Annotated in this window: 104 protein-coding genes, 3 tRNA genes and 1 pseudogene (2 of these 108 cut by a window edge); 65 read left to right on the top strand and 43 right to left on the bottom strand. The window is 63.0% G+C overall.

Annotated elements, in window-relative coordinates:
- A protein-coding gene (locus NKJ32_RS07510; protein WP_352757461.1) for a caspase family protein crosses the window boundary here: on the bottom strand, positions 1 to 964 show its 5' portion. The gene continues 1472 nt to the left of window position 1, outside the view; 964 of the gene's 2436 nt are visible here — the first part of the coding sequence; it begins with the start codon at positions 962 to 964; its stop codon lies off the left edge, out of view.
- On the bottom strand, positions 907 to 1542 hold the full coding sequence (locus tag NKJ32_RS07505) for a caspase family protein (RefSeq protein ID WP_352757462.1): 636 nt from the start codon (positions 1540 to 1542) through the stop codon (positions 907 to 909). The genes NKJ32_RS07510 and NKJ32_RS07505 overlap by 58 nt, the downstream gene beginning before the upstream one ends.
- Positions 1543 to 1691: 149 nt before the next feature.
- Between NKJ32_RS07505 and NKJ32_RS07500 the strand changes: the two genes are divergently transcribed.
- The 6 genes from NKJ32_RS07500 to NKJ32_RS07470 all read left to right on the top strand — a co-directional run bounded on the left by NKJ32_RS07500 (position 1692) and on the right by NKJ32_RS07470 (position 11385).
- Entirely contained in the window at positions 1692 to 2642 is a 951-nt protein-coding gene (locus NKJ32_RS07500; protein WP_352470327.1) for an AEC family transporter, read from the top strand.
- 191 nt (positions 2643 to 2833) lie between these two features.
- Complete coding sequence (locus NKJ32_RS07495; RefSeq protein WP_352454576.1) at positions 2834 to 4291, top strand: NAD-dependent succinate-semialdehyde dehydrogenase; 1458 nt, start codon at positions 2834 to 2836, stop codon at positions 4289 to 4291.
- Positions 4292 to 4371: 80 nt separating this feature from the next.
- On the top strand, positions 4372 to 5397 hold the full coding sequence (locus NKJ32_RS07490; protein ID WP_254818213.1) for an aldose epimerase family protein: 1026 nt from the start codon (positions 4372 to 4374) through the stop codon (positions 5395 to 5397).
- 335 nt (positions 5398 to 5732) lie between these two features.
- Complete coding sequence (locus NKJ32_RS07485; protein WP_352827222.1) at positions 5733 to 7661, top strand: adenylate/guanylate cyclase domain-containing protein; 1929 nt, start codon at positions 5733 to 5735, stop codon at positions 7659 to 7661.
- Between the two features lie 1317 nt (positions 7662 to 8978).
- Complete coding sequence (locus NKJ32_RS07475) at positions 8979 to 10715, top strand: adenylate/guanylate cyclase domain-containing protein (RefSeq protein WP_352697839.1); 1737 nt, start codon at positions 8979 to 8981, stop codon at positions 10713 to 10715.
- A 187-nt stretch (positions 10716 to 10902) separates the two neighbouring features.
- Complete coding sequence (locus NKJ32_RS07470) at positions 10903 to 11385, top strand: GNAT family N-acetyltransferase (RefSeq protein ID WP_352697837.1); 483 nt, start codon at positions 10903 to 10905, stop codon at positions 11383 to 11385.
- Positions 11386 to 11884: 499 nt separating this feature from the next.
- On the opposite strand, the gene NKJ32_RS07465 is transcribed toward NKJ32_RS07470, so the two are convergent.
- From NKJ32_RS07465 to NKJ32_RS07445, 5 genes are all read right to left on the bottom strand, one after another.
- On the bottom strand, positions 11885 to 12805 hold the full coding sequence (locus NKJ32_RS07465) for a phosphorylase family protein (protein ID WP_023676454.1): 921 nt from the start codon (positions 12803 to 12805) through the stop codon (positions 11885 to 11887).
- Positions 12806 to 12819: 14 nt separating this feature from the next.
- Positions 12820 to 13611, bottom strand: a complete 792-nt coding sequence (locus tag NKJ32_RS07460; protein ID WP_352827218.1) for an ABC transporter permease — start codon at positions 13609 to 13611, stop codon at positions 12820 to 12822.
- Positions 13604 to 14491 (bottom strand): ABC transporter permease, encoded by an 888-nt coding sequence (locus NKJ32_RS07455; RefSeq protein ID WP_352827215.1) that lies wholly within the window; start codon positions 14489 to 14491, stop codon positions 13604 to 13606. The genes NKJ32_RS07460 and NKJ32_RS07455 overlap by 8 nt, the downstream gene beginning before the upstream one ends.
- Positions 14488 to 15525, bottom strand: a complete 1038-nt coding sequence (locus NKJ32_RS07450) for an ABC transporter ATP-binding protein (RefSeq protein WP_352568997.1) — start codon at positions 15523 to 15525, stop codon at positions 14488 to 14490. The genes NKJ32_RS07455 and NKJ32_RS07450 overlap by 4 nt, the downstream gene beginning before the upstream one ends.
- A 127-nt stretch (positions 15526 to 15652) precedes the next feature.
- Complete coding sequence (locus tag NKJ32_RS07445) at positions 15653 to 16693, bottom strand: ABC transporter substrate-binding protein (RefSeq protein WP_352568912.1); 1041 nt, start codon at positions 16691 to 16693, stop codon at positions 15653 to 15655.
- Between the two features lie 146 nt (positions 16694 to 16839).
- Here NKJ32_RS07445 and NKJ32_RS07440 point away from each other — a divergent pair, with 146 nt between their 5' ends.
- Positions 16840 to 17889, top strand: coding sequence for a LacI family DNA-binding transcriptional regulator (locus NKJ32_RS07440; protein ID WP_352568911.1), 1050 nt, complete (start codon positions 16840 to 16842; stop codon positions 17887 to 17889).
- Between the two features lie 12 nt (positions 17890 to 17901).
- On the opposite strand, the gene NKJ32_RS07435 is transcribed toward NKJ32_RS07440, so the two are convergent.
- Positions 17902 to 18486 carry a TetR/AcrR family transcriptional regulator gene (locus tag NKJ32_RS07435; RefSeq protein WP_352827211.1) on the bottom strand — a complete coding sequence of 195 codons (585 nt, stop codon included), beginning with the start codon at positions 18484 to 18486 and terminating at the stop codon, positions 17902 to 17904.
- 107 nt (positions 18487 to 18593) lie between these two features.
- On the opposite strand from NKJ32_RS07435, the gene NKJ32_RS07430 reads away from it, so the two are divergent.
- From NKJ32_RS07430 to NKJ32_RS07420, 3 genes are all read left to right on the top strand, one after another.
- On the top strand, positions 18594 to 19409 hold the full coding sequence (locus tag NKJ32_RS07430; RefSeq protein ID WP_352827208.1) for an oxidoreductase: 816 nt from the start codon (positions 18594 to 18596) through the stop codon (positions 19407 to 19409).
- Between the two features lie 86 nt (positions 19410 to 19495).
- Positions 19496 to 20443 carry an alpha/beta fold hydrolase gene (locus NKJ32_RS07425; protein WP_352568908.1) on the top strand — a complete coding sequence of 316 codons (948 nt, stop codon included), beginning with the start codon at positions 19496 to 19498 and terminating at the stop codon, positions 20441 to 20443.
- A 5-nt stretch (positions 20444 to 20448) separates the two neighbouring features.
- On the top strand, positions 20449 to 21450 hold the full coding sequence (locus NKJ32_RS07420; RefSeq protein WP_352754848.1) for an NADP-dependent oxidoreductase: 1002 nt from the start codon (positions 20449 to 20451) through the stop codon (positions 21448 to 21450).
- On the opposite strand, the gene NKJ32_RS07415 is transcribed toward NKJ32_RS07420, so the two are convergent.
- On the bottom strand, positions 21443 to 22372 hold the full coding sequence (locus NKJ32_RS07415; RefSeq protein WP_352568906.1) for a sugar kinase: 930 nt from the start codon (positions 22370 to 22372) through the stop codon (positions 21443 to 21445). The two genes, NKJ32_RS07420 and NKJ32_RS07415, sit on opposite strands and share 8 nt — an antisense overlap.
- 158 nt (positions 22373 to 22530) lie before the next feature.
- Here NKJ32_RS07415 and NKJ32_RS07410 point away from each other — a divergent pair, with 158 nt between their 5' ends.
- Positions 22531 to 22977, top strand: a complete 447-nt coding sequence (locus NKJ32_RS07410) for a FixH family protein (RefSeq protein WP_352568996.1) — start codon at positions 22531 to 22533, stop codon at positions 22975 to 22977.
- Between the two features lie 7 nt (positions 22978 to 22984).
- Positions 22985 to 24184 (top strand): cytochrome-c peroxidase, encoded by a 1200-nt coding sequence (locus NKJ32_RS07405; RefSeq protein ID WP_352644741.1) that lies wholly within the window; start codon positions 22985 to 22987, stop codon positions 24182 to 24184.
- Between the two features lie 237 nt (positions 24185 to 24421).
- Here NKJ32_RS07405 and NKJ32_RS07400 read toward each other — a convergent pair whose 3' ends face one another.
- Positions 24422 to 24874, bottom strand: a complete 453-nt coding sequence (locus NKJ32_RS07400) for an Lrp/AsnC family transcriptional regulator (RefSeq protein WP_352568904.1) — start codon at positions 24872 to 24874, stop codon at positions 24422 to 24424.
- Positions 24875 to 25036: 162 nt separating this feature from the next.
- Between NKJ32_RS07400 and putA the strand changes: the two genes are divergently transcribed.
- The gene (gene putA / locus NKJ32_RS07395; protein WP_352754845.1) at positions 25037 to 28648 is read left to right on the top strand and encodes a bifunctional proline dehydrogenase/L-glutamate gamma-semialdehyde dehydrogenase PutA; all 3612 of its coding nucleotides are present in this window, start codon (positions 25037 to 25039) and stop codon (positions 28646 to 28648) included.
- A 169-nt stretch (positions 28649 to 28817) separates the two neighbouring features.
- On the opposite strand, the gene NKJ32_RS07390 is transcribed toward putA, so the two are convergent.
- From NKJ32_RS07390 to NKJ32_RS07380, 3 genes are read right to left on the bottom strand one after another with little or no spacing between them, the layout of a single operon-like run.
- Positions 28818 to 30098 carry an energy transducer TonB family protein gene (locus NKJ32_RS07390; RefSeq protein ID WP_352827202.1) on the bottom strand — a complete coding sequence of 427 codons (1281 nt, stop codon included), beginning with the start codon at positions 30096 to 30098 and terminating at the stop codon, positions 28818 to 28820.
- 48 nt (positions 30099 to 30146) lie between these two features.
- Complete coding sequence (locus NKJ32_RS07385) at positions 30147 to 30578, bottom strand: hypothetical protein (RefSeq protein WP_352568901.1); 432 nt, start codon at positions 30576 to 30578, stop codon at positions 30147 to 30149.
- A gap of 5 nt (positions 30579 to 30583) precedes the next feature.
- Positions 30584 to 32797, bottom strand: a complete 2214-nt coding sequence (locus NKJ32_RS07380) for a TonB-dependent hemoglobin/transferrin/lactoferrin family receptor (RefSeq protein WP_502894570.1) — start codon at positions 32795 to 32797, stop codon at positions 30584 to 30586.
- A 202-nt stretch (positions 32798 to 32999) separates the two neighbouring features.
- Between NKJ32_RS07380 and hemP the strand changes: the two genes are divergently transcribed.
- The 5 genes from hemP to NKJ32_RS07355 are packed head-to-tail and all read left to right on the top strand — an operon-like array spanning position 33000 to position 37102.
- Complete coding sequence (gene hemP / locus NKJ32_RS07375) at positions 33000 to 33206, top strand: hemin uptake protein HemP (RefSeq protein ID WP_352587787.1); 207 nt, start codon at positions 33000 to 33002, stop codon at positions 33204 to 33206.
- 9 nt (positions 33207 to 33215) lie between these two features.
- On the top strand, positions 33216 to 34274 hold the full coding sequence (locus NKJ32_RS07370; RefSeq protein ID WP_352754841.1) for a hemin-degrading factor: 1059 nt from the start codon (positions 33216 to 33218) through the stop codon (positions 34272 to 34274).
- Between the two features lie 11 nt (positions 34275 to 34285).
- Positions 34286 to 35194 carry a heme/hemin ABC transporter substrate-binding protein gene (locus NKJ32_RS07365; protein ID WP_352587793.1) on the top strand — a complete coding sequence of 303 codons (909 nt, stop codon included), beginning with the start codon at positions 34286 to 34288 and terminating at the stop codon, positions 35192 to 35194.
- A 5-nt stretch (positions 35195 to 35199) separates the two neighbouring features.
- Positions 35200 to 36303 carry a FecCD family ABC transporter permease gene (locus tag NKJ32_RS07360; RefSeq protein ID WP_352635557.1) on the top strand — a complete coding sequence of 368 codons (1104 nt, stop codon included), beginning with the start codon at positions 35200 to 35202 and terminating at the stop codon, positions 36301 to 36303.
- A 10-nt stretch (positions 36304 to 36313) separates the two neighbouring features.
- A complete protein-coding gene (locus NKJ32_RS07355; RefSeq protein WP_352635555.1) occupies positions 36314 to 37102 on the top strand; it encodes a heme ABC transporter ATP-binding protein in 789 nt (262 codons plus the stop codon).
- Between the two features lie 156 nt (positions 37103 to 37258).
- Here NKJ32_RS07355 and rirA read toward each other — a convergent pair whose 3' ends face one another.
- Positions 37259 to 37720 carry an iron-responsive transcriptional regulator RirA gene (gene rirA / locus NKJ32_RS07350; protein ID WP_023676431.1) on the bottom strand — a complete coding sequence of 154 codons (462 nt, stop codon included), beginning with the start codon at positions 37718 to 37720 and terminating at the stop codon, positions 37259 to 37261.
- Between the two features lie 191 nt (positions 37721 to 37911).
- Here rirA and NKJ32_RS07345 point away from each other — a divergent pair, with 191 nt between their 5' ends.
- The 3 genes from NKJ32_RS07345 to NKJ32_RS07335 all read left to right on the top strand — a co-directional run bounded on the left by NKJ32_RS07345 (position 37912) and on the right by NKJ32_RS07335 (position 40364).
- On the top strand, positions 37912 to 39216 hold the full coding sequence (locus NKJ32_RS07345) for a DUF445 domain-containing protein (protein WP_352454554.1): 1305 nt from the start codon (positions 37912 to 37914) through the stop codon (positions 39214 to 39216).
- Positions 39217 to 39299: 83 nt separating this feature from the next.
- On the top strand, positions 39300 to 39728 hold the full coding sequence (locus tag NKJ32_RS07340) for a phasin family protein (RefSeq protein WP_023676429.1): 429 nt from the start codon (positions 39300 to 39302) through the stop codon (positions 39726 to 39728).
- A 138-nt stretch (positions 39729 to 39866) separates the two neighbouring features.
- Entirely contained in the window at positions 39867 to 40364 is a 498-nt protein-coding gene (locus NKJ32_RS07335; protein ID WP_023676428.1) for a MaoC family dehydratase, read from the top strand.
- Positions 40365 to 40403: 39 nt separating this feature from the next.
- Here NKJ32_RS07335 and NKJ32_RS07330 read toward each other — a convergent pair whose 3' ends face one another.
- A complete protein-coding gene (locus NKJ32_RS07330) occupies positions 40404 to 41807 on the bottom strand; it encodes an aminotransferase-like domain-containing protein (protein WP_352517638.1) in 1404 nt (467 codons plus the stop codon).
- Positions 41808 to 41911: 104 nt separating this feature from the next.
- Between NKJ32_RS07330 and NKJ32_RS07325 the strand changes: the two genes are divergently transcribed.
- Positions 41912 to 42820, top strand: coding sequence for a DMT family transporter (locus tag NKJ32_RS07325; RefSeq protein ID WP_023676426.1), 909 nt, complete (start codon positions 41912 to 41914; stop codon positions 42818 to 42820).
- A gap of 42 nt (positions 42821 to 42862) precedes the next feature.
- Here NKJ32_RS07325 and NKJ32_RS07320 read toward each other — a convergent pair whose 3' ends face one another.
- Positions 42863 to 44311, bottom strand: a complete 1449-nt coding sequence (locus NKJ32_RS07320; protein ID WP_023676425.1) for an MFS transporter — start codon at positions 44309 to 44311, stop codon at positions 42863 to 42865.
- A 139-nt stretch (positions 44312 to 44450) separates the two neighbouring features.
- On the opposite strand from NKJ32_RS07320, the gene NKJ32_RS07315 reads away from it, so the two are divergent.
- Positions 44451 to 45344 (top strand): LysR family transcriptional regulator, encoded by an 894-nt coding sequence (locus tag NKJ32_RS07315; RefSeq protein ID WP_352454663.1) that lies wholly within the window; start codon positions 44451 to 44453, stop codon positions 45342 to 45344.
- A 19-nt stretch (positions 45345 to 45363) separates the two neighbouring features.
- On the opposite strand, the gene NKJ32_RS07310 is transcribed toward NKJ32_RS07315, so the two are convergent.
- From NKJ32_RS07310 to NKJ32_RS07300, 3 genes are read right to left on the bottom strand one after another with little or no spacing between them, the layout of a single operon-like run.
- Entirely contained in the window at positions 45364 to 46404 is a 1041-nt protein-coding gene (locus NKJ32_RS07310) for a zinc-dependent alcohol dehydrogenase family protein (RefSeq protein WP_352827198.1), read from the bottom strand.
- A gap of 34 nt (positions 46405 to 46438) precedes the next feature.
- On the bottom strand, positions 46439 to 47089 hold the full coding sequence (gene maiA, locus NKJ32_RS07305; protein WP_352454549.1) for a maleylacetoacetate isomerase: 651 nt from the start codon (positions 47087 to 47089) through the stop codon (positions 46439 to 46441).
- A 4-nt stretch (positions 47090 to 47093) separates the two neighbouring features.
- Complete coding sequence (locus NKJ32_RS07300) at positions 47094 to 47804, bottom strand: fumarylacetoacetate hydrolase family protein (RefSeq protein ID WP_352754836.1); 711 nt, start codon at positions 47802 to 47804, stop codon at positions 47094 to 47096.
- Positions 47805 to 48177: 373 nt separating this feature from the next.
- Here NKJ32_RS07300 and NKJ32_RS07295 point away from each other — a divergent pair, with 373 nt between their 5' ends.
- Positions 48178 to 49200 carry an acyltransferase family protein gene (locus NKJ32_RS07295; protein WP_352568886.1) on the top strand — a complete coding sequence of 341 codons (1023 nt, stop codon included), beginning with the start codon at positions 48178 to 48180 and terminating at the stop codon, positions 49198 to 49200.
- A 19-nt stretch (positions 49201 to 49219) separates the two neighbouring features.
- Here the strand turns inward: NKJ32_RS07295 and NKJ32_RS07290 are convergent, their stop codons facing one another.
- The gene (locus NKJ32_RS07290) at positions 49220 to 49717 is read right to left on the bottom strand and encodes a GNAT family N-acetyltransferase (RefSeq protein WP_352568885.1); all 498 of its coding nucleotides are present in this window, start codon (positions 49715 to 49717) and stop codon (positions 49220 to 49222) included.
- Between the two features lie 19 nt (positions 49718 to 49736).
- On the bottom strand, positions 49737 to 50501 hold the full coding sequence (locus tag NKJ32_RS07285) for a copper homeostasis protein CutC (RefSeq protein WP_352568884.1): 765 nt from the start codon (positions 50499 to 50501) through the stop codon (positions 49737 to 49739).
- Positions 50502 to 50726: 225 nt separating this feature from the next.
- On the opposite strand from NKJ32_RS07285, the gene NKJ32_RS07280 reads away from it, so the two are divergent.
- Together NKJ32_RS07280 and NKJ32_RS07275 are read left to right on the top strand one after the other, a co-directional pair.
- Complete coding sequence (locus tag NKJ32_RS07280) at positions 50727 to 51170, top strand: SRPBCC family protein (RefSeq protein ID WP_352454545.1); 444 nt, start codon at positions 50727 to 50729, stop codon at positions 51168 to 51170.
- A 120-nt stretch (positions 51171 to 51290) separates the two neighbouring features.
- Entirely contained in the window at positions 51291 to 51746 is a 456-nt protein-coding gene (locus NKJ32_RS07275) for a carboxymuconolactone decarboxylase family protein (protein ID WP_352568883.1), read from the top strand.
- Between the two features lie 28 nt (positions 51747 to 51774).
- Here NKJ32_RS07275 and NKJ32_RS07270 read toward each other — a convergent pair whose 3' ends face one another.
- Positions 51775 to 52683, bottom strand: a complete 909-nt coding sequence (locus NKJ32_RS07270; RefSeq protein WP_352568882.1) for a LysR family transcriptional regulator — start codon at positions 52681 to 52683, stop codon at positions 51775 to 51777.
- Between the two features lie 122 nt (positions 52684 to 52805).
- On the opposite strand from NKJ32_RS07270, the gene NKJ32_RS07265 reads away from it, so the two are divergent.
- Genes NKJ32_RS07265 through NKJ32_RS07255 form a run of 3 tightly spaced genes read left to right on the top strand, consistent with a single transcriptional unit; the run spans position 52806 to position 54900 of the window.
- Complete coding sequence (locus NKJ32_RS07265; RefSeq protein ID WP_352568881.1) at positions 52806 to 53309, top strand: nuclear transport factor 2 family protein; 504 nt, start codon at positions 52806 to 52808, stop codon at positions 53307 to 53309.
- Between the two features lie 59 nt (positions 53310 to 53368).
- Positions 53369 to 54352 (top strand): alpha/beta hydrolase, encoded by a 984-nt coding sequence (locus tag NKJ32_RS07260; RefSeq protein ID WP_352568880.1) that lies wholly within the window; start codon positions 53369 to 53371, stop codon positions 54350 to 54352.
- Positions 54349 to 54900, top strand: coding sequence for a nuclear transport factor 2 family protein (locus NKJ32_RS07255; protein ID WP_352568879.1), 552 nt, complete (start codon positions 54349 to 54351; stop codon positions 54898 to 54900). Before NKJ32_RS07260 ends, NKJ32_RS07255 begins: the two co-directional genes overlap by 4 nt.
- A 37-nt stretch (positions 54901 to 54937) precedes the next feature.
- On the opposite strand, the gene NKJ32_RS07250 is transcribed toward NKJ32_RS07255, so the two are convergent.
- From NKJ32_RS07250 to NKJ32_RS07240, 3 genes and pseudogenes are all read right to left on the bottom strand, one after another.
- Positions 54938 to 55369: a cupin domain-containing protein gene (locus NKJ32_RS07250; RefSeq protein ID WP_352568878.1), complete on the bottom strand. Its 432-nt coding sequence runs from the start codon at positions 55367 to 55369 to the stop codon at positions 54938 to 54940.
- A gap of 70 nt (positions 55370 to 55439) precedes the next feature.
- On the bottom strand, positions 55440 to 55850 hold the full coding sequence (locus tag NKJ32_RS07245; protein WP_352827292.1) for a helix-turn-helix domain-containing protein: 411 nt from the start codon (positions 55848 to 55850) through the stop codon (positions 55440 to 55442).
- A gap of 45 nt (positions 55851 to 55895) precedes the next feature.
- Positions 55896 to 56269 (bottom strand): annotated as a pseudogene (locus tag NKJ32_RS07240) (AraC family ligand binding domain-containing protein); the annotation flags it as partial.
- Positions 56270 to 56353: 84 nt separating this feature from the next.
- Here NKJ32_RS07240 and NKJ32_RS07235 point away from each other — a divergent pair.
- Positions 56354 to 57553 carry an amidohydrolase gene (locus NKJ32_RS07235; RefSeq protein WP_352568876.1) on the top strand — a complete coding sequence of 400 codons (1200 nt, stop codon included), beginning with the start codon at positions 56354 to 56356 and terminating at the stop codon, positions 57551 to 57553.
- On the opposite strand, the gene NKJ32_RS07230 is transcribed toward NKJ32_RS07235, so the two are convergent.
- From NKJ32_RS07230 to NKJ32_RS07210, 5 genes are all read right to left on the bottom strand, one after another.
- On the bottom strand, positions 57531 to 59753 hold the full coding sequence (locus NKJ32_RS07230; protein ID WP_352568875.1) for a xanthine dehydrogenase family protein molybdopterin-binding subunit: 2223 nt from the start codon (positions 59751 to 59753) through the stop codon (positions 57531 to 57533). The two genes, NKJ32_RS07235 and NKJ32_RS07230, sit on opposite strands and share 23 nt — an antisense overlap.
- Complete coding sequence (locus tag NKJ32_RS07225; protein WP_352568874.1) at positions 59750 to 60739, bottom strand: FAD binding domain-containing protein; 990 nt, start codon at positions 60737 to 60739, stop codon at positions 59750 to 59752. The genes NKJ32_RS07230 and NKJ32_RS07225 overlap by 4 nt, the downstream gene beginning before the upstream one ends.
- Positions 60736 to 61221, bottom strand: a complete 486-nt coding sequence (locus NKJ32_RS07220; protein ID WP_352568873.1) for a (2Fe-2S)-binding protein — start codon at positions 61219 to 61221, stop codon at positions 60736 to 60738. The genes NKJ32_RS07225 and NKJ32_RS07220 overlap by 4 nt, the downstream gene beginning before the upstream one ends.
- 251 nt (positions 61222 to 61472) lie before the next feature.
- Complete coding sequence (locus NKJ32_RS07215) at positions 61473 to 62444, bottom strand: NADP-dependent oxidoreductase (protein ID WP_352568872.1); 972 nt, start codon at positions 62442 to 62444, stop codon at positions 61473 to 61475.
- Between the two features lie 128 nt (positions 62445 to 62572).
- A complete protein-coding gene (locus NKJ32_RS07210) occupies positions 62573 to 63646 on the bottom strand; it encodes an alkene reductase (protein ID WP_352568871.1) in 1074 nt (357 codons plus the stop codon).
- Positions 63647 to 63729: 83 nt separating this feature from the next.
- On the opposite strand from NKJ32_RS07210, the gene NKJ32_RS07205 reads away from it, so the two are divergent.
- Entirely contained in the window at positions 63730 to 64599 is an 870-nt protein-coding gene (locus NKJ32_RS07205; protein WP_352568870.1) for a LysR family transcriptional regulator, read from the top strand.
- A gap of 433 nt (positions 64600 to 65032) precedes the next feature.
- Here NKJ32_RS07205 and NKJ32_RS07200 read toward each other — a convergent pair whose 3' ends face one another.
- On the bottom strand, positions 65033 to 65683 hold the full coding sequence (locus NKJ32_RS07200) for a hydrolase (RefSeq protein WP_352568869.1): 651 nt from the start codon (positions 65681 to 65683) through the stop codon (positions 65033 to 65035).
- A gap of 181 nt (positions 65684 to 65864) precedes the next feature.
- On the opposite strand from NKJ32_RS07200, the gene NKJ32_RS07195 reads away from it, so the two are divergent.
- On the top strand, positions 65865 to 66758 hold the full coding sequence (locus tag NKJ32_RS07195; protein WP_352644707.1) for a LysR family transcriptional regulator: 894 nt from the start codon (positions 65865 to 65867) through the stop codon (positions 66756 to 66758).
- Positions 66759 to 67267: 509 nt separating this feature from the next.
- Here NKJ32_RS07195 and NKJ32_RS07190 read toward each other — a convergent pair.
- Positions 67268 to 67342, bottom strand: a tRNA-Asn gene (locus tag NKJ32_RS07190).
- 220 nt (positions 67343 to 67562) lie between these two features.
- Between NKJ32_RS07190 and NKJ32_RS07185 the strand changes: the two genes are divergently transcribed.
- Positions 67563 to 67823: a hypothetical protein gene (locus tag NKJ32_RS07185; protein ID WP_023676401.1), complete on the top strand. Its 261-nt coding sequence runs from the start codon at positions 67563 to 67565 to the stop codon at positions 67821 to 67823.
- A gap of 63 nt (positions 67824 to 67886) precedes the next feature.
- Here the strand turns inward: NKJ32_RS07185 and NKJ32_RS07180 are convergent, their stop codons facing one another.
- Positions 67887 to 68087, bottom strand: coding sequence for a hypothetical protein (locus NKJ32_RS07180; RefSeq protein ID WP_352644705.1), 201 nt, complete (start codon positions 68085 to 68087; stop codon positions 67887 to 67889).
- 217 nt (positions 68088 to 68304) lie between these two features.
- Here NKJ32_RS07180 and NKJ32_RS07175 point away from each other — a divergent pair.
- The 8 genes from NKJ32_RS07175 to NKJ32_RS07140 all read left to right on the top strand — a co-directional run bounded on the left by NKJ32_RS07175 (position 68305) and on the right by NKJ32_RS07140 (position 79463).
- A tRNA-Cys gene (locus tag NKJ32_RS07175) sits at positions 68305 to 68378 on the top strand.
- 89 nt (positions 68379 to 68467) lie between these two features.
- The gene (locus NKJ32_RS07170) at positions 68468 to 69136 is read left to right on the top strand and encodes a protein-L-isoaspartate O-methyltransferase family protein (RefSeq protein WP_352827186.1); all 669 of its coding nucleotides are present in this window, start codon (positions 68468 to 68470) and stop codon (positions 69134 to 69136) included.
- 186 nt (positions 69137 to 69322) lie between these two features.
- Positions 69323 to 70714, top strand: coding sequence for a TolC family outer membrane protein (locus NKJ32_RS07165; RefSeq protein ID WP_352587844.1), 1392 nt, complete (start codon positions 69323 to 69325; stop codon positions 70712 to 70714).
- 199 nt (positions 70715 to 70913) lie between these two features.
- A complete protein-coding gene (locus NKJ32_RS07160; RefSeq protein WP_352795360.1) occupies positions 70914 to 71795 on the top strand; it encodes a DUF2497 domain-containing protein in 882 nt (293 codons plus the stop codon).
- 389 nt (positions 71796 to 72184) lie between these two features.
- Positions 72185 to 74968 carry a valine--tRNA ligase gene (locus tag NKJ32_RS07155; RefSeq protein ID WP_352568865.1) on the top strand — a complete coding sequence of 928 codons (2784 nt, stop codon included), beginning with the start codon at positions 72185 to 72187 and terminating at the stop codon, positions 74966 to 74968.
- 447 nt (positions 74969 to 75415) lie between these two features.
- On the top strand, positions 75416 to 76636 hold the full coding sequence (locus NKJ32_RS07150; RefSeq protein ID WP_352827183.1) for an outer membrane protein transport protein: 1221 nt from the start codon (positions 75416 to 75418) through the stop codon (positions 76634 to 76636).
- Positions 76637 to 76915: 279 nt separating this feature from the next.
- Positions 76916 to 78640: a dihydroxy-acid dehydratase gene (ilvD, locus tag NKJ32_RS07145; RefSeq protein ID WP_352577585.1), complete on the top strand. Its 1725-nt coding sequence runs from the start codon at positions 76916 to 76918 to the stop codon at positions 78638 to 78640.
- Positions 78627 to 79463: a tetratricopeptide repeat protein gene (locus tag NKJ32_RS07140; RefSeq protein WP_023678939.1), complete on the top strand. Its 837-nt coding sequence runs from the start codon at positions 78627 to 78629 to the stop codon at positions 79461 to 79463. Before ilvD ends, NKJ32_RS07140 begins: the two co-directional genes overlap by 14 nt.
- Positions 79464 to 79486: 23 nt before the next feature.
- On the opposite strand, the gene NKJ32_RS07135 is transcribed toward NKJ32_RS07140, so the two are convergent.
- The 5 genes from NKJ32_RS07135 to erpA all read right to left on the bottom strand — a co-directional run bounded on the left by NKJ32_RS07135 (position 79487) and on the right by erpA (position 81962).
- The gene (locus NKJ32_RS07135; RefSeq protein ID WP_352635511.1) at positions 79487 to 79804 is read right to left on the bottom strand and encodes a hypothetical protein; all 318 of its coding nucleotides are present in this window, start codon (positions 79802 to 79804) and stop codon (positions 79487 to 79489) included.
- 76 nt (positions 79805 to 79880) lie between these two features.
- Positions 79881 to 80675 carry an exodeoxyribonuclease III gene (xth, locus tag NKJ32_RS07130; protein WP_352795363.1) on the bottom strand — a complete coding sequence of 265 codons (795 nt, stop codon included), beginning with the start codon at positions 80673 to 80675 and terminating at the stop codon, positions 79881 to 79883.
- 30 nt (positions 80676 to 80705) lie between these two features.
- Positions 80706 to 81095: a VOC family protein gene (locus NKJ32_RS07125; RefSeq protein WP_352568994.1), complete on the bottom strand. Its 390-nt coding sequence runs from the start codon at positions 81093 to 81095 to the stop codon at positions 80706 to 80708.
- 2 nt (positions 81096 to 81097) lie between these two features.
- Positions 81098 to 81577, bottom strand: a complete 480-nt coding sequence (locus NKJ32_RS07120; protein WP_352568862.1) for a hypothetical protein — start codon at positions 81575 to 81577, stop codon at positions 81098 to 81100.
- A gap of 37 nt (positions 81578 to 81614) precedes the next feature.
- Positions 81615 to 81962, bottom strand: a complete 348-nt coding sequence (gene erpA, locus NKJ32_RS07115) for an iron-sulfur cluster insertion protein ErpA (RefSeq protein WP_352568861.1) — start codon at positions 81960 to 81962, stop codon at positions 81615 to 81617.
- 73 nt (positions 81963 to 82035) lie between these two features.
- Between erpA and NKJ32_RS07110 the strand changes: the two genes are divergently transcribed.
- The 13 genes from NKJ32_RS07110 to NKJ32_RS07050 all read left to right on the top strand — a co-directional run bounded on the left by NKJ32_RS07110 (position 82036) and on the right by NKJ32_RS07050 (position 98723).
- Entirely contained in the window at positions 82036 to 83250 is a 1215-nt protein-coding gene (locus NKJ32_RS07110) for a deoxyguanosinetriphosphate triphosphohydrolase (protein ID WP_352568860.1), read from the top strand.
- A 61-nt stretch (positions 83251 to 83311) separates the two neighbouring features.
- Positions 83312 to 85069, top strand: coding sequence for an arginine--tRNA ligase (gene argS / locus NKJ32_RS07105; protein WP_352568859.1), 1758 nt, complete (start codon positions 83312 to 83314; stop codon positions 85067 to 85069).
- A 103-nt stretch (positions 85070 to 85172) separates the two neighbouring features.
- The gene (locus NKJ32_RS07100) at positions 85173 to 88817 is read left to right on the top strand and encodes an SPOR domain-containing protein (RefSeq protein ID WP_352827179.1); all 3645 of its coding nucleotides are present in this window, start codon (positions 85173 to 85175) and stop codon (positions 88815 to 88817) included.
- Positions 88818 to 88933: 116 nt separating this feature from the next.
- Positions 88934 to 89953 (top strand): beta-N-acetylhexosaminidase, encoded by a 1020-nt coding sequence (nagZ, locus tag NKJ32_RS07095; protein ID WP_023678932.1) that lies wholly within the window; start codon positions 88934 to 88936, stop codon positions 89951 to 89953.
- Positions 89954 to 90011: 58 nt separating this feature from the next.
- On the top strand, positions 90012 to 90812 hold the full coding sequence (locus NKJ32_RS07090; protein WP_352482297.1) for a segregation and condensation protein A: 801 nt from the start codon (positions 90012 to 90014) through the stop codon (positions 90810 to 90812).
- Positions 90809 to 91588, top strand: a complete 780-nt coding sequence (scpB, locus tag NKJ32_RS07085) for an SMC-Scp complex subunit ScpB (RefSeq protein ID WP_352451389.1) — start codon at positions 90809 to 90811, stop codon at positions 91586 to 91588. Before NKJ32_RS07090 ends, scpB begins: the two co-directional genes overlap by 4 nt.
- A 178-nt stretch (positions 91589 to 91766) precedes the next feature.
- On the top strand, positions 91767 to 91988 hold the full coding sequence (locus tag NKJ32_RS07080) for a twin-arginine translocase TatA/TatE family subunit (RefSeq protein WP_023678929.1): 222 nt from the start codon (positions 91767 to 91769) through the stop codon (positions 91986 to 91988).
- Between the two features lie 45 nt (positions 91989 to 92033).
- Complete coding sequence (gene tatB, locus NKJ32_RS07075; RefSeq protein WP_352827177.1) at positions 92034 to 92720, top strand: Sec-independent protein translocase protein TatB; 687 nt, start codon at positions 92034 to 92036, stop codon at positions 92718 to 92720.
- A complete protein-coding gene (tatC, locus tag NKJ32_RS07070; RefSeq protein ID WP_023678927.1) occupies positions 92717 to 93580 on the top strand; it encodes a twin-arginine translocase subunit TatC in 864 nt (287 codons plus the stop codon). The genes tatB and tatC overlap by 4 nt, the downstream gene beginning before the upstream one ends.
- A 410-nt stretch (positions 93581 to 93990) precedes the next feature.
- Entirely contained in the window at positions 93991 to 95298 is a 1308-nt protein-coding gene (gene serS / locus NKJ32_RS07065) for a serine--tRNA ligase (RefSeq protein WP_352827175.1), read from the top strand.
- Between the two features lie 244 nt (positions 95299 to 95542).
- Positions 95543 to 96301 (top strand): 5'/3'-nucleotidase SurE, encoded by a 759-nt coding sequence (gene surE / locus NKJ32_RS07060; RefSeq protein WP_352827173.1) that lies wholly within the window; start codon positions 95543 to 95545, stop codon positions 96299 to 96301.
- Positions 96298 to 96963, top strand: a complete 666-nt coding sequence (locus tag NKJ32_RS07055; RefSeq protein ID WP_352500868.1) for a protein-L-isoaspartate(D-aspartate) O-methyltransferase — start codon at positions 96298 to 96300, stop codon at positions 96961 to 96963. Before surE ends, NKJ32_RS07055 begins: the two co-directional genes overlap by 4 nt.
- A gap of 227 nt (positions 96964 to 97190) precedes the next feature.
- The gene (locus NKJ32_RS07050; RefSeq protein ID WP_352827171.1) at positions 97191 to 98723 is read left to right on the top strand and encodes a peptidoglycan DD-metalloendopeptidase family protein; all 1533 of its coding nucleotides are present in this window, start codon (positions 97191 to 97193) and stop codon (positions 98721 to 98723) included.
- Positions 98724 to 98820: 97 nt separating this feature from the next.
- Here the strand turns inward: NKJ32_RS07050 and NKJ32_RS07045 are convergent, their stop codons facing one another.
- Positions 98821 to 99696: an ATP-binding protein gene (locus NKJ32_RS07045; RefSeq protein WP_352827169.1), complete on the bottom strand. Its 876-nt coding sequence runs from the start codon at positions 99694 to 99696 to the stop codon at positions 98821 to 98823.
- Between the two features lie 292 nt (positions 99697 to 99988).
- Here NKJ32_RS07045 and yajC point away from each other — a divergent pair, with 292 nt between their 5' ends.
- From yajC to NKJ32_RS07025, 4 genes are read left to right on the top strand one after another with little or no spacing between them, the layout of a single operon-like run.
- The gene (gene yajC, locus NKJ32_RS07040; protein ID WP_352451381.1) at positions 99989 to 100330 is read left to right on the top strand and encodes a preprotein translocase subunit YajC; all 342 of its coding nucleotides are present in this window, start codon (positions 99989 to 99991) and stop codon (positions 100328 to 100330) included.
- Between the two features lie 51 nt (positions 100331 to 100381).
- Complete coding sequence (gene secDF / locus NKJ32_RS07035) at positions 100382 to 102934, top strand: protein translocase subunit SecDF (RefSeq protein ID WP_352568850.1); 2553 nt, start codon at positions 100382 to 100384, stop codon at positions 102932 to 102934.
- A gap of 15 nt (positions 102935 to 102949) precedes the next feature.
- Entirely contained in the window at positions 102950 to 103339 is a 390-nt protein-coding gene (locus NKJ32_RS07030) for an Mth938-like domain-containing protein (protein ID WP_352568849.1), read from the top strand.
- Positions 103340 to 103364: 25 nt separating this feature from the next.
- Positions 103365 to 104192: a phytoene/squalene synthase family protein gene (locus NKJ32_RS07025; protein ID WP_502894606.1), complete on the top strand. Its 828-nt coding sequence runs from the start codon at positions 103365 to 103367 to the stop codon at positions 104190 to 104192.
- A gap of 26 nt (positions 104193 to 104218) precedes the next feature.
- Here the strand turns inward: NKJ32_RS07025 and trmFO are convergent, their stop codons facing one another.
- The 3 genes from trmFO to NKJ32_RS07010 all read right to left on the bottom strand — a co-directional run bounded on the left by trmFO (position 104219) and on the right by NKJ32_RS07010 (position 106332).
- Positions 104219 to 105628 (bottom strand): methylenetetrahydrofolate--tRNA-(uracil(54)-C(5))-methyltransferase (FADH(2)-oxidizing) TrmFO, encoded by a 1410-nt coding sequence (gene trmFO, locus NKJ32_RS07020; RefSeq protein WP_352568848.1) that lies wholly within the window; start codon positions 105626 to 105628, stop codon positions 104219 to 104221.
- A 374-nt stretch (positions 105629 to 106002) separates the two neighbouring features.
- Entirely contained in the window at positions 106003 to 106143 is a 141-nt protein-coding gene (locus tag NKJ32_RS07015; protein WP_023678914.1) for a DUF1127 domain-containing protein, read from the bottom strand.
- A gap of 48 nt (positions 106144 to 106191) precedes the next feature.
- Entirely contained in the window at positions 106192 to 106332 is a 141-nt protein-coding gene (locus tag NKJ32_RS07010; RefSeq protein WP_023678913.1) for a DUF1127 domain-containing protein, read from the bottom strand.
- A gap of 222 nt (positions 106333 to 106554) precedes the next feature.
- Between NKJ32_RS07010 and NKJ32_RS07005 the strand changes: the two genes are divergently transcribed.
- Together NKJ32_RS07005 and NKJ32_RS07000 are read left to right on the top strand one after the other, a co-directional pair.
- A complete protein-coding gene (locus NKJ32_RS07005; RefSeq protein ID WP_352568847.1) occupies positions 106555 to 107673 on the top strand; it encodes a DUF2157 domain-containing protein in 1119 nt (372 codons plus the stop codon).
- Complete coding sequence (locus tag NKJ32_RS07000) at positions 107670 to 108254, top strand: GDYXXLXY domain-containing protein (RefSeq protein ID WP_352587907.1); 585 nt, start codon at positions 107670 to 107672, stop codon at positions 108252 to 108254. The genes NKJ32_RS07005 and NKJ32_RS07000 overlap by 4 nt, the downstream gene beginning before the upstream one ends.
- Before the next feature lie 91 nt (positions 108255 to 108345).
- Here the strand turns inward: NKJ32_RS07000 and NKJ32_RS06995 are convergent.
- Positions 108346 to 108430, bottom strand: a tRNA-Leu gene (locus NKJ32_RS06995).
- A gap of 343 nt (positions 108431 to 108773) precedes the next feature.
- Between NKJ32_RS06995 and tig the strand changes: the two genes are divergently transcribed.
- From tig to NKJ32_RS06970, 5 genes are all read left to right on the top strand, one after another.
- On the top strand, positions 108774 to 110249 hold the full coding sequence (tig, locus tag NKJ32_RS06990; RefSeq protein WP_023678910.1) for a trigger factor: 1476 nt from the start codon (positions 108774 to 108776) through the stop codon (positions 110247 to 110249).
- Between the two features lie 160 nt (positions 110250 to 110409).
- The gene (locus NKJ32_RS06985) at positions 110410 to 110931 is read left to right on the top strand and encodes a hypothetical protein (RefSeq protein ID WP_023678909.1); all 522 of its coding nucleotides are present in this window, start codon (positions 110410 to 110412) and stop codon (positions 110929 to 110931) included.
- Positions 110932 to 111143: 212 nt separating this feature from the next.
- On the top strand, positions 111144 to 111497 hold the full coding sequence (locus NKJ32_RS06980) for a c-type cytochrome (protein WP_502894605.1): 354 nt from the start codon (positions 111144 to 111146) through the stop codon (positions 111495 to 111497).
- Between the two features lie 146 nt (positions 111498 to 111643).
- A complete protein-coding gene (locus NKJ32_RS06975) occupies positions 111644 to 112576 on the top strand; it encodes a heme o synthase (RefSeq protein WP_023678907.1) in 933 nt (310 codons plus the stop codon).
- Positions 112577 to 112892: 316 nt separating this feature from the next.
- Position 112893, top strand: a 1-nt sliver of a protein-coding gene (locus NKJ32_RS06970; RefSeq protein ID WP_023678906.1) for a DUF2189 domain-containing protein. Its footprint extends 812 nt past the window's final position; a 1-nt sliver of its 813-nt coding sequence is all that appears in the window; its start codon straddles the right edge of the window (only 1 of its three bases is visible, at position 112893); its stop codon lies off the right edge, out of view.

Genomic DNA, 112893 nt, shown 5'->3' with positions numbered 1-112893 from the left:
GGTTCTGCTCGCCATTGGGGATGAAGTTCAGGATGACGCGGTAGGCGTCGATGGCGCGCTGCAGCACTTGCCTGTCGCCGGTGGCGCTGCCATGCGCGTTGAGCGCTTCCGCCTCCTGGTTCTTGTAGTTCCAGCGCAGCCTGTCGTCCCATCTCTCGACCAGCGAGAAGGCCTTGCCGTAATCGTTGGCGGCCGACAGATAGTCGAAGACCAGCGCCGAGGCGTCGGCACGCCTGGCATAGATCGCCGCGTCGGCAAGACGCTTCTGCCTGACCAGATCCTCTGCCCGATCGACCACGCCGCTGGCCTGCTCGACCCGGCCCACCGCCTGGTCGAGGAAGTTGCGCGCGGTGACGATGGCGCCCTGGCCGATCGCCTTGTCGGCCGAGGCGACGAGGCGGCTGATCTCGGGGTCGTCGGTGCGCAGCGCGTCGCGCTCGGAGATCATCTTCTTCAGGCGCTCGGCCTGGGCGTCGAGCAGCTTTTGCAGGTCGGTGGGGTCCTCCGGCATCTTTTCGGTGCCGAGCGCCTTCAACACGCCATAAAGCGCGTCGAGCGGCACGCCGTCCTGCAGCGAGGCCAGTTCCACCTGTGCCCGCTTGGGGTCAGGCAACTCGGCGATCGTCAGCAGCAATTGCCGCCGCTCGCCGGTGATCAGGCCGTCGTCGCCGGTCGGTTCCTGCGGTGCTACGCCGAAGTAGAGCAGCCGGCGCAGGCTTTCATTGACCCATGGCCGCTGCTTGGCCTTGGTGTCGAGATAGACCTCCTCGGTCACCATGCGCATGACCGAGCCGAACTCGGTGCCCTTCATCGCCGCGAGGTGGCGCAGAAGTGCCGCTGCGTAGGGGCTGTTTTCGCCGACGATGCCATCGAGTGCCGGCCGCCCCGGCTCGGCGGCAAAGCCGATCACCGTTCCCAGATTTTCCGTCGCGGTCGCGTTTGCCAGTGCCCTGGCACCGCGCACCGGCTCCAATCCGCCGGCGCGCTGATCGGCGAGGCCGAGGCCGTCGGCGCCCGGCGCAGCACCGCATCCGCCGGAAACGGGTTGGTGCGGCAGGCATCGAGCAGCATGATCGTTACCGGCACGGTCGTCTTCAATTCGTCCATGACGGCGGAGATCGGCACCAGGGCCTGATCGGCGTCCTTCAATGAAGAAACGTCGGCGTCGACCGGCACCAGATAGTTTTCGCCGCCGGCCTCGATGCCGTGGCCGGAATAGTAGATCAAGGCGACGTCGGCGTCCTCTGCATCCTCGGCGAAACGCTCGAGGTCGCGCTTCAGCTTTGCCGTGTCGCGGTCGGTGACGCTGCGCGCGTCGAAGCCGAGATCGGTCAGCATCTTGGCGATGTCGCGGGCGTCGTTGGCGGGGTTGGGAAGAGCCGCTATGTGCTGGTATTTCGACTGGCCGACAATCAGCGCCACGCCCTTGAGGCTCGCCGGCTCCGCGGCATGAGCCGAGGTCACCACGAGGCAAAGCATGGCGCCGACGAAAGCCGTCAGCCACGCCTGCTTGAAGAAGTGCTGATTTCCGACAAGGCCCATTCGCCGCGTGTCCCCCGACAACCCTGTATAGCGCTGGCATCCAACCATGAGCAAATTCGGGCAAGATCCGAGCGGCCGGATTGTTGGCCGGTACATTCGCGAGGGAAGGGCGATTGCGCCGCCGCCGGGGCTCGCCTATCACGGGAAAAATGTCTCCGCTTACCGAAACCGTCCTCTTCGTCTTCAGTCTCGTCGGGCTCGGCTATCTTGCCGGGTTGACCGGCTATTTGAAGCCGGCGAGCGGCGAGGGCGTATCCGAATTCGCCATCAACGTGGCAATGCCGCTTTTGCTGTTCCAGACCATGGTAAAGGCCGATTTCCACGGCGTGGCGCCGTGGTCGCTATGGGGCGCTTATTTCGCGGCGGTGGCGCTTACCTGGGCTGCCGGCCATCTGGTCATTACGCGCATCTTCGGGCGGGACGCCCGCGCCGGCGTCGTCGGCGGCGTGTCGTCGTCCTACTCCAACGTCGTCCTGCTCGGCGCGCCCTTCATCATCGGCGTGTTCGGGCCGGCGGGGTTCGAAGTGCTGTCACTGCTCGTTTCCATTCACCTGCCGGTGATGATGATGGCCTCGATCATCCTTTTCGAGATGTTCGGCCGCGGCGGCAGCGAGCCTGTGCATCCGCTCCGCGTCGTCAGGAGCTTTCTCAGGAGGGTATTCATCAATCCGCTGATCATCGGCATACTGGCCGGGCTGGCGTGGCGCTTCACCGGTGCGCCGCTGCCGGTGCTTGCGACGCGGCTGAGCGACGCGCTGGCCGGCACGGCCGCCCCGGTGGCGCTGTTCGCCATGGGGCTCAGCCTGCGCCGTTTCGGCATTTCCGGCAATGTAAGGCCGGCGCTGGCGCTGTCGGCGCTGAAACTGTTCCTAATGCCGGCGCTGGTTCTCGGCCTGGTCTGGCTGATCGGCCTGCCGCCATTGACGGCCAAGGTGGCGGTCATGGTTGCGGCGTTGCCGTCCGGCATCAATTCCTATCTCATCGCGGTGCAGTTCAACACCGGCCAGGCGCTGGCGTCGAACCAGATGACCATCGCCACCGCCTGTGCGGTCGTGACCACTGCGTTTTGGCTGACAGTGGTCGTCCATGTTTTTGGATAAGAGCCCGGGTTTTTGGATAAGAACCCGGCTGCATCGCCTCTCGCTTTGGCTGGCCCAAACCCTATATGCCATCTTGTGATTGCTTGCGGGGCTTGCCCTGGGCTAAGAGCAGTGGCTCTAGCGATGCTATCGCGCACGTCCATTCACGAAATCAGCGACCGGCCCGCCAGGTGCCGAACGGAGGCGAGATCATGCTTCAGAAAACCAGCCATTTCATGCGGCAGGCCAATCTCATCAATGGCGAATGGGTGCAGGCCGATTCAGGCCAGACGGTCGACGTCAACAATCCTGCCACCGGCCTCAAGATCGGCACCGTGCCGAAGTCGGGCAAGGCCGAGACCCGCCGCGCCATCGAGGCCGCCGACGCTGCCTTCAAGACATGGCGCAAGACCACCGCGCTCGAACGCTCGAAGCTGTTGCGCAAGCTGCACGACGCGATGATGGACAATCAGGACGTGCTGGCCGAACTACTAACCATCGAGCAGGGCAAGTCGCTGTTCGAATCGAAGGGCGAGATCGGCTCGGCCGCGTCCTACATATTGTGGTTCGCCGAGGAAGGTCGCCGCACCTATGGCGACGTCGTGCCGTCGCCCTGGGCTGACCGCCGTATCCTGGTGACCAAGGAACCGGTCGGCGTCGTCGCCGCCATCACGCCGTGGAATTTCCCATCCTCGATGCTGGCCCGCAAGCTTGGCCCGGCGCTTGCCGCCGGCTGTACCGCCGTGGTCAAGCCGGCGTCGCAGACGCCTTATTCCGGCCTTGCCTGGGGCGCGCTTGCCGAGGAAGTCGGCTTCCCCAAAGGCGTAATCAATATCCTGACCGGCGCTGCCGGTGAGATCGGCGACGAGATCTGTGCCAACCCGCTGGTCAAGAAGATCACCTTCACCGGCTCGACCGAGGTCGGCAAGATCCTGATCCAGAAGTCGTCGGTGACCGTCAAGAAAGTGTCGATGGAGCTCGGTGGCAATGCGCCGTTCATCGTCTTCGACGACGCCGACATCGAGCGGGCCGTCGCCGGCGCCATCACCGCCAAGTACCGCAATTCCGGCCAGACCTGCGTCTGCACCAACCGCTTCCTGGTGCAGGCCGGCATCTACGACCGGTTCGTCGAAAAATTGGCTGCTGCGAGCAACGGACTGAAGGTCGGTTCCGGCCTCGAAGACGGCGTCCAGCAGGGGCCGCTGATCGACGAAAAGGCGGTGGAGAAGGTCGAGGAGCTGATTGCCGACGCTACCGCCAAGGGCGGCAAGGTCGTCGCCGGCGGCAAGCGCCACGCGCTCGGCGGCTCGTTCTTCCAGCCGACGGTGATCGCCAATGCGACGCCGAAGATGCGCTTCATGAAGGAAGAAATCTTCGGCCCGGTGGCGCCGGTATTCAAGTTCGAGACCGAGGAAGAGGCCGTAGCACTCGCCAACGACACCGAGTTCGGCCTGGCCTGCTATTTCTACACCGGCGATCTCGGCCGCGCCTTCCGGGTCATGGAAGGGCTGAAATACGGCATGGTCGGCGTCAATGAAGGGCTCATCACCACCCCTGAAGCGCCGTTCGGCGGAGTCAAGGAATCGGGCCTCGGCAAGGAAGGCGGCCATCAGGGCATCGAGGATTATCTCGACACCAAATATGTCTGCATCGGCGGACTTGGTCTCTAGAAGCCCGATGCGGTAATACCGAAAACGATCCTGGGCCGCTTCGAAAGGCCAGGCTGGCATCGAGCAACGAACTTGCGAGCATGGCGATGAAGGACGGCGAGGTTTTCGGCACGACGCAGGCGGGCGAGGCCGTCCGCCGCTTCACCATCCGGGGCGGCGGCCTGACCGCCAACATCATCGGGCTGGGTGCGATCATCCAGGATCTGCGTCTGGCCGGGCACGACGCGCCGCTGGTGCTCGGCTATGATCGTTTCGAGCACTATGAGACGGACACCGCCTTCTTCGGCACCGTCGTCGGGCGCTATGCCAACCGTATCCGCGACGGCCGCTTCACGCTTGCTGGGAAACGCTACCAGACCGAGCGCAATTTCCTCGAAAAGCACACGCTGCATGGCGGTTCGCAAGGTTTTTCGCGCCGGGCCTGGGCGGTTTCGCTGCATGGCAGGGATTTTGTCACGCTGACATTGCACGACCCCGACGGCACGATGGGCTTTCCCGGGGCGCTCGACGTGACCTGCACCTACCGGCTCAAGATCCCGGGCACGCTCAGCGTCGAACTGACCGCCACCTGCGAGGAGCCGACGCTCTGCAACCTCACCCAGCATTCCTATTTCAACCTGGATGACGGCGGCGCCGGCGACATTCTCGATCACCGGCTGATGCTGAATGCCGGCGCCTATCTGCCGGTCGACGCGGATCTCATTCCGACAGGCACGGTAAAGCCGGTCGACGGCACGCCCTTCGATTTTCGCCAGGCGCGGCCGCTGCGCATGGAGACCGAGGGCGAGCAGCTCCCTTACGACCAGAATTTCTGCCTCGCCTCGACGCGCGGGCCGCTGAAGCAGGCGTCGTGGGCGCAAGGCGCGAATTCCGGCGTCGAGATGGAGCTCTGGACCACCGAGCCAGGTGTCCAGCTCTATACCGGCCAGTATCTGGCACCGTCCTCGCCTGGACTGGGCGGACGCCAGTACAAGGCCTTTTCGGGCTTCTGCCTGGAGCCGCAAATCTGGCCGGATGCGCCGAACCGGCCGTATTTCCCGCAAGCCACGCTGTGGCCGGGCCAGATCTATCATCACGTGACGGAATACCGGTTCAGGCTGCCTTAGGGCATGACCCCCGGAAACCGGCATGGTTTTGCTGCGCTGACCTCCGGTTCGGAAAGGATCATGCAAAATTCAAAGTGTTATAGCGTCCTTTGCGCGTCCAATGACGCGCGGCGCTCTGGAGTCAAAACGCAATCACTCTGAACGACCGACTTCGAACCCTCTCGGACCTTTGACGCCGAGAGCCCTGACGACGCAAGTTGACCCGTTGAAGACGTTCATCCGCACCCGGTCGAAAGTCAGGAACGGCTGACGAGCGGTCATTCACCGCGCGGCCAACGGCGCGTTCTGGCTCCGACGCTTCCATGGGTGTAGGGTTGTGCCATAAAGAGGCGCATATGGCGGTTCCCCCTCTCAATCGGAAGCTGCTGGCGATCCTGGCGGCCGATATGGTTGGCTACTCGAAGGCGATGGAGGCCGATGAGGCCGGAACCATTGAGCGATTGAAAACCGTTCGTTCCGAGGTGTTCGACCCCGCCATCTCCCAGCACCATGGCCGCGTCGTCAAGTTGATGGGCGATGGCGCGCTTGTCGCCTTCGAAAGCGTGGTCGACGCAGTCGCCTGCGCAGCGGAAATCCAAAGCGCGGCGGCCGCGCGCAATGAAGGTCTGCCAGAGCCTGAGCGCATCGTGTTCCGCATCGGGGTCAATCTGGGCGACGTTGCGCTGGTTGACGGCGATGTCTATGGCGACGGCGTCAATGTCGCCGCGCGGTTGCAGCAACTCGCTGAGCCGGGCGGCGTGATCGTATCGGGCACGGCCTTTGACCATCTGCAGGGCAAGCTTGATTTGCCCCTCGATTTCGCCGGCGAGCAGCAGGTCAAGAACATCAGCCGCCCCGTGCGGATGTACCGACTGAGGCTCGATGGCAAGCGGGTGCGTTGGACCTTACGCAAGGCGATGCCGCGCTGGACCAGGACGACTGCAGCGGCCATCGTCGTGCTGGCTCTGGCGGGTGGAGGGACCTGGTGGTTCTTTCAGCCCGCGCCGCTGGGGGCCAAGCCATCGGTCGCGGTGCTGCCCTTCAATAATTATGGCGGCGACGAGGCCACCGGGCGTTTGGCCGATGGCTTGACTGAGGATATCATAACCGACCTCGCGCGGTTTCCCGAACTTGAGGTCGTGGCCCGGAATTCGACGGAAGTTTACAAAGGCAAGCCGGTGGATGCCCGCCAGGTAGCAAGTGCGCTCCATGTCGGCTTCGTACTAGAAGGCTCTATCCAGCGGCAAAATGGGCGGGTGCGGGTCACCGCGCAGTTGATCGATGCACAAACCGGCAACCATCTTTGGTCGGATCGTTGGGACCGGCCTGCTGAGGACGTTTTCGCCGTCCAGACCGAGATCGCAGAGCAAGTCACCAACCGTCTGGGCGGCGGCGTAGGGTTGATTCAGGCGGCCGGGCGGGCCGCGGCCAAACGTAAACGACCTGAAAACCTGAATGCTTGTGATTATTATCTGCTCGGGACCGAGAAGATTGAAAAGATCACCATAGCGGATGAGGAGGAGGCCATCGCGCTTCTCAACCGCGCCGTTGAGCTGGACCCCGGGCTGGCCCGGGCCTGGGTAGAACTTTATCATGCTCATGGTATATTGGCTGGCTTCGGTATCAATCCCGAGAGCGAGATCAAGGCGGCTGCCGATGTGGCCGAACGCGCGGTGCGGCTCGATCCAAGTGACGCTGAGGCACACGCCGTGTTTGGTATGAGCCTCAGCCAGAAGGGCGACAACGCCCGCGCCAAGGCTGAGCTGGACACGGCCCTTCGTCTAGCTCCCGGTTCGTCCGAAATCCTGACATTCTATACCGGCTTTGCGGCACGCTTCAATGAACCCGAACGCGGCGCTCAGATGGTCGACCAAGTAATGCGGCTCGACCCGAACTACCCGATGTGGACGTCCAACTTCTTCGCCCCTGCCTATTTTATGGCCGGCCGATATGAGGACGCGTTGAAGATGCTGGAGCGCATGACGCCTAACAACTACGACAAGTGGAAGTGGGTGGTGCTTAGCAGCTCCCTTGCGGCTCTGGGTCGAATGGATGAGGCGAATGCTTCGGTTAGGGAAACTCTCAAGCAGTACCCGGACCTGACCGTCGAGAGCATGATTAATGAAGTGGGCTTGAGCACTAAAGAGCGCAGCCGGTTTATTGAAACAATGCCGCTCGCCGGCTTTCCGGCTTGCGCCAAGCCCGAGGCGCTGGCGAAACTCGCCAAACCTGTGCGATTGTCGGAATGCGAGGCGGGGGAGGCGAAGCCTCTCGGGCAGCCATAGAACACCCCTGTGCAAAGAAAGGCGAGGGCCGCTGCTCGCCAGCGCGCGAACGGCGCGCGTTGCCAGGAACGACCGCTGTGCATCGAAAGCGACAGTTCACTGGCCAAACGATGAATGGCGGCAAGTGGCGCTTAAATTTGGATCCTTATCGGCTGCCGGAGAGCCAATCGCTCTCGAGTGCAGGCACTCCGGTGGAGTCCAGACCGTTGGATTGGACCCTCGACCTCTACAAAAGCTCACTGAGCTTCGGGTCGGGCTACGACGGCATTCCGAAGCGATCGCTTCGGCGAGAAGTCGTCGTTCTCAATCGGGCGAAGGGGGAGACATCGGCGAAGACGGCATAAGGGAGGATGGGCCAGACCGAGCCGACGGAAAGGTCGTAGCCATTGGAGCGCATAGCGCCTGGCCGGGAGGCCGCCGCCAGCCAGACTTACGCGGCGCGTCGTTGAGCGAGGTGGAGACCCGAACGGGCTCGACGAGGGTCCACGGCGGTCACAATGTGGTGGTGGTGATCGCAGTAGACGCGATCCGGCGAAGTTGGCCCAGCACAAAAACGATAGCCGCCGGGTACTGACGGGTCTTCGCTCACCGGGAAGCGGCACTGATAGAGGCCTAGCTGAATGAGAGGGACGTCTCTCGAAGTTAGTCTGATATTTTCAGGCATGATGGTTTCCTAGTTCACAGCAATTGCCGGCTGACGGCCGCAGTGCGACCCGTCGGGGCGAGCTTCTCTCGTTTGGGAGGGCTACGGACCATATGGTGTTGGTAGCACCGTCAATGAAGCCCGACGCCCTGCTTCTGAAGCCAATAGTTTGCGACTTAAGGCCACACCCGCGAACGCATTGGCAATCTACCATCGTGTCCCCGATGCACCCGCCCGCCGGTGTTTGTCGGCGGCGGGGCACTGGCTTGTGGCCCCCTATGAGACGCGCTCTGCCGACACCCTCGTTCACAGTCCGGACCACCTCATGCCGGGTCGCTCTAGCCGCCAAAACCCAAATCACTCTAAGACGACCGAGTTCCGACCCTTGCAGTCGATCAGTTGCGAGCGTCGCATGACGCGATCTGACCCTGAGCTGCCCTTCGTCAGCCCATTTCACTGCCCGATAGCCGACATTCGCGGCAATCGGCACTGATCCCTTGCTGACCTTCTCCAAGACGATCCCCAAGGGCAAGTCGTGGCCCCAATGGGGACAATCGACAGGCGCGATCACCCTATGTAGCTGCTTGACGATCGAGCCTCGAAGTCAGCCTGATAGACTTTTGAAATGGGCGGCATAAAATTCGCTTTTCTGCTTTCAATGAAAGCAACGCGAAATGGCCGAAGAACGCGCCCAACGCCGCCTTGCCGCCATATTGGCTGCCGACGTGGTGGGCTACAGTCGACTTCTGGACCTGGACGAGCAAGGAACGTTGGCCGCTTTAAGGAGGAGGAGGAAGGAAATCCTCGAACCACTCGTCCGCGACCGTCATGGCCGTATTGTGAAAGTGATGGGTGATGGCGTTCTGGTCGAGTTCGGAAGCGCGGTGAACGCCGTGTCATGCGCCGTGGACCTTCAGAAGCGGATGGCGGCCGCAAACGAGGGTGTGACCGCCGACCGGAGAATCTACCTGCATATCGGCATCAATCTGGGCGATGTCGTTGTCGAGGACGGCGATCTGTTCGGCGACGGCGTCATTGTCGCAGTGCGGCTCCAGGCAATGGCCGGGGCAGGAGATGTCTGTGTGTCCGGCAGCGTCTACGACCAAGTCAAGCGGAAGCTCGATTGCGGCTTCGACGAACTTGGTCCGCAAGCGATCAAGAACGTCACCGAACCAGTGTCTGTCTACCGGATCCGGCTGTCGACCGCATCGGACGATGGCGGGCTCGCGGAGAAAGCGCCTCTGCAGCTCCCCGCCAAGCCCTCCATTGCCGTCCTCCCCTTTATGAACATGAGCAATGATCCGGAGCAGGAGGCATTTGTCGATGGCCTCACCGAAGACTTGATCACGGATCTGTCGAGGACAAGCGAGTTGTTCGTCATCGCCAGCAACTCGGCATTTGCATACAAAGGCAGGCACGTGGATGTGCGTCGCATCGCGCGAGAACTGGGAGTTCGCCATCTTCTTGAAGGTAGTGCACGGCGGGCCGCTGGACGGGTGCGTATCAACGCCCAACTGATCGACGCGATCGCGGGTGACCACCTTTGGGCCGAAAGATTCGACCGGAGTCTAGAAGATATCTTCGCCGTTCAGGACGAGGTGACCGGCAAGATTGTCGAGGCTCTGGTTGGCCGCCTGACCACCGCGCCGGCGCGCAACAGACCGAGCAACCTGGAGGCCTATGATCTCTGTGTGCGTGCCCGGGCCCTTGGCCTGCAAACGGCGCTCACCGCGAAAGAGGCCATTTTGCTGCTAGACCGGGCAATCGCGCTCGACCCGGAATACGCGGAGGCGCACCGTTGGCTGGCACTCAACCTCTGGCTGGGCTGGGAGTTCTGGGACGAACCGATGGACCCCAACCGCGCAAGAGCGCTCGCCGAAGCACAGCTGGCGGTCGAACTCGACCCGAACGACGCCGGGAACAGATGGGTATTGGGCGTCATACTGGGACATGAGAGTCGCTGGGTGGAATCGGATGCCGAATTCGATGCTGCCCACGAGCTGGACCCCAACCACGCCGACGCTTGGGCAATGCAGGCCGAGTTGACGACGGAAAAGGGGCGACCTGCCGAAGCCATAGAGCAGGTCCGCAGGGCACTGCGACTCAACCCTCACCCGCCCGGTTGGTATTACTGGATGTTGGGCCAGGCCCAATATGCCATGGGCGACTACGAATCCGCGATCCAAACGCTGAGCAGGCCCGAAACCTATCGCACGACTTCACGACGCCTGCTTGCAGCAAGCCTTGCGCAACTTGGCCGTTTGGAGGAAGCGCGCTGGGAGGCGAAAATGTTCATGATAAGCAATCCGCACTTCACCATCCGGCACTGGTCGGATTCGCAGCCATTCCCAGCCGAAGACGTGCGACGGCATATCGTGGAGGGCTATCGCATGGCGGGGCTGCCAGAATGACTGTCATTGGCTATACCTTCGGCCTGCTGTCGACAGGCGTCCCAAGGGCTGCCGCAGCAGCGAACATTTGGTCTTCTGACGGAACGAAATTCGCCATATCGTGCGTTTGTTTCGCCTCACGGTGTGCTTGAACATGGCCAGTGAAGACTTTCGGCACCGGATAGCGCGACGCGAGGACCTCGCTTCCATGATTGCGCTCATGGATGCAGCGATCTCCGAACTCCAGAAACCGTTTCTCGACGATGACCAGATCCGATCCAGCCGCGCAATCATGGGGCTGGACACGCAGCTTGTCGATGATGGCACCTATTTCGTCGTGGAGCACGACGGCGTCCTGGCAGGGTGCGGTGGCTGGAGCCGGCGCCCGACCATGTATGGTGGTGATCAGTCACCGGGACGCAACGCGGCACTGCTTGATCCAGCCACGGACGCGGCGCGTATCAGAGCCATGTATACGCATCCGGACTTTGTCCGGCGAGGCGTCGGCCGCCTTATCCTTTCGCTGTGTGAACGTGCCGCTAAGGCTGAGGGCTTCCGCCGTGCCGATCTGGCAGCCACGATGGCAGGAGAGCCGCTCTATCGAGCCTGCGGCTACCAACCCGCCGAGAAATTCGTCGATGACCATGGCGGCGCTCCGGTTCCGATCCTGATGATGAGCAAGACGCTCTGAGCTACGCTCAAAGGCCACTCGCTCGCGGCCGGCACTCGCTCCGGCCAGTATGGCAGGAGGAGGATGCTGGAGATTGAACCAGGCCATCTCGAACGAAACAGTACTTCGCCTGTACTTCCGCTCCATGGTCGAGTCGCGACCGACGTGGAGGTTTTCGCGAACGTCTCGAGATGGCGCACGTGGTAGGGTGGCGCGTTGAGTTTAACCGGATCAAACGACCATCCGCTTCGGGTCCGCATCAGGTCGTAGCGAGAACGACCGCAATGGTGAAGCGCCATGATTGTCAGCAAATGGCGCTCTGTGCTCATTCCCGCCGACTAATTCAAACGGCAAGTTCCGCCCATCTGGGCCATTGGCGGCAGCCAGTCTGATTGAGTTTTGACCCTAATCCTCAAACGCGGCCCTCAGCGTTTCGAACGTCGCAAACACGCCCAATGCAGCGCCCTCGGGATTCTTGGTCGGTGGCAGAGCTTCAGCTATCCGGCGCACCAAGGTCGTCTCAGAACCGGCTGGAGCGTTCTTTCGGCTGAGGCGACTTCAAGCCGTGACAGGAGCATTCCGGATCAGCGGGAAGTCGCGCGGCGGTCTCCAGCGCGACCCGCGAGGCTGTCATGGAGAGACTGGGCAGCACGTCCTCCTGCAGCAATTTCTGGCGATTGCGATCCATATAGTCGTTGAAGCCCGCCGTCACGAACGCGCAAGGCACGAAACACGCGCCGATCTCGCGCGACAAGGTCGCCTCAGGGGCGATGGAATGGTTGAGTACATCCGCCCCCATGCCCCGATATGCCAAGGCTTCGGCAGGCGTTGTCAGCCGGGGCCCATAACAATGGGCAGCCACCAACTGCTGTTCGATGCCATAAACGCGGCATTCGGCTGGCCAATGACGGCGGGCCGTTTCGACCAGAACCGCCGCACATCTTGGACACACGATTTGCTTGCCCGAACAGTCGAAGCTCTGGCGGTCAGGAAGCAGTGAAAACGGGGTCTGCGTCAGTTCAATGATATCGGCGGTCACCACCATGTCGCCCGGCTGGATCGCCTTGTTGACGGCGCCTACAGTCGAGCAGGCGAGAACTTGCCGTACACCCGCCCGCATCAATACCCAGAACGCGCGGCGATGGCAGGAATGGTCGATACGGTCGCGGGGATTGCCGTGCGAATACATGCACAGCGCGCGTTTTGCTCTCCCTTCCGCTGTGATCGACGCATCGAACTCGAGCAGCTTCCAGTTGTCGGTGCGACCGAAAGGTGTTTCAAAACTCATGTCGCGCCGTAAGGTGCGCACACCATCGAATTCGACATCTTCCGGGAAGGCAAGCCCCCAGTTTGCCGACCCGGTGATGATGGCCAACCCTACCTGAGGGATGTCCGTCGAATGATCCGTCAGATCGTCGGCTGCATGGTAATTGGTGGGCATGTTTCCAGTCTCGGTCAGGATTTTTGGCGAAGGGTCACAATCAGGACCACGGCCACGACGATGACGGTCCACAATGTCGAGATCGCCGCAATGGTCGGATCGATCTGATCGCGCAGCGACAGGAACATAACCTTCGGCATCGTGCTATTGCGACCACTTGCGATGAAGATCGAAATCACGGACTCGTCGAGCGAAGTCAGGAACGCCATTAATGTCGCCGACAGCAAGCTGATCCGAAGTTGCGGAACGATGATTCCGCCAATGGACCTGGCCCAGTTTGCACCGAGGCTGCGCGCCGCCTGAACCTGGTTCCAGTCAAAGCGGGCGAGAGCGGGTAGCAACACAATGCAGGCGACCGGAACGGCCAGCACCACATGTCCGACCAGCACACCGAATAGCGTTCCGATCAGATGTTGTGCGGCCAACACAAAGAAGAGACCGATCGCAAGCAGGATACCTGGGGTGATCGAGGGGGTCAGCAGGACGCTCTGGATGGCCGCAGCGGTCTTTCCGCCCAGCCGATTCATTGAAATGCAGGCGAGCAGCGCGAAAGGCACCGCGATCAACGCCGTCAACGTCCCAAGGATCAAACTCGTTCTGAGCGCGGCCATCCACGTTGCCGAGCCGAAGAAGTTCTCGTACCAGCGCAACGAGTAGGCGTGCGGCGGAAACTCGAGGAGATTCGACGCCGAAAAGGAAAGCGGCACCACCACGAGCGTCGGCAGCATCAGAAATGCCATGATAAGAGCGGCAAAGCTCCAGAGCAAAATGCGGGCGAGCCTGTTTTGCGGATAGGCTTCAAGCATGGGAGGCTTCCACGGTGTTCTGGGCCACCAGACGGCGTGCCGCCAGCAACATCACACCGATCAGCGCCATAAGTACGAGGAGCAGAATGCCCAGGACGCTTGCCGATCCCCAGTCCTGAAAGGTCGATAGTGTACGCTCGATCCGGGTAGAGAGCGGATTTACCTTGCCGCCGCCAAGCACCGCCGGCGTGATGAAAAAACCTATGGCGTAGATGAGGACGATGATCGAACCCGAGAAGATGCCGCCCGCCGAAAGCGGCATAATGACTGTGCGGATGACCTGCCTGAGAGTGGCTCCCATGCTCGCAGCCGCGCGAATGAGATTTGGGTCGATATCGCGCATCGCAGCATAAACAGGCAGCAGAAAAAGTGGCAGCATGTAGTGCACCATGCCGATGAGCGTTCCCGTGAAGTTGTAGACCAGCGGCAATGGCTCCGCCGTCAGGCCTGAACCGGTCAAAGCCGCGTTGATCAGGCCGTCGCGCCGCAAGAGCACGAGCCAACCATAGGTACGCACCAGAATAGAGGTCCACAGCGGCAGCATGACGAACGCCATGAGCACGTTGGCCAGCCTTGGTCTGACACTGGCCAGCGCCAGCGCCAGCGGGGTGCCGAGAACAATGCAGGCCGCCAGCGTACCCAAGGATAGTTCGAGGGTCGTGACGAGCGCCGACCACGTCAGTCCGCTCGAAAGGACCTTCTCGTAGTTGCCGACGGTGTACTCACCCCCGGTGGTCAGGAAGGATTGCCGGATGATCCAAAGAATGGGCAGTATCGCCGCCAGTCCAACGATGAACAGCGCCGGGAGCGAAAGTGAAAGAAAAAACCGCCGCTCGCGCCGTGCATCCGCCGCGAGCGCCGGGTCCCGGACGACGGTCACGCCATCGCTCCCGGTATCGCGTGAACCTTCGCTGCTGGTGCATATGCGGTCATCCGCTGACCGGCGGCAAGCTCGGCGCAGCCGCCGGCCAGCGCTGCCGGAATGCAGACAAGAACCTCTTGCCCGCCGTCAAGCGCCAGCGTCAAAAGCCAGTTCTCGCCGCGGAACGCTTTGGCGCGCAGTATTCCTTCGAGAGCCACTCCGTCTCCCCCGACGAGCTTCGCATCAAGATGGAAGCTTTCGGCGCGGATCATCAGAGTTTCGCGTGATGCTTCGGCGCCGTCGATTCTGCGCGCTGAGCCCGGGGCCACAATGTTGGCCTCGCCCATGAACTCCGCGACGAAGCGGGTCGATGGACGATCATAAATCCGCTGCGGCGTATCTATCTGCTGGATGCGGCCAGAATTCATCACCGCAATCCGGTCAGACATAATCAGCGCTTCGCGCTGGTCGTGGGTTACATAGATTGTGGTGATCCGTAGATGATCATGCAGACGCCGGATCTCATACTGCATGCTCTCGCGCAGGTTCTTGTCGAGCGCCGACAGCGGCTCGTCCATCAACATCACGCGCGGTTCGAAGACGATAGCCCGCGCCAATGCCACCCGTTGACGTTGGCCGCCGGATAGTGCGGCAATATTGCGCTCCGCCAGACCATCCAGCTTCACGCGGGCCAAGGTATCAAGCGCCCGCTGACGCGCCTCCGCTCTCGGTACCTTGCGCAGCACCAGCGGATACGCGACGTTCGCCATGACATTCATGTGGGGAAACAAGGCGTAATTCTGGAATACTATGCCGATGTCTCGTTTGTTGGGCGGCAGGCGGGTGATGTCTCGATCGCCCAAGAAAAGTTTACCGGAATCCGGCCGGACAAAACCGGCCAGAGCCATGAGTAACGTGGTCTTGCCCGATCCCGATGGCCCTAGCAGCGTGAGGAATTCGCCAGCCTGGATGTCGAGCGAAACATCATCCAGTGCAACGTAGGACCCATAAGCCTTGTGCACGCTTTCGATGGTGATCGCGAGCGACTTCATCATGTGCTCCAGCCTTGAAGCGCGTCGCGTTCGACTGGCTTCACGCGACGCGCTTTAGGTTCTTGTTTTCATGCATGTCGTTGTCGCGCGCTGCACATTTTTGCGCGACATGCGTTAGAGCTGAGAGTCAGCGGGCCATCATTTCATCGAAGGCTCTTTGGGCAGCCTCGCCATTCTTGACCCACCATTCTGAATTGGAAAACACCGAAGTGCCAGCATTTTCAGGCGCGGTCGCAAGGGTCTTCAGACGGTCCTCGGGAATAAGGCCACCCTCATATGCCGCAGGATTGACGGGGCCGTAGGCAATGAAATCGGTCAGCTTGGCAACCCGCGCGGGCTGCGTCATCGCTGCGATGAGTTTCATGGCGGCCTCCTTGTTCGGCGCTCCCTTCGGCACCCCAAGGCAGTCCGTGCCGATGACCGAACCCTTGAACGTGTAGTCAGCCGCGCCGCCATCGGCTTTCACGGTTTGGGCCCGTCCGTTCCAGGTAATGACCAAATCCGCCTCACCATCTTTCAGCAACTGCGCGGACTGAGCCCCCGAGGTCCACCACACGGCGACGTTTGGTTTGATCGCTTCAAGCCGCTTGATGGCGCGCTCTAGCCCTTCCGGCGTGCTGAGCACGGAATAGACGTCCGCCGGTGCCACGCCATCGGAGAGAAGCGCGATCTCGATCGAGTCTTGCGCATTGGCGCGCAACGCGCGACGGCCAGAAAATTTGGCAACATCCCAGAATTCCGCCCACGTCTTCGGCGGGTTCTCGCCATAGGTCTTGGTGTTCCACGACATGACGGTGCCATAGGAGTCAAACGGATAGCAGTAGTCGGACTTTGCACCTACCGGCACGGATTTCGGATCGATGATCTTGTAGTCGAGCGGCTCCAGCAGCGATTGTGCGGCCGCCTGGGCACCTTCCGGTGAGCCCAGGTGAATGACGTCGGTCGTGACCGCACCCGAGGTGACCTGCATCTTCAAGGCGGCCAGGCCGTCGCTTAGGGTCTCCTCGCGGACATCATAGCCAAGCTCTTTTGCAGCAGGGCCCCACATGGCTTCCTTCATGGCGTTACCATAATCCCCACCTGCGGTCGTGATGGTGACTGTTTGCGCATGAACGGGCAGGGCAGCCGAGATTGCGAATGCTGTTAAGGAAATGCGTAGCCAAGACATAGGTTCTCCTCCCCAACTTTATCAAACATCGCTCAAAAGAGCCATTATTTTGTAATCGTAACGTTACGATTGCATCTCAATGCGCTGGAGTCAAGCTGCTTCCTACGGGAGTTTCGATTGACCGGGATGTCGAATTCGGTAACGTTATGGCGGTCAGCAAATCAGCCGGCGCTTTCGCAAATGAAGTCGGGCGAACAATGGCCAATCTAAAGCAGATCGCCGCGGAACTTTCCCTCTCGGTGACCACGGTGTCCCGCGCTCTGAAGGATGGGCCGGAGGTGCAGCCCTCGACCATAGCCCGCGTCAAGGAGGCGGCTAAGCGGGTCGGCTATTTACCAAATCATCATGGTCGCGCGCTCAAAACCGGTCGAACGCAGACGCTGACGGCAGTACTCCCGATGGAAACACGAGACCATCTGTCCGATTTGTTGAAGCTTCCTTTGATCGAAGGCATGACGCTGGCGGCGCGGCAAGCCGGTTATAGTCTGTCCATCTATTCCACCACTCCCGACGACGATCCCGTTGAGAGTGTGCAGCGCCAGCTTCAGGCGCGCAACGCAGACGGCCTGATCATCACGCGTCTGGTGTCGGCTGATCCGCGCGTCAAGCTGCTGCTGGACAAACGCATGCCGTTCGTCGCGTTTGGAAGAACCGACCTGGATATCGCGTATCCTTATGTCGATGTCGATAATGAACAGATTGCCTACGAGGCGACCCGGCGGCTCATGGATAAGGGCTGTCGACGCATTGCGCTGCAACTTCTCGTTCCGGAGGACCAGACGAGTGCCATGCGTCTTTCCGGGTATGGAAGGGCAATGGCCGAGGCTGGTATTCCGATCGACCAATCGTTGATCGGTCATGGCATGTTCACCATGGAATCGAGCGCAGGCTGGTTCGATCGCTTGCTGGCGTCATCAGATCCGCCAACGGGCTTGGCGTGCGCCAACGAACTGGGCCTTCTGGGAGCGTTGCACGCTCTCGGCAAGCGGGGTCTTACACCTGGCCGCGACGTCCACATCGTCACCCGTGACAGCACGCGGCTGGCACGCTTCCTGCCGGCAAAGATCGGAGTTCATTCCGTGGATATGGCGGGTGTTGGACGCAAACTTATCGAAGTCCTGGAGAGCCGGATCATCAATCCGCTTGGGCCGGTGGAGACAGTCTTGGTGCAAGGCAGATTCGAGCCGGCCGAATAATCCGGGCTGCCCTCAGGAGGCCACCTCGTCTTGAACCGGCCGGATCAGCGCCTTTGCGGCAGCTGCTCCCGCCGCTAGGATACGATCCGATAATTCCGTTCCTTCCACGGCGCGCGCGAGTTGGAGCGCGCCGATGAGCGTTGCAAACATGCCCAACGCAGCGCCCTCGGGATCGTTCGTCTGCGGCAGAGCTTCAGCTATCTGGCGCACCAGGGATTGAGCGCGTTCGGCATAGAGGGCTCGCGTTTCAGGCGGCTGCCGCGCGATTTCCGGCAACAACGCGGCCGAAGCGCAACCCTTTCCAGGATTGTCCCGGTGCTCGGCCGATAGATACGTCTCTATGGCCATTTCCGGACCGCCGGCGGCCAATGCTTCCTGCACTTCATGCGACTGCGCGTCCAAGGCCGCCGCCACGCTTTCACGGACGAGCTCCGCCTTCGACTGGAAGTGCGGATAGAAGGCGCCGTTCGTCAGCCCGGCGTCGCTCATGATGGTTGCCAGCCCGGAGCCCGCGATGCCGTCAGATCGAAAACGTTCGGCGGCGACCTCCATGATCCGGCTGCGTGACGCGTCTTTTCGGCCCTTTTCGTAGCGCATGGTCTTTCTTTCCTGTCCTGCTATTGCATTATGCTCATAATCTGATATTACGACCATAATTCAATTCATGGAAATAAGCTAGACCTCTCGAACCTGGAACATCAAAAATGAATGGGAATTCTGAAAAGACCGCAATCGTGACCGGTGCCTCCTCGGGCATCGGCCGCGCCAGCGCCGAGGCCTTGGCGCGGGCGGGTTTCACTGTCTTCGGGACAAGTCGCCGCAAGACCAGTAATGGTCCGGGCGGAGTGACCATGCTGGCATGCGACGTGACCGATGATGCGGCCGTCAATGCGCTCGTTGCCAACGTGCTCGCGCAGACCGGCCGGATCGATCTCCTGGTCAACAATGCCGGTGTCGGTCTGCTAGGAGGCGCCGAGGAATCCTCGGTCGCACAGGTACAAGCCCTATTCGACGTCAATCTGTTCGGCGTCATGCGGATGACCAATGCGGTGTTGCCGTCGATGCGGCGGCGCGGCGACGGGCGCATCATCAATATCGGCTCGATTCTGGGACTGGTACCCGCGCCATACTCAGCTCATTACTCGGCGGTCAAGCACGCGCTCGAAGGCTATTCGGAATCGCTCGACCACGAGGTGCGCGCCTTCAACGTCCGCGTTTCCGTCATCGAGCCGGCATTCGTCCGCACCGTCTTCGACCAGAACGGCATCGAGCCGGATTCGCTGTTGAAGGAATACGATCGGGCTCGAGCCGGGCTCAAGGCGCTGCTGGGCGATGTGATGCCCAAGGCCGATCAGCCGGAAGTGGTGGCGGATGTGGTTGTCAAGACAGCGACCGATGCCCGTCCGCGGCGGCGCTATACCGCTGGCAAGGCAGCGCGCCAGGTCAGCCTGCTGCGCCGCTTTGCCCCCGCGGGGATTTTCGACAAGAGCCTGCGCAAGCAGTTCCGACTGCCGGTCTGAACAACGGCGAGCCAGACGATTTCACGCACATGCGACTAGCAACTACGACACATTTGGCCAGGCCCTACGAAACGGAGGCGCCAAGCATGACACATAGATCCAATCGGTCGCCGCGTTCACCGGCGTTGTTCCAGGACGCGCCAACGCGCTCCGTCGATGTCGGCGGCATAGCTTTTGCGTACAGGGAACTCGGGCCTAGGACGGGCGTGCCAGTGATCCTGCTCAACCATCTGGCTGCTCAGCTGGACAATTTTGATCCGCGCATCGTCGATGGCCTCGCTGCGACCCGGCGGGTAATTGCCTTCGACAATCGCGGCATCGGCGCTTCGGGTGGCAAAACTCCGTCGACCATTTCCGGCATGGCGCGGGATGCAATCGCCTTTGTCCGGGCGCTGGGGTTCGAAGAAGTCGATCTCTTCGGCTTTTCACTCGGCGGCTTCGTGGCGCAAGAGATTGTGCTGACCGAGCCCAAGCTTGTGCGCAAACTCATCCTGGCTGGCACGGGGCCGGCCGGTGGGCAAGGCATCGACAAGGTGACGCCGCTGACGATCGTGGACATGATCAAGGGCGCGCTGACTTTTCGGGATCCGAAGTACTATCTCTTCTTCACAAGAACGACGAATGGGCGCCGCGCCGCAAACGCATTTCTGGAACGGCTGAAGGAGCGCCGGAATAACCGGGACAAGGCGATATCGCTGAGCGCGTTCGGCGCGCAACTCAAGGCGATCAAGGCCTATGGACTCCAGGCGCCTGAAGACCTGAGCACCATCCGCATTCCCACTTTGGTTGCGAATGGCGACCAGGACAGGATGGTGCCGAGCAGCAATACCTATGATCTCGCAGGGCGTATCCCGGGGGCGCATCTGGTTATCTATCCGGATGCCGGGCATGGCGGGGTATTTCAGAACTACGCCGATTTTGTCCCGAAAGCCCTGTCCTTCCTCGAGGCTGAGGCCTTGCCGCAGGGCGGCTATGCAGCTGAAAACGTTCGGCTTGTTTCGTCCCGAACAACAACAGACATTCTTAGAAAGTAACTGCCATGAAGGCATTCGTTGTCGATAAGTATAACAAGAAGGGCATTCTGCGGCTGGCCGAAATGCCGGAGCCGGAGCTCCAGGACAGCGATGTCTTGGTCGAGGTCCATGCCGCAGGGGTGAACCTGCTCGATTCCAAGATCAGAACCGGGGAATTCAAGCTCATCCTGCCTTATCGCCGGCCCTTCATCCTGGGCCACGACGTGGCTGGGAAGGTTGTTCGCGTGGGATCGAAAGTCCGCAAGTTCAAGGCCGGCGACGATGTCTATGCGCGGCCGCGCGACGGCCGGATTGGGACATTCGCCGAATTCATTGCCGTGAATGAGGCCGACGTAGCCTTGAAGCCCGAGAATCTCAGTATGGAAGAGGCGGCGTCGATTCCCCTGGTCGGTCTCACCGCCTGGCAGACGCTCATCGAACGGGCAAACCTGAAGAAGGGACAGAAGGTCTTCATTCAGGCTGGTTCCGGCGGCGTCGGGACATTTGCTATTCAGTTGGCCAAGCACCTCGGCGCGACCGTTGCGACAACCGCGAGCGCGGCGAGTGCCGATCTGGTCAAAAGTCTCGGCGCCGATGTCGTCGTCGACTACAGGAAAGACGACTTCGAGAAAGTTCTGTCGGGCTACGATGTCGTCTTGAACAGCCAGGACGCCAAGACACTGGAAAAATCCCTGAGCGTGCTGAAACCGGGTGGCAAGCTCATCTCCATCTCCGGTCCACCGGATGCCGAATTTGCCAGGGAAAAGGGGCTGAACTTGATGCTGAGGCTGGCGCTGCGCTTCCTGAGTCGCGGAATTCGGGCCAAAGCCAAGCGCCGCGGCGTGCAGTTTTCGTTCCTTTTCATGTGGGCGCAGGGCGATCAGCTGAGCAAAATCACCGCTCTCATCGAAGCCGGCGCGATCCGCCCGGTTGTGGATCGGGTCTTTCCATTCGAAGCGACCAATGACGCCCTGGCCTATGTCGAAACAGGACGCGCCAAGGGCAAGGTCGTCATCAAGGTCAGATAGCAGTTGCCTCGAACGCTGCCCTCAGCGTCTCGAACGGCGCCAGGGCGCCGCGCACCTGCACGACGGCGGCGGCAACGCGATGGGCCCGCAGCACCGCCTCTGCCGGGGCATGGCCGGCAAGTCGGGCGGCGAGGTAGGCGCCGTTGAAGGAGTCCCCGGCGCCGGTGGTGTCGACCGGCGCGGCGACATGCACCGCCGGAACCGATTGCAAGGTTCCGTTTTGCGCGATCAGCGCCGGTTCCTCACCGTTCTTGACCACGACTTCGCCGGCCAGCTTTCGCAGCCGTTCAGCTGTTTTCTGCGGTGTCGTATCACCAAACAGCATCTGCTCGTCGGGAAAGGTCGGGAGCGCGATGTCGGCGACGGCGAGCGCCTCGAGGATCGCGGCCTGCGCTTCCTCGCTTTGGCGCCATAGCCGCGGCCGGTAATTGGGGTCGAAGGCAATCAGCGAGCCGGCCGCGCGCGCCTTGGCCACGGCCGTCAGCAGCACCGTGCGTGCGTCGTCGTCGAGGATTGCCAAAGTGATTCCGGAAAAATAGACAAGCGCCTGGTTTTCAAGGCTTTTCTGCAAAGCGGCTGGGTCCGAAGCCAACTGCCTTGCGGCCGCATCGGCCCGCCAATAGGTGAAAGAACGTTCGGCGCCGGTCAGCGTGATCGCATAGAGGCCGGGGCGGGCGCCCGCTATCACCGGGCTGGCGCCGATGCCGATGCCGCTCTCGGCCAGGAACTTGATCTGGTCGCGTGAGAACGGGTCGTCGCCGAAGGCCGACACATAGGTCGCCCGCCGCTCGCCGCTCAAGGCATGCAGCGCCCACAAAGTGTTGAACGTGTCGCCGGCAAAGCCCATGCGCCAGTTCGGCCCGGCCTGGCCCGAAAGCTCTAGCATGCACTCGCCGATCGAGGCGATGCCGTTTCCTGCCATGAAGCACTCCTCCATCCCTGCAATTGCGGTGCTGTAGCTTTTTGCAGCCGGCAGCGCCATGCTTGGCGACGGCGGATTCTTGCACTGGGCGCGATTTCCCACAGGGGCGTGGGACGCGATCTGCCCAGCGAAACGTTATCCGCAGAACAGGAATGGGTTTGGCATCGTTATGGCGTTATCTTCTTGGAGGCCTCGGCCTGGCTGCCTTGCTCGCCGGCGTGCTGGCAATCGTCTATCTGACGGCGCCGCGTGCGCCGCAACCAAGCTCGGATGTCGGCCGTTCCAAGACGACGGCGAACAAGCTGTTCGCGGCGACTTTCGAGCCCGAGAAAGGCGTCATCCGGCAGGGCGAACTGGAATCCTGGCTGCTCACGCTCAAAACCGTCGAGGGTGCGCCGGTGGAAGGTGCTGCGATAACGATTTCCGGCGGCATGCCGCAGCACAAGCACGGTCTGCCGACCAGCCCGCAGGCGACCGATTACCTCGGCGCGGGGCGCTATCGCATCGACGGGGTCAAATTCACGATGAGCGGGTGGTGGCAATTGCATTTTGCCATTTCCGCTGCGGCCGGTTCGGACACTGTCGTCTTCAATGTGGTGCTGTGAGCCATAGATGAGCCGGTTTCCCAGTCTTCTCGCGTTGGTGGTGGTGGCCGTGCTTGCCGGCTGCGGCAGACCGGAGTTTTCCGATGCCGAAAAGCAGACCATCGCCTCACTGGCCCTGTCCAAGCTGCCGCCGCTGAAGCCCGATACCACCAATCGCTTCGCCGATGTGCCGGCCGCCGCGGCACTCGGCTCGACGCTGTTTTTCGACACCGGGATGAGCGGCGACGGCACGGTATCGTGCTCGACCTGCCACAAGATCGACCGGCAGTTCCAGGACGACCTGCCGCAAGCGGTCGGCGTCGGCCGCACCAACCGTCGTACCATGCCGTTGGCCGGCGTCGCGCATGATCCCTGGTTCTTCTGGGACGGGCGGCGCGACAGCCTGTGGGCGCAAGCGCTGACACCGCTCGAAAATCCGCTGGAGCAGGCCGGCAACCGCGCCGCCTTCGCACATTACATCAAGGCCCGCTTCGGCGAGCGCTACGAGCGCATCTTCGGGCCGCTGCCTGACCTTTCGGGCGTGCCGGCCAATGCCGGCCCGTTCGGCACCGATGCCGAGAAGGCGGCCTGGAACGCCATGCCCGCCAGCCAAGCCGAGGAGGTCAACCGCGTCTTTGCCAATATCGGCAAGGCGATCGCCGCCTTCGAGCGCTCGATCGCGCCGCCGCAGACACGCTTCGACCGCTTTGCCCTCGACCTGGCTGCGGGCGCCGAGCCGAAAGGCGACGCCGCCTTTTCGTCGGAGGAAATCCTCGGCCTGAAATTGTTCATCGGCAAGGCCAATTGCGTGACCTGCCACAACGGCCCGCGTTTTACCGACGGCAGCTTCCACAATACCGGCGTGCCGCCGGTCGCGGGCCTGCCGCCGGATCGCGGCCGCGTCGAGGCGGTGGCGCAGGTCGAGGCCGATCCGTTCAACTGTTTCGGCGCCTTTCGCGACGGCGATGCCAGCGCCTGCCGCGAGTTGCGCTTCATGGTCAAGACCGGGCCGGAACTCGTCCGCGCCTACAAGACGCCGTCGCTGCGCGGTGCCGCCACCCGTCCGCCCTACATGCATGCCGGGCAGTTTTCCTCGCTCGACGAGGTGGTGGCGCATTATTCCAAGGCGCCGGCAAGTGTCGAGGGTGTGTCAGAGGTCCACCCGCTGCAGCTTTCGGACCACGAGCGCGCGGCGCTGGTGGCGTTTTTGAAGACACTGGCGGAGTGACGTTGGGTTTGCCGGGACGTGAAGATAGATTTCGACTTTCCCGACTTGAAGCAAATTAAAAAGGTGGCAATCACAAAGCCTCGAGATTAGCTGAGACATCTCTCCACTTCGTCATCCCAGGGTCTGCGCCGCGTCGCTTCGCTCCTTGCTCCGCCCTGGGATGACGAAGGGATGGTGGGGATAGGCTAGTCGCCAGCGTTGGATCGGCCGCTGATATCGGTCTGTATGCAGAGATACTCACCGATCCTTCACCGTCTCCATCGCGACAAACGTCGAGGTCTGGGCTACGTGCGGCAGGGCGGAGATGCGCTCGCCAAGCACGCGGCGGTAGGCGGCGATGTCGGTGGTGCGGACCTTCAGCAGATAGTCGAAGCTCGATGCCATCATGTGGCACTGCTCGATCTCCGGCACCGCCTGCACGGCGCGGTTGAAGGCGTCGAGCGCGGCCGAGCGGGTGTCGGACAGTTTCACCTGGACGAAGGCGACATGGCCTTCGCCCATGCGCTCACGGTCGATGATCGCCTGGTAGCCCCTGATGAAGCCGTCCTTCTCCAGCCGTTTGACTCGTGCCTGCACCGGCGTCTTCGACAGGCCGACTTTAGCCGCCAGGTCCGACATGGAAAGCCGGCCATTGCTGCCCAGAGCCGACAGGATGTTCCTGTCGATCCGGTCCAATTGGTCTTCTGTCACTGGATTCCTGGTCGAATTGGAGGTGATCAGTCCTAATGATAGATCGATCGATCTGTTCTGTCGACTTCTTTGGACCGACTGCAATCCCTACTTATGTTAGCTTGCGCCGTTCGGTCCGGTGACCGCCGGCCCGCTCCCTTATGCTCGCTCTACAGGACCGCCATGCCAGCGCTCGACACCATCCGCCAGCAGATCCGTGCTAATTATTTGCCCGACGAAGACCAGGCGGTGAAGCGGCTGGCCGAGGCGGCCGGGCTGTCCGCGCAAGACCGCAAGGCGATTTCGGCCCGTGCCGCCGATCTAGTGCGGGCGGTGCGCGGCTCGTCCGATCCGCGGCTGATGGAGGTCTTCCTGTCCGCCTATGGCCTCTCGACCAAGGAGGGCGTGGCGCTGATGTGCCTGGCCGAGGCGCTGCTGCGCGTGCCCGACACCGAGACGATGGACGACCTCATCGCCGACAAGATCGCGCCGCACGACTGGTCGGCGCATTCGGGCGGCTCGAGCTCGATCTTCATCAATGCATCGACCTGGGCGCTGATGCTGACCGGCCGCGTGCTCGACGAAGGCGAGGGCGGCATCGAAGGCACGCTGCGCGCCATGGTGCGCCGGCTCGGCGAGCCGGTCATCCGCAAGGCGGTCGCGGCGGCCATGCGCGAGATGGGCGAGCAGTTCGTGCTTGGCCGCACGATCGCCGAGGCGGTCAAGCGCGGCCGGCCGATGACGCAGAAGGGCTATCTCTATTCTTTCGACATGCTGGGCGAGGCGGCCCGCACCGAGGCCGATGCGCTGCGCTACCTCAAGGCATATGCCGATGCGATCTCTTCGCTCGATGCCGGCGCCAACGGCCCCGACATCCGCCAGAACCACGGCATTTCGGTAAAACTGTCGGCGCTGCATCCGCGCTATGAAGTGACGCAGAAGGAAAAGATGCTGCCCGTCATGGCCGAGCGGCTTTGGTCGCTGGCGCTGGCGGCGCGCCATTCGCGCATGGGCCTCAACATCGACGCCGAGGAGGCCGACCGGCTCGACCTGTCGCTCGACGTCATCGAACGGGTACTGGCCGAGCCGGAGCTTGCCGGCTGGAACGGCTTTGGCGTCGTCGTCCAGGCCTACGGTCCGCGCGCGGCCTTCACCGTCGACTGGCTCTATGCGCTGGCGAAGAAATACGATCGCACCATCATGGTGCGGCTGGTCAAGGGCGCCTATTGGGACACCGAGATCAAGCGGGCTCAGACGCTCGGGCTCGACGGCTATCCGGTTTTTACCCGCAAAGCCAACACCGACGTCTCCTACCTGGCCTGCGCGAAGAAGCTTTTGTCGATGACCGACCGCATCTATCCGCAATTCGCCACCCACAACGCCCACACCGTCGCCGCGATTCTGTCGATGACGACGGAGCGCGATACATTCGAGTTCCAGCGGCTGCATGGCATGGGCGAGGCGCTGCATGAGACGGTGCGGCGGGCCGAAGGCACGCGCTGCCGCATCTATGCGCCGGTCGGCGCGCATTCCGACCTGCTCGCCTATCTGGTCCGCCGGCTGCTCGAAAACGGCGCCAATTCCTCTTTCGTCCACCAGCTCACCGACGAGGAAGTCGAGCCCGAGGACATTGCCCGCGACCCGCTCGAAACGGTGGAGAAACAAGGCCCGGCCGCCAATCCGGCGATCGTGCCGCCGTCGGCGATCTTTGGCCCCGGCCGGCGCAATTCCAAGGGCTTCGATATCACCGACACGCCGACGCTGGCGGCGATCGACAAGGCCAGGGCCGAGTTCGCCGGGCCGGACCGCTGGCACGCCAAGCCGGTCAGCCGCGCTGCCGGCTATGGCAAGCAGCGTCCGGTGGTCAATCCGGCAAAACCTTCCGAAGTGGTCGGCACGGTGAGCGAGGCCGGCGCCAAGCAGGTCGAGACCGCGGTACGCATAGCGGTGGAGGCACAACCGGCATGGGCAAGACGCCCGGTCGCCGAGCGCGCTGCCATCCTCAACCGGGCGGCCGATCTCTACGAGGCGAACGCCGTCGAGTTCTTTGCGCTCGCCGCCCGCGAAGCCGGCAAGTCGCTCGCCGACGGCGTTGCCGAGGTGCGCGAGGCGGTCGATTTCCTGCGCTACTATGCGGCCGAGGCCGCCAATGCCGAGGCGGGCACCGAGGCGCGCGGCGCCATCGCCTGCATCTCGCCGTGGAACTTTCCGCTGGCCATCTTCACCGGCCAGATTGCGGCGGCGCTCGTCACCGGCAATTCGGTGATTGCCAAGCCGGCCGAACAGACGCCGCTGATCGCCTTCCGCGCCGTCCAGCTGCTGCGCGAGGCCGGCGTGCCGGAAGACGTCATCCAGCTTCTGCCCGGCGACGGCCCCTCGGTCGGCGGCCCGCTGACCGCCGATCCGCGCATTGCCGGCGTCTGCTTCACCGGCTCGACCGAGGTCGCCAAGCTGATCGAAAAGCAGCTCGCCGAGACCGCCGTGCCCGACGCCATGCTGATTGCCGAGACCGGCGGCCTGAACGCCATGATCGTCGATTCCACAGCACTTCCCGAACAGGCGGTGCGCGACATCCTCGCCTCCGCCTTCCAGAGCGCCGGCCAGCGCTGCTCGGCATTGCGCATTCTCTACGTGCAGAAGGACGTCGAGAAGAAGATGCTTGAGATGCTGAAAGGCGCGATGGAAGCGCTCAGCCTCGGCGACCCGTGGCGGATATCGACCGATGTCGGCCCGGTCATCGATGACGAGGCGCAAGCGTCGATCCGTGACTATTGCACCAAAATGGGCCTGCAGGGCCGGCTGATCGCCAAGCTCGAAGCGCCGAAGGACGGCCGCTTCGTTGCGCCGCACGTCTTTCGGGTCAAGGGCATCGAGGAGTTGGAGCGCGAGGTGTTCGGGCCGGTCCTGCATGTCGCCACCTTCGATGCCGACGAGATCGATGCGGTGATCGCTGCGATCAACCGCAAAGGCTATGGCCTGACCTTTGGCCTGCACACCCGCATCGAAGGCCGCGCCCAGCATTTCGTCGATGGCATCCATGCCGGCAACATCTACGTCAACCGCAACCAGATCGGCGCCGTCGTCGGCGCGCAGCCGTTCGGCGGCGAGGGCCTTTCCGGCACCGGGCCGAAGGCCGGCGGGCCACATTATCTCCGGCGCTTCCGCAAGGGGCCGGAAGCCGGCACCCATCTTGCCGAAGGCCGCAAGGTGACGGCGACCGAGCTCGCCGACAATCTGCCGGACCCGGCCTTTGGCGGCTGGTCGACGCGGCCGGATCGCGTCGCCATCCTGAGGAAACATCTGCGCGGCAAGGGTGCCGCGGCTATCGGCACTGCCGCCGGCATCGATTTCGGCCAGGTCGACCTGCCCGGGCCGACCGGCGAGGCCAACACGCTGTCGCTGTCGCCGCGCGGGCGCGTGCTGTGTCTGGGTCCCGACGCGGATACGCTGCTTGCGCAGACGATCCAGGCGCTGGCCGCCGGCAATGCCGTGCTCGCCGTCGCACCCGGCGCGCCGGCGGCACTTTCATCATTGACCGGCAAGGGCCTGCCGCTGGCGGCGATCGACGGCCGGCCGGACCCGGTCGAAGCGCGCTCGCTGCGGGTCGATGTCGTGGCCTTTTCCGGCACGCCCGAGGCCGCGCGCATCGTGCGCAAGGTCATCGCCGAGCGCGCCGGCCCGATCGTGCCGCTGATCAGCGAAGTCTATTATCCGGCCGCCTACGCCCACGAGCGCGCAGTCTGCGTCGACACCACGGCGGCGGGCGGCAATGCCAGCCTGCTGGCCGCGGCCTGAGGGTTTCGCCAGGGCTCGCGTGTCGCGGGCAGGGCAAATCGCTTGGGGTTGCGCTGTCCCTCACCCTTACCCTCTCGCTGTGAAGAACGGGGAGAGGGGTCGCCAGCGTTGCGTCCACGCCCCTTCTCCCCGGGGCGGCGCCGACTTTGATGCCTGATGAGAGCGATAGCTATCTGATACCGAGCGGCACTTCGAACTGCCAGGCCGAGCGACCGGCTCCGTCTGGAATAGGGGGAAAGGGAGAAGCCCGGCGGACTGCGTCGAGTGCGGCCTTGTCCAGCGCGGCAACACCCGAACTGCCCGTCAGCCTGGCCGACCGGACGCTGCCGTTCGAGCCGACGGTAAAGGCAACCGTAGCTGTGCCGGTGGCGCGCGTGCGTGTCGAATTGAAGGCCCGCACCAGTTTTGACCTGATCTTGCCGGGATAGTTCGTGACGGCTGCATTGCCGATGCCTGATTTGCCGCCCCTGCTGGCGGTCAGGATCTTGCCGTCCTTCCTGGCGTCGGCCATGCCGCGCGCGACATCCGTTTCGTCACGGCCGCCGGAGCCGGCTTTTTTCTTCTTGGTGTCGGCTTTGGCCGCAGCCTTGCCCGCCTTCTTGCGCAGGGCCGGCTTTTCAGGCTCGTTTGGTTCGACCTTCCTGGCCGGCTTGCTCTTTGCGGTTGCCTTCTTCGGCTGCCTGGGCTCAGGCTTGTTCGGCCTCGGTTCTTCCGCCGCGACGACGGTCTCGGCCGTCTCAACCGTTTCGGCCGGCGCCGGGTCGGCTGGTGCCGGTGCGCTTGTCTCGGCAGGCTCGGCCGTTTCGGCCGCGCTGACTGGCGGCGGCACGGCATTGTCGTCGGCAGGCACCAGCCTGTCGGTCGCAAGAACGTCGGGCGATGGGTCCTGGCGCGCCGGCTGGACAGGTTGCGCAGGCTCAGTCCAGTCGGCAACGGCAGCGGTTTCCATGGCGGCCTCGTTGACCGGCTCAACCACTTCTTTGTCCGATGTCTCCGCCGCATCGGTGACCGGCTGGAGCGTCTCCTCTGCCGCGGCCGCCTGCGCCTCGACCGTTTCGACCGGCTTGGCGTCGAGCATGGTCACCATCGTCACGTTGGCCACTTCCGGATCGTCTCCGACATCGCTGGCCGCCTGCTGCGGGTCGGCGCCGAGCAGCATTTCGCCTTGCTGGTCGGCACCTTCGATGCTTGGCCGGTCGTCCGGCAGCGTGAGGAAGGCCAGCGCCACCGCCACGTGGAATGCGCAAGAGCAGGCGATCGCCACCGTCCAGTTGCGGCGCCGCCGCGTCTGTCGTGCCTGCCGCAATGGCTCCATAGGTACCGCAGTCAAGTCGCCGTCGGCATCGGCGATGTAACTGTCTTCCGGCCTGTCGCGCGGCGAAACACGCAGCGCCCCGCGCGGGATGGCGAAATCCGGATCGTCCGGTTCCGGCGGCAGGAAACCGGCCAATGGCCACGCGACGGGGTTTCGTGCGAATGCGGGTTCCGGTCCCAAAATTCAGACCCCGAAGGCGATGCCGGTCCTGGTCTGCGTCTTCAGCCCGCGCATGCAGGCATTCGGCTCGGCGCCGGCGCATTCCGTGGCGCTGTTGATCAACACGCGGCTGACCTTGCCGCAATCCGTGCCGGCAAGATCGAAACGCGTCACCTTGGTCTTGCCTGCCGGCAGCTCCTTGAAATCGAGTACCGTCAGCCGGTCGACAACGCCGGCCCCGTTGAACAGCGCGATCTCGAACGCCGCCTTGGAAAGACCGGCGCCGAGATTGTTGGTGACCACGAAGGTAAGGCGGCAGCCCTTGTCGGAAGGCTGCGCGCCATTGAGCTCGAGGATCAGCGCCGGTGCTTGCTGCTGTGTCCATGCCGGAGCCGCCGCAAGCAATATTGCCAGCACCGCGGCGAACAGACGAAGGGATGCCGTCATGCCTGTCATTGTCGTCAGCCTCCAAACCTCATCGTCGCCGCCAGCTTCAGGGTGACGCCGGGCTCGTAGACGACGCTCGTCGTCGATGCGTTCAGCGGGTTGGCGTATTTGACGTCGAACAGATTGTCGGCGCGGAAATCGACCTTGAAATTGTCGGTCGCCTGGTAGCTGGCGAAGGCATTGACCAGTGTATAGTCCTTGGCCACCGGGTTGCCCTGCGGCTTGCCGTTGTACTGCACCTCGCCGCCGATGGTCAGCCTGTCCTCGAGGAAGCGAAAGCCGAGTTGCCCGGTGATCTGGGAGGAGGGGACGGTGACAAGGTCTGCCCGTTCGCCTTCATAGGAAATCGTGTGGCCATCGGTGAACGACGCCGAAAGCCCGGCAAAGCCCCAGGCGGCATCATAGACGCCCTCCATCTCGAAGCCGTGGATCCTGGCCTTGGCAAAATTCTGATACTGGAAGCAGATCGGTATGCCCGGACCGAACGGGCAGCCGCTGGTCGGGTCGAACGGCGAGAGCGTCACGCCGTCGATGTAATCGTCGACATTGTTGTTGAAATAGGCCGCCTTCAGCCGCAGCGCGTCGTCGGCCTCAATGACGCCGTTGGTACTGTAATTGACGCCGAATTCCACGGTCTTGCCGGTTTCAGGCTTGAGATCGGGATTGGGGAGGAACGGGAAGCTGACGCCGGCCGGATGATTGCCGCTGATCAGGGTCTCCGACAGCGACGGAGAACGGTAGCCTTCCGCATAGGTGCCGTAGAATTGCAGGCCGGAAAGGCTGGCGGTTTCGAAGGGCGAAATGCCCACTGTGATGCGTGGCGACAGCCGGTCGCCAGAGGTTTCGCCGACATCACTGTCGAGCTTATAGCTGTCGTAACGCAGCCCGGCGATGACCTCGAGCCAGTCCCAGGTGAGCTTGTCCTGAACGTAAGCGCCGGAGACGTTCCTGTTGCCCGAGGGCGTATAGAAGCTGTCGCCGCCCGCCGTGCCGCCTGTCTCGACATCGTCGCCAACCCAGTCGCCGCCATAGGTCAGCTCATGCGCGATTCCAACGGTCTCGAATCTCGACGTGTTCCAAATGTCGATGCCGGAGGTGCCGATGTCGAACGTCGATTTCGAACCCGCCGGCAAAACCACGGGCAGACCGGTGACCGGATCAAACCGGTTTTGCGCCACAAGGGTCGTCAGATCGAGCTTGGTCTTGTTGTAGGACGCGTTGATGTGGAGGTCGAGCCAGCTCTTGTCTTCGTCGGTGATGTTGTAGCGGGCCGTGAAGGTATTCGCCTTCAGGTCGGCGTCGTTCACCGGCGCGCTGCCGCTGGTCTCGGTCCATCCGTCGTTCGAGCCGATCCAGCCCAGCTTCAGCTCGCTGTTTTCGCTGGGGCGGATGGTCGTCTTGAGGAGGCCGCTCAAGACGTCGAAGCCGGTGCCCGCTACAGTGTCGCCGCCGCCATGCTTGTAGTCGTCATAGTCGCGGTAGACGATATTGCCGAGCACGTCCCAGTTCTCGTTGATCCGATAGGCGCCGGTGGCGCTGGTGGTCCAGCCTTTGCCGTTGGTTTCGTAGCGCCCAGTTGCGGATACCGCCCAGGTCTCGTCCGGCTTGAGGAAATCCTGCGCATCCTTGGTGTCGAAAAATACGACGCCGCCGATCGCCCCGGAGCCATAGGTGTTGGCGACCGGGCCGCGGATCACATCGACGGATTTGATCAATTCGGGATCGATGTAGAAGGTCGATTGCGTACCGTGATCCGAGCGCTGGAAATTCTGGCGGGCACCGTCGACGATGACGGAGACGCGGCCGAAATCCTGCAGGCCGCGGATGTTGATGCTGGAACTGACACGCCTTGCGTCGGCCTGGACGGCGACACCCGGCACACCGAACAGCATTTCGTTGGGCGTCGTCGCCATGCGGCGCTCGAGCTGTTCCTCGTCGACATGGCTGGCTGAAGCAAGCGACTCGATCGCCGTCTCGCCGGTACGGCTGAGGATCAGGATCTTGTCGAGCAGTGTGGTACCCGCCGGGGCCGGCTTTACCTTTTCGGGCTGTTGAGACGGGTCAGTCTGCTGCTGGTCGGCTGCCGGTTGGGCGGCCTGCTGGGCGCCGGCCGGTGTTGCGAGCAGCGGGATCGCCGCCGCGCCGGCCAGCAACGCGGCCATTTTGCTTGTCATAGAACAATGTGTCAGGCCGCTGCCCGCCAGCCGTCCCCAATTCGCCAACCCCATGCTGCAACTCCAAGAATCCATGTTCGATGCTGGCTGGCTTGGGGCTCGCTGGCATTTTTCATCGCGGCCGGCGTCTTAAATGTTGACTCATTTACTCCGGTATTGCACTGCTAGATAACATGATTATTCGAGTCAAGAATTGAATCGGCATTTCACGCAGGCGCCGAGCCAGATGCCCGGCACAGGAAAAGGGATCGAACCAATGAACACGCACAATCCCAGCGACTTTCGCTATCGCGTCCGCCGTTCCGACGAAAATTCCGTCCGTTTCGACCGGATCCAATCGGCCGTGAGAACGCTGTCCAGCAACACGCTGTTCCAGGGCGAGCACGAGATCGGCATCGAGCATCATGGTGCGCTGTACCGGCTGAAGATCACCCGGCAGGGCAAGCTCATCCTCAACAAGTAGGTGGTAGAAATGGACCAGCGCGTAAAACCCGCCCCACACGAGATCCGGCGGGCACGGGCAGACAATCCGAAAATGCGCGAGCGCGACCTCGCCGCCCAGCTCGGTATTTCGGAGGCCGAACTGGTCGCCGCGCATTGCGGCGACGGCGTCGTGCGCGTCGAGCCGCGTGTCAACGACCTTTTGACTGGCCTCGAAGCTGTCGGTGAGGTGATGGCGCTGACCCGCAACGAAAGCGCGGTGCACGAGAAGATCGGCGTCTACGACAAGGTCGTCACCGGCAATCACAATGCCATGGTGCTCGGTGAGAATATCGACCTGCGCATTTTCCCAAAAGTCTGGGCGCACGGCTTTGCCGTGGAAAAGCGCGATGGCGCCGACATCCGCCGCAGCCTGCAGTTCTTCGATACCGCAGGCGAGGCGGTACACAAGGTGCATCTCAGGCCAGCCTCCAACCTTTACGCCTATCAGAAACTGGTGGCCGGGCTGGAATCGCCGAACCAGGAGCCGACGGTGGCGATTTCAGCGGGCACGGCCGACGAGACCGAGACTGCGGACAACCCGGCGAGCATCGACGATCTGCGCGACCGCTGGAGCCATCTGACCGACGTGCATCAGTTCTTCGGCATGCTGAAGACACTGAAGATCAGCCGCCGACAGGCGGTGCGCATGGTCGGCCAGGACTACGCCTGGCTGGTCGACAAGGATGCGGTGAACGCCATGCTCAACCACGCCGCTGCTGGCGCCATGCCGATCATGTGCTTTGTCGGCAATCGCGGCTGCATCCAGATCCATTCCGGCCCCGTCGCCTCGATCAAGCCGATGGGACCATGGCTCAACGTGCTCGACGAGACCTTCCATCTGCACCTGCGGACCGACCACATCGATGAGGTCTGGGCCGTGCGCAAGCCGACCAAGGACGGCTATGTCACGTCGCTCGAAGTCTATGGCGCCGACGGCAAGATGATCATCCAGTTCTTCGGTAAGCGGCATGAAGGCGAAAGCGAGCGCGAAGACTGGCGCTTTCTGGCCGAAAACCTGCCGCGTATCCCAAGCCCGACCGCAGCTTGAGGAAAACGACGATGGTTCTTTTCTCCAGGCTGGCATCGGTCTCCAGGTCGGCGCTTGGTCCTGTGGCCGCTGTTTTCCTGGCCTTCGCCGCGCTGATGACGGCTCAAGCCGCCGAGGGCATCGCGACTTTCGCCGATCGCTCGAGGATCGTGGCTATTGGCGGCTCGATCACCGAGATCGTCTACGCGCTCGGTGAACAGGATCGTCTTGTCGCGCGCGATTCGACCAGCCGCTATCCGCAAGCGGCGGCGGAACTGCCTGATGTCGGCTACATGCGCCAGCTGTCGCCGGAGGGTGTGCTGTCGGTCAATCCGTCGGGCATATTGGCCCTGCACGGCAGCGGACCGAAGGAAGCCGTCGACGTCTTGAAGAAATCAAGCATCCCGTTCATCGAGGTGACCGAGCGCTATGATAATCAAGGCATTCTCGAAAAGATCCACATCGTCGGCAAGGCGCTCGGCACCGAGGCCAAGGCCGATGCGCTGGCGGTCCAGATCGATGCCAGGCTGAAGGCAGCCGAAAAGCAGACCGCCTCGATCAAGGATCGCAAGCGCATCCTGTTCGTGCTGTCGATGCAGGGCGGCAAGCTGCTTGCCGCCGGCAGCGACACCGCCGCCGACGGCATCATCAAGCTTTCGGGCGGCATCAACGCCGTCGACGGCATTGCCGGCTACAAGCAATTGTCGGACGAGGCAGTCATCACCGCCAGGCCCGACGTGATCCTGATGATGAACAATGCCGGACCGGCCACCGCGGATGACGAATTGTTTTCGAACCCTGCCGTGGCTTCGACGCCGGCGGGTGCCGCCCGCAAGCTGATCCGCATGGACGGCGGCTATCTGCTCGGCTTCGGCCCGCGCACGGCCGACGCCATCCACGACCTCGCCGTCTCGCTCTATGGCGGCCAGGTCACGGATTGAGCGCGATGGCCGATCATTCGATCGCCGGTGCGGCGGGCATCATGGCGACGGCAGCCGAGGGTGACCGTTCGCGGCGCGCCCGCCTCGTCGTCGTGCTGCTCTGCGTCGGGCTGGCTATCGCCGTGCTGTTGTCGCTGACCTCCGGCGCATCCGATGCCTCGGCCATCGGCGTCATGCATGACTGGCTGTTCGGCGCGTTGCCCGGCGACGCGGCGTTGAGCGCCCGCGACCACCTGATCATCCATGACATCCGTCTGCCGCGCATCATTATGGGCGTGCTGATCGGCGCATCGCTTGCCGTCTCCGGTGCCGTCATGCAGGGGCTGTTCCGCAATCCGCTGGCCGACCCCGGCCTGATCGGCGTTTCGGCCGGATCGAGCCTCGGTGCGGTCGCCGTCATCGTGCTTGGCTCGACCATGCTGGCGCCGCTGACTTCGGCGCTCGGCACGATGGCTTTGCCGCTGGCTGCGTTCTGCGGCGGGCTGGCGACGACATTGCTGCTCTATAAGGTCGCGACACGGCAAGGCCGGACCTCGGTCGCCACCATGCTGCTCGCCGGCATCGCGCTGGCGGCGCTTGCCATGGCGCTGACCGGCATCCTGATCTTCATGGCCGACGACCGGCAATTGCGCGACCTGACCTTTTGGCAGCTCGGCTCGCTGGGCGGCGCAACCTGGCAGAAGATCGGCTCGGTCGGGCCGGTCATCGTGCTGGCGCTGGCGGCAATGCCGTTCCTGGCGCGCGGCCTCAACGCGCTGGCGCTCGGCGAGGCCACGGCCGGCCATCTCGGCATTCCGGTGCAGCGGCTGAAATACACCGCGATTGTCGGCGTCTCGGCAGCGGTCGGCGCATCGGTCGCCGTCAGCGGCGGCATCGGTTTCGTCGGCATCGTCGTGCCGCATCTGCTGCGTCTGCTGATCGGCCCCGATAACCGTTATTTGCTGCCGGCATCGGCGCTGCTTGGTGCGGCGCTGCTGCTGTTGGCCGACGCCGTCGCCCGCACCATCGTCGCCCCAGCCGAATTGCCGATCGGCATCGTCACCGCGGTCGCCGGCGCACCGTTCTTCCTGTGGATCCTGCTGCGCAAGCGCGGCGTCATCGACCTGTGAAAGTTTGCCTATGATCGAAGCGCGGGATGTCTCGGTGGCGATCGGCGGCAAGGGCATTGTCGCCAATGTCGATTTCGAGGCGCGGCCCGGCGAAATCGCGGCCATCGTCGGCCCCAACGGTTCGGGCAAGACGACCTTCCTCCGAGCACTGTCCGGCGATCTTGGCTATTCGGGAGAGGTCACCGTCAACGGCCGCAATCTATCGGCGATGAAGCCGGTCGAGGCGGCGACGGTGCGCGCGGTGCTGCCGCAGGCGACGACGCTGTCGTTTCCGTTCACCGTGCGCGAGATCGTCAGGCTGGGCCTGGTCGGCGGGCGCTCCGGCGCGCTGTCCGGCGAGGACCAGCGCCTGCCCGAACGGGCGCTGGCTCGCGTCGACCTCGACGGTTTTGCCGGCCGCTTCTACCAGGAGCTGTCCGGCGGCGAGCAGCAGCGCGTGCAGCTTGCCCGCGTTCTGTGCCAGGTGTGGGAGCCGGTGCTCGACGGCAAGCCGCGCTATTTGTTCCTCGATGAGCCGGTGTCCAGCCTCGACATCAAACACCAGCTGATCATCATGGACATCGCGTGCGATTTCGCCAGACGCGGCGGCGGCGTGGTCGCTATCCTGCACGACCTCAATTTGACGGCGATGTATGCCGACCGGATTTTCGTCATGCATCGCGGCAGGCTCGCCGCTACAGGTTCGCCGCAACAGGTGCTCAGCGACGAGCTGATCGAAAAGGTCTTCGATTGCCGGCTGAAGGTCGGTGTGTTGCCGGCCGCAAACATGCCGTTCGTATTGCCGCAGTCGGTCTGTTGATATCCAGGTGATGCCGGCCCGCAAATGGCGATTTCCTGCGCTTCCGGTACTCACGTACCCAAACGTACGCTCCGTTCCGGTTCTCGGAACCCACCATTTTCGGCTTGGCCTGACCTGAATCTCAACAGACCTCACCAACTGAGATGCGACCAGAAATCAGGCGGCCGGCGCCCTTTGCACCAGCATGTCGATGCCGAGCAGGTGCCGCACATTCGGGCGCGCCGCCACCAGATCGGCGATCGTGTAGCGCGACAGCACGGCGAAGAAGGCGTTGAGCGCTTCGCGCAATGCCGAATTCAGCGCGCAGCTATCGACCAGCGGACATTCGGCGGCGTCGTTCTCGAAGCACTCGGCCATGGCAAAGCTTTCCTCCGTTACCCGCACGACATCGAACAGGCTGATTGATTCGGCCGCGCGGCCGAGCCTGACGCCGCCATTCCTGCCGCGCACCGTTTCGATCAGGCCGTTTTCGACCAGCGGCTGCAGGATCTTGAACAGGAAAAGTTCCGATACCGAATAGGCGGCGGCGATCTCGGGGATGCGGCTCAACCGCTCGGTGTTGGCGGCGCAATACATCAGAATGCGCATGGCGTAGTTGGTCTGACGGGTAAGCCGCATTGTGTCCTCACATAACAGTGGTTGGCGTCAATATGGCCTATAGTTTGGAACAATTCCAGACTGGCGCTGCATAATAGATGAATTCCGGCGTCAAGTTTGCGTGCACGATTGCGCGCACCGGAACCAGCGGCGCGCTTTCTGGGGCAGGCGACACTAGATAAGTTCGCATACACGATCAGGAGCGGCCCATCATGTCACGACCAGCCCCGGCATTTGCATCCGTCGCGTCCGTCCGGTTCGACGCCGATGCCGACGCCAAGCTTTCGGCGCTCAGGCGCACCAAGTTCGTTGCCGCCGCAGCGCTTGCGTTTTGCGTGCTGGTCTTTGCGGTGGCGAAATCGCTCGAGAGCCGGCATGCGTGGTTGGGCTTCGTCGCCGCTTTCGCCGAGGCGGCGACGATCGGCGGCCTGGCGGACTGGTATGCGGTGGTGGCGCTGTTTCGGCGGCCGCTTGGCCTGCCGATCCCGCATACGGCCATCATCCCGGAAAACCAGAATCGCATCGCCGACAATCTCGGCCGCTTCATCGAGGTGAATTTCCTGGCGCCGGAACCGGTGCGCGAAAAGCTCGCCGAGGTCGACTTTTCCGCGCTGGTCGCGGACTGGCTGGCCGACCCGAACCGCGCCGCCGATTTGTCGCGCTTCGTCGGCCGGCTGGTGCCGCAGACGCTGGCGGCGGTCGAGCAATCCGGACTGCGCGGCTTCGTCACCAGCCGTATGCTGGAGCAGATCGAAAAGGTGCCGCTGGCGCCGCTCGCCGCCGAGCTGCTGTCGGCGCTGACTGACGATCGCCGCCACCAGAAATTATTCGACGAGTTCACCAAGGTGGTCGGCCGCTTCCTGAGCGACGAGCAGGCGCTGGCGACGATGCGCGAGAAGATCCGCGAGGAACTGCCGTCGCTGTTCAACCTGTTTCGCGCCGACGCCTATCTGTTGAAGAAGATCATTGCGTCGGCCGGCTCGCTGCTCGATGAGGTGCGGGCCGATCCGCACCATCCGATGCGAGCCGAATTCGACCTTTTCGTCGAAACCTTCGTCGAGCGGTTGAGGACATCCAAACAATATGCCAGGCGCGCTGAAAAGCTGAAGCGCGATTTCCTTGCCCGGCCAGAGCTCAGCGCGCTGGCCGGCGATATGTGGGACAGCCTGCGGCTGTTCATCGAACAGGACGCCAAGGCGCCGAATTCGATGATCCGCGACCATCTCGCCACCATGTTCGTCGAGGTCGGCCGCCATCTTGCCGACGACGCGCAGATCAGGGCCGACATGAACCAGGGGTTCATCGTGGCGCTGGCGTCCTTCGTCGAAAGCCAGAAGAGCGGCGTGTCGAAGTTCATCGCCGACCAGGTCAAGCGCTGGGACCTCGCGCAACTGACAAGGCTTATCGAAATGAACATCGGCAAGGACCTGCAATATATCCGCTTCAACGGCATGATCATCGGTGGCCTTGCCGGGCTCGTGCTCTACACTGCCGAACGGCTGTTTCTTGTCGGCTGACTCGTCCGAATGGACCGCTGAGCTTCGCTGCACTATCTTCCGTGCAGTGGCGGCGTTCACGGCAACAAGGGGAGAGAACCAGCATGGCAAAACGACCGGAGTCCGAGTCCTTCATCGACATGTTCGGCAAGTTCGGCCGCGACCTGAAGCTGCCGAATGTCGACGTCGAGGCGATCCTCGCCCACCACGCCAAGAACCTGGAAGCGCTGGAGAAGTCGGCACGGGCGAGCGCCGCTGGAGCCTCGGCGCTGTTGTCAAGGCAACGCGAGATGCTGCAGGACACGCTGCGCGAAATCACCGACATGGCACAAAGCTACAGAGCGCCCGGCAATCCGCAGGAAATGATGCAGAAGCAGGCGGCGTTCGCCAGGAAATCCTTCGAGACCGCGCTGAAGAATGCCGGCGAGATGGCCGAACTGGCGAGGGCGTCCGGCACCGAATCGATCGAAATCCTGCGCAGCCGCATCAAGGAGGCGATGGAGGAGATCCGCGCCGGCCACGACAAGAGGTAGCTGTTCCCCGGCAGCACACTTGCCGGCGGCGAAGACTGGCGGTTCGCGGGCCGAAGATTATGCGCTGGAATCGCATTGGCGAATTGACAGGGGCGGCCCGTCGTGGTCCGGAACAGGCAAGCGATCGGGAAAGCAGGAATGACGCAGATACGGCCGAGGACGCCGCCGACCTTCGAGCAACTCAGGGCGATGGCCGGGCAGGAGTTGGGCGTTTCGGACTGGACGCTGGTCGATCAGCACCGCATCGACCAGTTTGCCGAATGCACGGGCGATCATCAATGGATCCATGTCGATCCCGAGCGGGCGAAGCGGCAAAGCCCGTTCCGCACCACGATCGCGCATGGCTATCTGACCCTGTCGATCATCGGCGCGCTGGCGCTCGAGATGGGGATCGTACCCGAAAACACGCAGGCCGCGTTCAACTACGGTTTCGACAAAGTGCGCTTCGTGGCGCCGGTCAGGGTCGGCTCGCGTATCAGGCTGCGCACCACGCTGTTGTCGATGGAAGACAAAGGTCCGGGGCAATATCTAATGAAGGCCGCCAATACGGTCGAGATCGAAGGCGAGCAGAGGCCGGCGCTGACCGCCGAGACGCTCGTCATGCTTTATGCACGCCGCAAGCGGGCAGGGGCCTGAGAGCACAGCCTCAGGCCAGCAGGGTTCCGGCAGCGCGAATCAACGCGACATCGCCTGTTCAAGCGCCCTGAAAATCCGGTCATCTCCGGACTGCGCGACGTTGAAGCGCATGAAACGGCTGGCCGACCGGGACAGGCTGAACGCATTGCCGGGCGCAAGCACGACGTTGGCCGACAAAGCGTGACGGGCGACGTCCGCGGCATCTATTCCCTCCGGCAGCCTGCACCATAAAAACATGCCGGCCGGCTGATCTATCCACGGCACGATGCTGATTGCCCTGAGCCGGGTGCCGGTTTCTTCCATGGCGCGCGAGAGCCGCGCGCGCAGCAGATCGACGTGCTTGCGATAGAGGCCGTCCTTCAGCAGCGTCAGCACCAGTTCGGATGCAAGTCGCCCGCTGCCAAAGGACGTGGCGATCTTGAGATCGGTCAATCCTTCCATCCAGTCGCGAGGAGCGGCGATGAAGCCGCAGCGCACCGATGCCGACAGCGTCTTGGAAAAGCTTCCGATATGGATGACCCTGCTGAGGCCGTCGAAGGCCGCCAGCCTGGGCGCGGACGTGTGTTCGAAATCGGCGAAGATATCGTCCTCGATGATCGTCAGCCCCGACTGGTCGGCGAGCTTCAGCACCCGATGGGCAACGACCGGGGACAATATCGCGCCGGTCGGATTATGGAGCGCCGAATTGGTGATGTAGAGGCGCGGCCGGTGCTCGTTCAGCGCCTGCGCGAACAGTTCGATGTCCGGCCCCGAGCGCGTGTAGGGGACGCTGATCACCTTGGCCCGATGGGCGCGCAACAGGGCATGGAAGTTGAAATAGCAGGGATCGTCGACCAACACCGTGTCACCCGGTTCGAGCAGGAACCGGCACAGCAGGTCGATCGCCTGAGTGCCCGATTCCGTCAGCATGATCTGGTCCGGGGAGGCTTCGATGCCGTGCTCGGCCATGCGCCGCGCCAGCAGATGGCGTAGCGCCGGCAAGCCGAGCGGCGTGCCGTAGTCGGTCAGCGCGGCGTCGTCGGCGCGGGCCGTCGTCCGCAGTGCCCGGCGCAATCCAGCCTCGGGCATCCATGTTGCCGGCAGCCAGCCGCAACCCGGTTTCAGGACGCCGTCGCCGGCTTCCAGCGATTGGCGCGAGACCCAGAGCGGGTCGACGGCACGGTCAAGCCTGGGGCCGATCTCGGCCAGCGACAACGGAGCCAACGGTCCGGCGGCATAGAAACCCGAGCCCGGCCGCGAGCGGATCATGCCTTCCGCCGCAAGACGCTCATAGGCTTCGACCACGGTGGATTTGGAAACCTGCATGGCCTTCGCAAACGCCCGGATCGAAGGCAGCCGCGTTCCCGGCGTCAGGCTGCGCGCGGCGATCCTGTGCCTGATCGTCACCATGACGCTTTCGACAAGCGTCCGGCTGCCTTCATCAGTTGTCGTCTGCTCATCCATCCGTACTGCTCGCCCTACCATGACGGTTTTGTCAAACTGTACCTGATTGTCTCTGGCGGAGCCAGACGCCCGGCCCGATAGAGGGCGAAATCAGCGGGGCATCGATGGACAAGGCGGCGAGTAGTTGGGCGGCGAGTAGTTGGGCGGCGAGTGGTTGGGCGGCGAGTGGCTGGGTCAACGGGTTCATAGGCGTGCTGATCTTCAGCGGTTCGCTTCCGGCGACGCGCGTGGCGGTGATGGATTTCGATCCGGTGTTCGTAACGGTCGCCCGTGCGGCTTCGGCGGGCATCCTCGGCCTGGCGCTGCTGCTCGTTTTTCGTCAGAAGCGCCCGGAGCGGCGAGATCTGTTCCCGCTGGCGATCGTGGCGCTTGGCGTCGTGGTCGGTTTTCCCCTGCTGACGGCGCTGGCGCTCAAGCACATCACGTCGGCTCACTCCATCATTTTCGTCGGCCTGTTGCCGTTGGCGACCGCGATCTTCGGTGTGGTTCGAGGCGGCGATCGCCCGAAGCCGGCGTTCTGGCTGTTCTCGTGCCTCGGCAGCGCCCTTGTCGCCGGTTTCGCAGTCACGCAAGGCCTGTCGGTCTCGCCGCTCGGCGACATCTTGATGCTGGCCGCCATCATCGTGTGCGGATTGGGCTATGCCGAAGGAGCGGCGCTGTCGCGCAAACTCGGCGGTTGGCAGGTGATTTCGTGGGCGCTGGTGCTGTCGCTGCCCCTCATGCTGGCGCTGACGTTCATCACCATGCCGCCGTCGCTCGAAAGTGCCGGCAGGGGCGCATGGATTGGTCTGGCCTATGTCTCGCTGTTCAGCATGCTGATCGGTTTCGTGTTCTGGTATCGCGGCCTGGCGCAAGGCGGCATCGCCGCGGTCGGGCAGTTGCAACTGCTGCAGCCCTTCTTCGGCCTGGGGCTGGCGGCAGCGCTGCTGCATGAGCAGGTCAGTCCCGCCATGATCGCCGTCACCGCCGCCGTCGTGCTTTGCGTCGTCGGTGCCAAGAGATATGCGAGATAGGTGCGCCGGCTGCCGGAGTTGCATGCGAACCGGGTGGAATCCTCAAGGATGCTTGGCAACGATATCAGTTCGCCCGGCAGTGGCGCGGGCTGAAAATACCGCAAGGATCAGCGCCATCAGCACCAGGCCCGTCGCCACCTGGAAGGTGACCTGCATCCCTCGTGCCGCTGCCGCAGGTGCCAACACTGCCAAGCCAGTGCCTTCCCCAGCCGATGCGAAGGCAAACACTGCGCCCATCACGGACGCACCGGTGATCAGGCCGAGATTGCGCGACAGATTGAGCAGGCCGGAGACGACGCCGCGCTGGTCGGATGCGACGCCCGTCATCACGGCCGAATTGTTGGAGGTCTGAAACAGGCTGTAGCCGGTGCAGACGATGATGATCGGCACGACATAGCCGGCAATACCGAATTCCGCCCGCGACAGAGCAAAGGTGCCAATAGCGAGATCGAACAGGCCGACGATCATGATCCGGTTCGCCCCGAAACGATCGACCAGGCGTCCGGCCGGCAGCGCCGCCAATGCGGTAACCAGAGGGCCGGTCGACAGAACCAGCCCGACCATGGCTGCGTCCAGCCCGAGCGCGCGCGACAGATAGAATGGTGCGACCACCAGCGTCGCCATCATCACCGTGGCGACGATCAGGTTCATGGCGAGGCTTGCGTTCAACGCCTGGTCGCGGAACCTCGCAGGTTGGATCAAAGGGTTCTGGACCCTTGTCTGCGCAATGACAAACAGCAGGCCAGCCACGGTTGCGGCAATCAGCAAGCCGACATTGAGAGAACCAAAACTGCCACGCCCAAGGGTCATGGCGAGCGCATAGGCGGCTAGCGTCAGCGCGAGCAAAGCCGTGCCGATCCCGTCGAAACCGCGCCGACCTGGCGTCTTTTTTCCGGCCGACAGGAAGCGCCAGGCAAGCGCAAAGGCCAGCACCCCCAACGGCAGATTGATGAGGAAGATCGCGCGCCAGCCGAGGCCGGCAATCAACAGTCCGCCAAGCGAGGGGCCAAGCGTGGTGCCGATCGCCGACATGGCGCCGAGCAGGCCCATGACGCTGCCGGTTTTATCCCGGGGAACCGCGTCGGCGACAAAGGCCAGCGTCAGAGCCATCATAATGGCCGCGCCGAGCCCCTGTGCCGCCCGTGCGGCGATCAGCAGCCAGAGCGTCGGCGCGAGCCCGCAAAGCACCGATGCGAAGGTGAACAGGGCAATGCCGCCGAGCAATAGCGGGCGGCGGCCGAATATATCGGCGAGCCGCCCGGCGCTTACGATCAAGGTGGTGATGGCGAGCAGATAGGCCAGGACGACCCATTGCACGAGCTGGAACGATGCGTCGAACGCCTGCATCAGCGATGGCAGCCCGACGCTGGCGATGCTGGTGGCGAGCGACGACAGCAGCGTTGAAAGCGACAGGCTTGCCAATGCCCATCGGGTCGAGCGTGCGCTCACCGGGGCAACTTCGTCCCAGGTCTTTTCAGCGGTCGATGCCAAGGTGAACTCCTTTGCCGGCAGCCCCCAATCGGAGCTGTCGGACGCTATTCCCTCGCATGATGTGGCGGAAGGCGCAGTATTTGCATCTTATTCGTGCATGAAACGCCACATCGCGGCCGAGCTGTGCTACGGTCCTTCCATGTCGTCGCCAGATCTCAATCTGCTTGTCGCCCTCAATGTGCTGCTGACCGAGGGCAGTGTGGCGCGTGCTGCCGCGCGGCTGCGCCTCAGTCCCTCGGCGATGAGCCGGACGTTGGCGCGGTTGCGCCAGGCGACAGGCGACCCATTGTTGGTCCGGGCCGGCCGTGGCCTGGTTGCGACGCCGCGCGCGCTCGAATTGCAGCAACAGGTAGGCCGCGTCGTTCAGGATGCGGAAGCGCTGCTGCGCCCGGCCAAGCTCCTCGACCTCTCTGCTCTCGACAAGGTCTTCACGCTGCGCGCCAACGAAAGTTTCGTCGAGGAGTTCGCACCGCGTCTTCTGACCCGTGTCGAAGCGGATGCGCCTGGTGTGCGGCTGCGTTTTGCGCCGAAATCCGACAAGAACGACATGTCGTTGCGTGACGCGGCGGTTGATCTCGAAATCGGGGTTGCCAGTGAAACGAGCCCTGAAATGCGCATTCAGGCGCTGTTTCGCGACCGCTTCATCGGTGCGGTGCGAACGGGTCACAGGCTGGGCGAGGGCCCAATGACGCCGGAACGCTATGCGGCCGGCCGCCACATTAGCGTTTCGCGGCGCGGCCGCGAAAGGGGCCCGATCGACGAGGCCTTGAAGCGGCTGGGACTCGAACGGACGATCGTGTGCATGGTTTCCAGCTTCTCGGCCACGCTCGCCATGGCGCGCGCCTCCGATCTGATCGCCAGCGTCCCCGAACGGCACACGCTGGGCGCGCGCACGGGCATGTACAGCTTCCCGTTGCCGGTCGATATCGAGGAGGTCACCATTTCGATGCTGTGGCATCCGCGACTCGATGCCGATCCGGCACAACGCTGGCTGCGAGCCTGCGTGCGGGAGGTCTGCGCGTCGTTTCGCTGATCCAGACTCAGGGCGTGATCTAGAATCTGGTCACCACGCCGATGCCTATGCCTTCGAAGCCGCCCATCGCCATCAATGCGGCCGGCGCCTCTTCGAGGCTGATCTTCTTGCCGACCAGCAGTTCGGGTTTCAGCTTGCCGGTGCGGATCATCTCCATCATCGCCTGGTAGCGGAAGGCCTGCATGCCGTGGCTGCCGCGGATTTCGAGCTCGAATGCGATCACCTTGTCCATCGGTATCTGCGGCCTGGCATGGTCGCCGAGCATCAGGCCGACCTGCACGTGGCGGCCGCGGCGGCGCAGGTTTGCGATCGAGTTGAACGAGGTACTGGGGTGGCCGAGCGCGTCCATCGACATGTGCGCGCCGCCATTGGTGATCTGCTTGACCGCCTTGACCACGTTCGGCGTCTTTGCCGCGTTGATCGTCGCCACCGCGCCGATCTTTTTGGCAAAGTCCAGCTTCTCGTCGGTGAGGTCGATGGCGACGACATTGGCGCCCATGGCGCTGGCGATCATGATCGCCGACAGGCCGACGCCGCCGCAGCCATGCACGGCAACCCATTCGCCGGGGGTCACGCGGCCCTGATCGACGATGGCGCGGAACGAGGTGACGAAGCGGCAGCCGAGGCTGGCGGCGGTGGCGAATTCCATCTCGTCGGTCAAGCGCACGAGATTGGTGTCGGCATGGTCGATGGCGACATATTCGGCGAACGACCCCCAGGCGCTGAAGCCTGGCTGGAACTGGTGCTCGCAGACCTGGTGGTTGCCCGAGGTGCATTCGAAACAGCGGCCGCAGCCGACGGCGAAAGGCACAGTGACACGCTCACCGGTCTTCCAGCGGGTCACCTGCTTGCCCACCGCGGCGACGACGCCGGCAAGCTCGTGGCCGGGCACATGCGGCAGGCGGATACCGTCGTCGTGCCCCATCCAGCCATGCCAGTCGCTGCGGCAGAGGCCGGTGGCCTCAACCTTGATGACGATGCCTTCCGGCGCCGGCGTCGGATCCGGCACGGTCTGGATCGTCGGCGCCTCGCCGAATTTTTCGAAGACGACGGCTTTCATCGGCTGTTCCTCATGACTTCATGCGATTTGCGGTCTATTCGGCATCGATCTGGTTCTCAGGCGCGGCCTTCTGGAACGCCGGCAGCGCCATGCAGGCGACATTGATGCGCGAGATCGTCGGGTAAGGCGTCATGTCGACGCCGAAACGGGCATTGCTGGTGACCTGTGCGACCAGACAGATGTCGGCCAGCCCCGGCGTGTCGCCATGGCAGAATGTCTTGGTCTCGGGCGAGGAAGCCAGAATCTTTTCAAGCGGCTGGAAGCCTTCGTTGACCCAGTGCCGGAACCAGTTGACGACATCCTGGTCGCCGGCGCCGAACAGTGTGCGCAGCGAGGTCAGCACGCGCAGATTGTTCACCGGATGGATGTCGCAGGCGATCATCTGCGCCAGCATCCTGACGCGGGCGCGGCCAGGCGCATCCTTGGGCAGCAGCGGCGGCTCAGGCGTGGTCTCGTCGAAATATTCGATGATCGCCAGCGATTGCGTCAGCAGCGTGCCGTCGTCCAGGACCAGTGCCGGCACCAGCCCTTGCGGATTGACCGCGAGGTAGGCGGGTTCGAGATGCTCGCCGTGGCGCAAATGATGCGGCACGTAGTCGTAGGACAGGCCCTTCATCTCCAGCGCGATCCGCACCCGGTAAGAGGTCGAGGAGCGGTAGTAGTTATGGAGGACGATGTCGCTCATCGGTTCATGAACTCGGTTGGCCGATGGTCAGTTCGATTTCGCCGATGCCGTCGACGCCACCGGTGATCTTTTCGCCCGGCCCGACCGCGCCGACACCGGCGGGCGTGCCGGTGAAGATCAGGTCGCCGGGCCGGAGTTCTACCGCCTCGCTGCAAATCGAGACGATGTCGGGAACCGGCCAGATCAGTTCGGCAAGGTCGCCGTCCTGCCTGATCTCGCCGTCGACCGCGAGCCAGATGCAGCCCTTGTCGGGATGACCGGATTTTTGCGCCGGAACCAGCGGGCCGCAGGGCGCTGAACGGTCGAAGGCTTTCGACCAGTCCCACGGCCTTGCCGCCTTTTTCGCCTCGTCCTGAAGGTCGCGGCGAGTCAGGTCGACGCCGACGCCGTAGCCCCAGACATGGTCCAGCGCCCGCTCGCGCGGTATGCGAAAGCCGGCTCTGCCGATCGCGACGACCAGCTCGATTTCGTGATGCAGGTTTTGGGTCAGCGGCGGGTAGGGGATCGTGGTGCCCGAACCGACTGCCGCGTCGACCACTGCGTCGCCTGGTTTGGTGAAGAAGAAGGGAGGGTCGCGCTCGTCATTGCCGAGCTCGCGGGCATGAGCGGCGTAGTTGCGGCCGACGCAGAAGATCCGGCGCACCGCAAAACGCTCCGGCGAGCCGGCCACGGCCACCGACGGGGTTGCGGGCAAGGGAAGGACGAAGCCGGTCATGCACTGTCTCTGTTCAGTGGATATGTCGCTGGCACATTCGACCGATTTGGCCGGTCGGGCAAGGCATTGCATCGCGCAAAGGCTAGGCCTGCCGCGTTGCGTCGCGGAAATCGCCGGTACATTTTGCTCTGCCGGCCAAGATGGCAATGTACTATTTGGGAACAAGCCGGCCACGGCGCGAAGCGCCTGCCGCCAACGCCTGAGACTGTCGACCGTTGGTTTCGGGGAACGGACATGACAGCCCCTTTCGGTCCGTCCCCCTACTTCGGGCGTGTCGTTATCTCGCACTTGCACAAAGCTCTGGTGCGCTGCAATATAGCTGGAGGAATGCGGCCTCCAGCCCACCTTTCGCAGGTTCAATAAAGGGACCGGCATGACGGACATCTCCGCGACGCGTCTTGTCGTGTCCAGGCCTGTGGCCGATAGCTCGGCAAGAACCAGGCTTGCCTATCTCGACGGCTGGCGCGGCCTGTCGATCGCGCTGGTGCTGATCGGCCATTTCTTCCCCGTTCCCGGCATCAATCTCGGCGTCCTGGGCGTCGAATTCTTCTTCGTGCTCAGCGGCCGGCTGATGGCCGAGATCCTGTTTGTCGAATACTATCCGCTGAAGAAATTCTTCAAGCGCCGGTTCTCCCGCATCTACCCGGCACTGCTGATTTTTGTCGTCGCCGCGATGGTTGCCTTGTCCGGCACATTCATCGCCTTCAAGTCGAAGGCGGCGCTGACGGCGCTGACGTTCACCTACAACTATGCCGGAATTCTCGTCACCCGCGCCGGCGCGCTCGACCATATCTGGTCGCTCTGCGTCGAAGAGCACGCCTATATCATCCTGGCGCTGATCAGCGTCGTCGTCTCGGGGCGGTCCCGGGTCATCATGTTGCTCGGTGCATTGTCGGTGCTGGCCATGGCAAACGGCGCCATCTCCTACTGGGTGCTCGCAATAGGCTACGAGGGCACCTATTGGCGCACCGACGTGCACATCGCCTCGATCCTGCTGTCGGCGGTGATATGCCTGCTCAAGGCCGACGACAGGCTGCCGGCGCTGCTCAAGGGGCCGCATGTCGCCCTGGCGGCCTCAGTAGTGGCTGTGCTCCTTTTCATGGCTGCCGTGCCAACCCCGATCCACTATCTGCTCGCGGTGCCGCTGCTGGCGCTCGCCGTCAATTCGCTCGACTTCAGCAGCCGGTATCTGACCGGGTTTCTATCGTCCCTGCCGATGACGATGCTGGGGCTGTGGTCGTATTCGCTCTATCTTTGGCAGCAGCCTTTTTATCAATTCGTCGACATAAAAGGCAGTTCGCCGTGGTTGATGCTGGCGGCGGCGTTCGCTTGCGCGCTGTGCAGCTACTACATCATCGAAAAGCCGGCCCGCTCCTGGCTGAACCGCAATTGGTAGGGCGAACGGCGCCCGCCGTTCAGCCGGCGATCCGTCTTGCATAATACCGCACGGCTTTCCTGCCGCCGTGGATTACCGCGTCGCCCACTTCCGCAAAGCCGATTGCGGCATGGAAGGCGTCCGAAGCCGGATTGGGTGGCTCGGCATTGACTTCGCAGGTGACGATCGCCTGGCCCGCGCGTGACGCCTGCTCGAACAGATCCTCGTACAGCCGGCGGGCATGGCCGCGCCCGCGCGCTGCGGCGGCGACCACGACGCGATCGACATAGACGAACCGCGGGAAGCGCTGGCGAAACCACAGGAAGTTCGGGCTGTCGTAGCTCGCGTGCTGGTCGAAGGTCATGATGAAGGCCTGGAGCGCACCGATACGGCGCGCGTAAAACGCTTCGCCGAGCAGGAAGGACAGGCGCTCAGGTTCGAGCCATGATAATTCCGCAGCGTGCTCGTTGTTGAGCGCGAGGATGGCGGGCTCATCCTGCGGCGAAACCCGTTCGATCGGCAAACGCACTTCGATCATGTTGTTCGATCTTCCAGGATCATGCCCGGGCAGCGGCGATGGTCGCCGCCACCAGCGCCTCGTCGGTCACGGTGTTGCGGTATTCGCGGTCGAGGTCGGTGCCGCCCATGCCGACCCCCGGGTTGCGGTAGCGCATGGCACTCGGCACGTCCTTGAGCGCGGCGAAGTGCATTTCGCTCAACCCGGTTTTCCTCCGCACCTTTCTGATGTTCTCGGGATCAAGCCCGCCGCAGCCGAGGATGATGATGCGGTCGCCGGCCTGCCTGACAAGATCGGCGAGCAGGTCAGCGCCTTCCAGTGCCGTGTCGCGCTGGCCGCTGGTCAGCACGCGGCCGACCTTGCAGCGGATCAGCGTCTCCAGCGCCTCGGTCGGGTCGCGGGTCATGTCGAAGGCGCGGTGGCAGGTGACGTTCAAGCTTCCCGCTGCCTGCGCCAGTTCGCTCATGCGCTGTTCGTCGATCGTGCCGTCGGCAGCGAGGCAACCGACGACGACACCGGCGACGCCGAGCTCGGCAAGCGCGCCGATATCGGCGAGCATCGAACGATATTCGGCTTCGCTATAGAGAAAATCGCCGCCGCGCGGCCGCACGATGACGTGGAACGGGATCGTCGCCAGCTCGAGCGCCGTGCGCACCGTGCCGAAGCTCGGTGTGATGCCGCCTTCGATCAGGCTGGCACAGAGCTCGACACGGTCGGCGCCTGCGGCTTGCGCGGCCAGCAGGCCGTCTATGCCTTCGACGCAGATCTCGATCAGCGGGAGGCGAGGACGTTCGGTCTCGGTCATGGGCGATCCGTCGATGATTTCAGCTGGCCAGCGGTAGCATCGGGCATGGTGCGATGAAAGCCGGAAGTGTTGGCTCAATGTGCTTGCGGGCGCGCCTGCCATTCCGCCGCTTGACACATTCATAACTTAAGCGTTATACGTAACTCATAGCTGGTGGGTTATTGGTTCTCATGGAGAGCGCGTTGTTGATAGCCCAGCCAAACCGCAAACAACGGGTCCGAAGTCATGACTGAAGCAACCACAATCGAAACCAAATCCATTGTCGTCGAGCGTCTGATCCCGCATGCGGCTGAAAAGATATGGCGCGCACTGACCGTGCCGCATCTAGTTGCCGAATGGCTGATGGAGAACGACTTTGCGCCTGAGCAAGGCCATCGCTTTACCTTTCGCGCGACGCCGGTGCCTGGCTGGTCCGGCGTGACGAACTGCGAGGTGCTGAAGATCGAGCCGCCACGCCTGCTAGCCTACAGATGGGGCGACGGCACCGAATCCGACAGCGGTCTGAAGACCGTGGTGACATGGTCGTTGACGCCCGAAGGTACAGCGACGCGGGTGCGCATGGAGCATTCCGGGTTCCGGTCCGAGGACGAGCGCGGCTATATCGGCATGGGAAGCGGTTGGCCGCGCATTCTCGAGCGGCTTGAGCGGGTGACTGCCTCGCAAAGCTGAAGATCCCGGCGCTCGCCTTGCCGCAACGCGGCGGCCGGCGAACTGACAGAACCAAGACATATCGAGACCCCGGATGTTCGTCGTCCGGGCTTGAAAAAAACACGCCCGAAGGAGACCACTATGCAAGCACGATTGAAAAACCCGGTGATGCTCATTCCCGGCGCCTTGCAGGCGCTGCTCGCGCTGGACAAGTCGACAGAGACTGCCGACCTGTCCTATGTGACGCGCAAGCTCGTCCATTTACGCGCCAGCCAGATCAACGGATGCAGCCTCTGCGTCGACATGCATGCGCGCGAATTGAAGAAGGCCGGCGAAAAGGACGAGCGCGTCTTCACCGTGTCCGCATGGCGGGAGACACCCTACTTCACCGACGCCGAACGCGCCGCGCTGGCACTGACCGAGGCGGCAACCCGGTTGGCCGACCGGCCAGACGCGGTAACGGATGCGGTCTGGGATGAAGCCGCCCGGCACTATGACGAAAAGGCGCTTGCCGCCCTGGTCGTCCAGATTGCCCTGATCAACGCATTCAACCGGCTCAACGCAACCACCAGGCAGATGGTCGGCGCCTGGGGCTGAACGGGGCTCCCTTTTTCGCAACGGCACGTCAGATCCGCAACTCGTGAGCGTTCGCGCGGACGAAGTCGATGAAGGCCCGCAGCTTCGGCGGTACCAGGCGGCGGCTCGGATAATAGAGGTGGAGCGGCTCGTAAGCTGGACAGAAAGGTTCCAGCACCTTGACCAGCGCGCCTGAGGCGAGAAGCGGCGCGGCGAGGCCCTCGACGGCGAAGGCGAGGCCAAGCCCTTGCGCGGCGGCGGTAATGCACAGCGGAAGCGTGTTCACGACCAGACATGCGTCCGGCGTGAATGCGACTTCGCGTCCCTCCACGATGAACTCCCAGGGTGAAATCGTGCTGGTGCGGGTGAGGGCGAATGCGATGCAGCGATGGGCGGCGAGGTCTGCCGGCCGTTTCGGTGTGCCGTTGCGCGCCAGATAATCGGGGCTGCCCACCACGACCATCTGCAGGGGCCCGCCCAGGCGCGCGCCGATCATATCTCTCTCGAGAAGCTCGCCGATGCGCAGGCCGGCATCGAAGCCGTCGGCGGCGATGTCGACGAAGCTGTCGTCGAAAATCAGACTAAGCCGCACTTCGGGATAAGCATCCATGAACGGCCGCATCAATGGCTCTATCAGCAGCGGCGCGGCGATCCAGGGCAAGCTGAGGCGCAGCGTGCCGGCGGGACGATCGCGGCTCTCGCGCAGAGCCGCACCAGCCGCCCAGATGTCTTCGGCTGCCGGGCGCACATGGTCGAGGTAGTGGGCGCCAGCTTCGGTCAAGCCAACGCTGCGGGTCGTGCGGTTGAGCAGCCGCACCCCCAGGCGCTCCTCGAGCCCCTTGACCGCCTCGCTCAACGAGGCCGGAGCGACGCCGAGCTCAGCGGCGGCGCGGGTGAAGCTTTTGGCCTCCGCAACCTTGACGAAGGCGACGATGCCGCTGAATTGGTCGAGGCGCATTGTAAGGATTTTCCAAATAGCCCTGTCGAACTCTACTGGTTTTTCCGGCGAACAAAAGGCGTCATGTTGGGTCCGACGAACCGGCCTCGGGAACGGCTCGAAAAGACAAGGAAACAGGATCGATGACCAGGCTTGCTTTACTCGCCGCCGGCACTCTTCTGGCGGTGTCTGCCGCCCCGGCGCACAGCGGGCCACTGGAAGACCGCAATATCCAGCTCATCAAAGACTATTACGCAGCTTACGCGACCGGCAATCCCGAGGCCATGCGGCCCTTCCTCGCGCCCAACGTCGTGTGGCGTATTCCCGGCCATCATCCGCTCGCCGGCGACAAGCGCGGGCCGGACGAGGTGGTCGCCTTCTTCCGCGGCCTGGCCGATGGCAAGTTCAAGGCCGAGCCGATCTTCTTCCAGGCGCAAGGCGACGTCGTTGTCGACGTCCATCGCGGCTGGTCGAATGTCGGCTCAGGTCCCGAGATCGACCAGTTCTACGCGCTGATGTTCCGCATCAAGGACGGCAAGATCGCCGAGGCACAGAATTTTTTGACCGACATGTACCAGTCGGACACCTTCTACTGGGCGCATTACCCGCTGAAGCCGCTGCCCGGCCGACTGGCTGGCGAGCGCTGAGACGGCGGTCTTTCTCGCAACGCGCAGCGCTTCTCACTCCAAGCCAAAGGAGACTTGCGATGTTTAAAACCCTGACACTTGCCGTAGCAACCACCGCCGCGCTCGCCGCCTCCAATGCCGTCGCCGCACCGCGCGTCGAGCGCGTCACATTCTCCTCGCATGGTGAGCAGCTTGTCGGCGAGCTCTATCTGCCAGAGGATCTGGACGCGGCAAAACCTCGGCCGGCGCTGGTCGTGACCGGCGCCTGGATGACGGTGAAGGAACAGATGCCGGGCCGCTACGCCCGCGAGATGGCCGATCGTGGCTTCGTCGCCTTGACCTTCGATTTTCGCGGCTGGGGCGAAAGCGGCGGCATGCGCCGCCAGTACGAGGACCCTAGCGCCAAGATCGCTGACATCGAAGCGGCCGTCGCCTATCTCGCGAGCCGGCCCGAGACCGACAAAGACCGCATCGGCGGGCTCGGCATCTGCGCCAGCTCCGGCTATATGGTCACCGCTGCGGCAGGAAACGCCGCGATCAAGTCGGTCGCCCTCGTTGCGCCCTGGTTGCAGGATGCCGAAGTGGTCGAGCAGACCTATGGCGGCCGGAATGGCGTCTTCAGGCTTGAGGCCGTGGGCGATGCGGCCAAGGCTGAGTATCGCCGCACCGGCAAGCAAGCGTTCTTGCCGGCCGCGAGCCTGACCGACGAGCGCGCGATCATGTTCAAGGTGCCTTACTACACCGAACCCGATCGCGGCATGATCCCGGCGTGGCGCAACGAGGCCGATCCGGCGTTCTGGCGCGGCTGGCTGACGTTCGACGCCATCCAGGCTGCTCCGCGCCTGCACCAGCCTTTTTTGATGGTGCACAGCGAGGCGGCTGCCATTCCGAAGGGGGCGCACAAATTCTACACGCGGCTGACCAGTTCCAAGCGGGAGCTGTGGCTCGACAATGTCACCCAATTCGATTTCTACGATCGTGCCGCGCCGGTGAAGGCGGCGAGCGATGCCGCCGCCGCGCACTTCCGCGCGACGCTCGGCAGTGCGGGGGAGGCGGGACAATGAGCCTCGTCACGCGCCGGCATGTCCTGGTCTCGGCGATTTCCGCTGCGATGATTTCCGCCGTCTCGGCGCCCGCCTCGAGCGCGCCGGGAGATGCGCTGACGGTCAAAGACAGGATCGCAATCACCGAGGCAGTGGCCGGGATCGGCCTCTATGCCGACCTGCGTGAATGGAACCGGGTCAGATCCTATTTCGCGGCCCGTGTCACGACCGACTATACCAGCCTCTTCGGCGGCGAGGTCACGACCAGCGGCCGCGACGCGCTGATCGCCCAATGGCAAGGGCTGCTGCCGGGCTTCGACGCCACCCAGCACCTCATCACCAACATCATTGTCGAAGGCGCGGACAACGGTGCGGTTGCACGCAGCCATGTCCGCGCAACCCATTGGATCGGTTCCCGGTTCTGGACGGTTGGCGGCAGCTATCTCCACCGGATGGTGCGGACGCCTGAAGGCTGGCGCGTCAAGGCAATCTCCATCCGCCGCTTATACGAAGAGGGGGATCGCGCGGTGCTGGCCGCCGCCGCCGACCGGGTGAAAGCTGCGGAGTGAATCCGGTGTTCCTTGCTGGAGTGCCCGACGACCGCAGTTACTGGCGCAACACCGTGTTCTTGGTGCCCTCTTCGACCTGGTCAATGACCAGCAGCTTGACCGGATCGGCGCCGATATTGGTCGCCTGATGCCACTGCCCGATCATCTCGATGATGAAATCACCTGTTTGATAGGTGTTGCTCTTGCCGGTCTCGACATTGGTGACCTGAAGCGTGCCAGCCTCAACATAGGCATAGCGCGGAAACGGATGCTTGTGGACCGGCAAGGTGGCGCCCGGCGCGATCTGATAGGCCGAGACCAGGACCTGGACGTTCTTCTGCGGCAGCGTGATCGGCTGGCCGGATGCAGTTTCGGTGCGGGAGGCAAGCGGGGTCACGACAACCGGCGTCCCGCTGGCATCCAGCGCCTGGGCGTTATTTGCAAGCAGAACCGCCGCGAGCAGCAGCGTCGATCCCAAGATTTTTCGCATGATTCCCCCCGAGCTGCGTCAGCATTGCGCAGCAAGCATTGGCGCGCAAGCTTGTCTGTTCAAGAGCGCCTTATCCCGCTCTTCTGAACATGCCTGGGGTCATGCCATGCATAGTCCGGAAGGTACGGGAAAGATGGCTCTGGTCGGCGAAATCCGCCGCGATAGCGGCGTCGGCGAGGCCAAATCCCTGTTCGATCAGCGCGCTCGCCCGGCGCAATCGCCGGTCGCGGATATAGGCCGCCGGCGTCAGGCTAATTACCTTGTTGAAGTCGCGGATGACCTGGAACCGGGTCACGCCAGCCGCGCCGGCAAGCCGCTTGAGGTCGAGCTGCGAGCCAAGCTCGCTTTCGACAAGATCGCGGTAGAGGGAAAATCTTCGCTGCGATCCGGAGCTTTCGATCTCTTCGGCCTGTCCGCTCGAGTCGCCATGCCGAACGATCAGCCGTCGCAGCGCCACGAGCAGGGACGTCTCGGCCGTCATTGTGTCCGGGGATGTCGAGCCCTGGTGTGCTGCCGTCAATGCTGCGGCGAGACTGCTGTCTTCGATCGTCGCGCGCGAAAACACCGGAGCGCCGTCGCGGCCGAGTTCGCGGGCAAGCGCGGTCATCAGCGGCACCGAAGGATAAAACGTCCGGTAGGCCCAGCCTTCATCCGCCCCGCGTTCGCCGTCATGCCACTCCTCGGGATTGACGACGGCAATGGTGCCTGCCGGAGCGAGAACGCTTTGCGGCCGATGCGAATGCGCTCGCAGCCAGAGGTGATCAGGGCGATCACATAGGTCGGATGCGTGTGCAGGTCGTAGCGGTGCCGGGTGAAGCGCGCCTCGAACAGGCCAAGGTCGGGGAAGCACGGATGGCGCCAGTATTTCCCGGTCTCTGCCGCTTCGTTTGTCCTTGCCATGGTCAATCCGGTTCAAGACGCCTCTCGCCGGGCCTTCTATGGCTGGCAAACCAAGCCGCTTTTTGTCGGCGGAAAGGAGGCATCATGTTGCATAATGACCCCATCGCCGCGCTGACACCAGAGGTCGTAGGCTGGCGGCGCCATATCCATGCCAATCCGGAGCTCGCATTCAATGAATACGAAACGGCGCGTTTCGTTGCAGAGAAGCTGCGCTCCTTCGGCGTCGACGAGGTGCATGAAGGGATCGGCGGCACCGGCGTCGTCGGTGTCCTGCGCAGCGGTGGCGGCGCACGCGCCATCGGCCTTCGCGCCGAGCTCGACGCGCTTCCGGTGCTGGAGAAAACCGGCTTGGCCTATGCCTCCAGGAAAGAAGGAGTAATGCACGCCTGCGGCCATGACGGCCACACCGTCATGCTGCTCGGCGCCGCCAAACTGCTCAGTCAATCGCGCACCTTCGACGGCACCGTCACTTTCATCTTTCAGCCGGCCGAGGAGAACGAGGGCGGCAGCATGCGCATGATCGAGGACGGCCTGTTCAAGCGCTTTCCGGTCGAAGCGGTCTATGCGGTCCACAACTGGCCGGGCATCAGGCTGGGGACGATCGCCGCCCGCGTCGGGCCGCAAATGGCGGCCGTCGATAATTTCGAACTGACCTTCGAGGGTCTTGGCGCTCATGCCGCCATGCCGCAGCTCGGCGACGACCCGATCCTGGCCGCCAGCGCCTTCGTGCAAGCCGTCCAGCGCATCGTCAGCCGCTCGGTCGACCCGCAGAGCGCGCTTGTCGTCAGCATCACGCAGATCCATGGCGGCAATGTCGGCAACATCGTGCCGGGCAAGGTCTGGCTGCAAGGCACTTGCCGCTTCTTCGAGCACGGCCTTTCCGACCATTGCGAGAGGCTGATCGGCGAGATCGCACAAGGTATTGCCGCCGCGCATTCGCTCAAGGCCAGGCTCGACTACAGGAAGGGCTATCCGCCGCTGATCAATACGGCGGATGCGACGGCCCGCGCCGTCGAGGCCGCCGCCTCCGTCGTCGGCCGGGAGAATGTCTTGACCGAGTTCAGCCCCAGTCTCGGCTGCGAGGATTTCGCTTTCATGATCCGCGACGCCGGCGGCTGTTATGCGTGGATCGGTGCCGGCGAGGTCGGCCCGGGCGAAGGCCTGCACGGCGACCGCTACGTTTTCAACGACGAGATCGTGCCGACGGTGATGCGCTATTACGGCAACCTCGTCGAGCAGACGCTTCCGCGGCCCGATCCTTCTACAGCAGTTTTTCCGGCGTGATCGGCAACTCCCGGATTCGTTTGCCTGTGGCGTCGAAGACGGCATTGGCAACAGCAGCGGCAACGCCGGTGGCGCCGAGTTCGCCGATGCCTTTGCCGCCGATCGGGCTGGCATGCTCGTCCACCTCGTCGACGAAGTGGATTATGATATTGCCGGGAATGTCGGCGTTGACCGGAATGGCGACCCCGGAAAGGTTCTTCGACAAGAACCGCCCAAGCACTGGTTCGTGCCTGCTCTGCTCCATTGCCGCCATGCCCCATCCCCAGATGATGCCGCCCGTCATCTGGCTGCGTGCGGTGCGGGGATTGACGATACGGCCGGCGCTGTAGCTGCCCACGGCGCGACGAAGCCTGAGCAGGCCGAGCCCCGGATCGACGCCGACCTCCATGAAGATCGCGCCGAAAGTGCGCATCGCAAGGCCTTTGCCATGCTGCGCCGGATCGAACGAGCCCGAGCCGGTGATCTCGCCGATGTCGGTATGACTCATCACGTCGGCGATCGTCTGACCGCCGGCAGCGCCCCTGCGGCGAATATGGCCGTCTTGCATCTCCACTTCGTCCGGCAGCAGATTGGCAAGACGGGCAAGCTGCGAACGCGCATCTTCGGCAGCGGCAAGCACCGCCGCGCCCACCCCCATGGTCGATGACGAGCCATAGGTCGGCCCCGCCTCCGGCAGCTGCGTATCGCCCATTTCCAAGTTCACCTTCTCCATCGGCAGGCCCAGCACGTCCGCCGCGATCTGCGGAAAGATGGTGAGTGTTCCGGTCCCTATGTCCTGGGTGCCGGTGCGGATGAGCACCGTGCCGTCCCGGCGCAACCTGACTTCGGCTGCAGGCGTCGGGTTGCGGAAACAGCCCATGCTGCAGGTTGCCATGCCGTAGCCGATCAGCCAGTCGCCGTCGCGTTGCGGCTTGCGCGGGCGCTCGCGCCAGCCGAACAGGCGGGCGCCTTCCTCATAAGCCTCGCGCAGCTTCTTCGACGACCAGGGCTGGCCGGTAGCCGGATCCGTGTCCGCATGGTTGACCAGACGCAGGTCGAGCGGATCGATGCCGAGGCGGTGGGCGAGCTCGTCCATCGCGCTTTCAAGCGCCCAGGTGCCCGGACCCTCGACCGGCGCGCGCAGCGGCGTCGGCATGGCGACGTTTGCGCGCTCCACGCGCTGGCTGAGACGCATGGCCGGCGTGGCGTAGAGACCCTTCGAGGCTTCGGTGGCGAACTCGACGAAATCGTCGGTCACGGTGGTCAGGTTGACCACGTCCTGCTGCACGGCCGTCAGCTTGCCCGACCTGTCCGCCGCCAGCACGATCTTCTGTGCCATGCGCGGCTGATACCCGAGGCAGGAATAGGCATTGGCGCGGCTGAGCGCCAGCCTGACCGGGCGCTGCATGATGCGCGCGGCGGCGGCGGCCAGCACCTGATGCGGCCAGATCCAGCCCTTGCCGCCGAAGCCGCCGCCGGTATGGCGGGAAATCACGCGGACCTTCTCGGCCGGGACATTCATGCGGGCGGCAACCACCTGGCGGACACCGTAGACGTGTTGCGTGGCGTCGTGCAGCGTCAGCTCTCCGTCATTCCATTCGGCGAGCGTCGCCGAGGGCTCCATGGCGTTGTGATGGCGCGACGGCTGCAAATACACGGCTTCGACCGTGGCGGCGGCGTCAGCAAGCCCGCGGTCGACCTCGCCCTTCGTAAACGTCGGCTCCAGGAACAGGAAGCCGCTCTCCCTCGGCGAGACAGCAGCCTTGTCGATGGCGGTCCACTCGGGGGGTGCCGGCAACTCCGGCTCGGCGAACTCGTAGCGCAATGCGACGCGGCGGGCACCGGCCTCCGCTGCCTCCAGCGTCTCGCCCAGCACAATGGCAAGCGGCTGACCCTCGTGACGTATCTCGTTGCCCTGCATGGGCATGAAGCTCTGCGCTGCCGGCGGGCCTTCGGCCTGCTGCATCTGCGTATCGGGCTCGGCCCTCGGCGATGCGAACCGGCCGAATTTGGGCATGTCCTCATGCGTGAGCACACGCACGACACCGTTCTCGGCGAGCGCGTCGTCGACCATGATCGACGTCACGCGGCCGGCGGGAACGGGCGCGGTCACGAGTACCGCATAGAGCAGATTGGGGGCAAAATAGTCGGCCGCATAGCGGGCGCGGCCGGTCACCTTGACGCCGCCGTCAGGGCGGGCAACAGGCTGGCTGATCATCATGACGGCATCCTCGCTGCTCTTTCGATCGCCCGCAAAGCGGCGGTCTTGGCCAGTTCGATCTTGTAGGCGTTCTGCGACAAGGGACGCGCTTCGGCGAAGGATTGCTCGATAGCGGTGCTCAATGCCTCGCGATCGCCGATTTCGGCACCGGCGAGCTGCTCCTCGGCGGCGCTCAGCCGCCACGGCCGCAGCGCGACGGACCCCAGCGCCAGGGCCGCCCGACGGATGGTTTGGCCGTCCATCTCCAGCACAGCGGCGGCAGAGACGATGGCGTATTCGTAGGATTCGCGCTCGCGCACCTTGAGGTAAGCCGATCGCGGCGCCGGCGCCGGCAGCTCGATTGCCGTGATCAGTTCGCCTTGCTGCAACACATTGTCTGCCTCGGGCCGCGTGTCGGGAAGCAGGTGGAATTCCGCTGCCGGAATGCGCCGGCCGCCGCTGCGGTGCGCGGTGACGATGACCGCATCAAGTGCTGCCAGCGCCACGGCCGGGTCGGATGGCTGGGTGGCGACGCAATCCTCGGTCCAGCCGAATATCGCGTGATTGTCGTTGATGCCATGCAATGCCGAGCAGCCGGAGCCGAGCTGACGCTTGTTGCATGGCAACTGCTCTTCGGCACGGAAATAGGCACAGCGCGTCTTCTGCAGAAGATTGCCGCCTATCGTTGCTAGGTTTCTCAGCTGCGGCGATGCGGCGTTGAGGATCGCCTGGCTCAACACCGGATAGTCGCGCATGACCAGCGCATGCTGCGCGACATCGTTGAGATGCGTCAGCGCGCCGATCGTCAAGCCGCCGCCGGGCAGTGCCTCGATCTGATCCAGCCCGTCGAGGCGGGAGATGTCGATGATCCGGGTCGGCTCGGCAATGCCAAGGCGCAGCCAGTTGAGCAATTCGGTGCCGCCGGCGAGAAAGGCGCTGTCCGGCGCGGCACCTGCCGCGATCGTTTCGCCCAGGCTGTCGGCGCGCGCGTAGACGAATGGGGTCATTGGCTCACCCTCCCGGCCGCCGCGCGCACGGCCTCGACGATTTGCGGATAGGCCGAGCAGCGACACAGATTACCGCTCATCCATTCGCGGATCTCGGCATCGGAGCCGGTATGTCCCTCCTCAATCAGCGCCGCCGCCGACATCACCTGGCCGGGCGTGCAGAATCCGCACTGGAAACCATCATGATCGATGAACGCCTGCTGCACGGGATGAAGCGCATCGTCGTTTGCCAGGCCTTCGATCGTCGTGACCTCGCGTCCCTCGCAGGACACGGCAAGTATCATGCAGGCATTCACACGCCGTCCGTCGAGGTGCACGGTGCAGGCGCCGCACTCGCCGAAATTGCATCCCTTTTTCGTTCCGGTCAGATGAAGCCGCTCGCGCAGCAGGTCGAGCAGCGTGACGCGGGGATCGAGATCGGAAAGGCTGTGGTCCTCTCCGTTCACCCGCAACCGCAATAGGTGCCGATCGTGGAAGTCCATTGGGGGTTACCTCGAAGCACATGCCGTACTCGTCGCAGGGACTCGTCCAGCAAGCAGCCGCCCACCTGTCGAGGCGAAATAGGGCGATCGATTTTAGGGAAAAGGCGCTGCCGGTCAGGGAAAGCGAAAAAACGCGCATTTGAGATTTGCGGCGGAGCGGAAAGGCCCTGCATAACTGTGGTTCACGGCCGTCCCAACATGAGCCGAATGCAGACGGTCCCCCCTTTAGGGACGATTACCATGAGCTGCAGTCACCTGGTGAGGTCTAAGACTATCTTTCCGGGAGCGTGGCCGGTGCGATTGCGCTCGATCGCGGATGCCAGATCGTCGAAGCCGACCACTTCTGCAATCGTGGACCGCAGCGAGCCGTCAGCGATCTCTTGAGCGATTGTGGCTAGGCGCGCGGTGTCAGGTTTGACTGACAACCAGATGCCATGACGGCCTGCCGGGGCGCGCGAAACCACATCAGTTGCAGCGATGCTGGCAAGGACGCCGCCAGGCGATAGGACCGACCAAGATTTGTCTAAGACCTGGCCCCCGACAAGATCGACGATAAGGTCAATGTCGCTCGCAAGAACCTCGAAGTTCTGTTTCTGGTAATCGATCACTTCGTCAGCGCCCAAGGCTTGGACATGGGCCACGCTCTTGGTTGAGGCTGTAGCATAGACGGTCGCTCCAGCCGTCTTGGCGAACTGGACAGCGAAGCTGCCCACCCCGCCAGCCGCGCCGTGGATCAACACCCGCCGCCCCCGAAGGTTGAAATCGGCGACCTGAAGGACTTGCCATGCCGTCATCGCCGCCACCGGTACTGCCGCTGCGTCAATGTCTGACAGGACCGCAGGCGTCTTGACAAGTTTTTCGGCATTTATCAGCAAGTGGTCAGCATAAGCGCCCAGGCCACCCAGCGCGGCCATGACCCGGTCTCCGACCCTCACGCCTTCGACGTTGGAGCCGGTCCGCAGCACGACCCCCGCCATTTCGATGCCAAGCGTCGCGGGCAAAGATAACTTGAACTTGTCGCGGACGTAGCCTTCACGGATTTTCCAGTCGATTCCGTTTACTCCGGCAGCCTTGACCTGGACGAGCACTTGGTCGGGACCAGGCTCTGGGGCGGATAGCCAATCGACTTTCAAGCTCTCTGTGCCGCCATATGCTTGAAGACGTAGGGCCCGGCCGGAGCCAAGCGGTTCAGACCGGCGGGGGGCGCTTTTGAAGTCATTCATCGGGTTTATCCTTCCTGTGGGACGATATAGTTTGAAATCTCTCAAGAAGAACTTCTAAGTATGCAGTCCACATCGGGTGAGAAATGTTTATTCGGCTGCTGTCGCTTGGGGATTTACTTGCTTTCGCTTTACGCGCTCAAAGCAGGATAGTCGGTGTAGCCCAGGGCGGTGCCACCATAGAAAGTGGCTTGGACTGCCGCATTCAGCGCCGCATTGGTCTTCAACCGTTCCACAAAGTCCGGATTGGCCAGGACCATCTGGCCGTAGGACTCCTGATCGGCCAGCCCCGAAGCTACGTCGGCGCCGATCTGGTCACGCGGACGACTTGGCCGATTGAGGATCAGCGATTGGTGCCAGAGCTTGCGGATATCGGCCAGCAGCGCCTCGTCGCCCTGGTGCATGATGTGCACGTAAGCGAGCCCGAGCTTGTCGAGTTCGGCGACCAGATAGCGGTAGAGGTCCGGCCCCTCGGCGCCTTCGTCGATCCCCCATATCGTCGTCCCGGGTGACAGGCGGATCGCGGTGCGGTCCGCGCCAATCTCCTCGGCGATCGCCGTGGCGACTTCGATGGCGAAGCGCGCTCGGTTCTCGATCGACCCGCCATATTCGTCCGTGCGCGTGTTGGCGCTGGGCGCGAAGAACTGCTGGACCAGGTAGGCGTTCGCGCCGTGAATCTCGATGCCGTCGGCGCCGGCCTCGACCGCCGAGCGCGCGGCATGGCGGAAATCGGCGACCGTCTGGCGCACCTCTTCGGTCGTCAGCGCGCGCGGCGGGGGAATGTCCTGCATCCCCGTCATGGTGAACATACCCGTCCCCGGCGCTATCGCGGACGGCGCGACCCCTTGGCAGTGATGCAGCGTATTGTCGGGATGCGACATGCGCCCGGCATGCATGAGCTGGATGAAGATGTGGCCGCCCTTGTCGTGCACGGCAGAAGTGATCTTCCGCCAGCCGGCGACATGGGCGGGCGTGTAGATGCCGGGGGTGGTGAGATAGCCCTGGCCGTCATCCGAGGGCTGGGTGCCTTCGGTGACGATCAGGCCGACGCCGGCGCGCTGGGAATAATATTCGGTGGCCAGCTCGCCCGGCGTACCGTCGAAGCCGGCGCGGCTGCGGGTCATCGGGGCCATGACGAGGCGGTTAGGCAGAGTGTAGCGGCCGACGCGGACAGGGGTGAATAAGGGACTCATTGGGATCTCCATTTGCTGGAGCGCTTGTCCACTATTCCAATGTCGGGATAAATCCGGCAAAAGTGAAATCAATATTCCAAATATGGAGCAATAGCGTGAGCCACTTGAACGACATGGCGCTGTTCGTGGAGGTGGCGAGAGCGAGGAGCTTCCGGAAGGCGGCTGAGGCTCTGGGCATGCCCAACTCGACTCTGTCGCGACGTATCAGCGCGCTGGAGAAGGCGATCGGCCTGAGGCTTCTGCATCGAACGACGCGCAAGATCGAGCTCACCGAGGCCGGCCAGCTCTATTACGAACGAAGCAAACGCATCGTCGACGAGGCACGGCTCGCACACGAGCAGCTCGGCGCGATGCTGGAGCAGCCGAGCGGTGTCCTGCGGGTCTCGCTCCCGGTCGACTTCGCCACGCTTTACCTGACGCCGATCATCGTCGATTTCGCGCGGCACTATCCCGGCATCACCTTCGAGTTCGACCTGACCCCGCGCCGCGTCGATTTGGTGGCCGAGCCGTTCGATGTAGCGATCCGCATCGGCGAGCTGGAAGACTCCAGCCTGATCGCTCGCCTGATCGGGCGCCACGCGCGCCACCTCTATGCGTCTCCTGGCTACATCGAAGCGTCCGACGAGCCGGCGACACCGGCGGATCTGGCGGAGCATGAATGCATCTGCATGCCGAAGATCTGGACCCTGCATCAGGGGATGAACAAGGTCGAAGTCGAGGTTGGAGGCCGCTTCACAGTCAACAGCGTCGGGATGATCCGCGCCCTGGCGGTCGACCACCAGGGCATCGCCCTGCTTGCCGAGAAGATCGTCGCCGAAGATTTGGCCTCGGGCAGGCTCCGGCGTGTCCTGCCCGAATGGCAGGGATCGTCGGTCAGCATTCACGCCGTCACCGAAACGCGCCTCATTCCAGCCAAGACCCAGCGCTTCATCGAATTCCTGTCCGCCAGGCTGGTGGAAACTTGAACCAGATCGTTACGCGGAGAAAAGTCGGACGGCGGCGTGCAAAATCGCGACTTGGCGTAGAAAAGGCGATGGCTCGCCGGAGTCGATGAAGCTGAGAAATACGAATTTGCCATACCCCTACACCAGAATGCACCAGAGTCGCCAAAAATGCGCAAACGTGACCGGACGGCGCAGAAGCCCTACGCCTCGCCGGCGGGCCGACACCGACGCTCAGGGAGCGGGCCATCGCTCTACCGCGAGGGCGGGGCGAGGTGCGCACGGCTGAACTCACGGCCATCGGCATCCCCGATGCTATCTATCCAGGATGTGCGACGAGCGACTGCTCGTGAAGGTGGGTTCGGCATCACAAGGCTTCCCTGTGAGGTGAGATGGCGAGGGCCGGCAAACGGATCGATTCCGACCCTCACCGAAATGCTCGCCATCCCGGCCCGAATCAGCCTTCGCTCGGCACAGGCGTCTTGAGGAGTTGTTGCTCCCACAGGAAGGCGATGCCGCTGCCGCCGAAGTGCTGGATGAGAATCTCGGTCAGCTCTTCGACATGCTCGGTGCGCGCCCAGTCGCGCTGCCATTCGCCAGCGAGCGCCATCACGGTCATCATGTTTGCGCCAGCCGCGATCATCCGCTGGATGGCGATCTGGTGGGACTCGGTCGAAACGCCGCCCGACGCATCGGTGATCACGGACACGTCCCAGCCTTCGCCGAGGGCTTGGATGACAGGCATCGCGACGCAGACTTCGGTCCAAAGGCCTGCGATAACCAGTTGTTTGCGGCCGGTCGCCTTGACCACGTCCACCACCTTCTCGTCCTGCCAGGCGTTCACCCAAGTCCGGTCGATCACTTCCTGCCCCGGGAAGACGTCAGTGATCTGCTTGAAGAGGATGCCGCCACGACCCGCGATCACGCTGGTGAGAATGGTCGGAACATTGAAGGCTTTTGCTAGCTTCGCCAGCGCGGTCGCGTTGTTGACCACAGCTTGCGGATCGTGGCTGTTCAGGTTCGCGAGTTGGTAAGGCTGGTGGTCGATCAGAACGAGTACCGAGTCTTCAGGACGAAGAAGCGAATCAAGGCCGTTGCGAGGGGTCATCAAGACTTCCTTTCTCTGCCGCCATGGACGGCAATCTTTCTCTGCCGCTATGGACGGCAATGGGTTTCACGGGAGACATGCGCCAGCGGGCGACGTTGCCTGGACGCAATTTGCCGTTCCTTTTGGTGATGCAGTAGTGCCATAATCAGGCAAGCTGTGTCGCGAAATGAGGAACGCTGAATTGGACATCGAAGATCTACGGACATTCGTCGCAGTGGCCGATGCAGGGGGCGTATCGGCCGCCGCGCGCCGGCTCGGCGTCTCCAAGTCAATCGTCAGTCGGCGGCTCTTTCGGGTTGAAGCGGAACTTGGCGTCCAGCTTCTTGCACGAACGACCCGCGGCGCCGCGCTCACCGAAGCGGGAATCGCGTTCAGAGACCATGCGGCCCGGGCCAGCGCAGAGATCGATACGGCTCGGGAAACGATCCTCCCCACCGGTGAGCTGCGCGGCCGCCTGAGGGTTGCCATGCCGCTTACTTTCGGCGCGACCCACTTCGCCCCCGTGCTCGCGGAAATGGCGCGTCTGCACCCGAAGCTTCACATCCATACTTCCTACAGCGATCGCTTCGTCGATCTCATCGCAGAAGGTTTCGATTGCGCGATCCGGGGCGCCTACCTTCAAGACTCCAACCTGATCGCGAAGCGCGTCGGGCCGATCCATGGAAAGCTTGTCGCAAGCCCGGGTTATATCGAGGTGCACGGGTCACCCGAGACTCTGGACGAACTCGTCACCCATCAGGCCCTCATGCAGGGAACGGAAGCCTGGCAGTTCATAAATGGCAGCAAGATTGTTACGGTCCAGCCGCAGGGCAGGTTCAAGGCCGATAGCGCCACGGCGCTTGCCGGCGCGGCGGCGGCAGGTCTCGGCATCGCCTGGCTCCCCGATTGCATCACACATGAATATGTGGCCTCGGGCGCGCTGGTCCCGATCATGACACGCTATCCGGTACCCCCGGGGGCCGCGTATGTCGTACGCCCGCCGGGTCAGCATCCTACGCGGAAAGTCCGGGTGCTCATCGAAATGCTAACTGAGTATTTCAAACGGAACCCGGAACTTTGGGGTCTCGACAGCTAGGACACGAACGGTGCGAAGCCTCCCCACCGGCAGGAGGCACGGGGGTAAATTCTCTAGGCAACGCCGCAGGCGCGACGTCCACGCGGATCATGTTCAACCGAGTAGGCGTTGAGATCTTGCCTGTGCAGATCTGGCGCGAGGCCTCTCCGCTTTGTCCCAGCGACGCCTCGCGCGCGCAGGCTCAAAGCTATGCAATCCGCCGTCCACGAACACCTCGCGCCCGTCTGTAAGCTGCTGTCGTTGAGGCAGCGACGGCAAGTAATAACGGGCGGCAACGTTCGGACGCCGCCGCGGCGAACTGAACGGCGCACTCGGGCGCGAAGCCGCCGGTCATCAGTATTTCCGCGCGGTAGCCGCCGAATAGGCGTGGGCGGGCGAGCCTGCTATTCTACGCCTGATTTCATCGGTCCTCCATGCTCTGACACTCTGGAAGCAGGACTACGAGATCGGCGCGTAGGGAGAAATTGCACGCTGGCGCGCAATATCGCGCTATGGCGTAGAAGAGGCGGTGGCTCCCCGGGCCGGATTCGAACCAGCGACCAACCGGTTAACAGCCGGTTGCTCTACCACTGAGCTACCGGGGAACAGAGGCTCTCATGTGAGTGGGGCAGCCTATAGCAAACCCGTTTCGGCTTTGCAAAGAAGCATTTCGCATTTTTTCGGTGCTTTTTGGCGCAGGGCTTGCTGGCAATGGCCGGCGAGCGCCCTCATATGAGCTGTCTCTCGCCTGTCACGGAACAGAAAAGGCCGTTGCGGCTTTCTCCGGCTGATGGTGCTACTGATGCAAACGGATCGACACTTCACATGACGGCAATGAGCGACGAACAGCCACCGGCCCGGAAAATCTCGGTCTTCGGCCGCCAGTTCACCATGCCGCGCTCGCGCGGCCTCAGGATTGCGATCGGCGTCGTGCTGATCATCGGCGGCATTCTCGGCTTCCTGCCGATCCTGGGTTTCTGGATGGTACCGATCGGATTACTGGTGCTCTCCTATGAATTTGCATTGGTGCGTCGTCACCGGCGCCGCTTCGTCGTCTGGTGGGAGCGACGGCGGCGGCCGGATTGAGGTTGCCCTGCTGACAGGCCGGAAACAGGCAATTGTTTGAGAGCGGCGTGGCCCGTCTAAGCATCACCGAGGTTGGTCGAAGCAGCTCTCCAGGCGTTCGCAAAGCTCCTTGAGAACGGCGGTAGCCGATGCCAGCCGCGCCCGGTCGCGCGGCGGCAGGGTGTTTGCGCCTTCTATGCTGAGGCGGTCGATGGCATAGCGCACAAGCTCTGCAGACTGCGACAATCCGCGCGACGTGCCGTCCCTCGTAGCTGCTCGACGCATGGCGGAGCCTCCTCTTTGCCCAACGTGGCCGCCGGTTTCGGGTTCCCGTCGCCCAGAATCATGCTTAACGATAAGCTAATATGTTATTGCTAATATGGGCATTGCGTTGATAAGGCAGGGCATGGAATGTCGAGGAACCGTTGGGAATGCATGGTGGCCGCTTGACGGCATTTTCGCCGCAACCTATTGGAGCCGGGTGGAACGCCGGGAGCAATGAGGCCTCGTGGCGGAGTGGTTACGCAGAGGACTGCAAATCCTTGCACCCCGGTTCGATTCCGGGCGAGGCCTCCAATGCCCGAGCTCCCGCGCGTCAGCGCCTGGGGGCTTCAGTTCCGGTCGAAACAGCCGCGGCCTTTGCGCGGCAAGCGGATGGTTGGAACATGAGCGCTGATTTTGCCGAACGCCGGGTGAAGATGGTCGACGGCCAGATCCGCACCACCGACGTGACCAGCGCGCCGCTGCTCGAGGCGATGCTTGTGGTGCCGCGCGAGGCCTTTGTTGCCCCCGGCCAGCGTGACCTTGCCTATATCGACGAGGACATCCGCATCGCCGATACGGCCGATGGCCCGCGCTATCTGATGGAGCCGTCGCCATTGGCCAAGCTGATGCAACTGGCCGATATCGGCCCAAGCGATTCGGCACTCGATGTCGGCTGCGGCACCGGCTATGCGGCGGCTATCCTGTCGCGGCTGGCAAGGTCCGTGGTGGCGCTGGAAAGCGATCCGGCGCTGGCCGAGACCGCCACTTCGACGCTTGCGGCGCTGGGTTGCGGCAATGTCACCGTGGTCCACGGGCCGCTGCCGCAAGGCCATGCCGCCAAGGCACCTTACGACGTCATCCTGATCGGCGGCAGCGTCGGGGAGGTGTCGGCGGCGCTGTTCGACCAGCTTGCCGAAGGCGGCCGACTCGTCGCCGTGGAGGGGCAGGGCAATTCGGGCGTAGCCCGGCTTTTTTTTAAGACTGGAGGGGTTGTAACGGGAAGACGCGCATTTAATGCGGCAATTAAGCCACTACCGGGATTCGAACGCATTCCCGCCTTCGAATTCTGAGTGATTTTGCCTTGCAGCGAAGGCGCTGTCATGATCGCTTGCGTTTGAACAATCGTTGCTGATCTGCATAACCGGGCGTTTCTGGGGGCTTTCAGCGGGGGAACGATAAAAAACGCGGCGCCGGCTGATCAGAAGGAGAAGCCAGCGTGGCGCAGTTCCCGTGCAAAACGAATGAGGGAATATAACGTGCCGTCTGTACGCAAGTTGCTTTTTACCGCTGTCCTCGTTTCGGCGACAGCGCTGTCTCCAATGGCCGCCTCGGCTGAAACGATCATCGGGGCCCTTTCAAAGGCCTACCAAAACAATTCCTCGCTCAATTCTTCACGCGCCGGCGTTCGGGTCACCGACGAGGGCGTTGCCATCGCCAAGTCGGGCTGGCGCCCGACCATCACCGGTTCCGCGAGCATCGATTATACCGCCAGCCACAGCAACCGGTTGCACCGAAACATCTCGTTGACCACCGGCAACTTCGGCGTCGAGATCGACCAGACGCTGTTTGACGGTTTTCAGACCAGGAACAATGTGGCGGCCGCCGAATCGCGGGTCCGCGCTTCGTTCGAAAGCCTGCGCAACGCCGAAGAAAACACTCTTTTCAACGCGGCAAGCGCCTATATGGACGTTATCCGCGACCGCCAGGTCGCCGTGCTGACCGAACAGAATCTGCAATTCCTGACCGAGCAGGCGCGTGCGGCGCGTTCGCGCTTCGAGGTCGGCGAAGGTACGCGCACCGACGTCGCGCAAGCCGACGCCCAGCGTGCCTCCGCGGTGGCGCAGTTGAGCGCCGCCCGCGCGACGGCGCTGGCAAGCGCCGCGACCTATCGCCAGATCGTCGGCGACGAGCCGGGCAGGCTCAGGCCGGCTTCGCCGGTGTCGAAGCTGTTGCCGTCGAGCCTCGATGCGGCGATCGCGATCGCATCGGCCGAGCATCCGGCCATCCTCGCCACCGCGCATCTGGTCGACGCGGCGGGGTTTTCGGTGAAGTCGGCAGAGGGCGCGTTGCTGCCGCAACTATCGGCGTCGGCGGGTGTTTCGAGCGCCTTTCGCGGCACCGCGCCCGGCTCGCTCTCCTCGACACAGGATGGCGTAACCAATTCGGCGAACATCGGCGCGACATTGACGATACCGATCTATTCCGGCGGCCGGACCTCGGCATTGGTTCGCCAATCAAAGGAATCACTTAGCCAGGCCCGTATCGAGGTCGATGTCAGCCGCGACACCGTGCGCCAAGCGGTGACCTCGGCATGGTCGCAATACACCGCCGCGCAGCAAAGCGTCACGGCCAACCGGCAGGTGGTCGCCGCCGCGCAGCTTGCCCTGAACGGCGTCATCGAAGAGCGCAATGTCGGCCAGCGCACCACGCTCGACGTGCTCAACGCGCAGGCGACCCTCATCACTGCCAAGATCAATCTTGTCAGCGCCGAACGCGACGTGGTGGTGGCGAGCTATGCCATCCTCTCGGCGGTTGGCCATTTGTCGGCAGACCGCCTTGCGCTCAATGTGACGAAGTACAGGCCCGAAGAGCATTACAACGCCGTCAAGGACAAGTGGATCGGCCTGCGCACGCCGGACGGCCGCTGATCGCCAAGCCGTGTTTTCAGCCCGCGCTCGAACGACGCGCGGGCTTTCAACTCCCGACCCTAATCTGTTGAAATCCGAGATGTCGCCAGATTGGGGATTCTCGCAAGCCGTTCCGTCGGTTACGCTGTTGCCATGATTCGAATCCGGCATTGCCGGACAGGAAATCTGAGAACGAGTCACAAGGGCGGCGGATGTGACGATGGCGACGGCAAGCAGCGTACAGCGCGAACCTTCCATGGAAGAAATACTGGCTTCCATCAGAAGGATCATCGAGGACAGCGATACCGGCCGCAAGCAGCCGGGCGACGCGGACGAGCTGCGCCAGGATCTGCAACCGGCGCCGGCAGCCGGACGGGCAGCGGAGGGGGATGCGTTCCGCTCCGAACTGCGCGGCGGACTGGAGATCGCCAAGCCGGCCACGCGCGCCGAGGTGCAGCCAACGGCCGCGCCGGTCATTGAGAGCCTGGAAACGCCGTTGCGCGCCGGCCCGGTAAAGGCAGCGGTGACGCTGGCTGAGGTGAACACCGCTCCCGCAAAGCCGGATCGGCCTGCGACAGCCAAGGCTGCCGAGACGACCGACACCATCATCGCCGATTGGCGGCGCGAGATCGCCGCGGTCGGCGACGCGATGGCCAAGCCGGAGCGCGCCGAGCCACTCCGGACGCCGGACGCCGAGCCGAAAGCCGAGGTTTTCGAGAACGAGGCGACTGCTGGACCTGTGCCGGAGCCTTCGGAAATTGGGCCGGAGCCTTCGGAAAGCGGCCCGGAGCCTTCGAAAACCGGCCCGGAATCTTCGAAAATCGGCCCGGAATCTTCGAAAATCGGATTGGCGCGTCCGGCGGCCAGCGAGGCGCCGTCCCTTCGGCCGGCGATCCTTTCGGAGCATACGGGCCGGCAGGTTGCCGCCGCCTTCGGCGAGCTTTCCGACGCGTTTGCCAGCCGCAGCAAGAAGACTTTCGACGAGATGGCCGAGGAGATGCTGCGGCCGATGCTGCAGGACTGGCTGGACAACAACCTTCCGACGCTGGTCGAGCGGCTGGTGCGCGAGGAAATCGAGCGCGTCGCGCGCGGCGCGCAGTAGCAATTCGGAGAGCCGCCAATGGGCGGCGCTCGACCGGCGAATTGTCGAAGTCGGCGCTGTCCCTCATCCGCCTGCCGGCACCTTCTCCCCGTATAGTGACGGGGAGAAGGGGTTGACCGCAATTTAGGCGCCTTTTCCGCAACGTTCGTGACTGGCGAAAGCTTCAGTACAGGCGTCTTTCTCCCCGTCACTATACGGGGAGAAATGCCCGGCAGGGCAATGAGGGGCAGCGCAAACCTGAAGCGATTGCCTCGCAACATTCAGTCCCGCGAGTTGCACCGAACCATCCCGGCGCTATCTATTGGCCATGCCGCCCTTGCGGTTGACTTGGCAACAACCTTCCGATTTACACCGGACCACAAATTCCGGACAGCGCGGACCGTTTTCCCATGCTCGAAAAGACCTACGACGCCAAAGCCGTCGAGCCGAAGATTGCCAGGATCTGGGAAGAGGCCGACGCCTTTCGGGCCGGCGCCGGGGCCGAGGAGGGGGCTGAAGCCTTCACCATCGTCATCCCGCCGCCGAATGTCACCGGCTCGCTGCATATGGGTCATGCGCTCAACAACACGCTGCAGGACATTCTGGTGCGCTTCGAGCGAATGCGCGGCAAGAATGTTCTTTGGCAACCAGGCATGGACCATGCCGGCATCGCCACGCAGATGGTGGTAGAGCGCCAGCTTATGGAAAAGCAGATCCACCGCCGCGACCTGACGCGCGATGAGTTCATCGACAAGGTGTGGGAGTGGAAGGCCGAGTCCGGCGGCGCCATCCTCAACCAGCTGAAGCGGCTCGGGGCCTCGGCCGACTGGAGCCGGGAGCGCTTCACCATGGACGAGGGCCTGTCCAAGGCCGTGCTCGAAGTGTTCGTGACGCTCTACAAGGAAGGGCTGATCTACAAGGACAAGCGCCTTGTGAACTGGGACCCGAAGCTGTTGACCGCCATCTCGGATCTCGAGGTCGAACAGCAGGAAGTCAACGGCAACCTCTGGCACTTCCGCTATCCGGTCGAAGGCATGACCTTCGATCCGGAAAATCCGAAGACCTTCATCACCGTTGCGACGACCCGGCCGGAGACGATGCTGGGCGATACGGCTGTCGCAGTCCACCCCGACGACGAGCGTTTCCGGCATCTTGTCGGCAAGAACCTCATCCTGCCGATCGTCGGCCGCAGGATCCCGGTGGTGGCGGACGAGTATTCCGATCCCGAAAAAGGCAGCGGTGCGGTCAAGATCACGCCGGCGCATGACTTCAACGATTTCGAGGTCGGCAAGCGCCACCGGCTGCCGGCGGTCAACATCCTCACCGTCAATGCGGCGGTGAGCCTCAAGGACAATGAGGACTTTCTCGCCGGACTGGACGTGACGCCGGAGCGCCAGGCCGTATGGGACGGCCTCGACGGCCTGGACCGTTTCGACGCGCGCAAGAAGATCGTCGAGCTGATGCAGGCGGGCGGCTTTCTCGAGAAGGTCGAGCCGCATCGCCACACCGTGCCGCACGGCGACCGCGGCGGCGTGCCGATCGAGCCGTTTCTGACCGACCAGTGGTATGTCAATGCGGCGGAACTGGCCAAGCCGGCGATCGCCTCGGTGCGCGAGAGCCGTACCAATTTCGTGCCCAAAAACTGGGAAAAGACCTATTTCGACTGGATGGAAAACATCCAGCCCTGGTGCATTTCGCGCCAGCTCTGGTGGGGTCACCAGATCCCTGCCTGGTACGGGCCGGACGGGCATGTCTTTGTCGAAAAGACCGAGGAAGAGGCGCTCGGTGCCGCCGTCGAATATTATCTGGCGCTGGAAGGGCCGTGGAAGGCCTGGGTCGAGGACAAGCTTGAGAATTTCCAGCCTGGCGAGATCCTGACCCGCGACGAGGACGTGCTCGATACATGGTTCTCGTCGGCGCTGTGGCCGTTCTCGACGCTTGGCTGGCCGGACCAGACGCCGGAGCTGAAGACCTATTACCCGACCGACGTGCTGGTGACCGGTTTCGACATCATCTTCTTCTGGGTCGCCCGCATGATGATGATGGGCCTGCATTTCATGGATCAGGAGCCGTTTCATACCGTCTATGTCCATGCGCTGGTTCGCGACAAGAACGGGCAGAAAATGTCGAAGTCGAAAGGCAACGTCATCGATCCGCTCGAGCTCATCGACGAATACGGCGCCGATGCGCTGCGCTTCACCTTGACTGTGATGGCAGCGCAAGGGCGCGACGTTAAGCTCGATCCGGCCCGCATTGCCGGTTATCGCAATTTCGGCACCAAGCTGTGGAACGCGACGCGCTTCGCCGAGATGAACGAAGTGGCGCGCGACGACGATTTCTGGCTGCAGGACGCCAAGCTGGCGGTCAACCGCTGGATCTTGACGGAGCTGACGCGAGCCGCGCGGGACATAACGGACGGTATCACCTCATACCGCTTCAACGAGGCGGCGGGTGCCGCCTACCGGTTCGTCTGGAACCAGTTCTGCGACTGGTACCTGGAACTGCTGAAGCCGGTGTTCATGGGCACCGACGAGGCCGCCAAGGCCGAGAGCAGGGCATGCGTCGCCTTCGTACTCGACGAGATCTACAAGCTGCTGCATCCGATGATGCCGTTCATGACCGAGGAACTGTGGGCCGAAACCGCCGGTGAGGGCAGGCAACGGCAATCGCTGCTTTGTCATGCGGCATGGCCGTCGCCCGACTTCGAGGACGAGGCGGCCGCCGCCGATATCAACTGGCTGGTCGACCTTGTCTCCGGCATCCGCTCGGTGCGTTCGGAGATGAACGTGCCGCCGGCGGCTATCGCACCGCTCGTGGTGATCGGCGCCAACGACGCGACACACGAAAGGCTCGAGCGTCAGGGCTCGGCTATCAAGCGTCTGGCGCGGGTCGGCGACATCTCGCTCGCCGAGGCGCCACCAAGGGGATCCGCCCAGATCGTGGTCAACGAGGCGACGATCTGCCTGCCGCTCGGCAGCCTGATCGACCTTGCCGCCGAGGCAGCGCGCCTGCACAAGGAGCTTGCCAAGGTGACCGAGGAAATAGCGCGGCTCTACAAGAAGCTGTCCAACGAGAAATTCGTCGCCAACGCGCCGGAAGAGGTGGTGGAGGCCGAGCGTGAAAAACTCGCCGAATATCGCGAGGCGCAAGAGAAGCTTTCGGTGGCATTGGCGCGGGTGCGTGATGCCGGTTGATCGAACAGATTGGGCCGGTTGATCGAACAGATTGGGCCGGTTGATCGAACAGATTGGGCCGGCTGATCAAACAAATTGGGCCGGCTGGCCGCAATAGATTCGCCGGTCACGAATCTGCCTTCCAGACAGGCCGCCTGCCACGAAAACGGGCATTCCGCAGCGTAAATCTTGAGGCAAACTGAATGTTTTTGCCCCATTGTTGCCGTAATGTAACAATGGTTGACTGGGCACGCAAAATGCCCTGTTTTATAGTGATTTAGGGGTTTTTCCCGAGTTTTCTCGTCGATCTGTATTGTGGCGGCCATTTTCCCGCCTCGGTAAGAAGGCCGACACCTTGTCGGAAATGCGTTCAGCCAAGCTGTACATGTACGCACGGCGAATTCGTTGTTGCGCCGTTAACCTGAATTGGTTCTAGCTTGATGCAAGGACATTTCGGGGAGGAGATTCATGTGTTATTCGCGTCTGAAAGTGCTGCTGGGCGCGGGGGCTTTTTCGCTGGCTTTGGCTGGGGCGGTGCAAGCCGGGGGCTTTGACCGGGGCGGCGTCAATATCGACCAGCTGTTCGACGCGGCGCCATATTCGTTCGACGCAGGCGTCACCTATGTTTCGCCACAGCGCAAACTCAAGAATGTGCAGCGTCTCGATGGCTCGGGTTTGTCGACATCGGCGGTGGACGTTGGTGGCGATTATGCGGTGCCGCATGTCGGCATCAAGGCCAACATCTTTGAGCCCGTAGACTGTCTTGCCACCTATACGAGACCGTATGGTGCGGACGCGAATTTCGGCATGAACAACGCCTATTCGCCGACAGCGGTCAAATACGCCGTCGACACAGACGATTTCGGTCTCACCTGCTCCTATAAGGTGAACGTCGGCAAGGGCGCCATACGATTCATCGGCGGTGTCTCCTACCAGCAGGTAGACGCGTTTCTTTCCCGTCAGACACTGCTCGCCTTCGCCAATACCGGCCTCGGCGTCTTCAAGCTATCCGACGAGGCATGGGGTTGGCGTGCGGGCGCAGCCTATGAGATCCCCGAGATCGCCCTGCGCGCCACCCTGATGTACTCTTCGAGCTACAAATATGACGGGCTGTCGGGAACCGTCGACACGACCGGCTTCAGGGGCGCCTTTCCAGCGGATCTGATTCCCGGCTCTACCGGCGTGTACCCAGTCTCGGCGTCGGCTGAGATACCTCAGGCTCTGGAATTCAAGCTGCAGAGCGGTATAGCTCCTGGCTGGCTGGCCTTTGGTTCCATCCGCTGGCAGGAGTGGAGCAAGCTTGGCGTCATTGCCATCAATGGCGTGCGCAGTCCGGTAACCGGTTTGCCCTCGCCCGTTTCATTCGACCTGCTTTATCGCGACGGCTGGACGGTCACGGGCGGTATCGGGCACAAGTTCACCGATCAATTGTCGGGCGTGGTTTCGCTGACCTGGGATCGCGGCACCTCGACGACCTCCGGCTATCAGTCGGATACCTGGGCCGTTGCCAGCGGCGTCTCCTATTCGCCGAACGACCAGATCGAGGTCAGGCTCGGCGGCTCGATCGGTGTGCTGACGAGCGGGTCATCGACTTTCAGCGGTGTCGGCGACGTGGCAAATGCCGTTACCTATACCTACGGCAACGACCTGCTTCTCGCTGGTTCGGCTTCCGTCAAGATCAAGTTCTAACTATTAAATTTTAAACGACAAAACGGCCGGGCGTTGCCCGGCCGTTTTGTTCGGTGCGTCATCCGGCATTCGGCCAATGCAACAAATTGCCCCCATGATGTTCGCTCCGATAATTGTGACGTTTTGGCAACAGTTTCTGAACAACCCTCGCGCCACCCGGCCGCCCGGGAACATTGCCTATTTCCCGCCATAAACCCGGCGCACCTCGAACTTGTCTCGGGACATGCGCCAAAAGGCTAGGCGAAGAGGCAGGCCGCACTGCCCGCGGCAAGGACGAGTATGGACGCCAGAGCGATCTCCAAGGCCAAGCTGCCGAGCCGCCACGTGACCGTTGGTCCCGAGCGGGCGCCGCATCGCTCCTACCTCTATGCGATGGGGCTGTCGGCGGCCGAGATCGCGCAGCCTCTGGTCGGTGTCGCCAGCTGCTGGAACGAGGCCGCGCCCTGCAACATCTCGCTGATGCGCCAGGCACAAGTGGTCAAGAAGGGCGTGGCGGCCGCCAACGGCACGCCACGCGAATTCTGCACCATCACCGTCACCGACGGCATCGCCATGGGTCATCAGGGCATGAAGTCGTCGCTGGTGTCGCGCGAGGTCATCGCCGACTCGGTCGAGCTCACCATGCGCGGCCATTGCTACGATGCGCTGGTTGGATTGGCCGGTTGCGACAAGTCGCTGCCCGGCATGATGATGGCCATGGTGCGCCTCAACGTACCGTCGATCTTCATCTATGGCGGCTCGATCCTGCCCGGCAGCTACCGTGGCCGGCAGATCACCGTGCAGGACGTGTTCGAGGCGGTCGGCCAGCATTCGGTCGGCACGATCGGCGACGCCGAGCTGCTCGAGATCGAGCAAGCCGCCTGTCCGTCGGCCGGCTCCTGCGGCGCCCAGTTCACCGCCAATACCATGGCCACCGTCGCTGAGGCGATCGGCCTGGCGCTGCCCTATTCCTGCGGCGCGCCGGCACCCTACGAGATGCGCGACCGCTTCAATTTCGCTTCCGGCGAAAAGATCATGGAGCTGATCGCAAGGAACATCCGCCCGCGCGACATCGTTACTATAGAAGCGTTGGAAAATGCCGCGACTGTGGTCTCGGCCACCGGCGGCTCGACCAACGCGGCGCTGCATCTGCCGGCGATCGCGCACGAGGCCGGGATAAAGTTCGATCTTTTCGACGTGGCCAAGATATTCGAGAAAACACCCTACATCGCCGACCTCAAGCCGGGCGGCAAATACGTCGCCAAGGACATGTTCGAGGCCGGCGGCATTCCGCTCTTGATGAAGACGCTGCTCGACCATGGCTATCTTCATGGCGATTGCCTGACGGTGACCGGCCGCACTTTGGCCGAAAATATGGAACATGTTTCCTGGAATGACAGCCAGGATGTGGTCCGTCCCGCCAATAGGCCGATTACCCAGACCGGCGGGGTCGTGGGCTTGAAGGGTAACCTTGCCCCCGAAGGCGCGATCGTGAAGGTCGCAGGCATGGCGGAACTCAAATTCTCGGGTCCGGCACGCTGCTTCGATTCGGAAGAGGAATGTTTCGAGGCTGTTACGCACCGTAACTATAGCGAAGGCGAGGTTCTCGTCATCCGTTACGAGGGTCCGCGCGGCGGCCCGGGCATGCGCGAAATGCTGTCGACGACGGCGGCTCTCTACGGCCAGGGCATGGGCGGCAAGGTGGCGCTCATCACCGACGGGCGTTTTTCGGGCGCGACGCGCGGTTTCTGCATCGGCCATGTCGGGCCGGAAGCGGCAGTGGGTGGCCCGATCGGGCTGCTTAGGGATGGCGACTTGATCTCGATCGATGCGGTGAACGGCACGATCGAGGTTGCATTGTCTAAAGCCGAATTGGCTGCGAGGGCAAAGGCATGGAAGGCGCGCACGACCGACTATCAGTCGGGCGCGATCTGGAAATACGCACAGACGGTCGGATCTGCCCGCGACGGCGCGGTCACCCATCCCGGCGGTGCCAAAGAAACACACTGCTATGCGGACATCTGAGTTGTTGAGGTCGTCTGTCCTTTCGGCACTGGTTGCGCTCGCCACGTTTGGCGCGACCTTGGGCGCCGTCGGCCAGGCCATGGCCTTCGACGACAAGGTGTTCGACGACAAGACCGGCGTGAAGCCGCAGTCGAGCCCGTGGGCGGTGTTCCAGTTTGGCTTTTCCGCCTACAAGAACGGCCATAAGGAGCAGGCCGCGGAAGCCTATAAATATGCCGCCGAGAACGGCCAGATCGGCGCCACCTGGAAGCTTGCGCGCATGTATGCCGAAGGCGATGGCGTGGCGCGAGACGACTACGCGGCATTCAAGTTCTTCTCAGAGATCGTCGACCAGGATGTCGAGCCCGGTTCGCCCGAGGAAAGCTATGTTTCGGACGCGCTGGTGGCGCTTGGCGACTATCTGAGGAAGGGCATTCCCGGCAGCCCCGTCGAGGAGAACGAGGTGGCGGCCCAGGAATATTACATGCGCGCCGCCGCCAACTACCGCAACCCGAACGCCCAGTTCGAGATGGGCCAGATGTTCCTCAAGGGTGAGGGCGGCGTCAAGGCCAGCGTCAAGCAGGCCGGACGCTGGTTCCAGCTGGCGGCCGAAAAGGGCCATGCGGGCGCGCAGGCGACGCTCGGCAACCTGCTTTTCCAAAGCGGCAAGATCGTGCGGGGGCTGGCGATGATGACCGCGGCGCTCGAACGGGCCTCACCCGCCGACCAGCCATGGATCCGCGGCATGCAGGAAGAAGCGTTTGCGGCCGCCGGCGAAGCCGACCGCCGCACCGCGATCTCGCTGGCCGACGACATCCTCACCAAGGGTGGCGGCGACCAATAGGTCGGCAGAATTTCCGTTTTAGATCAATTGTCGGTCGGTTCCGCCGGCATGCCGCTGGGCGCCGGTGTTGAGATCGGCGTGCCCTGCAGATGTGGGGCCAGCGTGTTCTCCGGGCAGCCATCCCGCTGCTTGGTCCAGGACGTGTTGTTGAGCACCATCTCGCAACGGGCGAGGTAGCTTTGGCCGGCAAGCGTCAGGCAGGCGACCCGGCCGATCTGGAATGATTTGCCGTTAGCCAGGCACTCTGCATCGGCAAAAGCCGGCGTCGCCACCGCCATCGCAAGCGCGCAGCCGATCGGGCAGAGTGCAAATCGAGTAGTCATGGAAACCCCAGCCACCATGATGATTTCTCATCAAGCGCGCGATTTGTGGCGATAAGAGGTCAACTATCAATGTGCCGCCGGACAGCAGCTCCGGTCAGGCCGGCTGCAGCGCCAGATCGATCGCCACCGGCACGTGGTCGGAGGGCTTTTCCCAGGCGCGCACCTGTTTTTCGATCGAAGCCGAGGAAAACCAGTTGGCGGCTTCGGGCGACAGAAGCAGGTGGTCGATGCGGATGCCGTTGTTCTTCTGCCAGGCGCCGGCCTGATAGTCCCAGAACGTAAAAATGTCCGGGGCGTCGGTGACGGCACGCACGGCTTCGGTGAAGCCGAGATTCTTCAGCCGCCGGAACGCCTGCCGCGTCGCGGGCTGGAACAGCGCATCGCTTAGCCAGTTTTCCGGATACTTCGCGTCGATCGGCTCGGGAATGACATTGTAGTCGCCGGCCAGGACCAGCGGCTCTTCCAGAGCAAGCCGCTCCTGGGCCCAGCGCTCAAGTCGCGCCATCCAGGAAAGCTTGTAGGAGAACTTCTTCTCGTCGTCGATCGGGTTGCCGTTCGGCAGATAGATCGAGGCAACGCGCAAGGCGCCCTTGTCGGTCGAGAACACGCCCTCGATGAAACGCGCCTGCTCGTCGGCATCGTCGCCCGGCAAGCCGCGATTGACCTCGTCGAAACGCAGCTTCGACAGGATGGCGACGCCGTTGAAGCCTTTTTGGCCGTAAGTCTCGACATTGTAGCCGAGTGCCTCGATCTCGGCGCGGGGAAACTGCTCGTCGACCGTCTTGATCTCCTGCAGGCAGGCGATGTCGGGCGCGCTTTCCGTCAGCCAATGGGTCAAATTGCCGATGCGGGCGCGAACGCCGTTGATGTTCCAGGTGACGATTTTCATGACGGCCTCGATAGGCTGGTGGTCCGGAGACTAGCGATCCGGTGGATGACGTTCGACAAGGCCGATCGTATTGCCTGCCGGGTCCTTTAGGAAGGCCATCCATTCGCTTTCCCCCGCCTGGCCGAACAGGCCTTCGGTGTCGCGATGGACGAGCGCCGGCGGCGCGGTGAAGGGAACACCGGCGACCCTTGCCGAAGCGTGGAACTCGTCGAGGCCCGATATGTCGAGATAGACGGTGCCGGCAGGTAGGCCGTCGGTGAAAAGCAGGCGCACGTCACCGGCCATGATAAAGGCGATGCCTGGCGGATCGAAACGCGCATGCAGGTTCATGCCGAGCACCTCGCGCCAGAACGCCAGCGTCGCATCGAGGTCGCGCCCGGCGGAAAGCGCGACCTGACGGACCGCGCCGACACGGCGCATGCTCATTCACTCCCGAAAGGTTGGGGTTCGGCATTTTCCGCGAGTATTTGCTCTATCATCCATCGCAGGTGCGATGCCTGCTCGCGCGTTGCATTCTCGTCCATCCAATCACAGCCGTTGTAAAGGTCTCCAAGCCAGTGTGGAAAATCGTATTTGTCCTCAATCGGCGACACCATACGGCAGACCTGAAAGGGTTCCAGGTCGCCGTCAAGGTAAGTCCGAATGCGTCGAAGGAACAGCTTACGTGCTATTTCCTTGGCTTCATCGGACTTGTCGTTGAAATCGGGAAAACACCGCGCGATCAGCGACCTCAAATGGCCATGAGCTTTCGCAAGATTAACGGCATTCCGCGGATTGCACCGCACGAGCTGCACATAATCAGCGTCGTCTGCGTAGACCCGAGCTGCCTTGTGACGGTTGGCCCAACCAACGATATCGATATCGGAAATTGCTTCTATCTCGCGGGCGACAAGGACCGTCATCGGATCCTCAAGGCCCTCGAGGAGCGGCTTCATATTTTCAAATACTGAAGCTGGTGCCGCAGCCGCAGGAGGCGACCGCATTGGGGTTTCTGATCTGGAACGACTGGCCCATCAGATCGTCGACGAAATCGATCACCGAGCCGCCCATATAGACCAGCGACAGGTCGTCGATCAGCACGGTGGCGCCGTCCTTCTCGATGGCGACGTCGTCGTCATTGCGCCCATCGACCAGGTCGAACTTGTAGGAGAAGCCGGAACAGCCGCCGCCCTCGACCGAAACGCGCACGGCCGTCTTACCGGCTTCGCTCGCCACAATCTTGGCGATCCGCCTGGCGGCGGCGTCGGTCATCTCGACTTTCATGGCGGTCTTGGCATCAGCGCCCATGGGCGTCACCTTGCATTCGGTTTCGTATGATAGGTATGAAGCGCGACGGGGCAAGTCAACTGCGGCATACGCTATGACCAACGAGTTTGGCGACATCGGATTCGGCTATCGACCGCGCGCGGCCTATGCCAGCGACCCGGCGAAGTCGCGCGGGCGGCTGTTCGACGAGGTGGAAAGCCCGACGCGTACGCCGTTCCAGCGCGACCGCGACCGCATCATCCATTCGACGGCGTTCCGCCGGCTGAAGCACAAGACGCAAGTGTTTGTCGCGCACGAAGGCGACCATTACCGCACGAGGCTGACGCATTCGATCGAGGTAGCGCAAATCGCACGCGCTCTGGCGCGGGCACTGCGCGGCGACGAGGACTTGGCCGAGGCGGTGGCCCTGGTGCACGACTTCGGCCACACGCCCTTCGGCCATACCGGCGAGGACGCGCTGAACGAGAAGATGGCCGCCTGGGGCGGCTTCGACCACAATGCGCAGTCGCTGCGTGTGGTGACGCGGCTGGAGCGGCGCTATGCCGAGTTCGATGGGCTGAACCTCACCTGGGAAACGTTGGAGGGGCTGGTCAAGCACAATGGCCCGCTGACCGATGCCAAGGGCAAAGGGCTGAAGGGGCCGGTGCCGCAGGCTATCCGCGACTATTCCGAACTGCACGACCTCGAACTCGACCGCTTCGCTGGTATCGAGGCGCAGTGTGCGGCGATTGCCGACGACATCGCCTACAACACCCACGACATCGATGACGGCTTGAGGGCAGGGCTGTTGACGCTGGATATGCTGGAGGGCGTCTCGCTGCCGGGGTCGATCCTCAAGGGCGTGCGTCAGCGCTATCCGGCGCTCGATGACGTACGCACCGGCCACGAGCTGATGCGCCGGCAGATCACCATCATGGTCGAGGACGTGATCGTCTCGACGACAGCCAATCTGGCGCGCATCAAGCCCGGCAGCGCCGAAGCGGTAAGGGCGGCCGGCGAGCCGATGGTGAGCTTCTCCGCCGAGACGGCCGTATTGGAAAAGGAGCTGAAGGCCTTTCTCTACAAGCACCTCTACCGGCATGCGGAGGTCATGCGGGTGCGCGCCGATGCCGACCAGATCGTCAGGGACCTGTTCGACGTCTATTTCGCCGATCCGCGCGCTATGCCGGATGGCTGGCGCGAAGGGCTCGACCGGGCAGAGGACCGCGTCAAGGCGCGCAGTGTTGCCGATTTCCTAGCCGGCATGACGGACACTTATGCGCTCAAGGAACACAGGCGTTTGTTTGACCATACGCCGGATTTGAGCTAGGGCGGGCGCGATTTTGCCGGCCAACGAGCCGGATCCCTGCAAAACCGTCAGAGCCACAGCAATGAACATCTTCGCCGATTTCAACGCGCGAATCATAAAGGCCGTCGAAGCGCTTGATTTGAAAGACAAGGATGGCGTGTCGCCGGACCTGTCGCGCATCGCCGTCGAGCCGCCGCGCGATGCCAGCCATGGCGATCTCGCGACCAACGCAGCCATGGTGTTGGCCAAGCCGACCGGCCAGAACCCGCGTGCGCTGGCCGAAAGGCTGGCCGAGGCGCTGCGCGCCGACGAGGATATCGCGGCCGCCGAGATCGCCGGCCCGGGCTTCGTCAATCTCAGGCTCAAGGACGGCTTCTGGCAGGCGCATCTGACGGCGCTGCTCGGCGAAGGCCGCAACTATGGCCGCTCGACTATCGGCGACGGCAAGAAAACCAATGTCGAATATGTCTCGGCCAACCCAACCGGCCCGATGCATGTCGGCCATTGCCGGGGTGCTGTAGTCGGCGACGCGCTGGCCAATCTGATGGCCTTCGCCGGTTACGACGTGACCAAGGAATACGTCATCAACGATGCCGGTTCGCAGATCGACGTGCTCGGACGCTCAGTCATGCTGCGCTACCGCGAAGCGCTCGGCGATGAGATCGGCGACATTCCGGCCGGGCTTTATCCAGGCGACTATCTGATCCCCGTTGGTCAGGCGCTGGCCAGCGAATTCGGCCGCTCCCTGCTGCAGATGCCGGACGAGGAGGCGCTTGCCATCGTCAAGGACAGGACGATCGACGCGATGATGGCGATGATCCGCGAGGATCTGGCGCTGCTCAACGTGCATCACGACGTCTTCTTCTCCGAGCGGACGCTGCATGCGAACAACGCCCGCAAGATACGCTCGGCGATCAGCGACCTGACGCTGAAGGGCCACATCTACAAGGGCAAGCTGCCGCCGCCCAAGGGCGAGAAGCCGGACGACTGGGAGGACCGCGAGCAGACGCTGTTCCGCTCGACCGCGGTCGGCGACGACATGGACCGGGCGCTGGTCAAGTCGGACGGCACCTTCACCTATTTCGCCGCCGATGTCGCCTACCTCAAGGACAAGGTCGATCGCGGCTTCGTCGACCTGATCTATGTGCTTGGCGCCGATCATGGCGGCTACGTGAAGCGGCTGGAAGCGCTTGCCCGGGCGATTGCCGGCGACGAGGTCAAGCTTACCGTGCTGCTTTGCCAGTTGGTGAGGCTGTTTCGCGCCGGCGAGCCGGTGCGTATGTCGAAGCGGTCGGGCGAGTTCGTGACCTTGCGCGAAGTGGTCGAGGAGGTCGGCCGCGACCCGATCCGCTTCATGATGCTCTACCGCAAGAACGACGCGCCGCTCGACTTCGACTTCGCCAAGGTAACCGAGCAGTCGAAGGACAATCCGGTGTTCTACGTGCAGTATGCCTCGGCGCGCTGCCATTCGGTATTCCGGCAGGCGAGCGAGCAATTGGGCGAGGCCATGTTCGACCGCAACCAGCTGGCCGCCGAAGTGGCTTTGCTGACCGATGAGGGGGAGATCGGCCTGATCAGGAAGCTCGCCGAATATCCTCGGCTGATCGAAGCCGCGGCGCTCGCGCTCGAGCCCCACCGGCTGGCATTTTACCTCTACGAACTCGCTTCCAGCTTCCACGGACACTGGAACCGGGGCACCGATAATCCCGACTTACGTTTTGTTAAGGTTAACGACCGACAATTGACGCATGCCAGACTAGGGCTGGTGCAGGCTGTTTCGGACGTTTTGACGTCCGGCCTGACGCTGATCGGAGCCAATGCGCCCACCGAAATGCGTTAGGTTTGAGTAAAAAACCTGTCACCTTTTGCCCACATTGCGCTGGTAAGGGCCAACCCTACGCGACGTCCATGGCGTCCGAATGAGTGCGAGTTCGGGAACAATAATGGCAGACAGAACCCAGCTGAGAGCAGCCGACCACAACGACATCGCCAACGATGATCCGTTCGCGGAACTGACCAGGATCATGGGGTTCGACCCGCGCCAGCCGGTCAAACCGCAAACCCCGGCCCAGCCGAAAACCGCTGCCGCCGAACCGTCGGTGGACGAGGGCGATTTCGAGATCGATCTCGAGAAGGAGTTGATGGGCGAATTCGGCGCCGACGCCAATGACAATGCTTCCCCTGCCAAGCTTCGCGAGCCGACACCCGAACCGGCCGCCGCCGACGAAATGGAGGACGCGCTTGCTGCCTCGTTCGAACAGGATTTCGCATTCGACGACAGTGCGGCGGATGATGCTGCTCCTGTTGCCGCCACTCCTGTTGCGGCCGACGAAATTGCCTCCGCCCCCGAAAGGGCGTTCGCTCCCGCCGTCGAGCCGGAGTTCGACGACGAGTTCGATAACGCCGTCGCCGGCTCGCTCGAAGACGTGTCGCCGTTCGAGGACGACCTTTCGAGTGACGACGAACTTGCCGCCTCTGTCGACCAGGATTTTCGGCACGACGACGATGTGACGGCCAAGATCGCGGTGACCGGCGAGGATGAACCCAGGGCCGCAGCCGAGGCGATCGAGCCGGTCGACGAGCCCGCCTTCGACGATGAGTTCGACAACGCCGTGGCAAGTTCGCTCGAAGACGAGCTGATGCTCGAAGAGCATGAGCCGATGGAGCAGACCGTCGCCGTTGAAACCGCCGCGCAAGCGGCCGCGCCTGCGTTCGATGACGAGTTCGACGATGCCGTTGCAAGCTCGCTCGAAGACGAGCTGATGTTTGACGAGCATGAGCCGGCGGAAAACGTCGCCGCCCCGGCATCGCCGGTTGAGGCGGTTTCGGCCGATGAGGATCTTGCCGGCCATTTCGATGATGCCATGGCCGATGTCGACATGGACTTCGACGTTCGCTCGAACGGGCCTGCCGAAATCGAAGAACCAGAGTTTATCGAAGTGCCAGATGCCGCCCGGCTTTCCGGCACGGCCGCTGAAGCGGCGTTCGACGACGATTTCGATCTGAGCTTCGACGAGGCGCCTGCCGAGGAAGCCGAAGAGCCCGTGGCGCAAGTTGCGGCCGAACCAGTGGCGCCGGCCGCTGTCGTCCCGACGGTCCCAGTGGCTGAGGAACGCAGCCTGGAAGACGAACTGAACGCGCTGCTCGGTGCGATGAGCACACGGCCGGCACAAGCGGTCAACGAACCTCAGACAAGCCCGCAGACTGCCCAGAAGCCCGTGATGGCTGTTCAGCAGCCTATCGCGCCGGTAATTCAGAAGCCAGCAGTGGCCGCTGAACAGCCAATGGCGGCGGTCAAAGACGTCGCCAACGAACCGGTGCATGCTGTCGACGAGCTGGATTGGGAACTCGACGAGCACGAGCCCGCTAAGCCGCCGCAGTCCAGTGCCGCCGATGACGCCGATCTTGGCAGTGTCCTCCTCGATGAGCTTGAAGGCGAGGATTTCGGTGTTGAAGCCGCTGCCGGACCCGCGGATGATCTCGACAGCGATGCGCTCGATGCCGACTTCGCCAGGAATATTGGCCTGGATCATGACTCGGCCGACAAGAGTGCGGCAGCTGCTGCCGAAGAAGACCCGCTCGATGCGCTGAACTGGCTGACGACACGCGCCACACCGCCCGAGCCGGCCCGCTCGTGGAGCCGCGTGACACCGGTCGCACAGCCTCAGCCTGCCTTTGCAAGCCAGCCGGTGGCTTCGGCGCGTCCGGCACCAGCGCCGCAGCCGGCTGCAACGCCGTCCTATCGGGCCGCACCGGTCGAAGAGAGGCCGTCCTATGAAGGCCAGGCATCCCGTGAAGATAGGTCATCCTATGAAGATCGGCCCGCCTACACGGAAGCTGCACCAAGCTCGCATCAACAGCCTTCCGCCTATGACGAGATGCCCGATGTCGAGACGGTCGACGTGCCCGAGCGCGTCGTGGCGCTGGCGGACGATCTCGACATTCCGGAGCTCAACTTCGACGATGACGAGCCGGTGGCGCCCGCCTACGACGATCTCGATGCCGATTTTGCCAGCCTTCTCACCGAAATGAATGCAACTGACATAGCGCCTGCCCCGGTGCGCAGCGCTGGCTATGACGATGAATACGATGCCGGCTTCGCGTCTGGCTATAAGCAGGATCGTAGCGAGACGCGCGCCTATGGCGCCAAGCCTGCGGAAGCCCCCGTCAGCGCGGCGGCCGCTTCCTATGCCGATGCAGCGGACGGTTTCGATCTGGGCCCATTGCCCGGTGGCCAGCCGGTTTCGCAGGCCGACGATTTCACCTTCGATGAGCTCGACTACGATCCCGAACTGGACGAGGAGATGTCGGTTCCGGGCCTTGCCGAACGCGGGGCCGAAAGGCAGCCGCGCAGGCGCGGGCTGCTGATAGGTGCGGTGGTCGGCGCCGTGGCGATCGCCGGAGGCCTTGGCGCCTTTGCGTTGACCCTCGGCGGCAAGAGCGGCGGCGATGCGCCGGTTATCGTCAAGGCCGACAACAGGCCGATCAAGATCAAGCCGGAAAATCCAGGCGGCACCGTCGTGCCGAACCAGGACAACAAGGTTTATGACGCTGTGGTCAAGGGCGCCAAGCCCGCCGAGCCGGTTCAGCAGAAGCTGGTCACCAACACCGAAGAGCCCGTGGACCTGAAAGCCGACGAACCGGAGAGCCGCGTCGTCGATCTTTCGCCCAATGACCCCGATGCCGCAGACGACATCGACGCGCCCGGCACCGCGGCGTCCGACACCGACGGGTCTGGAACCAATGCGCCCGGCACTAACGCGTCTGACTCCAGCGCGCTTGGCGCCAGTGCGGCTGGCGCTGCCGAAACCGCCGCCGCACCGGCGCCCAAGTCCGAGGATCGCATCGCGCAGGTTCTGCAGGAGGCCGAGAAGGGTGCAACCCCCGAGATCGTCGCTGTTGCGCCGCGCAAGGTACGGACCATGGTCGTGAAACCTGACGGCTCGCTCGTGGCGCGCGAGGATCCGGCGCCCGCCGCCCCGCAGATGGCTGCTGCCGAGCCGGCCGATCCGGCGCCGCAGCACGTGGCTCCGGCCGCCCAGGCCGACGCCGCGGCGCAGACCGGCACCGTGCCCCTGATCGACCAATTGACAAGTGATCCGAAGATTGGCGACCAGCCGAGTGGCGACCAGGCGAGCGGCGATCAGGCCGAAACCTCCAAGCTGCAGCCGGCGCCCAAGCCCGACACAAAGGCTGAAGCCAAGCCGTCAGCCAGCAAGCAGTCCGCCAGCACCCCGGCCACGGTTCCGGTGGCGCCGCAGCGCCCGTCCGACCAGCCGGTCGACGTGGTCGGCGAGGTCAAGCCCGATCAGGTCGCTTCCATCGATCCGGCCGCGGCCGGCGCTGGTTCGTGGTCGATACAGATCGCTTCGCAGCCGACAGTCGAAAGCGCCCAGGCGACTTATCAGGATCTGCAGCGCCGCTACGGCAGCGTGCTTTCCGGCCGCACCGCCAACATCGTCAAGGCCGAGATTGCCGGCAAGGGCACCTTCTACCGCGTCCGCGTTCCGGCGCAGTCTCGCAACGAGGCGATCAAACTGTGCACCAGCTACAAGGCTGCCGGCGGCAATTGCTTCGTGTCCCACTAGGCACCAAAACCTCTCGAAAAGCCGGCGTCCGCGCCGGCTTTTTTGCGTGAACGGAAACCTCTAAAGGCAATTGCGGGCGATTCCCTTTGTCGGCGCGAAGCTCTAAACTGTTCCGCATGACCGAATCAAAATCCATGATCCTCGGCTGCGCCGGGAAATCACTGACCCGCGACGAGATCCGTTTCTATCGCAACGAATGCCCGTGGGGTTTCATCCTGTTTGCGCGCAATATCGGCGAGACCGAGCAGATCCGCGATCTGGTCGCCGCGATGCGCGACTGCGTCGGGCGTGCGGATGCGCCGGTGTTCATCGACCAGGAGGGCGGCCGGGTGCAGCGCCTGCGGCCGCCGCTGGCGCCGAACTATCCGGCTGCCGGTGCACTCGGCGCCTTGTGGCGCGACGACCATGACGCCGGCACCCGTGCCGCATGGCTGATGGCGCGGCTGCATGCCTTCGACCTGCTGCGCTACGGCATCACGGCGGATTGCCTGCCGGTGCTCGACGTGCCGATCGAGGGCGCCAGCGACGTCATCGGCGCGCGCGCCTATGGCAAGGAGCCGCGCGCCGTCATAGAATTGGGTCGCGCCGCGGCGGAAGGCCTGATGGCGGGCGGCGTGCTGCCGGTGATGAAACATATTCCCGGTCATGGAAGGGCCTTCGCCGATACGCATTTCGAACTGCCGACCGTCGACGCCTCGATCGGCGACCTGCAGCGGCATGATTTTGCCCCGTTCAGGGAGCTCAACCATTTGCCGATGGCGATGACGGCGCATGTCGTCTATAGCGCGATCGACCCGAAGAACCCGGCCACGACTTCCGGCAAGGTCATCGAAAAGATCATCCGAGGCGAAATCGGCTTCGACGGCCTGTTGATGAGCGACGACACCTCGATGAAGGCACTTTCTGGGGATTTCCCGTCAAAGGCGGCCGCTATCCTTGCGGCGGGCTGCGATCTGGTCCTTCACTGCAACGGCGTGTTCGAGGAGATGGCCGGCATTGCATCGCGCACGACCGGGCTGGAAGGCAAGTCGTTTGAGCGCGCGGAGCGGGCGCTGACCTATATCAGGAACCGTGACGTGGCGGACGAGACCGAGATTCGGGCCGAATTTGCCGGTTATTTCGACGCGGTGGCCTAGCATCAAAGGAAGCGAAGTGGCGGAAACATTGGACCTGAAGGCCGGCAAGGCCGCACCGATGGACCGCTTGTGGGCCGAGAACGACGATTCCCGGCTGACCGGCGATCCGGCGTTGGTCGTCGATGTGGCCGGCTTCGAAGGTCCGCTCGATCTTCTGCTGCATCTTGCCCGCAATCAGAAGGTCGACCTGTCGCGCATCTCGATCCTGGCGCTGGCCGAACAGTATCTGGCCTTTGTCGAGAAGGTGAGGGCGCTGAGGCTGGAGCTTGCCGCCGACTACCTGGTGATGGCGGCGTGGCTGGCTTTCCTCAAATCGAAGCTTCTGATCCCCAAGCAGCCCGGCGATGAAGGCGAAAGCGGCGAGGAACTGGCGGCGGTGCTACAGTTCCGGCTGAAGCGGCTGGAGGCGATGCGCGACGCGGCGGCACGGCTGGTCAACCGCAACCGGCTCGGACGCGACGTGTTTGCACGCGGCATGCCGGAAATGGTCATCGTCGAGAAGCGCAATGCCTATTCGGCCTCGCTCTACGACCTGTTGACCGCCTATGCTCAGCAGCGCCAGAAGCAGGCAATAACCAATGTGACGATCGCCAGGCGCGGCGTGTGGTCGCTCAAGGATGCGCGCGACGTGCTGATCAGGCTGATCGGGTCGCTGCGCGACTGGACGGCGCTCGACAGTTTCCTGGTCGAATATCTGGCCGGCCCGGAAGAGCGGCGCACTGCGGTTGCCAGCTCGTTTGCGGCGACGCTGGAACTGGTGCGCGAAGGCAAGATGGAAATGCGGCAGGACCAGGTGTTCGCGCCGCTGTATCTGCGCGGCCGCGCCCAGGCCATCAAGATAGTCGAGGTAACACCATGAGCGAACGCGCCAACGCTTCGGTCATTCCGTTCAAGGTCGACGACGATGCCGAGCAAGGCGCGGTCGCCGAAAACCCGGCACAAAATCAGGGGCAGAATTTGTCGCGGAATCCTGGCGAGCGGCTGCATATGGCGGAGGCCGTACGGATGGCCGAGGCGATCGTATTCGCCAGCGCCGAGCCGGTCAGCGAAAAACAGCTCACTTCGCGACTGCCCGACGGCATCAACATTGCCGCGGCAATGGCCGAACTGCAGCAGATCTATGCGCGGCGCGGCGTCAATCTGGTGCGCGTCGGCGATGCCTGGGCGTTTCGCACCGCCGGCGACCTCGCCTTCCTGATGAGCCGTGACACGGTGCAGCAGCGCAAACTGTCCCGCGCTGCCCTCGAAGTGCTGGCGATCATCGCCTACCACCAACCGGTAACGCGCGCCGAGATCGAGGACATCCGCGGCGTCGAGACGTCAAAGGGGACGCTCGACACGCTGATGGAGACCGAATGGGTGAGGATGCGCGGCCGGCGTCGCACGCCCGGCCGTCCCGTCACTTACGGCACGACCGACATTTTCCTCGACCATTTCGCACTGGAGGAGATACGCGATCTCCCCGGCATGGAGGAATTGAAGGGTGCGGGGCTGCTGTCCGGCCGCATGCCGTCGAATTTCTCGGTGCCGCTGCCGCCGGCCGACCCCGATGCGCTCACCGACGACGAGGATCCGCTGACCGACATCGACCTCGAAGAACTCGGCCTTTTGACGCCGCGCGTCACGGAAGATTGAGCCGAGCGCCATCTTAAAGCCACAGGCAGGATGGAACTGCGCCGATTGGTAGCGGGCCGCCGTGCCGAAAGTGCGTGACTTCGGCGACTCATTCATGAACTCTGTCGCAGTTCTGTTTGAATCCGAACCCGAAAGCGCATAGATCAGCGTCTGGGAAACCGTTCGAGAGAGATTTGCTATGGGTTCATTTTCGATTTGGCACTGGATGATCGTTCTGGTGATCGTGCTGCTGGTGTTCGGCCGCGGCAAGATCCCCGAGCTGATGGGCGACATGGCCAAGGGTATCAAGAGCTTCAAGAAGGGCATGGCCGACGACGAGACGGCTGAGGACAAGCGCACCGTCGAACACCGTTCCGACGAGACCGTTTCGGTGCCGAAGGAAAAGGCCAGCAAAAGCTGAGCCCAAAACTTTAGTCGGCCAAAACTTGAGTCGGAACGTATAGCTATGTTCGAAGTCGGCTGGACCGAGATGCTGGTGATCGCGATCGTCATGATCGTGGTCGTCGGGCCCAAGGATTTGCCCAACATGCTGCGCACCTTCGGCCGCACGACGGCGAAGCTGCGCGCCATGGCGTCCGATTTCCAGCGGCAGTTCAACGACGCGTTGAAGGAAGCCGAGCTCGACGACGTCAAGAAGTCGGTCGATTCGCTGAGAAGCCTCAATCCGGCAGCCGAGATCAGGAAACAGCTCAATCCATTCGAGCAGGCCGCCGCCGACGTCCGTTCCGGCGTCGACGCAGTGATGAAACCCAAGCCGGCCGTCGATGCCGCCGCTGCGACGGAGCAGGCGGCCGAGCCGCTTAAGAACGGCGCAACGACGATGCCGGGCGTCAGCCCGCCGGAGCCGGCGCCGGCCACGCCGATCTTTCCGCCGATGACGGACGAGTCCGTCGTAGCGCCGGCAGTGCAGGCGCAAACGGCTGCAGCGGCCGTGCCGAAAAAAGCACCTGCGGCAAAGAAGAAGCCAGCGCCCGCGAAAGCCCCGGCCGCCGTCCCGGCCAAGCCGGCAAAGACTGCTGCGCCAAAGGCTGCCGCAAAAGTTGAGCAAAAAGCGCAGTCGTCAGCAACGAAGAAGCCGGCGTCAGCAACGAAGAAGCCGGCCGCCAGGAAAACGGCGGGAGCCGCCAAGTGAGCGTTTCGGACAAGGAAAAGGACGAGATAGAAAAATCGTCGGCTCCGCTGATGGAGCACCTGATCGAGTTGCGCCGGCGGCTGATCTGGTCGATTGGCGGTTTTTTTGTTGCCTTCCTGGTCTGCTTCTTTTTCGCCAAGCGGCTGTTCAACCTTCTGGTCATTCCGTTCAGATGGGCGACCCAATGGGCCGGGCTCGACCCGCACAAGGTCGAGCTGATCTATACGGCGCCACAGGAGTTCTTCTTTACCCAGGTCAAGCTCGCCATGTTCGGCGGCATGGTCATCGCCTTTCCGCTGATCGCCACGCAGATCTACAAATTCATCGCGCCCGGCCTCTACAAAAACGAGCGCAACGCCTTCCTGCCGTTCCTGATCGCCTCGCCGATCCTGTTCCTGATGGGCGCATCGCTGGTCTATTTCTTCTTCACGCCGATGGTGATGTGGTTCTTCCTCGCCATGCAGCAGACCGGCACCAACGACCAGGTGCAGATTTCGCTGCTGCCGAAAGTGTCCGAATATCTCAGCCTGATCATGACGCTGATCTTCTCCTTCGGCCTGGTGTTCCAGCTGCCGGTGGTGACAAGCCTGATGACGCGGGTCGGCATGCTGTCGTCCACGGCCCTGGCCGAGAAGCGCAAATGGGCGATCGTCATCGCCTTTGTGGTGGCGGCGGTGCTGACGCCGCCCGACCCGATGAGCCAGATCGGCCTCGCCATTCCGACGATCCTGCTCTACGAGGTCTCGATCTGGTCGGCCCGGCTGATCGAACGCAGCAAGGAGCGCGACCGTGTGGCCCGCGAAAAGCAGGACGCCACCGAAGAGGTGGCCGAAAAGCCGGCGGACGCGTCTTCGACGTAGCGATTGAGGCGGGCAGCATCTTTTTGCCGGCCATAGCAACTTTGTTCTTGCTTTGTGCCGGCAGCTATGCTACTAATTTGGGTATGGTGCCAATTGGCTCCAAAAACCCGCCCACTCAGGCGGGTTTTTTTGTTTCTTCCTTTGAAGTTCCGGTGTTGCCGCCTGAGGTCGGCGGGACAGCGCCCCCCTCTGTCCTGCCGGACATCTCCCCCACTTGGGGGGAGATTGGCAACTTCGCCGATGGCTTGCTTTTTCAGCGCCGGAGATTGGCGAAAGCAGCAGTGACGGCCGATCTCCCCACCCGTGGGGGAGATGTCCGGCAGGACAGAGGGGGGCGCGAAGGAACTCTGCCTTGACGCCTTGCATCGATGCGGTTTACCCCCTCTGGCCTACTCAAGGACGAACAGACCATGCTTGACATCAAATGGATTCGCGACAACCCGACAGTCCTTGTCGAAGCGCTCCAGAAGCGCTCGTGGTCGGCTGAGGATGCGCAGTCCACGGTCGATGATTTGATCGCGCGGGACGAGGCGCGGCGCGAGCATCTGACCGAGCTGCAGACCAGGCAGGAACGCCGCAACGCCGCATCGAGGGAGATCGGCAATGCCATGCGCTCGGGCGATGCCACCCTTGCCGAACGGCTGAAGGCCGAGGTCGGCGAGATCAAGGCGTTCATCCAGAATGGCGAGGCGCGCGAGCGCGAGCTCGACAAGGCGCTGAACGATGCATTGGCGGTGCTGCCAAACGTGCCGTTCGACGACGTGCCGGTCGGCAAGGACGAGCACGACAACGTCGTCAAGCGCGTCGTCGGCGAGGTGGCGACGCGGCCGAACTGGGTGAAGGAGCATTTCGAGATCGGCGAAGCGCTCGGCATGATGGATTTCGAGCGGGCAGCACGGCTTTCCGGCTCGCGCTTCACCGTGCTCAAAAGCGGCCTGGCGCGGATGGAACGCGCGCTCGGCCAGTTCATGCTGGATCTGCACACCACCGAGCACGGCTATGTGGAGATCCAGCCGCCGTTGATGGTGCGCGACGAGGTGCTTTTCGGGACCGGGCAACTGCCGAAATTCGAGGAGGATTCATTCTTCGTTCGGCATGGGGACGGCAGGCTCGGCCTAATACCAACCGCCGAAGTCCCGCTCACCAATCTCGTTCGCGACGAGATCACACCGCATGAAAAACTGCCGCTTCGCTATACCGCGCTGACGCCGTGCTTCCGCTCCGAGGCGGGCTCGGCCGGGCGCGACACGCGCGGCATGCTGCGCCAGCACCAGTTCTACAAGGTCGAGCTGGTGTCGATCACCGACCAGGAGACTTCGGTTGCCGAGCATGAGCGCATGACCGAATGCGCCGAGGAGGTGCTGAAGCGGCTCGGCCTGCCGTTCCGCACCATGACCCTGTGCACTGGCGACATGGGCTTTGGCGCGCGCAAGACCTACGATATCGAGGTCTGGCTGCCCGGCCAGAATGCCTATCGCGAGATCTCGTCGTGCTCGGTGTGCGGCGATTTCCAGGCGCGGCGCATGGACGCCCGCTACAAGGACAAGGACGGCAAGGGCAATCGCTTCGTCCACACGCTGAACGGTTCGGGCACCGCCGTCGGCCGCGCTCTTATCGCAGTCATCGAAAATTACCAGAATGAGGACGGCAGCGTAACCATTCCTGAAGCGCTTCGTCCTTACATGGGCGGTCTCGCAAAGATCGAATCATCGAGGTGACAAGCTTGTCGGCCCCGCGTTCCTTCGCGCCCCCCTCTGTCCTGCCGGACATCTCCCCCTCAAGGGGGGAGATTGCGCCGTCATCACAGCTTTCGCCAACTGTTGGCGTAGCAAGGAAGGCGGCGGCTACGGTATTGCCGATCTCCCCCCTTGAGGGGGAGATGCCAAGTGGTGGAAAAGAGGGCAGGACAGAGGGGGGTATCGTAGAGCGCTGCCGTCAATCCAATTCTGCAAAGGCGGTCTCATGCGCATCCTCCTGACCAACGACGACGGCATCCATGCCGAGGGCCTTGCATCACTCGAACGCATCGCGCGCACGCTGTCGGACGACGTCTGGGTGGTGGCACCGGAACAGGATCAGTCCGGCTATGCGCATTCGCTGTCGATCTCGGAGCCGCTGCGGCTCAGGAAAATCGGCGAAAAGCACTTTGCGGTGCGCGGAACGCCGACCGACTGTATCATCATGGGCGTGAAGAAGATCCTGCCCGAAGCGCCTGACCTGATCCTGTCCGGCGTCAATTCCGGCGCCAACATCGCCGACGATGTCACCTATTCGGGCACGGTCGCCGGCGCCATGGAAGGTGCGCTGCTCGGCGTGCGATCAATCGCCATCAGCCAGGCCTATTCCTATGTCGGCGAGGACCGCGTCGTTCCCTACGAGACCACCGAAGCGCTGGCGCCGGCCCTGCTCGAAAAGCTCGTCGCCATGCCGTTGCCGGACGGCGTGCTGCTCAACGTCAATTTTCCGAACTGTGCGCCGGAAGAGATCGCCGGAACTGTAGTCACTTCGCAGGGCAAGCTGGTCCACAGCCTGTGGGTCGACGAGCGGCGCGACGGGCGCGGCCTGCCTTACTACTGGCTGCGCTTCGGCCGCGAGCCAGTCGAGGGCAAGCAAGGCACCGACCTCCATGCCTTGCGCAATCGGCTGGTGTCGGTGACGCCGCTGCAGCTCGATCTCACCGCGCATGAAATCCGCGATCAACTGGCCAAGGCGCTCGCATGAACTTGAACCACGCTGCAACGGTCGACGAGCGCGAAGGTTTCGCTGCCTTCCTGCTTCGCCTGCGCGGCAGGGGGACGGTGCCGAAGGCGCTGATCGCCGCCTTCGAGGCGACGCCGCGGCGCGGCTTTCTGTCTCCGCATTTCCACTCGATAGCCTGGTCGGACCGTATGCTGCCGATCGAATGCGGCGAGGCCATCGAAGGCGCCGACCTGCAGGCGGCGGTGATCGCGGCACTTGCCATCGAGCCGGGCAACCGGGTGCTCGAGATCGGCACCGGGTCCGGCTACACGGCGGCGGTGATGTCGCGGCTTGCCGCGCGGATCGTCACCATCGACCGTTACAAGACGCTGGCCGAACAGGCCCGGCAGCGGCTCGAGGCGCTCGCCATCGGCAATGTCATCGTGCGCCAGGCGGACGGTTCAAACGGGCTGGCCAACGAAGCGCCGTTCGACCGCATCGTCGCCTGGGCGGCCTTCGACAGCCTGCCGCGCTTTCTCCTCGACCAATTGTCGAGCGGCGGCATCGTCATCGCGCCGATCGGACCCGACGAAGGCGAGCAGGTGCTGGCCAAGCTGACCAAGGTCGGCAGCCGCTTCGAACGCGAGGATATCGGCCTGGTGCGCCTGCAGCCGATCCTGCACGGTGTCGCCGCGGTCATCTGATTCCGGGTACATCGCGCCGCTTGGGGATCAGCCGAAGCCTGTCGTTTCGTCATCCCAGGGTCTCCGCGACGGAGCTTCGCTCCTGCTCCGCCCTAGGACGACGAAGTTGAGAGCCTTCCTCGAATATTTTAAGAAAATTTGCGTCTGATTCTACAGGTTTAACCGACCGGTAACATTAACGCGCTTTAATCACACTCAGTTGTACCGGGTCTGTGCGGGTTAGTGCGATGCAATTCAGTGTTTTGAAGGCAAACGGACGCAATCTGGCGCGTGGCTGCGCCGTCCTCATGATCGCAGGCGCTGCGACGGGGTGTAGTTCCCAGGTGGCGCGGTTCAACAGCGTCGATGAAGTGTTCACCGCCTCGACCAACAACCAGCGCGCCATCATCGACAAGCAGGATGCTGCCCAGCCCTATCCGGGCGATGTTGCTGCCGCGCCGGTCGACGGCAGCCACACCCAGTCGGTCAGCCGCTCAAGCCTCGAACCGGTTACGGCGCAGCAGTTGCCACCGCCGGCTCCCGCCCTGGCACCCGCCGCCCGCCCGATGCGTACCGCTGCCGCGCCGGCGATGGCGCCTGCCGCTCCTCGTGTCGACAGGACGGCAACCGGCACCGTCGCTCCGGCGGCAAGGCCGTTCAAGAACGCCGAGCCCGACGCGCCGCGCATGGCGACGGCCGCCGGCGCACCGCATGCAACCGAGATCGTCGTCAAGGACGGCGAGACCATTTCCGGCCTGTCTCGGCGCTACGGCGTGCCGGCCGATGCCATCATGAAAGTCAACGGGCTGAGCGCGACCAAGGGGCTGAAGACCGGCCAGAAGCTCGTCATCCCGGCCTATGCGTATTCGAGCAACGGCGCCACGCCGAAAGTCGCCGACGCCAAGCCCGCGAACGGCACCAGGCACGACCAGCCGGCCGACGCGCCGGAGAAGGTGGCCGTGCTGCCGCAGCAGCCGAAGCTCAGGGAAGGCAAGTCTGCCGCGCAGGTGGACGCCTCGGCTGCCGCGAGCCAGCCGGAGGATGGAAAGACCGCGCCCAAAGTGGCTTCGGCGACGGCCAAGCCGGCCGGTGCCGGCGGCACCTACACGGTTCAGCAAGGCGATACGCTGTCGGCCATCGCCAGAAAGACCGGCGTCGGCGTCGTCGCGTTGAAGCAGGCGAACGGCATGCAGGATGGACTGCTCAAGATCGGCCAGACCCTGAAAGTGCCGGCAGGCGGAACCGCTGTCGTCGCCAGTGCGAAGCCGGCAAAGGTCGATCCGGTGACGACGGCCACCACCCAGCCGCCTGCCAAGGCCACGCCGACGCAGACGCTCGCCTCCTACACGCCGCCAAAGAAGGACGCGAAAGTCATCCAGCAGGCCGAGGACGACGATGCGGTGGCGCCGGACGCAACCGGCATCGGCAAGATGCGCTGGCCGGTGCGCGGCCGCGTGATCTCAAGCTTCGGCGGCGGCAAGGACGGCGTCGACATTGCCGTGCCCGAGGGGACGCCGGTCAAGGCAGCTGAAAACGGCGTCGTCATCTATGCCGGTGACGGCCTCAAGGAATTCGGCAACACGGTGCTGGTGCGTCACGAAAACGGTCTGGTCACCGTCTACGGCCACACCAGCTCGATCGAGGTGCAGCGCGGCCAGAAGGTAAAGCGCGGTCAGGAAATCGCCCTGTCCGGCATGAGCGGCACCACCGACTCGCCGAAACTGCATTTCGAAGTGCGCAAGAACTCGGCGCCGGTCGATCCTTCGACCTATCTCGAATAGACGACGAAAAGCGATTTGCGGGCCACCTGACCTTCAGCCCGCCGAGGAAGTCCGCTCCGCAAGGTGCGGGCTTCTTCTGCTGTTAGTCCTTGAGCGGCTAATCCTTAAGCGATTTGCCGAGCCGGCCTGCCAGATCCTGGGTGAACTGCCAGGCGACGCGGCCCGAACGGCTGCCGCGCGTCGTCGCCCATTCCAGCGCCTCGGCGCGCAGCGTCTCGGGATCGATGGCGAGATTGTGATGGCGGACATAGCCGTCGATCATGTCGAGATATTCGTCCTGCGAACATTTGTGGAAGCCAAGCCACAGGCCGAAACGGTCCGACAGCGAAACCTTTTCCTCGACCGCTTCGGACGGATTGATCGCCGTCGAGCGCTCATTGTCGATCATGTCGCGCGGCAACAGATGCCGCCGGTTCGAGGTGGCGTAGAAGATGACGTTGGCCGGGCGGCCCTCGACGCCGCCTTCAAGAGCTGCTTTCAGCGATTTGTAGGAGGTGTCGTCGTGGTCGAATGACAGGTCGTCGCAAAACAGGATGAAGCGGAAGGGTGCCGCCTTCAGCAGGCCCATCAGCTTTGGCAGCGTGTCGATGTCTTCGCGATGGATCTCGATCAGCTTGAGCGGCAGGTCGAGCTTGGCCGAAGCGTTGACCGCGGCGTGCACCGCCTTGACCAGCGACGATTTGCCCATGCCGCGCGCACCCCACAACAGCACGTTGTTGGCAGCATAGCCTGAGGCGAAGCGCTCGGTGTTGTCGACCAATATGTCGCGGACGCGGTCGACGCCGCGGATCAGGCCGATGTCGACGCGGTTGACCTTGCGCACCGGCTCCAGATAGCCGGGATCGGCCTGCCAGACGAAGCAATCGGCCTCGCTGAGGTTGGTTTGCGGCACCGGCGGCGGGGCGAGGCGGGCGACCGCCTCGATCAGGCGGTCGAGCTTCTGGCTCAGGATATCGATGGTACTGTCGGTCATCTCTTGTCTTTTTTGTTTCGCTTTCAGGATGGTGCGGCAGGCCAACCTACCTGATTTCAGCGGTTTCGAAACTCGTCCCAAGCATTTGTTCGGGCATGATCTTTTGCGGAAACCGAGCGTCGCTTTTGGGGATCACCCTCTAACACGGCTCACCAGGCCGGAAAAGCAGCCGATTTGCCCGGCGGCGCAGTTGCATTGGCAACGTTACCGACTATATTCCGGCCAAATTTGGCGGGGCCGTCAAATTCCCAGAACGGTTTGGCGGCTGTTTTTAAAATTCAGGAGTACCTCGATGTTCGTGACACCGGCATACGCCCAAGGCATCGGCGGGGACTCGTCCGCAATGTTTATCCAGATCGTGCCGTTTGCTCTGATTTTCGTGATCATGTATTTTCTGATCATCCGGCCGCAGCGTACGCAGCTGAAGAAGCGCGGCGAGATGCTGGCGGCGGTTCGCCGCGGCGACACCGTTGTCACCGGTGGCGGCTTGGTCGGCAAGGTAACCAAGGTGATTGACGATAACGAGCTCGAGATCGACCTTGGCGGCGGTACCAAGGTGACGGCGCTGCGCTCGACGATCGCCGACGTGCGCGTCAAGGGCGAGCCGGTGGCGAACCAGAACGCCAAGAAATAACCGAATTGTCGGCGGAACGATCCGCCAGTACGCCCTGACGGACGACGCCATATGCTTTATTTTTCGCGCTTCAAGATGATCCTGATCTGGCTGGCCGTGGCCGCCACAGTGGTCCTCGCTGCGCCCAACCTTTTTTCCGCCAGCACGCTGGCCAAGTTGCCCGACTGGGTGCCGAAGCGGCAGATGACGCTCGGCCTCGACCTGCAGGGCGGCTCGCATATCCTGCTCAGGATGGATCCGAACGATCTGATCAAGGACCAGCTGGAGACGACGCGCGACGAAATTCGAACGCTGCTGCGCAATGCCAAAGTCGGCTATACCGGCCTTTCCGGATCGGGCCGCAGCGTTCAGGTCCGCATCACCGATGCCAATCAGGTCGATGCCGCCAAGAATGCGTTGAAGACATTAACCGATCCGGTGCAAGCTGGCCTGTTCAGCGGCGGCTCCATCCGGGAGATGACACTGGATGAATCCCAGCCCGGCCTGCTCAAGTTCACCGTCACCGATGCCGGCATCAAATACCGCACCTCGGCGGCGCTGACGCAGTCGATCGAGGTCGTCGGTCGCCGCGTCAACGAGCTCGGCACCACCGAGCCGATCGTGCAAAGGCAGGGCGACGATCGCGTTCTGGTCCAGGTGCCGGGCCTGCAGGATCCGCAGCGGCTGAAGGAGATCCTCGGCCAGACCGCCAAGCTGACCTTCCAGATGGTCGACCAGTCGATGCCGGTGCAGGATGCGCTCAAGGGCCGCCCGCCGGCGGGGTCCTCGGTGCTCTATTCGCAGGACGATCCGCCCGTTCCCTATCTGATCGAGAACCGCGTCATCGTCTCGGGTGAAGACCTCGACAAAGCGAGTGCGACTTATAACTCCCAGACCAACGAGCCGGTGGTTTCGTTCACCTTCAATTCCAGGGGAGCGACGCGGTTCGGCCAGGCGACATCGCAGAATGTCGGCAAGCTGTTCGCCATCATCCTCGACAATCAGGTGATTTCGGCGCCGCAGATCCGCGAACCGATCCTTGGCGGCAGCGGCCAAATCTCGGGCAATTTTACTGCCGAGAGCGCCAACGACCTCGCCGTGCTGCTGCGTGCCGGCGCTTTGCCGGCGACGCTGACTGTGATCGAGGAGCGCACCGTGGGGCCTGGTCTCGGCCAGGATTCCATCCATGCCGGCAAGGTCGCCGGCATCATCGGTTCGATCCTGGTCGTGGCGTTCATGTTCGTCGCCTACGGCTTTCTCGGCTTCCTCGCCAACATCGCGCTGGCGGTGCATGTGGCGATGATCGTCGGGCTGCTGTCGCTGCTTGGTGCGACGCTGACCTTGCCGGGTATCGCCGGTATCGTGCTGACCATCGGCATGGCGGTCGATTCGAACGTCCTCATCTATGAACGCATCCGCGAGGAGCGACGTGCCGGCCGCTCGGTCATTCAGGCGATCGATACCGGTTTCAGCAAGGCGCTGGCGACCATCGTCGATTCCAACGTGACCTCGCTGATCGCAACCGTGGTGCTGTTCTGGCTCGGAACCGGGCCGGTGAAGGGCTTTGCCGTCACCTATGCCATCGGCATCCTGACCACGGTCTTCACCGCCTTCACCTTCACCCGCCTGCTGGTGTCGATCTGGCTTCGCCGGGCCCGTCCGAAGGAGTTGCCGCGCGCGCCGGTGACCTTCATTCCGCCGGGAACGAAAATTCCGTTCATGGGCATCCGCCGCTGGACGTTCACACTGTCCAGCGTGCTTTCGGTGCTGTCGGTCATCGGCTTCATGACCATCGACATCAATTACGGCATCGATTTCAAGGGCGGCTCACTGATCGAGGTGCAGGCCAAGACCGGCAATGCTGATCTCGCCGACATCCGCGGCAGGCTGACGGAACTCAACATCGGCGAGGTGCAGGTTCAGCAGTTCGGCGAACCGAACGACGTGCTGATCCGCGTCGGCACGCAGGAGGGCGGCGAGAACGCCGAACAGACCGTCATCGACAAAGTGCGCGGCGAGCTGCAGGACCAGTATGATTTCCGCCGCGTCGAAGTGGTCGGGCCGACGGTCTCGGGCGAGCTTGCCAAGCAAGGCACCATTGCCATGCTGGTCGCGCTGCTCGGCATCCTGATCTATGTCTGGTTCCGCTTCGAATGGCAGTTCGCGGTCGGCGCCATCGTTGCGACCGTTCACGACGTGGTCATGACGATCGGCTTCTTCGTCATCACCGGCCTCGAATTCAACCAGTCGTCGCTGGCGGCGATCCTCACTATCATCGGTTATTCGCTCAACGATACGATCGTCGTCTATGACCGTGTTCGCGAGGATCTGCGAAAATACAAGCGAATGCCGCTGCCGCAATTGCTGAACAACGCCATCAACGAGACGCTGTCGAGGACGACGCTGACCTCGGTGACGACGATCCTGGCGCTGCTGGCGCTGGTGCTGTTCGGCGGCGAGGTGATCCGCTCGTTCACCATGGCCATGCTGTTCGGCGTCGTGTTCGGCACCTATTCGTCGATCTTTATCGCCGCGCCACTGCTTATCCTGTTCAAGCTGCGGCCGCAGGCCACAGCGTCCGATGAGGAAAAGCCGGTGGGCGGCGGCAAAGCCATAGCCACCTGACGGCTTGCCTCAAAAGTGGCCAAGGGCATCGTCATCCGCGAGGCGCATTTCCCCGGCCGCGCACCGATCGAGGCTTACGGCAATGGCGGTTTCCGCTTTGCCGACATGTCGCATCGCGGCTCGCTGCTGTGCCTGCCTTCTGGCATCTATGGCTGGGAGCCGGCCGATCCGTTGGCGCTGACGGCAGCGGATTTCACCAAGCTGTTCAACGAGGCCGCCAAGGTCGAGATCCTGCTGGTCGGCAGCGGCAAGGATCTGAGGCCGTTGCCGACCGCGCTGCGTGCCGCGCTGAAGGACGCCGGCATTTCCGCCGATCCGATGTCGACCGGGGCGGCGGTGCGGACCTATAATGTGCTGCTGGCTGAAGACCGCGCCGTGGCGGCAGCACTCCTCGCCGTCGACTGACGTGGCCGAAAACACCAAAGTCGTCATGGAGACGGTGCGCGCCGCCGATCATGACCGCTATCTGACCGCGCTCTACGCGCCCGAAGACAAGCGGGACGCGCTGTTTTCGCTCTATGCCTTCAACGCCGAAATTGCCGGCATACGCGATCGCATCCGCGAAGCGCTGCCGGGCGAGGTCCGGCTGCAATGGTGGCGCGATGTCATCGCCGCCGAAGAGGATGAGGCAGAGATTGGCCATCCCGTGGCGGACGCGCTGAAGGCGACGATTTCCACTCACCGCCTGCCCAAGGCCGCTTTCGACAATATGCTCGAAGCGCGCGTCTTCGATCTCTATGACGACCCGATGCCGTCGCGCACCGATCTCGAAGGCTATTGCGGCGAGACTGCCGCCGCGCTCATCCAGCTTGCGGCGATCGTGCTCGATCCGGCCGAAGCACCGCGCTTTGCCGAACTTGCCGGCAGGGCAGGTTGTGCGCAGGCGATGACCGGTCTGCTGCTTCTGCTGCCGCTGCATCGCAAGCGGGGACAGTGCTTTGTCCCGGCCGACATTTTGGCAGCGGCGGGATCCTCGCCGCAAGAATTCGTTACAGGCGACGGCGGGCCGGGCGCGGAACGCGCCGTTGCCGCGATGATCGCGCTGGCACGCGAGCATCTTTCCGCTTTCGAGCAGGGGGCGTCCACCCTGCCGGTTTCACTGCGTCCGGCCTTTCTGCCGCTGGCTCTGACGGGCGCGTATCTCGGCAAGATGGAGGGCTCCCGCCACTCACCGCTTGATGGCGCGGTGCGGCTTTCGGCCTTGCGCCGGCATTTGCTCTTGTTCCGGCGCGCGACGCGGGGCTGGCCGGTCGCATAGAGGCTGCCGCGTAGCCAACCTGATCGTTATTCCGCAGCTTCGGCCTGGGAAGGCAGCCCCAGCCATTCGCGGCAGTCGGCGAGCGCGCGCGATGTCACGGCGTGCCGCTTGGCAACCGTCTTGTCCTTGCCGCGCAGCCGCTTGCCCTCGATCTTTGGCGCGTCCACGGGCGGGAACAGACCGAAATTGACGTTCATCGGCTGGAAGGAGCGCTTTCCCGGCTCGTCGTCGGAGACAATATGGCCGCCGGTGATGTGGTTGAGCAAGGCGCCGAAGGCGGTGGTCAAGGGCGGCAGCGACGGCGCGTGGCCAAGCCTTTCGGCGGCGGCAAAGCGCCCGGCAAGCAGACCGATGGCGGCGCTCTCGACGTAGCCCTCGCAGCCGGTGATCTGGCCGGCAAAGCGCAGGCCGGGTCGCGACTTCAACTGCAGCGACGCGTCGAGCAGCGTCGGCGAATTGATGTAGGTGTTGCGGTGCAGGCCGCCTAGGCGGGCAAATTCGGCGTTTTCCAGCCCGGGGATGGTGCGGAATATGCGCACCTGCTCGGCGTGCTTCAGCTTGGTCTGGAAGCCGACCATATTGTAGAGCGTACCCAGCGCATTGTCCTGGCGGAGCTGGACGACGGCATACGCCTTTACAGACGGATTATGCGCATTGGTCAGTCCCATCGGCTTCATCGGCCCGTAGCGCAATGTCTCGACGCCGCGCTCGGCCATCACCTCGATCGGCAGGCAGCCGTCGAAATAGGGCGTGCCTTCCCATTGCTTGAATTCGGTTTTCTGGCCGTCGACCAGCGCCTGCACGAAGGCAAGGTACTGCTCCTTGTCCATCGGGCAGTTGATGTAATCCTTGCCGGTGCCGCCGGGGCCGACCTTGTCGTAGCGCGACTGGAACCAGCAGATATCCATGTCGATCGTGTCGAAATGGACGATCGGCGCGATGGCATCGAAGAAGGCGAGTGCGTCGGCGCCGGTTGCTTCCGCAATCGATTGGGCGAGCGAAGGCGCGGTCAGCGGGCCGGTGGCAACGATCGCCTGGTCCCAATCCGCCGGCGGCAGGCCCGGCATTTCCTCGCGCCGAATGGTGATGAGCGGGTGGGCTTCGAGCTTTCTGGTCACCGCTTCGGAAAACCCGTCGCGGTCGACGGCCAGCGCACCGCCGGCCGGCACCTGGTGAGCATCGCCGGCGCTCATGATCAGCGAACCAGCCAGCCGCATTTCGGCGTGCAGCAGGCCGACGGCATTGGTTTGCGCATCGTCGGAGCGGAAGGAATTGGAACAGACGAGCTCGGCCAGCCCGTCGGTCTTGTGCGCATCGGTGCCGCGGACGGGACGCATTTCATGCAGGACAACGGGAACGCCGGCTTCGGCCGCCTGCCAGGCGGCTTCGGAGCCGGCAAGTCCGCCGCCGATAACGTGAATGGGGTTCTTGTCCATGAGCGCCGAAATAGTCGCTTGGCGCAAGGATTGCAATTGCCACGCGGGAGAATGGCTGACGGGGGAAGCCGCCCCAAAACAACAACACCCGCCGGGGGAGGAGGTCCGGCGGGTGTCGTTTTGTTGGTCGATCCTCGGGAGGAGGTGAAGATCGACCGTATTCGTCATCGCCGGGGAGGAGGTCGGCTTTGACGAAATTCTTTTCGCCATTTGAAAGGGCGCGAAACCCTTTTTAGAAACAACCTGGAAACAGCGCCCGCCGAGGGAGGAGGTCCGGCGGGCGCCGTTTTTGTGGTCAACCCTCGGGAGGAGGTGAAGGCTGACCGTATCCGTCAGGGTCGGGGAGGAGGTCGACCCTGGCGAAATTCTTGTGGTTAGATCGCCCTGCGAGCGACCATCTTGATCTCGTCGCGGACGATGCCGAGATCGTTGAGCTGGCGATTCGACAGGCGACCCAGCTCGGTAACCGTCTCGCGGTAGACGCGCCAGTTACGATAGTTGCGGATCAGGTTCATTGTCGTTCTCTTTTCAAAACTGGTTCGGACCATTTGCGGCCCGAAGGATTAGACCGCCTTGCGGGCGACGTAGTGAATGTCGCTGCGGCTGATGCCGAGGTCGGTCAGTTCACGGGTGCTCAGGCGGTTCAGCTCGGACACGGTGTCCCTATAGCGGCGCCAGTTGCGATAGTTGCGGATCAGGTTCATGGTAGTCTCGTTTCGTCTTTCTTTCGGATCATTCCGTCTTTGTGTGCACCGTGAAAATAGGTGGGGTCATATCGATTTAAAAGCGCTATTGGTGCATGGCAGCAATGCAAATTGTGCAATGCAGCATTAACGCGCGTCCGGCTTTCCGCCCAGATCGGAAAATGCCGTTAGGTCAAACGCTTGGCCGGACGAGCTAAAAGGACCAAGCAAAGGGGGAGGGGCATGGCGAGCTATTCGTCACGGGTCAGGTCGGATATCGCACGATGGCAACAGGCCGGCCTGATCGACGCGCCGACAGCCGATGCGCTGACGCGCGACGTCGAGGCAAACGAACGCAAATCGCTGAGTTTCGGCTCGATCCTGGCGATGATGGCGGCGCTGCTGTTCGGCGCGGCTATCCTGATCTTTATCGCCGCCAACTGGGAAGTCATCCCGCGGCTGGTGCGGGTCGCGGCACTTTTTGCCGTTATCCTTGCCGGCTATGTCGGCGGCGCGGTGCTGAAGATGCGCGACCATGCGGCGATCGGCGAGGCGCTGTGGATCGTCGCGGCAGCAGCGTTCGGCGGATCGATCGCGCTGATCGGCCAGATGTATCATTTGTCGGGCGACGAGGCCTCGGCCTTGATCACCTGGGGCGCCGGCACGGCGCTGGCGGCGGTGGCGCTGCGCTCAAACCCGCTGACCGTCGCTGCTGTCGGCATCGCCGATGCCTGGCTGTTCCTGAGAGGGTTCGACTACTTCCGGCGCACGGAATTTCCGCATCTCTTCGTGGTCATGGCGCTAATTCTGTTCGCCGTTTCGTTCTGGACGCGCAGCCAGGCGGCGCGCCACCTGATCATCCTGTCGGTGCTTTTCTACCTCGTGCTGTTGGCCATGGAATACGACACGCTGCAAGTCGCCATCCCGCTCGTTGCCGCGTCGGTGCTGCTTTTTACCGCTGCGATCTTTGCTGCCGGGCCGGTCGAGAGGGTTTTGCAACTCGGCGGCAGGTTGCCCTTGCACGCGCTGATCGGCTTTCTCACCGGCCTGGCGATGATCCAATTCGAACTGGCGGATGAAAGCAGCTACAATAGCGGCTTCGCCATTGCCTCGGCTGTTGCGCTGGCCGGCATCGTCGCGGCGATCGTGCTGGGCGGCCGCGAGAGCCGGGGACTGCGCTGGGTTGCCTATGCGGGCTTCGCCTTCGAACTCGCCATCATCTATGTGGTGATGCTGCAATCAATGCTCGACACGGCAGGCTTCTTCCTTGCGGCGGCGGTGCTTCTCGCCGTTCTTGCTTTCATTATCATCCGCATAGAAAAGCGCATGAACGCCTCGAACATGACAGGAGCGGCGGCATGATGACCGGCAAAAGACTGATCATCTCGGCGCTGGTCCTGGCGCTCGTCCAGATCGGCTTTCTGAGCTGGATCATCGCCGGACGCGCGGCGATCCTGCGCGATGGCAAGCAGGTCCTGCTCAGGGTCGAGCCGATCGATCCGCGCGATCTCTTGCGCGGTGACTACATTCTGCTCGGCTACGATATTTCGCGCATACCGGTGAAGCTGATCGGCAACATTCCGGCCGGCAAGCTTTCCAGCGAGGAAACGTCGATCGTGGTCAGGCTGAAGCAGGGCGCCGACGGCTATTGGGGGCCGACCGCGGCTTGGTTCGGGCAAGCGCCGGCGCCGGCAGCATCCGATGAAGCCGATATCGTCGGACACGTCTCCGAGGGCTGGAATATCAGCCAGGGAGCAACGACGATCGCGCCGGATTACGGCATCGAGCGCTTCTATCTGCCGGAAGGCGAGGGGATGGCGATCCAGAACGACATGCGGGTGCGGCCGTTCGGCATCCGGGTGGCGATTGCGGCGAACGGCACGGCGCAGATCAAGGCGCTGGTGGATGGCGACAAGACACTGTTCGAGGAGCCGCTTTACTAGATCGCGCTACGGCCTTGGCAATGATCCTCCTTCGCCAAGGCTTCGGAGGAGCTTCGAGTGGCCTGCCACCTGCAGCTCGAAGAGCGAAGGGTGGTGCGGATGAAGGGACTCGAACCCCCACGCCTTTCGGCACTGGAACCTAAATCCAGGGCGTCTACCAATTCCGCCACATCCGCATTGCCCGGCCAATCCCATGTAGCCATCATTCTGTCAATGTCAGAGCCCACATCGGCATCATTGGCCGGAATGCAAAGATGGTTGAAAATCGGCCGCGCCTGTGACAAAAGGCGTGTCGAATGTGACGGGACGCGACGATCCGCTTCTGCAGAATGTGATAAGAAGTAGGAAAAACAAAGACTTATTCACATTTTGGAGCGTATTTCTGGAGGATTTGTGCCGCGTTGAGCGGACAGATCGCCAAGTCCCGCACCAAAAGCCATTCCCGGCAAGATCATACCGGCAGGCTGTAAACGGCAGGGGCCGTTTGACGGCCTCATTGGTGGAAACAAAGGTTTTATGATGCAGGTCACCGAAACGCTCAACTCCGGTCTCAAGCGCGAGATCAAGATCACCGTGCCGGCCGGTGACATGGAAGCCAAGCTGATGGCGCGGCTCTCCGACGCCAGGAACAAGGTCCGCATCAACGGCTTCCGCCCCGGCAAGGTGCCGGTGCAGCATCTGCGCAAGGTCTACGGCAAATCATTCATGGCCGAAGTGGTCAACGAGATTCTCAATGATTCGACCCGTTCGATCATCACCGGGCGCGGCGAAAAGGCCGCCATGCAGCCTGAAGTGATCATGACCGAGGACGAGAAGGAAGCCGAGAAGATCCTGGCAGGCGGTGCCGATTTCGAGTTCCGCCTGAACTATGAGGTCATTCCGCCGATCGAGATCAAGGATTTCTCCGACATCAAGGTGACGCGCCAGGTGTTCGACGTGCCGGATGAAGAGATCGACGAGCAGGTCAAGCGTGTCGCTGAATCCGCCCGCACTTACGAGCCGAAGACCGGCAAGGCCGCCGAGGGCGATCGCGTGACCATCGATTATGTCGGCAAGATCGACGGCGAAGCCTTCGGCGGCGGCGCCGGCACCGATCAGCCGCTGGTGCTCGGCTCGAAGGAATTCATCCCCGGCTTCGAGGACCAGCTGGTCGGCAGCAAGGCCGGCGACGAGAAGCAGGTCACGGTTACCTTCCCGGAAAACTACCAGGCGGCGCATCTGGCCGGCAAGGAAGCCACTTTTGACGTGACGATCAAGGAAGTGTCGAAGCCCGGTGCGCTTGAGATCAACGACGAGATGGCCAAAAATCTCGGCCTTGAATCGCTGGAGCGCCTGCGCGAGGTGGTGCGCGGTCAGATCGAGAACCAGTTCGGCTCGATAACGCGCCAGAAAGTCAAGCGGCAGTTGCTCGACCAGCTCGACGCTGCTTACTCGTTCGAGGCGCCGTCCAAGCTCGTCGAGGCCGAGTTCAACAACATCTGGAACCAGGTCAACCGCGACCTCGAAGCTGCTGGGCGCACCTTTGCCGACGAAGAGACGACGGAAGAAGAAGCGCGTGCCGAATACATGCGGCTTGCCGAGCGCCGCGTGCGTCTCGGCCTGGTTCTCGCCGAAATCGGCGAGAAGGCCGGCGTCACCGTGACGGACGAGGAATTGCAGCGCGGCCTGTTCGAGCAGGTGCGTCGCTATCCGGCCAACCAGCAGCAGGAAGCGTTCGAATTCTATCGCAATAATCCCGAAGCGCTGAACACGTTGCGCGCGCCGATGTTCGAAGAGAAGGTGGTTGACCATCTGCTCGGCCAGATTTCGGTCACCGATGTCAAGGTCAGCAAGGAAGAGCTGCTGGCCGACGACGAGGATACGGAGACAACCAAGGCCAAGCCGGCGAAGAAGGCGGCTGCGAAAAAAGCGGACACCAAGAAGGCCGACGACGACGCTGAAGAGCCGAAGAAAAAGGCCGCGCCGAAGAAGAAGGCCGCCAAGGACGCTGAATAACGTCCCTGCTGAATTCCGAAAGGCCGCCTTCTCGAGGCGGCCTTTTTCGTTGTGGCGCAGACGCAACGGATTTCACGCATCTGGCGGTCGAGGTAGCGATATGAAGCTTTGATGATTATCTGCGCTGGGTTGCTGACCGCAGCGGTTGTTGGAGGCATCGTTGAGACAGTTCTTCGGTATCGGAAGCGTGGCGGCGGCGTTCCTGCTTGCGTCGGTCTGCGGCATTGCCCAGGCTGATACGGTTCTCGACAACTGGCGGTTCGACAAGAGCAGCGATGGCCTTGTCACCGCCTCGCTTTACGCGACCAACAAGCTCATCACCGGTGGCGGCGCATTGAGCTACAGCCCGGTTTTGACGATCGCCTGCCGGACAGCCGGCGAACCGCGTTGGAGCGAATGGCTGCAACTGAGCGACACCGTTTCCGCCAGCCGAACCATCGCCATGTCGGTGACTGTCGGCCAATCCGGCAAGCTCAACGAAAGCTGGTCGGTCGGCCCGCGCAGCAGAATGCTGGTCCGCGACGGTGCCGACGGCATCAGGCGACTGATTTCCGCGGACCGGCTGCTGCTGTCCTGGCGGTTCGGGCTGCTGTCGGGGCGCGGCAAAGCCGAGTTTGACCTCACCGGAGTTGAAGAGGCGATCGGCCGGATCGCCGCCAGCTGCAACACCAAATTGCCTTGAGCAGATTGTCCGCATTAAACCTTTGCATGGCCGAACTCTACCTGCCGGCCGGGTTCTGTGGTATGTAGGTGCCGCAACCCCAGGCATTGGATATCCGTTCTGCCATTCAAGAGCGCATGCCAGCGGACTAAATGTCGGCCTGTGCAGGTCAGCCAGGGCAAATTGGCGATCAGGGAGGAAATGCCATGCGTGCCATTGTGTTTTTCATCATCATGTCCGTCGCCACCGTCATTGCCGGCCCCTCGCGGGCACAGGATGCCGCGGCGGGTGAGAAGGTCTTCGCCAAATGCAAGGTCTGCCATATCGCGGACAAGGATCAGAACAAGATCGGTCCGTCCTTGAACGGCGTCATCGGCCGAACGGCCGGCACGCATCCAGGGTTCAGCTATTCCAAGGCTATGACCGAGGCCGGAAAATCCGGCGTTAAATGGGACGAAGCCACGCTGACGACCTACCTTCGCGATCCCAAGGCGATGGTCAAAGGAACCAAGATGGCGTTTGTCGGCCTCAAGAAAGACGAGGACATCGCCAACGTCATTGCTTATCTGAAGCAATTCTCCAAATAGCCCGGCTCTTCCGCCGGGTCTTGGCATAGCAAACAGGTCGAGGCATAGCCTCGGCCGCAATCTGCCGGCAGTGTCGGTGGGAGGGCGGCTCGTTGCAAAAAAGACATTGGCCGGCTAGGCTGCCATTCCCATCGGTGGTCGTCTGAATGTCGACTGAAGAAAGCCGTCTCAAGGATACCGGCATCCGCCTCTCGGAGGCGACGGCGGGTGATTTCTTTGCGCTTTTGAAGCCACGCGTCATGGCGCTTGCCGTGTTTACTGCCTTCGTCGGCCTGATGATGGCGCCCGGCGTGATGAATCCAGTTATCGCCGTAATTGCCATCGGCGCAATCGCGGTTGGAGCGGGAGCCGCCGGCGCGCTCAATATGTGGTACGACGCAGACATAGACGCCTTGATGTCTCGCACGTCCAAGCGACCAATTCCGTCCGGTCGCGTCACGCCTGGCGAAGCTCTCAGCTTCGGTCTGGTGCTTTCCGCACTGTCGGTCATGACGCTCGGCGTGCTGGTGGGGTGGCTCGCCGCATCGTTGTTGGCGTTCACCATCTTTTTCTATGTTGTTATCTACACGATGTGGCTGAAGCGCTCGACGCCACAGAATATCGTCATAGGCGGCGCGGCAGGCGCCCTTCCTCCGGTGATCGGGTGGGCTGCTGCAACCGGCGCAATCGGCATTGAAAGTCTCATCCTGTTTCTGATCATTTTCCTCTGGACGCCGCCTCATTTCTGGGCGCTGGCCCTTTTCAAGGTCGGTGACTATGCCGCGGCGGGGGTCCCGATGATGCCGAATGTGGCCGGCCAGCACTCGACCAGAAAACAAATCTTCGCCTATTCGCTGCTCTTGGCGCCAATCGGCGTGCTTCCTTGGGGCTTCGGCTTCGCGAGCGGATATTACGGCACTGTTTCAGCCGCGTTGGGTGCAGGTTTCATTTGGCAGGCCTGGAAGGTTCTCGTCGCCGACAAGGAGATGAAGCCGGCAAAGGCACTGTTTGCGTATTCGATTGTCTATCTTTTCGCAATATTTGCGGCGTTGCTTGCCGACACCATTGTAATGCGAGTGATCGCTTCAGCCGACTATTGACCCCGGCTCAAAACATCACGTTGGCAGAGCACAAAATCCCAGCAACAGCAGAATAATGACGCCAAGGCCGAGTATGAGAACTGTCCTTCCGTCCATGACCTTCACCTTCGACTAGAAGAGCATATCGAAGAACGGCGTCCGTAGCTAGTCAGGCTACCCGGGAGCTCCTACTCCCGGGCCTTCCTACAAAGCGCGACAAGTCCCCCGCATGAGAGTATATTGATCATGGTGCAGGTCGCGGTTTGCGTGGGCCAATCATGCAGAACGGCAGCACCGTAAAACGCGACCTTACCGGACCTGGTCTGGAGGAATGGTCA

The organism is Mesorhizobium sp. M0159, assembly GCF_040322295.1.
Classification (GTDB): domain Bacteria; phylum Pseudomonadota; class Alphaproteobacteria; order Rhizobiales; family Rhizobiaceae; genus Mesorhizobium.
The sequence above is the reverse complement of the archived record's forward strand: the minus strand, read 5'-3'. Positions and strand labels throughout refer to the sequence as shown.

Bases quoted from the DNA above. Each gene is read 5' to 3' on its own strand.
- NKJ32_RS07505 (WP_352757462.1), bottom strand. From the start codon at position 1,542: ATGGGCCTTGTCGGAAATCAGCACTTCTTCAAGCAGGCGTGGCTGACG.
- NKJ32_RS07500 (WP_352470327.1), top strand. From the start codon at position 1,692: ATGTCTCCGCTTACCGAAACCGTCCTCTTCGTCTTCAGTCTCGTCGGG.
- NKJ32_RS07495 (WP_352454576.1), top strand. From the start codon at position 2,834: ATGCTTCAGAAAACCAGCCATTTCATGCGGCAGGCCAATCTCATCAAT.
- NKJ32_RS07490 (WP_254818213.1), top strand. From the start codon at position 4,372: ATGGCGATGAAGGACGGCGAGGTTTTCGGCACGACGCAGGCGGGCGAG.
- NKJ32_RS07485 (WP_352827222.1), top strand. From the start codon at position 5,733: ATGGCGGTTCCCCCTCTCAATCGGAAGCTGCTGGCGATCCTGGCGGCC.
- NKJ32_RS07475 (WP_352697839.1), top strand. From the start codon at position 8,979: ATGGCCGAAGAACGCGCCCAACGCCGCCTTGCCGCCATATTGGCTGCC.
- NKJ32_RS07470 (WP_352697837.1), top strand. From the start codon at position 10,903: ATGATTGCGCTCATGGATGCAGCGATCTCCGAACTCCAGAAACCGTTT.
- NKJ32_RS07465 (WP_023676454.1), bottom strand. From the start codon at position 12,805: ATGCCCACCAATTACCATGCAGCCGACGATCTGACGGATCATTCGACG.
- NKJ32_RS07460 (WP_352827218.1), bottom strand. From the start codon at position 13,611: ATGCTTGAAGCCTATCCGCAAAACAGGCTCGCCCGCATTTTGCTCTGG.
- NKJ32_RS07450 (WP_352568997.1), bottom strand. From the start codon at position 15,525: ATGAAGTCGCTCGCGATCACCATCGAAAGCGTGCACAAGGCTTATGGG.
- NKJ32_RS07445 (WP_352568912.1), bottom strand. From the start codon at position 16,693: ATGTCTTGGCTACGCATTTCCTTAACAGCATTCGCAATCTCGGCTGCC.
- NKJ32_RS07440 (WP_352568911.1), top strand. From the start codon at position 16,840: ATGGCGGTCAGCAAATCAGCCGGCGCTTTCGCAAATGAAGTCGGGCGA.
- NKJ32_RS07435 (WP_352827211.1), bottom strand. From the start codon at position 18,486: ATGCGCTACGAAAAGGGCCGAAAAGACGCGTCACGCAGCCGGATCATG.
- NKJ32_RS07430 (WP_352827208.1), top strand. From the start codon at position 18,594: ATGAATGGGAATTCTGAAAAGACCGCAATCGTGACCGGTGCCTCCTCG.
- NKJ32_RS07425 (WP_352568908.1), top strand. From the start codon at position 19,496: ATGACACATAGATCCAATCGGTCGCCGCGTTCACCGGCGTTGTTCCAG.
- NKJ32_RS07420 (WP_352754848.1), top strand. From the start codon at position 20,449: ATGAAGGCATTCGTTGTCGATAAGTATAACAAGAAGGGCATTCTGCGG.
- NKJ32_RS07415 (WP_352568906.1), bottom strand. From the start codon at position 22,372: ATGGCAGGAAACGGCATCGCCTCGATCGGCGAGTGCATGCTAGAGCTT.
- NKJ32_RS07405 (WP_352644741.1), top strand. From the start codon at position 22,985: ATGAGCCGGTTTCCCAGTCTTCTCGCGTTGGTGGTGGTGGCCGTGCTT.
- putA (WP_352754845.1), top strand. From the start codon at position 25,037: ATGCCAGCGCTCGACACCATCCGCCAGCAGATCCGTGCTAATTATTTG.
- NKJ32_RS07385 (WP_352568901.1), bottom strand. From the start codon at position 30,578: ATGACAGGCATGACGGCATCCCTTCGTCTGTTCGCCGCGGTGCTGGCA.
- NKJ32_RS07380 (WP_502894570.1), bottom strand. From the start codon at position 32,797: ATGGGGTTGGCGAATTGGGGACGGCTGGCGGGCAGCGGCCTGACACAT.
- hemP (WP_352587787.1), top strand. From the start codon at position 33,000: ATGAACACGCACAATCCCAGCGACTTTCGCTATCGCGTCCGCCGTTCC.
- NKJ32_RS07370 (WP_352754841.1), top strand. From the start codon at position 33,216: ATGGACCAGCGCGTAAAACCCGCCCCACACGAGATCCGGCGGGCACGG.
- NKJ32_RS07365 (WP_352587793.1), top strand. From the start codon at position 34,286: ATGGTTCTTTTCTCCAGGCTGGCATCGGTCTCCAGGTCGGCGCTTGGT.
- NKJ32_RS07360 (WP_352635557.1), top strand. From the start codon at position 35,200: ATGGCCGATCATTCGATCGCCGGTGCGGCGGGCATCATGGCGACGGCA.
- NKJ32_RS07355 (WP_352635555.1), top strand. From the start codon at position 36,314: ATGATCGAAGCGCGGGATGTCTCGGTGGCGATCGGCGGCAAGGGCATT.
- rirA (WP_023676431.1), bottom strand. From the start codon at position 37,720: ATGCGGCTTACCCGTCAGACCAACTACGCCATGCGCATTCTGATGTAT.
- NKJ32_RS07345 (WP_352454554.1), top strand. From the start codon at position 37,912: ATGTCACGACCAGCCCCGGCATTTGCATCCGTCGCGTCCGTCCGGTTC.
- NKJ32_RS07340 (WP_023676429.1), top strand. From the start codon at position 39,300: ATGGCAAAACGACCGGAGTCCGAGTCCTTCATCGACATGTTCGGCAAG.
- NKJ32_RS07335 (WP_023676428.1), top strand. From the start codon at position 39,867: ATGACGCAGATACGGCCGAGGACGCCGCCGACCTTCGAGCAACTCAGG.
- NKJ32_RS07330 (WP_352517638.1), bottom strand. From the start codon at position 41,807: ATGGATGAGCAGACGACAACTGATGAAGGCAGCCGGACGCTTGTCGAA.
- NKJ32_RS07325 (WP_023676426.1), top strand. From the start codon at position 41,912: ATGGACAAGGCGGCGAGTAGTTGGGCGGCGAGTAGTTGGGCGGCGAGT.
- NKJ32_RS07315 (WP_352454663.1), top strand. From the start codon at position 44,451: ATGTCGTCGCCAGATCTCAATCTGCTTGTCGCCCTCAATGTGCTGCTG.
- NKJ32_RS07310 (WP_352827198.1), bottom strand. From the start codon at position 46,404: ATGAAAGCCGTCGTCTTCGAAAAATTCGGCGAGGCGCCGACGATCCAG.
- maiA (WP_352454549.1), bottom strand. From the start codon at position 47,089: ATGAGCGACATCGTCCTCCATAACTACTACCGCTCCTCGACCTCTTAC.
- NKJ32_RS07300 (WP_352754836.1), bottom strand. From the start codon at position 47,804: ATGACCGGCTTCGTCCTTCCCTTGCCCGCAACCCCGTCGGTGGCCGTG.
- NKJ32_RS07295 (WP_352568886.1), top strand. From the start codon at position 48,178: ATGACGGACATCTCCGCGACGCGTCTTGTCGTGTCCAGGCCTGTGGCC.
- NKJ32_RS07290 (WP_352568885.1), bottom strand. From the start codon at position 49,717: ATGATCGAAGTGCGTTTGCCGATCGAACGGGTTTCGCCGCAGGATGAG.
- NKJ32_RS07285 (WP_352568884.1), bottom strand. From the start codon at position 50,501: ATGACCGAGACCGAACGTCCTCGCCTCCCGCTGATCGAGATCTGCGTC.
- NKJ32_RS07280 (WP_352454545.1), top strand. From the start codon at position 50,727: ATGACTGAAGCAACCACAATCGAAACCAAATCCATTGTCGTCGAGCGT.
- NKJ32_RS07275 (WP_352568883.1), top strand. From the start codon at position 51,291: ATGCAAGCACGATTGAAAAACCCGGTGATGCTCATTCCCGGCGCCTTG.
- NKJ32_RS07270 (WP_352568882.1), bottom strand. From the start codon at position 52,683: ATGCGCCTCGACCAATTCAGCGGCATCGTCGCCTTCGTCAAGGTTGCG.
- NKJ32_RS07265 (WP_352568881.1), top strand. From the start codon at position 52,806: ATGACCAGGCTTGCTTTACTCGCCGCCGGCACTCTTCTGGCGGTGTCT.
- NKJ32_RS07260 (WP_352568880.1), top strand. From the start codon at position 53,369: ATGTTTAAAACCCTGACACTTGCCGTAGCAACCACCGCCGCGCTCGCC.
- NKJ32_RS07255 (WP_352568879.1), top strand. From the start codon at position 54,349: ATGAGCCTCGTCACGCGCCGGCATGTCCTGGTCTCGGCGATTTCCGCT.
- NKJ32_RS07250 (WP_352568878.1), bottom strand. From the start codon at position 55,369: ATGCGAAAAATCTTGGGATCGACGCTGCTGCTCGCGGCGGTTCTGCTT.
- NKJ32_RS07245 (WP_352827292.1), bottom strand. From the start codon at position 55,850: ATGACGGCCGAGACGTCCCTGCTCGTGGCGCTGCGACGGCTGATCGTT.
- NKJ32_RS07235 (WP_352568876.1), top strand. From the start codon at position 56,354: ATGTTGCATAATGACCCCATCGCCGCGCTGACACCAGAGGTCGTAGGC.
- NKJ32_RS07230 (WP_352568875.1), bottom strand. From the start codon at position 59,753: ATGATGATCAGCCAGCCTGTTGCCCGCCCTGACGGCGGCGTCAAGGTG.
- NKJ32_RS07225 (WP_352568874.1), bottom strand. From the start codon at position 60,739: ATGACCCCATTCGTCTACGCGCGCGCCGACAGCCTGGGCGAAACGATC.
- NKJ32_RS07220 (WP_352568873.1), bottom strand. From the start codon at position 61,221: ATGGACTTCCACGATCGGCACCTATTGCGGTTGCGGGTGAACGGAGAG.
- NKJ32_RS07215 (WP_352568872.1), bottom strand. From the start codon at position 62,444: ATGAATGACTTCAAAAGCGCCCCCCGCCGGTCTGAACCGCTTGGCTCC.
- NKJ32_RS07210 (WP_352568871.1), bottom strand. From the start codon at position 63,646: ATGGAGATCCCAATGAGTCCCTTATTCACCCCTGTCCGCGTCGGCCGC.
- NKJ32_RS07200 (WP_352568869.1), bottom strand. From the start codon at position 65,683: ATGACCCCTCGCAACGGCCTTGATTCGCTTCTTCGTCCTGAAGACTCG.
- NKJ32_RS07185 (WP_023676401.1), top strand. From the start codon at position 67,563: ATGACGGCAATGAGCGACGAACAGCCACCGGCCCGGAAAATCTCGGTC.
- NKJ32_RS07180 (WP_352644705.1), bottom strand. From the start codon at position 68,087: ATGCGTCGAGCAGCTACGAGGGACGGCACGTCGCGCGGATTGTCGCAG.
- NKJ32_RS07170 (WP_352827186.1), top strand. From the start codon at position 68,468: ATGAGCGCTGATTTTGCCGAACGCCGGGTGAAGATGGTCGACGGCCAG.
- NKJ32_RS07160 (WP_352795360.1), top strand. From the start codon at position 70,914: ATGGCGACGGCAAGCAGCGTACAGCGCGAACCTTCCATGGAAGAAATA.
- NKJ32_RS07155 (WP_352568865.1), top strand. From the start codon at position 72,185: ATGCTCGAAAAGACCTACGACGCCAAAGCCGTCGAGCCGAAGATTGCC.
- NKJ32_RS07150 (WP_352827183.1), top strand. From the start codon at position 75,416: ATGTGTTATTCGCGTCTGAAAGTGCTGCTGGGCGCGGGGGCTTTTTCG.
- ilvD (WP_352577585.1), top strand. From the start codon at position 76,916: ATGGACGCCAGAGCGATCTCCAAGGCCAAGCTGCCGAGCCGCCACGTG.
- NKJ32_RS07140 (WP_023678939.1), top strand. From the start codon at position 78,627: ATGCGGACATCTGAGTTGTTGAGGTCGTCTGTCCTTTCGGCACTGGTT.
- NKJ32_RS07135 (WP_352635511.1), bottom strand. From the start codon at position 79,804: ATGGTGGCTGGGGTTTCCATGACTACTCGATTTGCACTCTGCCCGATC.
- xth (WP_352795363.1), bottom strand. From the start codon at position 80,675: ATGAAAATCGTCACCTGGAACATCAACGGCGTTCGCGCCCGCATCGGC.
- NKJ32_RS07125 (WP_352568994.1), bottom strand. From the start codon at position 81,095: ATGCGCCGTGTCGGCGCGGTCCGTCAGGTCGCGCTTTCCGCCGGGCGC.
- NKJ32_RS07120 (WP_352568862.1), bottom strand. From the start codon at position 81,577: ATGACGGTCCTTGTCGCCCGCGAGATAGAAGCAATTTCCGATATCGAT.
- erpA (WP_352568861.1), bottom strand. From the start codon at position 81,962: ATGGGCGCTGATGCCAAGACCGCCATGAAAGTCGAGATGACCGACGCC.
- NKJ32_RS07110 (WP_352568860.1), top strand. From the start codon at position 82,036: ATGACCAACGAGTTTGGCGACATCGGATTCGGCTATCGACCGCGCGCG.
- argS (WP_352568859.1), top strand. From the start codon at position 83,312: ATGAACATCTTCGCCGATTTCAACGCGCGAATCATAAAGGCCGTCGAA.
- NKJ32_RS07100 (WP_352827179.1), top strand. From the start codon at position 85,173: ATGGCAGACAGAACCCAGCTGAGAGCAGCCGACCACAACGACATCGCC.
- nagZ (WP_023678932.1), top strand. From the start codon at position 88,934: ATGACCGAATCAAAATCCATGATCCTCGGCTGCGCCGGGAAATCACTG.
- NKJ32_RS07090 (WP_352482297.1), top strand. From the start codon at position 90,012: ATGGACCGCTTGTGGGCCGAGAACGACGATTCCCGGCTGACCGGCGAT.
- scpB (WP_352451389.1), top strand. From the start codon at position 90,809: ATGAGCGAACGCGCCAACGCTTCGGTCATTCCGTTCAAGGTCGACGAC.
- NKJ32_RS07080 (WP_023678929.1), top strand. From the start codon at position 91,767: ATGGGTTCATTTTCGATTTGGCACTGGATGATCGTTCTGGTGATCGTG.
- tatB (WP_352827177.1), top strand. From the start codon at position 92,034: ATGTTCGAAGTCGGCTGGACCGAGATGCTGGTGATCGCGATCGTCATG.
- serS (WP_352827175.1), top strand. From the start codon at position 93,991: ATGCTTGACATCAAATGGATTCGCGACAACCCGACAGTCCTTGTCGAA.
- surE (WP_352827173.1), top strand. From the start codon at position 95,543: ATGCGCATCCTCCTGACCAACGACGACGGCATCCATGCCGAGGGCCTT.
- NKJ32_RS07055 (WP_352500868.1), top strand. From the start codon at position 96,298: ATGAACTTGAACCACGCTGCAACGGTCGACGAGCGCGAAGGTTTCGCT.
- NKJ32_RS07050 (WP_352827171.1), top strand. From the start codon at position 97,191: ATGCAATTCAGTGTTTTGAAGGCAAACGGACGCAATCTGGCGCGTGGC.
- NKJ32_RS07045 (WP_352827169.1), bottom strand. From the start codon at position 99,696: ATGACCGACAGTACCATCGATATCCTGAGCCAGAAGCTCGACCGCCTG.
- yajC (WP_352451381.1), top strand. From the start codon at position 99,989: ATGTTCGTGACACCGGCATACGCCCAAGGCATCGGCGGGGACTCGTCC.
- secDF (WP_352568850.1), top strand. From the start codon at position 100,382: ATGCTTTATTTTTCGCGCTTCAAGATGATCCTGATCTGGCTGGCCGTG.
- NKJ32_RS07025 (WP_502894606.1), top strand. From the start codon at position 103,365: ATGGAGACGGTGCGCGCCGCCGATCATGACCGCTATCTGACCGCGCTC.
- trmFO (WP_352568848.1), bottom strand. From the start codon at position 105,628: ATGGACAAGAACCCCATTCACGTTATCGGCGGCGGACTTGCCGGCTCC.
- NKJ32_RS07015 (WP_023678914.1), bottom strand. From the start codon at position 106,143: ATGAACCTGATCCGCAACTATCGTAACTGGCGCGTCTACCGCGAGACG.
- NKJ32_RS07010 (WP_023678913.1), bottom strand. From the start codon at position 106,332: ATGAACCTGATCCGCAACTATCGCAACTGGCGCCGCTATAGGGACACC.
- NKJ32_RS07005 (WP_352568847.1), top strand. From the start codon at position 106,555: ATGGCGAGCTATTCGTCACGGGTCAGGTCGGATATCGCACGATGGCAA.
- NKJ32_RS07000 (WP_352587907.1), top strand. From the start codon at position 107,670: ATGATGACCGGCAAAAGACTGATCATCTCGGCGCTGGTCCTGGCGCTC.
- tig (WP_023678910.1), top strand. From the start codon at position 108,774: ATGCAGGTCACCGAAACGCTCAACTCCGGTCTCAAGCGCGAGATCAAG.
- NKJ32_RS06980 (WP_502894605.1), top strand. From the start codon at position 111,144: ATGTCCGTCGCCACCGTCATTGCCGGCCCCTCGCGGGCACAGGATGCC.
- NKJ32_RS06975 (WP_023678907.1), top strand. From the start codon at position 111,644: ATGTCGACTGAAGAAAGCCGTCTCAAGGATACCGGCATCCGCCTCTCG.